Source organism: Peribacillus sp. NJ11 (assembly GCF_030348405.1).
Lineage (GTDB): Bacteria > Bacillota > Bacilli > Bacillales > DSM-1321 > Peribacillus.
The window spans coordinates 3,228,826-3,344,168 of record NZ_JAUCFO010000001.1; the positions used below are offsets into that span (position 1 = coordinate 3,228,826).

Below are 115,343 nucleotides of genomic sequence, written 5' to 3' on the forward strand. Positions count from 1 at the left end.
GATGCTTATCCGCAATTGCTTCTCTATCATTATTCGACGAAGTATGAACGTCCTTTGTTTCACTTATGTCATTATTTTTTTATTACTAAATTCATGACGAATGAATGGTATTCCTTTTGGAAATATGGGAATCGTGAAAGATTAGTCACTGCGCTTATAATAAATGAACAAAACATCATTGAAAAACCGGTTATTAAAAAGCAATCTTTCGTTTTTCATTCTATATTATTTTTGCTGCAGGACTGGATGCATTTTAGCACTGTCTTATTTCCTACCTGCAATGGAAGACTGTATGGCTCTTCCGTTTCGCATTTTAGAAATATCGATAAAAGGATTGAATTGGGGAAAAGGTTGGCTGGCCTTTTATTTTCTGAAGATTTGTTTCCGCTTTTTCATGAATTTTCCTGCCGGACTGAACCAACTGGGGCTAGATATGATTATGAAAAATATCGAAAAAAGCCTAGGTACCATGAAACCCCGATGCTGAGGGGAGTTTATCCATTGATTCATCATAAAGTGGGTGAGACGGAGCAATGGGATTTGAAAAAAAAGATTAAAAAGGATTGGTTCATTGAACCTCAATGGGAAGAAGACCCGCAATTGACCGATTGGTATGACCATAAACAAAAGCAGCTGCACACAGTAGCGATGATCAAGAATTGGTTTTTATAAAAGGAAACAGGGAAGGCGTCGATTGAGCCTTCCCTGTTTATTGTACAGTATTTAAGACTTACGTTGAGGGGCGGTTTTCTCCACTAAGTTTCGGGTTCCCCGTTCCTGCCTTATTAGTGGGCGGCTTTTGTCGTTTTTCGTTTTTTTGCTGTCTGCTTTCATTCGACTGCATAAAATCACCTCCTGACTGTATTTTTGTTTAAAACTCCATTCTTCATTCTGCCATTGTTGTCGAAGGGCATAATAAATTAAGTGAATTGCACTTTCTTTGCCGATTCCCTTCTAGTTTTGTCAGTCATGAAGGGCTTTGTGATAAAAAAAAGAATAGTACAGGTAAAGAATGGGAGGGATCAGCATGGTCAATAAAAGTGTCGCAACAGAGGAAATATTAAGGATGATAGCTGAGATCAGTACCAGCCTGGATCGTTTGGAAATTTCATATGGGGAAACTGTAAATACAGTCCGGTGCAAACTATGGGCAGAGCAATATACATTAGTTAATGAAGCCCAGGAAGCCATTGAAAAAGCCGAGGATTATTGGGTGAATGCTGAAGGTGAAAACCATTCCTTTTCCATTGTTCCGGAAAAATCAATAATTAAACACAAGGTTTTAACTGAATTGCACGTATAAGCCAACAGAATATCATTTTATAAAGAACTGGATTATACTAAAGGGAAACAAACGTGCGGAGGAATATATTGTGCAAAAAGAAAAACTGCAGCTATTGACTGAACAATTAATAAAATATACGGTCCAAGCCGATGATATCTATGAGGGTGTACGCAAGGAAGGAAAGGAAAAGGATTTCTTTTCGGAAGTCAAGCCCTTCGCAGACCAAGTCAGGACCGTATGCATCGAATGGGAAACTGGAATGAAGGAGTGGATGAAAGAAACCGAGTTTAAGCATCTTTTCCCCGAGCAAATCGAACAAACCGCTCATAACCTTTCTGATGTAGCCGTTCAGGCATTCTTTCCTAAAACCAGTTACAAGCGATTTAAAAGTCATATCCAATCGGTCGAATTTATCCTTCATAATGTAAAAGCGGAAATCGATCGGATTTTATCATAAAAACACCTACACTATATTTCCTCTTTTTTCATATATTATCAGAACCATGTAATGAAAAAAGAGGAGGGCTCATTGAACATGATGAGATCCGGTTTTAACCAAGTCTCCCCAAATCAAGGACAGTATCCTCAATCAATGCCGGAATATTGGGGAGGGTACCAGCAGCCAATGCAGTATCCTCCGCCAAATAATCATAATCTTGAACAACCATTTATGTATCCTTATCTTCCCCAGGATACAGGGGGCTATATGACGCCATATCATGATCCATATCAGCAAGCGGCCTATCACCCATACCAACCAGTTCAGCAGCAGGCGATGCCTGTGGGAGCTTATCCGGGCACTAGTGTAATGCAGCCACTGCCGCAAATACCACAAATGCAGTTCAATCAGCAGCCGCAAGCTTTTAGTCCGTTCGCCAATCCGCTGCAGCCAGCTAAACGGCCCCCACAAAGTCAGCAGCAGGCTTATAATCCTTATCCTAAGCAGCAGTTCATGCAAAAGCCACAGCCATCGGGTATCAAATCGGTCATGAATCAATTCAAAACACAAGATGGCTCAATGGATATAACGAAGATGATGAATACAGCTGGACAAATGATGAATACAGTTTCTCAAGTATCTTCAATGGTCAAAGGAGTAGGGGGCTTCTTCAAAGTTTAAATGGTGAATAAAGTATAAAAGCAGACTTATAAGTGACCCAGCCACTTTTTAAAGTCTGCTTTTAATCTTGCCTAATTGATTTCAATTCGATTCCCTCTGATTTTGGGAAGGTGAAGCGTGAGGATGCCATCGCGATGTCGTGCGGTCACTTTTGCTTCATCAATCGCTTTTGGAAAGGAAATGGTTCTTGAAAATGTACCTGCTGAAACTTCCTTTTGAAACATTCCTTGAGTTTTGTGCTTCCTATCTACATGCTTTGCAGTTATGGTTACTGCATGGGGCAGCACATCAATTGAAATCTGGCTGCGTGCAATACCGGGCAAGGTAGCGTTAAGGGTATATTCTGAAAGCGTCTCGTGAACATCAACCGGAAAGCTGCGTTCTTTAGTTGAACCGAAGAATTCGTCAAGGGATTGCAGCATGCCTTTAGGTGGCCTTTCGGAAAACAGTCGATCCATTTTGTTAATGAAATGGGTAAAGGGTTCTATTCGATTCCGATTATTTTTTTTTTCAGAAGAGGTCATCACGGTGCTCCTTCCTAAAAAATTCCTTTGCCTATAGGCTATGTGAGGACTGAAGAATTGTGAATGCACTCTTGGGTTTTAGATACGGGTCTATAGGGAATAAAGTTACTGAATGATCAAAAAGGAAATGAGGGATTGATATGAATAAGACAAAAAATAGCAAGCTTTCCTACATAGATACCGGGAAAGGAAATAAAACGTTGTTGTTTATCCATGGCTTTTGTGGAAGTCATGAATATTGGAGTGACATCATTGCTGAATTAAAGGATGAATACCGGGTTGTTGCCGTTGATTTACGGGGACATGGGGCAAGTGAGGAAATAGGGAAATCTTTCTCGATTGAAGATATGGCTGCTGATATTGCGTCATTTTTGGAAGACCTGAAAATCGGACAGGTTTATATGTTTGGTCATTCACTAGGGGGATATGTCACCTTGGCATTCGCCGAAAGGTTTCCTGGGAAATTGTCTGGTTTTTCACTGATTCATTCTACCGCTTTTCCGGATGATGAGGCTGGTAAGGAGGGACGTTTAAAATCTGTTGAGAAAATCGAAATGGATGGAATCCCTGCTTTCATTGACGGACTTGTACCAAAGCTTTTCGCTCATTCCGATGACCCAAATATTGAACATACTAAGGAAATCGGTTATAAAACCAGTGAAAGTGGAGCAATTGGATCTTTGCATGCCATGAGGAACAGAACAGACAGAAATCATGTACTTAAAGATACGAAGCTGCCGGTCCTTTTGGTTGCAGGTGAACAAGATAAGGTGATTCCCGCTGAAAAAACCTTTTCTGTAAAAGGGAGTCATATTAATGAAGTTATACTTGAGGGGAGCGGCCATATGGGAATGCTGGAAGCTCCAAACCGACTAATCGAAGAAATCATTCGCTATGTCGAGAAGAATTAACTGAAAAAAGTCTAAGCAGGAAACGGGCTGTTGCCGTTTCTTGCTTTTTTTTTGAATAGGAAATAGTTTCCCTTTTGCATAGAACGTTCATTCGATAGAATAGGAGTATGAGGTGGTTATATGAAACTGCGAAAAAATTTACAAGAAATCATCACGGATTTAAAAACCAATGAAAATTTTAAAGATAATATTGTACATTGGCAAGTAATTGAAGCGAAAGAAGCAAAACATGTCCCTTTTCCCGATCGAATGAATGATAAGATCAAGCATGCTCTTGAAAAACGGGGGATAAATGGGTTGTATACGCATCAGGCAACGGCATTTGATACAGCTGTCAGTGGCAATAGCCTTGTAGCGGTCACCCCAACAGCTTCTGGTAAAACATTTTGCTATAATTTGCCGGTCCTTCAAAAAATACTTGAAGATGAAAAAACCAGAGCGCTGTATATTTTTCCGACAAAAGCGCTGAGTTATGATCAGAAAAGCGAATTGAACGAAATGATTCATGAAATGGATGCTCAGATAAATAGTTATACGTACGACGGGGACACACCTTCAAATATCAGGCAAAAAATCCGACAGGCCGGGCATATCGTGATCACCAATCCTGATATGCTCCATTCCGGAATCTTGCCGCATCATACGAAATGGGTTTCTTTGTTTGAAAACTTGAAATATGTGGTCATCGATGAACTCCATATTTACCGCGGCGTTTTCGGAAGTCATACCGCTAACGTCATAAGAAGATTAAAAAGGATCTGCAAGTTTTATGGAAGCGACCCTGTATTCGTCTGTACCTCCGCTACGATCAATAACCCAAAAGAGTTGGCAGAAGAGCTTACGGAAAAAAAAATGATCCTCATCGATAATAACGGGGCCCCAAGTGGGAAAAAGCATTTTGTGTTTTACAATCCCCCAATAGTCAATAAACCACTAAACATTCGAAGGAGTGCGGTTTTGGAAGTCAGGAAGCTCGCAAATGAATTTTTGAAAAATAAAATTCAAACGATCGTTTTTGCGCGAAGTAGGGTTCGTGTGGAAATTCTATTGACCTATTTACAGGAACTCGTCTCAAAGCAATTGGGACCAAAATCGATCAGGGGCTATCGCGGGGGGTATCTGCCAACACAGCGCAGAGAAATTGAACAGGGCCTCAGGGATGGTTCCATTTATGGGGTGATATCTACGAATGCACTTGAGTTGGGTGTCGATATCGGCCAGCTCCAGGTTTGCATAATGACTGGTTACCCTGGATCGATATCGAGTGCATGGCAACAGGCGGGACGAGCAGGAAGAAGGCATGGTGAAGCACTAATCATCATGGTCGGCAGTTCTAGTGCCCTTGATCAATATATCGTCCAGCATCCCGATTACTTTTTTACCAGAAATCCAGAAACTGCAAGAATCAATCCAGATAATCTTTTGATCTTGGTTGATCATGTCAAATGTGCAGCATATGAGCTGCCATTTAAAAAAGGTGATACCTTTGGAAAAACAGAGATTATGGACGTACTGGAATTCCTTACGGAAGAAAGGGTCTTACACCTGAATGGGGACAAATGGCATTGGATGAACGATGCTTTTCCCGCAAGCAATATCAGCCTGCGTTCTGCGGCACAGGAAAATGTCGTAATCATCGACCAAACGAATGCCCCGGTTAATCGGGTCATAGGTGAAATGGATACGTTCAGTGCAATGACCCTTCTCCACGATGAAGCCATTTACTTGCACCAGGGAATGCAATTTCAGGTGGAAGAACTTGATTGGGATGAAAAAAAAGCTTATGTACGTGAAGTCAATGTGGACTATTATACGGATGCTAACCTTGCCGTTCAGTTGTCTGTATTGGAAGTGGATAAACAGCGAACTTTTGCTTCCACAGCAGCTGCCTTTGGTGATGTCGCCATCCGGGCGATGCCTACGATCTTCAAAAAAATCAAATTTGAAACTCATGAAAATATTGGTTCGGGGCCAATCAGTCTCCCTGAGATGGAACTGCACACAAGTTCTGCCATGCTTTCCATGGAGCCTGATATATTTGAATGGGACGAAAATCGAATAGAACAAGGAATGATAGGCGCTGCCCATGCTCTTAATTACATGATTCCGCTATATGTTATGTGCGATCCACATGATATCCATGTTTATCCGCAGGTTAAGGCAGCGCATAATGAAAAACCAACAATTTTTATCTATGATAGTTATCCGGGAGGCATTGGGTTAAGTGATAAAGTATATGAAAACTCTGAAGTCATTCTATTGGAAACCATATCCATGATCGAAAATTGTACTTGTGAAAGCGGCTGTCCTTCCTGTATAGGAACGGAATCAACCACGAAAACGGCAAAGAGTGATGCAAAACAGTTATTGGGTCAATTTTGCAAGGAAAAACAAGCATAGTTTGCGGGGATAAGTGAAAAGAGGAGTAGTTTATGTCATTAAAAAATAAATTGAACCGTATGAAAACGCATATGAACCTGGAGCCAGTGAAACTTCCTTCTGAAGAAGAAAATAACCATATAGTGAATGAAGAAATTCCTTATCTTGAAAAGTGGCAGGAGAACGATACCGTTTCCTTTCATTTCGATGATGACTATTGTTTCATTAGGGAGGTCCGCTACCCTATAAATCATAAACACGGGTTATATGCATTTTCTGAGCTGAAAAAGATCGTAAATGAGTGGAATCAAACCTCTTTGGAGCATCCCCTATCCGCTAGGGGCGTTAAAAGTGAAGACCTGTTTTTCTTCGATACGGAAACAACAGGGCTTGGAGGCGGAGCCGGCAACACCATTTTTTTACTTGGTTATGCCTATTTAGAAGGTGAAGAAGTTGTCGTGAAACAACATATCCTTCCGCAGCCCGGAAGTGAAATACCGCTTTACCAGAGCTTTCTGGAAAACATCAATTACGAAACGCTTGTCACATATAATGGTAAATCCTTTGATTGGCCCCAGCTAAAAACCAGACATACCTTGGTAAAGGAACATGTACCAAAACTACCGGAATTCGGACATTTCGATTTATATCATGCTTCAAGACGGCTTTGGAAAAACAAATTGGAACGAGTGAAATTATCAGTAGTCGAAACAGATATTCTAGGTGTTCATAGGGAGGATGATATTCCTGGATATTTGGCACCGATGATTTATTTTGATTTTGTTGAGAGGAAGAATCCAGAAATTTTGTTTGGAATCATGAAGCATAATGAATTGGATATCTTATCACTGATAACATTGTATATTCATTTGTCCCGGAAAATCCTCCAAATCGATGGATATACGGAAGAGTCCATGGAAATTGCACGCTGGCTCGCTTATCTGGGTAAAAAAGAGGAGTCAGTCGAGACATATGAAAAAATAGTGGAAGCGGGAAATGAGGAAGATCGGATAATTGCAGGCCATGCCTTAGCCTTCCAGAAAAAGAAGCAACAACAATTCAATGAAGCATTGGAAATTTGGAAGGAAGTCGCCTTAAAAGGAAATGTGCAAATAAGGATACAGGCACAAATTGAATGTGCAAAATTATATGAACATCAATTTAAGGAAGTCGGAACTGCTCTAAAATGTGCAAAAATTGCACAACAAGAGATGGTGAGGGAAGGGACCATTCCAGGGAAAAAACAGTTGGAATTGGAAAAGAGGATCCGGCGGCTCGAAAAAAAAGAGGAATCTAAGGGTATTTCTGTATAAGATAAGGGAATCGGAATTGTCTTTTAGTGCGAAAGGCTGAAAATAAAAAATATGGATACAAATATTGTAGCCTTCAACTATTATGTGTAAAATGGAAAGAGTTGAGGGTGAAATTCCGAAGCATTCATTTCATACCTTTACATCATATAAATTTAAGGTGAAAGCGGAGCGGAGAAATGTATAAAACGACTTTATTTCTATTTTTTGTAGTCCTTTGTTTAACGATTGTTTTATTTACATCATTAAAAGAAAGTCTCTATTCCTTTTTATAGAAAATTACCCTCGGAACATTTGAAGGGTTAGCCATATTATAATTAAAGTGTACTAATTGACAGCCATACATAGTTTTATACTTATTCTGTATAAATAGGTCATTTCATCAGTACACGTCTCCCCTTTTTTTCATAGTCTGTAATGGTAAGACTAAAATTATCATGATGAAAGGGGACGTATTATAAATGTATTTTCGTAATTGTGGAGGAAATAAACCCAATGTAATGGGCGTATCCAACAATGTAATGGGCGTATCCAGCAATGTAATGGGCGCATCCAGCAATGTAATGGGCGCATCCAACAATGTGATGGGCGCATACGGGAAAGCACCTGGAGTAATGGGCGCATTCACCGGTAAACACCCCAACAACGTAATGGGAGCGTCAACCGGTAAAAACTCTAACGTAATGGGAGCCTATAGTCCATCGGCTGTGTCTCCAGCGCAATATGGTCCATCGGCTGTGTCTCCAGCACAATTTGGCCCAACACAAACATCTCCATCTCAAGTCGCCCCAGCGCAAGTCTCTCCAACACAGCAACATGTTAATACGAATGTATCGAACACAGTTATTCCTGTCGTTCATCCATCACATACAACGACTGTCAATAAACATGTGAACACGTTTAAGCATTACTTCCCGCATACTCAATCCGTGGTGAACGAGTGCTATAATCAACACTTGATATGTGGAAGGCCGGCGCATAACCCATGCTGTCCGCCTAGGCATTTCGGATACTAAAAAATAAGGGCTTATTAAGCCCTTGTTTTCATACATAATCATGTTAAAAGGGAGATTGGCCAAGCAATGAAGGTTTTGTATATGACTGGCTACAAAGCTTTTGAATTCGGGATTTTCAAAAATGACCATGAAGCCGTAAAATATATAAAGAAAGCGATGAAGCAACGTCTTCTGCCATTGGTGGAAGATGGGCTGGAATGGGTGATTATATCAGGTCAGTTGGGTACGGAACTATGGGGTGCCGAAGTGGTGTTCGAAATGCAGGAAGAATATAATCAGCTTAAATTAGGGGTGCTTACTCCTTTCCTGAAACAGGAAGAGTCATGGAATGAGACGAATCAAGACTATTACCGATCCATTTTGGCCCGTGCCGATTTTGTTGAATCCATTTTCAACAAGCCATATGAAGGGCCACAACAGCTGAAAATCAAAAATAAGTATATGGTCCATAAAAGCGATGCCATGCTCATCATTTTCGATGCCGAAAAAGAAGGGTCAGCCCGATATCCATATTTCGAAGCGATGAAAAAAGCGGAAACACAGCCTTACCCCATCTTTCAGATAAACTTTGATGATCTGCAGCTGGCTGCGGAAGAAAGCAGCTGGTCCGAAGAATGACAGAGTGAAAATAATTATGGATTAAAAGTTGTTTCTAAAGCATATTCATATTATGATGAAATTTAGATACAGATTCATGGGAGTACATATCGTTCACTGAAACATTATGCAAATAAAAAGGTGTTTCGTTGACAAACCCAAGCAGATTTGAAAAAATAATAAAAAGTCGATTGTATTGGCGAAAGTATTGAGGTGAAGTCTTATGCTATCCGATAAGATAAAATTAACGGCTAAAGATATTCTTGAGAAAGATTTTAAACCAGCCATGCGCGGTTATAAACCTGAAGACGTGGATCAATTCCTGGATCTGATCATTAAAGATTATGAAGTGTTCCATCAGGAAATTGAAGATCTTAAACAAGAAAATCTTAAATTGAAAAAACAAGCCGAAGAGAGTACAAAACGTCCAAATCAACCTGCTCCCAGTGCCACTCCGGGAACCACTAACTTTGACATCCTTAAACGGTTATCCAACTTGGAAAAGCACGTTTTCGGAAACAAGCTTTTTGATTGAGGTTTTGCTTTGTAAAAGTAAAATTGATTTTGGTATTGTGTTTTCATGAATAATGGAGTATAATCAATTATGTTATGTTAACGTTTGGGTAATTGCTGCTGCATTTTTGCAGTAGAGGAAAGTCCATGCTCGCACGGACTGAGATGTCCGTAGTGTTCGTGCCTGGCGAAAAAATAAGCTTGGGCAGCAATCTTGGATTGCTGACGGCTGGGAAAATGCCTAAGTCCTTTTGGATATGGCATGAATACCTATAAAAGTGCCACAGTGACGGAGCCTTTACAGAAATGTAAAGGGTGGAACGAGGTAAACCCCACGAGCGAGAAACCCAAATTAATGGTAGGGGCGCTTTCTTCCTTGGAAATGAACGAGGAGAAGGACAGAAGCCATGCTTCTGTAGATAGATGATTACCGCCGAAGTACGAGACGCGAGTCGCTTGCAGTACTGAGGAACAAAACATGGCTTACAGAACGTTATCATATAACACTAAAAGCACAACTCTCCTTTTAAAAGGAGAGTTTTTGTTTATGGAGAATGCTCTTGAATAAAAAAGGGGGCATTCCAATTTATTTTTCGTTTTCTGAAACCCCGCTGTGTTAAACTAAGAACTTGGCAAGTTTTTAATTCCAGTCGAGTGATTCTTTAACTGAAAGTGTCAAGTAGGAGGACAATTGCTTAATTGACGTCTGTTCGTAACGTTTTTAAAAATAGCGTTGAAATGTTAAGCATTCCTTGATTCTGGGGTATCCTATTTATAAAGGTTCTGTTTGGCTTCTATTTAAAGGTATTAAGACATGACTTCAAATCTTCAGGTCAATGAATGGGAAGCATTTCTCTATAAGGTATACATAATTGGTGTGAATAAATGGTCCTTCGCTGTTATGGATAAATATTTGCAGCGTTTACCTTCATGGATAATTGAGTAAAACTTTATTTTATTGCGTTTGATTTTCCGGTTACTTTAAAAAATGCTCTCGCTGGATGACAACGACATTTTTTTTAGGAAATCAATGACGAAATCTAAGCAAAAAATAAATTGACGGTGGAACTTTTAAAAAGGTTTACATGTCTAAAATCGATTCCTAATTCTTTATTCTTATTAATGAAGGAATTAGGTAAAGGTACAATTGATTTGGATTAATGGAAAGAAGGTGCAGGATTAATGAAACAATTCGATATTATCGCAACATCAGCAATGGGATTGGAATCAATTGTCGCCAAGGAGGTTCGGGATCTTGGTTACGATTGTCAAGTCGAAAATGGTAAGATCACGTACAAAGGGGACCAATCTGCCATTGCCCGCTCTAATTTATGGCTGCGGAGTGCAGACAGGGTGAAAATTAAAGTCGCAGAATTTAAAGCATATTCGTTTGATGAGTTGTTTGAAAAAACAAAGGCCTTGAATTGGGAAGAATACTTATCAGCCGATGTCGAGTTCCCGGTGAGTGGGAAATCGGTTAAGTCCCAGCTCTATAGTGTCCCTGATTGTCAGGCTATCGTCAAAAAGGCGATTGTTGATAGATTGAAAAGCAAATATAAGCAGGTATCTTGGTTTGCGGAGACGGGTCCTTTATTTAAAATTGAAGTGTCTATTTTAAAAGATGTAGTGACACTTACCATGGACACTTCAGGTGCGGGTTTACATAAACGAGGATATCGGACAGGACAAGGGGAGGCTCCCCTTAAAGAAACATTGGCGGCTGCGTTAATCATGCTGACCAATTGGAAACCGGATATGCCTTTCATTGATCCGTTTTGTGGATCAGGAACGATTCCTATCGAGGCTGCCTTAATTGGGCAGAACATAGCACCTGGGTTTAACAGGGAATTCGTTTCTGAAACCTGGTCGTGGATGGACAGTAAGGTATGGGAGGAAGCAAGGGTTGAGGCTGAAGATTTAGCCGATTATGATCAGTACTTGGACATAACCGGTTGTGATATCGACCATCGGATGGTAGAAATATCTAAAGCGAATAGTTTTGAGGCCGGTCTTGGAGATCTGGTTGAATTCAAACAAATGCAAGTGAGGGATATCTCGACTAGGAAAGAGTATGGTGTCATTGTCGGGAACCCCCCTTACGGAGAGCGTCTAGGTGAGAAAAAAGCCGTTGAACAGATGTATAGGGAAATGGGACAAGCCTTCAAGAAGCTTGATACTTGGTCAGTATACATGATTACCTCCAATCCTGACTTTGAACAGCATTACGGTAAGCCTGCAACGAAAAAAAGGAAGCTTTTCAATGGTTTCATCCGTGCAGACCTTTATCAGTATTGGGGAAAAAGACCGCCGAAACAGTTCTAAAGTGAAAATGAGTGGGTAGAATATAACGGTGAATTTTGATAGTCAGGACGTTTTATTCATAATAGGTTCCAGTCTTGCTTATCATTTCCTTTTCTGTTATTCTAATAATGAATTATTTTTGTTCAGATTTAAGGAATACCTTAATATTCAATGAGCAAGGATAGTAATATAATGTGTGGAAAACACACTAGGAGGCAACAAAAATGGAACAAGGTAAAGTAAAATGGTTTAACGCAGAAAAAGGTTTTGGATTCATCGAACGTGAAGGTGGAGACGATGTATTCGTACATTTCTCAGCTATCCAAGGCGAAGGTTTCAAAACACTTGAAGAAGGCCAAGACGTTACATTTGATGTAGAACAAGGTCAACGTGGACCACAAGCATCAAACGTAAACAAAGCTTAATTCAACCCTATATTATTTACAGACAGGCTCTCTAAAGGAGCCTGTCTTTTATTTTACGAGTCGGTTAACTTGACAGCATACATAGAAGAAAAACATGCTTTATACACTTCATTTCTGATGGGAGGGTAAATATCTTGACTATTAATGTGAAATAAAGGATAATATACTTTTGCCTAGATATATTATAATGCGGTTACGATATACTGATGATAGATAAAAGGGGAGACCATGATGCTTAAAACACTGCCTTTTTCGGTAACAAAGGAAGATTCTTTTTACGATAAGCTTTCAGAATGGATCGGTGATGTTTTTTACGATATTCTTCCCGAAAAAGGATTTGAGCTGCGTGACGAACAGATCTTCATGGCTTTTCAGTTAGAAAAAGCCTTTAAAGAAAAGAATGTAAGTTTTGCTGAAGCAGGGGTAGGGACCGGTAAGACCTTGGTCTATTTACTATATGCGATTTGTTATGCGAGATATACGAACAAACCGGCAATTATTTCGTGTGCAGACGAAACGTTGATTGAACAGCTTGTCAAAGAAGAAGGCGACATCCAAAAAATCAAGAATGCCTTAGGTATTGAAGTGGATGTTCGGCTTGCCAAATATCACGATCAATATGTATGTCTTAAGAAATTGGATCACGCAGTGAATCATGAAGATTCAGAGGGAATAGATCAGCTCTATGATGAACTTCCCAAGTTTGTCCATGATAACTCATCCATGAACGCCTATACAGCATATGGGGACCGTAAACAGTATCCATATTTAAATGATGAAGACTGGTCTAAAGTTGGCTGGGATCAGCTTCAAAACTGTTTTACTTGTGATAAACGCCATCGTTGTGGACAAACTTTATCACGGGACCACTACCGAAAATCAAGCGATTTGATCATTTGTTCACATGACTTCTTTATGGAGCATGTATGGACTAAGGAAAAACGTAAGCGTGAAGGACAGTTACCATTATTGCCTGAACATAGCTGCGTTGTCTTTGATGAAGGCCATCTATTGGAGTTTGCTGCTCAAAAGGCTTTAACTTATAAAGTTGGGGAACAAACCCTTGCTTCGGTTTTAGAATTGCTTACTGCCAATCAGGTTCGTGAAGAAACCTTATACATCATTGAGGACTTAATTGATATCAATGAAGAGTTTTTTGATTTGTTGGATGAAAAAGCCATACATGTAAGCGGATCTAATCGTTATGAAATCCCGATGTCCAAAGAGATAACAAGCTTTGCCCAAAAGCTTCATAAAAAGGTTGAAGAGTTAGAGGAAAACCTTGTTTTTGAAGCGGAAATGTACACGATCAATGACTATGATTTAAAAGTGACGGAAGAATATTTAGAACAGCTGGGTTACTCCCTTTCCCTATTTGTGAAGGATGAACAGGCAGTTTCCTGGTTTGAAGAAAATGAAATGACCAAAACATTGGTCATCATGCCAAGGCTTGTACAGGATATTTTGTCTGAACAGGTATTCTCTAAAAAAATCCCTTACATTTTTTCATCGGCTACATTATCGGATAATAAATCTTTCCAATACATTGCAGATAGCCTAGGGATAGAAAAGTATGACAGCTTCTCCGTTGAGTCACCATTCGATTACGATGAAGTCATGAAAATGAACATGCCGGTCTTCGAAAATGGAGACCAATTGGCAAAACTTCAATATACGATGAAGACGATTGAGGAAAATGAAGGTCGAACACTTGTGTTATTCCAGTCAAAAGAAGAATTGCATTGGTTCAAGGAAAACTGCCCAATATCAACCTATCCTTTTTATTTTGAAGGTGAAGCGGAAATCAGCGAGCTTGTTAAGAAGTTTCAAGAGAATGAGCAATCTGTTCTTTTCTCCTATCATTTATGGGAAGGGCTTGATGTTCCAGGACCTTCATTACAAAATGTAGTGATACACTCCCTTCCATTCCCGCCACGGGATCCAGTATTCGAGGCCAAACGTAACTCGGTTACCGATGCATTTGAAGAAGTGGATCTTCCATACATGCTCCTTCGATTGCGTCAGGGAATAGGGCGATTGATCAGGACAAGCAATGACTCGGGAACCGTACAGATTTTGATTGAAAAGAACCTTTCGGAACAGGTGAAAGAGAAGATTGTATCCGTTCTTCCTGTAACGCTTTAAGTCAATCCAATCCAAAAAAAAGAGCCAAGGGCCCCCTTGGCTCTTTTTTTATTTTATTAAACGGAGTAGTTCTGATATGAAAGATTTTTGTATAATATGGTAAAGTATATTTGGAAGGAGCTGTGAATATGAATAAGGGTATCGATCTGATTGAAAAAGAATTTAAAGAATATGTCAAGAAAATCTCGGCCTATAATGAAGCGCTCGCGTTAATTTTTTGGGATTTGCGTACAGGTGCACCGAAAAAGGGCGTTGAGCAGCGTTCTGAAGTTATCGGGGTGCTTTCCTCCGAGGTGTTTAATATGATTACAAGTAAAGAAATGGAATCCTTCATTACAGAACTTTCGGTGGAGAAAGCGATTCTTAGTGAAACGACGAATAAAATGGTACAAGAGTGTAAAAAAGAGTTTGAAAGAAATAAGAAAATTCCTGCAAACGAATATAAGGAATTCGTCATTTTACAATCCCGTTCTGAAAGTGCGTGGGAAGAGGCAAGGGAAAAAGCTGATTTTTCATTATTTCAACCTTATCTTGAGCAAATTGTTGCCTACACCCGTAAGTTCGTAGAGTATTGGGGATATGAAGGGCAGAAATATAATACCCTTTTAGACATGTATGAACCAGGCATGACTGTAGATATACTTGACAGCGTATTCAGTGAGCTTCGGTCGAGGATAGTCCCTCTGGTAAAACAGATTGCTGAAAGCGAACATAGACCTGAAACAGCGTTCCTTTACAAAGAATTTCCAAAAGAAAAGCAGCATCAACTCAACCTGGAAGTTTTAAAACAGCTAGGATACGATTTCAATTCTGGCAGGCTGGATGAAACGGTTCACCCTTTTGCAACTGGAATAAACAGGGGCGATGTCCGTGTGACGACCCGTTACGATGAAAATGATTTCCGGGGGGCAATATTCGGTACCATTCATGAATGTGGACATGCCATTTATGAGCAGAATATCGCCGAAGAGTTAACCGGAACACTGCTCGATAGTGGGACATCAATGGGAATCCATGAATCACAATCTTTGTTTTTCGAAAATTTCATTGGACGAAACTATAGCTTCTGGAAAAACAAATTCACCCTATTAAAAGAATATGCTCCCGAACAATTCAATGATGTGACGCTGGATGAATTTTACCGGGGCATTAACGAATCAAAACCATCGTTCATCCGTATTGAAGCAGATGAACTGACGTATCCTCTACATATTATGATTCGGTATGAATTGGAAAAGGCTCTCTTTAATGGAGAACTTGAGGTGAAGGATTTACCAAAAGTCTGGAATGAAAAATACAAGGATTATTTGGGGATTGTACCTGAGAATGATGCCATGGGCGTTTTACAAGATGTACACTGGTCAGATGGCAGCTTTGGTTATTTCCCATCTTATGCATTGGGATATATGTATGCAGCCCAAATCAAGCAGTCGATGCTTAAAGATTTGCCTGATTTTGATGGACTGTTGGAAGCGGGTGATATTGCTCCAATCAGGGAATGGCTTAATGAAAAGATACATAAATACGGAAAAACTAAAAAGCCTCTGGAGATTTTGAAGGAAACGACAGGTGAAGGCTTGAATGTTCAGTATTTAATAAAGTATCTTGAAAATAAATATAAAGAAGTTTATAAAATCAAATGAATCAAAAGAAGAGGGCCTTGGAATTATTTCAAGGCCTTCTTCTTTTTTTATGGCTGCGATAATCCAATCCATAATTTCCAAAACTGAAAAAACTGTGTTATTTCGTTTCAGCCTCTTCTTGGAGCAAAGAAGAGGGTGAAAATGAATATAAAGTGATTCCAAAAAAGAGTATAGTACCACCAATCGCCTGAGCGGTTTGGTATGGAATCCACTCAGTGCATGCGCAGGATAACCTTAAGTGGCTATTTGTTAATGGGTAAATCCATGTTAATTAGACTTGGTGATTTCATAATTTTCAAATAATACGAATGATACTTTCTTTTTTTAATTGAAAGTTCGGTTTTTGTTAAAAATGACTTTTCAAATAGAGCCAGCGTTGTTATAATTCATATATTAATAAAATAAAAATTTTCACTCGTATAATAGCAGGGATATGGCCTGCAAGTTTCTACCGGATTACCGTAAATAATTCGACTATGGGTGAGTAATAGATCTTGTTGCATAATGGTAGGCTTTTGCTGATTCATTTTTCATTCATGCCCAAGAAATATTGCTTCACTCCAAAAAAGTGCCGCAATGTTTCTTGGGCTTTTTTATATGCCGGGAAACAATTGCATGGTTTATGGGTCAATATAACATCCAAGATTGGGAGGAACCTTCATGCAACTTTTAAAGGAAAAAATCTTGTCCGAGGGTCAAGCTTTATCAGAAGATATTTTAAAAGTAGATTCATTCTTAAATCATCAAATGGATCCTATGCTAATGAAAGAAATCGGTAAAGAATTCGTAAAACGTTTCGAACAAAAAGAAATAACAAAAGTGCTGACAATTGAATCTTCAGGCATTGGACCTGGTTTGATGGCTGCCTTGGAATTGGAAGTTCCGCTAATTTTTGCCCGTAAACGTAAATCACTTACTTTAACAAATGATTTAGTGACGGCGTCCGTTCATTCCTTTACAAAAAAAGAAACCAATACAATTACTGTTTCCAATAAATATATTGAAGCTGGGGATAAGGTTTTGATCATCGATGACTTCCTTGCGGTCGGACAAGCAGCCCGGGGCTTGGTGGATATCTGTAATCAGGTTGGAGCAGAAGTGGCCGGTATCGGCATCGTTATTGAAAAAGCATTCCAAAGTGGCGGTAAGGATCTTAGGGAACAAGGTTTTCAAGTGGAATCCCTTGCGCGAATTGCAGAGTTGAAATTCGGTGAGATAACGTTCGCTGAGGAAATGGAAGGGGCAACCGTCAATGTCTAATCAATCACCATTAAAAGTTGCTTCCTTAGGACTACAACATGTTCTTGCAATGTATGCAGGTGCGATCGTCGTTCCACTGATTGTCGGAGGAGCATTGGGTTTAACAGCTGCGCAGTTAACCTATTTAGTTTCGATAGACATTTTAATGTGCGGAATAGCGACGTTATTACAAGTCTGGAAAAATAAATTCTTTGGAATCGGGCTTCCCGTCGTTTTAGGCTGTACTTTCACGGCAGTTAGCCCCATGATCGCCGTAGGTACCCAATATGGAATCTCCACCATTTATGGAGCCATTTTAGTGTCAGGATTGATCGTCATAATAATTAGTAAGTTCTTTGGGAAACTGGCAAGGTTTTTCCCACCGGTCGTTACTGGATCAGTCGTTATGATCATTGGGATCACACTCATTCCTGTCGCAATCAACAATCTTGGCGGCGGCCAAGGTGCTCCTGATTTCGGAAACTTGGATAATGTAGCTCTTGGTTTTGGAACTTTGTTATTCATCATTTTCATGTATAAATTTTCAACGGGGTTCGTACGCTCCATCTCTATTTTACTGGGGCTGTTAGTCGGGACATTTGTCGCTTTCTTCCTTGGAAAAGTTGATTTTAGCTCAGTAGCAAGTGCCACTTGGTTGCATTTGCCTCATTTTTTCTACTTTGGCACTCCGACTTTCAATATCACGGCTATCATTACAATGACCTTGGTGGCGATCGTCAGCTTAGTGGAATCGACTGGCGTTTATTATGCCTTAGGAGAAATCACGGACAAAGAGATTTCGGAAGACGATCTCGCGCGTGGATATCGTTCTGAAGGGCTTGCCATCATGCTCGGCGGTTTGTTTAATGCTTTTCCATATACAGCATTTTCACAAAATGTCGGTTTGATTCAATTGTCGGGAATAAAAACAAGAAATGTCATTTATACAACAGCGGGCATGCTCATTTTCATTGGCTTTGTTCCGAAAATTGGTGCATTCACGACGATTATTCCTTCCTCCGTGTTAGGCGGGGCAATGGTTGCCATGTTCGGAATGGTGATTGCCGCTGGAATTAAGATGTTAAGTAAAGTGGATTTTGCCTCTCAAGAAAATTTATTGATCATCGCTTGTTCCGTAGGTATGGGACTTGGGGTCACGGTCGTTCCTGAGCTTTTTGCTAAAATTCCGGAAAGTATTCAAATATTAACGGATAATGGAATCGTGGCTGGAAGTCTGACAGCCATTTTCCTGAACATCGTCTTTAACATCGTCCCTACAAAAGGGAAAGTGAAGGAAGCGCGTATTGAAAGGCAGAATGTAGCCTGATTAAAAATAGATTCGGTATACTTGATAGATTCACCCATAAAATGCCCCAAATCCTCAGATGATGGATGATTTGGGGCATTTTATATTTCCGCCCGAAGACTTATCATTGATAATGAAGTTTTTTCATGAAATGAGATTTTGTCAGATAAAAGGAAACTCTCTTCACTTTTTGAATATATTGATAGTATATGTTCAGGAAAGTAGTGATAGATATGGAGAGAAAATATTGTATTCATTGTCGGACCATTTTAAGTCAGGAGAATAGGTGCAGTGTATGTGGAAATGAGGAGTTTCAAAATATCATTATACAAGTACAAAATCAATCTTCAGTGAAGAAGGAAGAATGAACGTACCCCCTTACCGATTATCTGGGTAAGGGGGTTTATTGTTTCAAGATTACATTTCAACCATTAAGATGATATGAAGGGTACCTACGACTTCCAATGAAATGGGCAAATTGACTGCTTCATTAAACCCATACATTTTGGTATTGCCCAAAATGACGGTGGGAGGTGTAATATCCATAATTGTATTCTCCGTTTCTAAGGAGGTGGCGATATTGCCCAGCAAGCATGTTGCCGAGTTCTGCTGCGAAAGATTCAAGCATTTCACCTTCTATTGGAATGCCAAACATGCCTTCACCTATTTTACTCATGCATCCGTTTGTTCCTTCAATGATTATACTTCCGCGGATATCCCCTGTCATGTCAATAAGCACGCTAATGGATTCCTGTTTGAAAGGCTTCCTGATGAGGGATGGCTTTTGAATGTCTATAGTTAAAAGGAATAACGGACTTAACAGCAAGGATGGATGCATTTAACACTTTTGTAATTACAGTGTTGATTTCCATTTTCATTCCTCCGATTGTATGCTTATGTGTTCTACTTTAACAATTTTATAGGTTCTTTTACCTATATTTTTTAGAAAATAATAAAAAATATAATGAAACATCAATAAATATAACCATTAAGCCGTAAAGCATAAATGATATCTCGGTGGGTATATTAACCATATCATGAATAATAAGGGGTGGGATCATGCCATATTTATTATCTGCATCACATATAAAGCTACCATATTTACTTTCACAGGAAAAAATCATGGAATTTTCGAGAGAAATCTTTGGACCCTCGTATAAGAATATAGAACGGTTACTAAAGGCCTTTAAAAATGGACAAGTGGAAAATCGATATTTTTCAAATGATCTTGATTGGTTTAAAGAGGATCATACTTTTTCCGATCGGAATGATTTATACATCAAACAGGCAGTCAAGTTTGGGAAAGAGGCTATAGAAAAATGTTTAGCCAACACAGAATTTTTAAAAGAAGAACTGCATGCAAACGACCTGGATGCTTTCTTTTTCATCTCAAGTACGGGTATCGCTACCCCGACCATCGATGCCAGGATAATGAATGAGCTTTCATTTAACCCGCATGCAAAAAGAATCCCGATTTGGGGACTTGGCTGTGCAGGGGGAGCGAGTGGCCTATCACGTGCTTTTGAATATTGCCAAGCATATCCGGCGGCGAAGGTCATTGTTTTAAGTGTGGAGTTATGCAGTCTGACATTTCAAAGGAATGATATCTCCAAAAGTAATTTAATTGGAACTTCCTTATTTTCTGATGGAGTGAGCTGTGTTTTGGTTTGCGGTGATGAAGTACCGGATGAACAGTTTTCAAGAAAAGGAAGCCATTTGAAATTTTTGGATTCGCAATCCACGCTTATGCCGAATTCATTGGATGTAATGGGGTGGGATGTTAAAGAACAAGGGTTATACGTGATCTTTTCGAAAGATATACCTTCAATCATCAAAGATTGGCTTAAACCGAATGTTCAGGAATTCTTAATGGAGAATGGATTGGAGCTTGGGGATATCAAAGATTTCATTGCTCATCCTGGAGGGAAAAAAGTAATTGATGCTTATCACGAAGCCCTGGGATTCGATGAAAGCATGACGGGAGAATCAATGAGTGTATTGAAGGAATTTGGCAATATGTCCTCAGCCACTATTTTGTACGTCCTGGAGAGATTCATGCAGCGTGGCGGGAATAAAGATGAAGTCGGCTTGGCTGCTGCATTGGGGCCTGGATTTTCATCTGAACTTGTGTTAATGAGGTGGAAATGATGATCTTCGCCATTTTCATAATCTTGATTGCCATTCAACGACTCGTTGAACTATATATTGCCAAGCAAAATGAAAAACAGCTGAAAGTTGCAGGAGCTGTAGAATACGGTGAGTCTCATTACAGATGGATGGTTCTAATGCACCTTAGTTTTTTTATTGTTCTCATTATTGAGGTGGTCGTGTATGAACGGGATGTGGCTGGAGTTTGGCCAATTTGGCTGATCCTGTTTCTAATTGCGCAGTCTGGAAGGATTTGGGTAATCAGTTCATTGGGAAAACATTGGAATACAAAAATCATCGTGGTTCCTAATGCCGAAGTAGTCATTAAAGGACCTTATAAATATTTCAAACATCCGAACTATATAATAGTAGCAACTGAGATTATAGTTATTTCCTTATTATTCAATGCATATTATACTGCAATCATCTTTAGTTTACTGAACGTTTGGATGATGGCTGTAAGAATCCCCCTAGAAGAGAAGGCATTAAAGGAACATACGGAATATTCTGCGGTTTTTAAGGGAAAATAATAAAAATTATAAATTCTTATTGAAAATGATTATCGTTCGTGATAAGATTCTAAATGAAGATGAAAATTATTCTCAATCACATATCGATAAATTTATTATTAAAAACTAAAAGCTACTCAATATAAAAGAGGATGGTGTTGGTAATGGTCTGGGTATTCATTTTATTGACAATCGCTACATATGGTTTTGTGATGAAATATGTATTAAATAATATTCAAAAACCGGCAAAGGCAGTAAAACCTTATACCGAGTCAACAATGGAAAACCGAGCTGCATTTAACCCCACTCCTACAACCAGGTAAATACCTGGTTTTTTTTGCATTCACGACGATTATATAATCAAACTAGATGAATCCGCCAAACGGCGGTTTTTTTTTGAACACGGCCTGTAATGAATCATATAGTAAAACTAAAGCTGATGGTATGAATAATAAACGAAATCGTTTACAATAAGAGTATCAAAATGACGATAGTTAAGGGGTATGGATTCATGATTCAAGAAACATTAAAGCAACAGTCCAAATTGGGGATTTTGACTGCCATGTATGAGAAATTCCAATCGGCAGGAGATACAGGCAATGCCGGTAAAATGAAACAGTTAATCATGAAAGTGAATGATGAGGAGTTCATCATTGCTTTTTGCGGCCATTTTTCAGCGGGCAAGTCAAGTATGATCAACTTTCTCCTCGGTGATCAAGTATTGCCATCAAGTCCGATTCCAACGAGTGCAAATACGGTAAAAGTCCAAAAAGGGGAAGACTATGCCAAAGTCTTTTACCATCAACAGCCACCAGTCTTATTTCCGGCACCTTATGATTTTAAAGAGGTTAAGAAATTTGCCAAGGATGGTGATTCAGTATCGGCAATAACGATAAGTTCCAATCATTTTTCACTGCCGGATTCATGTGCAATCATGGATACGCCAGGAATCGATTCGACAGACGATGCACATAGAGTTTCTACGGAATCTGCCTTGCATCTAGCTGATGTCGTCTTCTATGTTATGGATTATAATCACGTCCAGTCAGAAGTGAATTTCCTATTCACAAAAGAATTGTTGGAGGCTGAAAAGCCGACATACTTAATTATCAATATGATCGATAAGCATGATGAGGCCGAGCTTAGCTTTCAAGACTTCAAGCTTTCCGTTTCTGAAGCATTTGCGAACTGGAATGTATATCCTGATGGCATTTTTTATACATCTGTAAGAGATTTGAACAATAGCGAAAATGAAATAGAAGTGGTCCGGCAGTTTATCTATGAAATGGCGGGCAAAGGTCAAAATGATGGGAAAGATGCCATCATGCAATCGGCTAAAGCCCTAGTCGAAAGGCATCTTATTTGGCTGAAGGACCAATATGAAGAGGCACATGCCGATGATTTTGAAGTATTATCGGAACTTCCTCATGAAGAGCGAATTCACCTGACGAATCAAGTGGACAGCCTAATAAAAGAAAAAAATTCATTGACTGGACGTATAGAGGACATCAAAGTCCAATATGCTGAAGCATTGGAAACAATTTTGAAAAGTGCGTACATCATGCCCGCGGCTACACGGGACCTAGGTAAATCATTCTTGGAATCGGCTCAGCCTGACTTTAAAATGGGTCTATTATTTGCCAAGAAAAAAACGGAGGCAGAACGTGGGGAACGCATCAAAGCATTCTTGACGGATTTACAAGAAAAGGTGAAGACCCAGCTTGAATGGCATCTTAAAGAATTAGCGGCTAAAACGCTTAATAAAGCGGAGATCCATGATTCAACACTTGAAAGTAAAGCTCAGGCACTTCAAATCGAGGTTACGGAAGCTTACATAAAAAACTCTTTAAAGCCTCAAGTCGATATTACAGGTGAATACGTTTTAAACTATACGAATGATTTGGCCGCAGCCATCAAAAAGAAAGCACGTGATGTATCAGAAGGATTTTTGAATGGTATGGTTGCCGTAATGGAAGGAATAGTGGAACAGCAGTCTATTTCCATCGATAAAGAGCTTGAAGGTTTTTCTGAATTTGCGGAAGCCCTTAAAGTTACTGCGGCGATGAACGCGGAAATCGAGTACCAAACGGAACGTTTAGAGGCCATAACCAATCAATCTGAATCATTGGTCGATGAACGTGATATTGATACGCTTTTAACTCAATGGGAAGAGGAAGAAAAAAATATTACAGTCAAAATCATGAAAACCGATAAAGGAAGTAATTCAAAGCACGTCAAAGAACAACCTGAACAAGATCATGATAAAGAAAATAAGGCCGTACCTTCTGTGGCTGTTTCTTCATCTGGTGCTTTTGATTTACGTGGAAAAGAAAAGCTAATGGAGACAGCAGCCGGTTTACATCAGGCGGCCAAGCTGATACAACCTTTGAAAGGGTTTCAATCACTTTATAAAGAATTGACGGATAAGGCGAATCGCTTGGAACAGCAGACTTTCACGGTTGCCCTCTTCGGTGCATTCAGTGCAGGCAAATCTTCCTTTGCCAATGCGTTGATGGGAGAAAGTGTCCTTCCTGTTTCACCTAATCCGACAACTGCTGCAATCAATAAAATCATGGCTTCAGACGCTGAGCATCCACATGGGACGGCAACCGTCAAATTAAAGACGGAAGCGATGCTGTTGGAAGATGTAAGCTTGGCTTTGGCAGCTTTTGATAAATCGGCCAAGACTCTGGATGAAGCACTTCAGCTAGCAGGGCAAATCATTGCGAAGGCGGGGGAAGTTGATAAAGGGAAAACGCATTTATCCTTCCTTAGGGCGTTTCATCAAGGACTGTCCGAGCACCAAAATGATTTAGGAAATGTGGTTACGGTAGATCTTGAAGGGTTTAAACGTTTTGCTGCGGAAGAGTCCAAGTCATGTCTTGTTGATTTGATTGAATTGCGATATGACTGTGAAATGACAAAGCAGGGGATGGTCCTTGTTGACACTCCTGGGGCGGATTCGATTAATGCCCGACATACTGGAGCAGCTTTCGAATATATTAAGAATTCGGACGCCATCCTTTTTGTGACCTATTATAATCACCCATTTTCACGGGCAGATAGGGAGTTCTTGATACAACTTGGACGTGTGAAAGATTCTTTCGCCATGGATAAGATGTTCTTCATTGTCAATGCCGTCGATCTTGCTCAAACCACTGACGAATTGGACGAAGTGAAGGATTATGTCACAGATCAATTGAATGGATTCGGAATCCGTTTTCCAAAACTATTCCCGCTAACGAGCAAGGGTGCTTTGATGGAAAAACAAATGCCTGGTTCCTTTAAGCATTCGTTCCTTCCGAATAGCGGTATTTCGGAATTCCAAGACCAATTCGATTCTTTCATCGAAAACGATTTAACTGGACTTGCAATTGAATCCGCTCAAGCGGCTGTAAAAAGAACGGAAGAATTGCTACGGGATGTAATTACAGCTTCCAGGCAGGATGAAAGAGCGAAACGAAAAGCCCTGGAGTCCCTTTCACATGAGGCTCAGTCCATTTCGGAACTTCTCTCGGTCATTAAAGGGGATGCAGAAAAGCAACGTTTGAAAAAAGAAATCGATGAACTGACTTTCTATAGTAAACAACGGGTCTTTTTCCGGTTTAATGATTTCTTCAAAGAATCGTTCAACCCTGCTGTTTTAAAGGATGATGGAGGGGATCTGAAAATTGTCCTCAAGCAAGCAATGAAGAACTTATTGGATGCGTTAGGCTTTGACCTTGCCCAGGAAATGCGGGCAACGGCTTTAAGGACGGAAATGTTCGTAAATAAATTGCTGAATGAGAAACAAGGCAGTTTGCTTCAGCAAATTCAAAAAGTAAGAAAAAACCTTTCATTACAGCCATATGAACCTAATGAGAGGGAGTCGCTTGAGTTCACAGGAGCTTTTGTCCAAATGGATACTGGCGAATTCAAAAAGGAATTGGCGTTATTTAAAAATCCCAAATCCTTCTTTGAAAAAAACGAGAAATTGAAAATGAGCGAAGGGCTTCAGAAGCGTTTGGATGAACCTGCCCTTATGTATGTAAAAGGACAGGGTGAACGGATTTTCGAAATGTATAATGAAGTCCTCGACCAAGAGTTACTCTCGATTCAAAAAGAGTTTAAGAGGGAAATATCGGATATCTTTGCAGGTTTACGTGCAGCATTGGAGGAAACGGTCGATCTACCGTATTATGAAAATGCAGTTGCGGAATTGGCAAAAATGCATTCAAAATAGAAACGAGGTTCATTCATGAAAGAAAACCTTATTTCAAAATTGAAATACCTAGAAAAGAATGAGAATATGACCATTTTAATGGCTGCTGTTACAGGCAGCCATTCTTTTGGTTTATCTTCCGCCCATTCGGATATCGATGTTCGGTTTATATATGTTCATAATGATAAGCGAACATACCTCAGCTTGAGTCAGCCCGTTGAAGTGATTCATTTGAAACAAGGTCTATATGATATGGAAGGCTGGGATCTTTTTAAATCATCCCGTCTTACGGTAAAGAGTAATCCTGCTCTATTTGAATTATTTCAGTCGCCAATCCAGCTGGTTACACATCCGGATTATTTTAGGAAGATGAATGATTTGATAACGGATAGCTATTCCAAAAAGACACTAGGACACCATTACTATCGGATGATGACAGAAAATCTTCAACAATTGGCAAAACCAATGGAATCCGAAAGAAAAGAACTAAAAACATGGGTACAAGTTTACCGTTCATATTTAATCCTGGTATATATCATCCAACAGGGTTCACTGCCACCTTTATCAGTATGGGAACTGCTTGATGTGGTTTCAATCGATCAAGAAATGAAAACCAGGATGACCCGAATATTTAAGGCAAAACAAAAGGAAGAATGTATGAACATCAATGAAAGCGAAAAGAATCTTTCGTTATTAAAAGGGAAATCACTTTTTTTAAAGAATGAAATAACTAAGCTTCCTCCCGGGAAGAACATGGAAACGGAGCTTAATCAATTAATTTGGACCATTTTGAAATAGGGGGTTATGCAGATGGGTTATATAATGGAAAAAGAAGAGCTGTTACCGTTGTTGGATTCTAGTGATATCAGGATCTGTGACTGCCGCTTTCGTCTAGGCTCTCCTGATGCAGGGTTTAATGAATACCAAAAAGACCATATTTCCGGTGCTGTTTATTTCGATCTTGAAAAGGACTTATCGGGGCAGGTTCAAGAACATGGCGGAAGACATCCTCTTCCTGACCTGGAAAAGTTTAAAAACAAACTGGAATCAAATGGCATCACCAATGATACGGTACTTTTTGCTTATGATGGGGGAGAAGGTTCTTTTGCTTCAAGGTTTGTCTGGTTGCTGAGCTATCTTGGGCATCAGAAAGTCCATGTTCTTAACGGGGGATATCGCGCCTGGAAAGATGCGGGCTACCCGATTGACTCGAATCAAACGAATTATATTCAAACACAATATCATATCGATTTAAATCAAACCGTTTTTGCATCTATTCAAAAAGTGAAGGATTATACTATGAATAGGGTTGACCATGTCGTATTAATGGATTCAAGGGAATCTAAACGGTACGAGGGAATCGAGGAGCCGATTGATAAAAAAGCCGGCCATATACCTGGTGCAGTAAATAAGGTGTGGTCGAACGTCCTGGAAAATGGCTATTATAAAAAAAAGGAAGATCTTCAGGCGAATTTCTCAAGTATCGGCATGGATAAGGAAATCATTGTGTACTGTGGTTCAGGTGTAACGGCTTCTCCCAATTATATCGCCCTGAAAGAAGCGGGCTATAAAGATGTGAAGATATATATTGGCAGTTTCAGTGACTGGATCTCTTATGATGAAAATCCGATTGAATAATATTTTTTCCAATTAAACGATCCTTAAAAAAGAGGACAGTTATGTTAAAATGGATGTACATCATGATAGAGGTGATAATGTGTTAATGAAAGAAAATGAACAACATCCATCATTTATGCTTGTTGACGGGATGGCGTTATTATTTAGAGCTTTTTATGCAACGGCCGTTACTGGTCAATTCATGATAAACTCAAAAGGCATTCCAACTAATGCCGTTCAAGGTTTTTTGAAGCATATGCTGACGGCAGTGAATCATTTTTCACCTAGTCATGTAGCGGTGTGCTGGGATATGGGCAGCAAGACTTTCAGAAATGAATTATTTGATGGATACAAGGCTAATCGTTCAGAAGCTCCAGTCGAAATGATCCCTCAATTCGACCTAGCGAAAAAAGCGGTTGAAGCGTTTGATATTCCTAACATAGGGCTCTCAGGATATGAAGCGGATGACTGTATCGGGACAATTGCGAAGGCATCTGCACAACATAGCCGAGTGGGTATATTGACAGGCGATCAAGATATGCTCCAGTTAATTGAAGAAAACATTTCCGTTCTTTTGTTAAAAAAAGGATATGGGAACTATGAAGTGCATAATCCCGATAGCTTTTTTGAATGGAAAGGGATCACTCCAAGACAAATGATTGATTTAAAAGCTTTAATGGGCGATACAGCTGATAACTATCCCGGAGTTAAGGGGATAGGGGAGAAGACTGCATTGAAATTATTGATTCAGTATCAAAGTATCGAAGGGATTCTTGAAAATGTTGCTTCATTGACCAACGGACAACGGGCTAAGATTGAATCAGCCGTCGATATGCTCCATTTATCCAGACAGCTAGCAGAAATAAAATGTGATGTACCAATTTCATGTTCTTTGGATGATGCTGTCTATCGGTATGATCGCGAGAAGGTCAAAAATCTGGCTAGGGATCATGAATTCAGGGCTTTACTGAAAATGATATAATAATGAAACTTTTCGGAGCTCCCCAATGGGAGCTCCTTTAATTTGTAGGGTGAATTTTTTGTCGAAAAATGGATAGTCAAAATCTTTGATTTACGGTAAGATGAAAATAAGGTATGAAGTATGGAGTGGATGCAGAAGTGGCGAAATCAACTGAAGAGTATGTTAGTTTTTTAGAGGGTAAGGGATTCACTTTTGGTAATGACGCTATAGGTTTTATTTATTTTGGTAAGCGCTACACTGACGCAAGTGATATTTTAGTCAATGCAGCAATAGAATTGACTTTGAAGGTTCAAAAGAACTTTGATGGTAGCTTCTATATTTCCTTTTTGGAAAACTTAAAACAAAATGGCATTGAAACGCGTAGTGCAGCGGTATCGTTTGCTAAAGAACAGGGCCTGCTTAAATAAATCGGACTTCTTAACTTTGAAGTCCGATTTATTTTATTTGGCTTTTCAGGAAAACTCCTGTGTGACCGGTTTCTTTTTCTTCGCAGGCAGCTCAGCAAGTATCATCCCCATGAAAATGAAGACACAGCCGATGATGGAAGCGGAAGTCAATTTTTCCCCTATCAATATGTATGAGGATAACGCAGCAAAAACCGGTTCCATTGAAAAGATCAACGCGACTCTTGTAGGTGTCGTATAGGCTTGGAAGTAGGTTTGGGCGAAAAAGGCGAACGCCGTGGCAAGTGCTGCCGTAACCAATAAAGCAGTCCATACGTCTTTTTGTAACATGACCTCTGAGCTGAAGATGACAGAATGATTCTCTTTGAAAATGAAGGCTGAAACAAAGGATAATAAAGATACGGTGGAAACCTGAATCAGCGTCAACGGTAATGCGGGATGGGTTTTGGCATATCTGGCGGTCGTAATGATCTGCATGGCGAAACTTATTGCGCATAAAAATACGAGTAAATCACCGATATTCAAATTGGAGCGGTCCGCGAAAGTCATTAAATAAAGCCCCACGGTTGCAGCTGCCACACCTATGATCGTATTGCGGGAAAGCCTATGTTTCAAAAGTAACAGAGAAAAAACAGGTACCATGACGACACTTAGGCCTGTTATGAAGCCCGTCTTCGCAGGAGTTGTATGATTCAATCCAATCGTTTGAAGACCATACCCAAGAAAAAGCCAAACCCCAATATGAAACCCTGCTCTAAAAAGGCCTTTATTCCATGTTTTCCCTCTTTTGCGTAAAGTCGATATATAAGGGATGAGTAAGAAAAACAAGGCCATGAAAAAACGGACGGCATTAAACGTGAAGGGATCAAGAAACGATAGGGCATTTTGAACCATAACAAAAGTGACACCCCAGATGAATACAACGAATAATAATGAAAAATCAGCTGTCTTGTTCATGAATTTCCTCAGCCTTATTCAATCGAATGGCACGTCTCGCCAATACATCCGCTGACTTGTTTTCGAGACTTGGAATCCATTTCATGAAAAATAATTCAAGCTCGGCGGAAAGTTTAAGCGCTCGTTCCAGCAATATGGCGTATTTATTTTTTGCAAATCTTTTTTCAATGGCCTGGTTGATGGCTTGGGAGTCAGTCCGAAAAGAAACGATTTGATAATTATTGGCTACACAAATTTCCAACGCTTTTATTAAAGCATGGTACTCCGCTTCATGGTTTTCCATATTTCCAAGCGGAATGGAGTGCCGCTCGACCACACCATTATTATTTATGAAAACACCTGCCCCGCTCGGCCCTGGATTGCCCGCACTGGCACCATCAATATACACTTCGATCAAGATGTGCTCCTCCTCGAGATTAAGCTGTTAATATGCTATGATTAAAAACTGTTTCATATAAAATTAAGATTGAAACATGAGAATTTCAGGCTGATATGGGAACTATAATGAAAAGAGTGATTCTATTGCTTACATTATATTATAAATGGTGGGACGAGAAAAAGGTATGAAAATTGTAAGCTGTTCTGCATGAATAGTGAATTGATAAGGAGCTGGAAATCTTTGAAGGTAATTATGCAATGGACATATCATGCTTCAAAAAAACCATCTGCCGATTTCGTTTCGGATTGGCTTGATGCCGGGACTGCACTAGTCATTACAGAGGATCTTGAAAAGGCGGGAAGGCTGAAAGAAGTGGAATTCAAGGATGAATTCGATACAGCATGGACAAAGAAGGAGCTAAAGAAACTCCTTACTGAAGTTGAAGAAGAGCCGCAGGATGTAACGGTTTTTTTTGATGGCGGTTTTCAAAAAGATGAAAAGATGGCAGGAATCGGTGTTGCCATTTATTTTCGTCAAGGTAAGAAGTTCTGGCGTTTACGCACTAATGTAAAATTGGAGCAATTCGAATCCAATAATGAAGCGGAATATGCAGCATTTCATGAAGCGGTAAGGCAGATGGACGAACTTGGAATCCATCACCAAAGCTGTGTATTTAAAGGGGATTCTCTAGTTGTCTTAAATCAACTTTCCGGTGAATGGCCCTGTATGGAAGAAAACTTGAGTAAATGGCTGGACCGCATTGAAGCGAAAATGGATAAGTTAAAGATCATTCCGGTCTACATGCCAATTTCACGAAAAGAAAACCAGGAAGCCGATCGCCTGGCAACACTTGCTCTTCAGGGAAAAGCCATTTTCAGCAAAATAGAAGTTGCTGGGTCAAAGGAGCCATAACAACAATGAACAGGAAAAAAATATATGAAGAAGTGGAAGATGTTCTCGCTTCGTTTTGCCAAGATTGTTTTTTACGAAAGCATTTTCGAAAAGAGAAGGGGCGTTCTTATGCCCATCAGTTCTGTATATCAGAATGTACAGTCGGTGAAAAATTAAAACAGCTAGGCAATGAACTTAGTGTCCGTTCGTAAGTACTGAAAATTGCTTTGATTATGATACAGGGTCATGAAGGATAGGGTATTATAGGTGAAAATTAGAGAAAAGTGTGAGAGCATTGAAAAAAGAAAAGGGAAGCTGTATGGTCAGAAAATCAAGTACAACCTAAAGTGACAATTCATGAAAGAATCAACGAAGCTTCGCATCAAATAAAAAACATCTTTCAAGATATACGTAAAGCAGGAAAGATACAGCTTGAAAAGGTTGAAGTGATTAAAGCGGAAGTTGTACCTGTCATTGCAGAAGCGGCAAAGATTCCTCATATTTATTACCTTTTTGAAGAAATGCAAGCAAATAAAGAGTCATTATGATCCATCCATACGATCCCCTTAAAGTTTTATTGAAAACCAATACAGGGATCATTGATTTGCGAATGGAAAAGGGATGGCAGATTGAACGGATCATCAGTTAATGAAAGAAGAGCCCGATTATAAAAAATCGGGCTCTTCTTCATTTTGCTTTACCGAATCGAAATATGCTTTGAGCATCACTTTATTTTCGATGAAGTCTGCAATCGTATATTGATCAAGGACCTGTAGAAAAGCATCCAAGGCATTATTAAGGACAAATTTCAAAGAACAAACGGGAGAAATCACACAGTTATCGTGATCTTTAAAACATTCCACTAGATAAAAATCCTCTTCGGTTTTCCGCACCAGTTCCCCTACATTTATTTCAGCGGGGGATTTTGCTAGACGGAAACCGCCATTTCTTCCACGTATCGTCTCAATATAGCCTAATTTACCTAGATTATGAACAATCTTCATCAAATGATTTTTAGACAGTTGATAAACTTCAGAAATTTCTTTTATATTTGATAATTTGCTTTGGTCGTGGGAAGCCAGGTAAATCAACACTCTAAGTGAGTAATCGGAATAACTCGTCAACCTCATGTTTATCGCCTCACATTCTATCCCCATTTGACTATATCATAAATGTGAACATTTTATAAACATGAAAACTTATTCTCTGAAAAGATGCATTAAAAATATTGCTTTTAATGGATTTAAGTTCTAATATAAACATGTATTTAAAATACTTGTTTATGAAGAGGAGTTTTAATATGCTATCCCAAAAAACAATCGATATCATCAAATCAACCGTACCTGTTTTAGAAGTGCATGGTACAACTATAACAACTGTATTCTATAAAAATCTTTTCGAAGCACATCCTGAATTATTAAATGTCTTTAATCACGCCAATCAAAAAAAAGGGCGCCAGCAAAATGCACTTGCCAACACTGTTTTGGCAGCAGCTAAATATATAGATAAACTTGAAACGATTTTACCTGCCGTGAAGCAAATAGCACAAAAACACAGAAGTCTCGCAGTTAAAGCCGAGCATTATCCGATTGTTGGAGAACACCTATTAGGTGCAATCAAGGAAGTTTTACAAGAGTCGGCTACAGAAGAAATCCTCCAAGCTTGGGGAGAGGCCTATGGAGTCATTGCCGATGTTTTCATTAGCATCGAAAAGGAAATGTACGACCAAGCTTCCAATCAGGTAGGGGGATGGTCAGATTTCAAACCATTCACTGTGGTGGAAAAAGTCCGCGAAAGTGATGTAATCACTTCCTTTTATTTAAAGCCATCAAATGGCGATGATGTTCCATCTTTTCTTCCTGGACAATATATTACCGTTCGTATCGAGATACCGGGTGAACGCTATTTATTCAACCGTCAGTATAGTTTGTCTGATGTTCCGGGGAAAGATTACTTCCGGATTTCCGTCAAAAAAGAAAAGCCGGGAATCTCTCCTGATGGAAGGGTCTCGAACTACTTGCATGAATCCATTCAGATGGGTGACAGTATAGACGTAACGGCTCCTGCAGGGGATTTCACCATCGACTTGGAAAAACGAACACCTGCAGTATTTCTGAGCGGAGGCGTTGGTATAACACCCTTCATGAGCATGGTCCATGCGGTGGCTGAACAAAAGCCTGAGCGTGATGTCCAGTTCATTCATGCATCAGGTAATGGAAATTTACAGCCGTTTAGAGAGGAATTGACAGAGCTGACGCACAAGCTTGCCAGCTATCATTTATCCTTCGTCTTTAAAAATCCGAGTGAGGAGGATAAGAACCTGCCGAATTTTGAGAAGGAAGGGTATATCGATAAGGAATTGTTGAGCCGTCATGTAAAACCTGATGCTGATTATTATGTGTGTGGTCCTGTTCCTTTCATGAAGGCCATTATCACTTACCTGAAAGAGTTGGGGGTAAATCCTGATAAAATACACTATGAGTTCTTCGGCCCAGCCATGGCGTTATAAGGTTCAGGTTCATTCATAGTTGGAATGTTATTGACATCAAGAAGATAATTTTGCATACTATATTAAAACAATGAACGTTGAGAGAAGATTAGTATGCGAGAATCACTGTGACAGAGAGCGGCGTCAATTGCTGGAAGACCCGCGACAGGAAAGCGCAGAACCTGCTTCTTGAGTCCTATGCAAAACATAGGCGCAAATCCTGGCGTTATCAGGCAAAGTGGAATGCATGAACTTGCATTCAATGAAGGTGGTACCACGGAGAGCAGCCCTTTTCGTCCTTATTTCGAGGATGAAAAGGGCTTTTTTTCATGTCTAAGATATTTATTGGAGGAAAAAATCGATGGAAAAGAAACGCATCGTAGTAAAGATAGGAAGTAGTTCTTTAACCAACACACAAGGTGAAATCGACCAAAAAAAATTTTCCGATCATATCCAGGCAGTTGCAGCATTAAGGAAAGCGGGACATGAAGTTGTCCTTGTTTCATCAGGTGCCGTAGCGACAGGTTTCCGCAAGCTCGGTTATCCTACGAGACCTGTCACTCTCAAAGGAAAACAAGCTGCTGCAGCTGTAGGGCAAAGCCTATTGATTCAATCATATATGGAACAATTAGGTCGATTCGGGATCGTTCCGGCGCAAATATTATTAACACGGAAAGATTTCTCGAAAAAAGATAGATATAAAAATGCATATGCGACATTGATGGAATTGCTTGAACGCGGCATCCTTCCGATTATAAATGAAAATGATACAGTATCAGTCGAGGAGTTGACTTTCGGTGATAACGATATGCTATCCGCCTTAGTAAGCGGATTAGTCCATGCCAGCAACCTGATCATATTAACGGACATTAATGGGCTCTATGATTCCAATCCACAGACAAATCCAGGGGCGAAACGATTTGAAAAGCTTTCCGAAGTAACGGCGGATTTATTGCAAATGGCAGAAGGTGCGGGGTCTAATGTTGGAACCGGTGGAATGAAATCAAAGTTGATAGCAGCCCAAACTGCATTGTCTCTTGGAGTGAAAGTATTCATCGGATCTGGTGTGGGGAGTGAAAAACTTCTGACAATCCTAGAAGGCAACGGTGATGGCACATATATTGGGAATGATGTCATGACGACGGTAACGAAAAACAAACAGTGGATATCGCTTCATTCACAAGTATCCGGAAAAATTTTCGTTGATGAAGGTGCCGAAAAGGCTTTAGTTTCAAATGGCAGCAGTCTGCTGCCAGCTGGAATTTATGAAATTAAAGGAGTTTTCAATAAGGGCGATGTCGTCGAAGTCTTTGGTACAAAAGGATTATTGGGGCGGGGTGAGGTCCTTTATTCCGACGAAGAGTTAAAACAGGCGATGGGCAAGCGGACAACCGAGCTTGTGATCACTTCCATCGAAGTGATCCATCGTGATAAATGGGTAAAGGCATAGGCATAGGCATAGGTTATCGATATTAGCGAAGGAAAAGGGGGCATTTGAAAATGAGTGAAGTGACTGCGAAAGGTAAGGCAGCCAAAAAAGCCAGTTATCAGCTAATTGGATTAACAACGGATAAGAAGAATGAGGCACTTGGGAAAATTGCTAAGCAACTTGTTATCGATAAAGATCGTCTGATAAAAGAAAACCAAAAGGATCTGGAAGAAGGCAGGAAAAAAGGCTTCAGTGAGTCTACTTTAGATCGAATCATGTTAAATGTTAACCGTATTGATGACATGGCAGCGGCAATTAGACTTTTAATCGATTTAAAGGATCCTATTGGAGAGAAATTGGAGACTATCGAAAAAGAAAATGGGTTATTGATTAAAAAGTTAAGAGTGCCGATCGGTGTAATCGGAATGATTTATGAAGCCAGGCCTAATGTGACCATCGATGCAGCTACACTATCCTTGAAAACGGGGAATGCGGTCCTCTTAAGAGGTAGCTCGTCAGCCAAATACTCCAATATGGCACTAGTCTCTTCCATCCATAAAGCTTTAGAGAATACGGAGATTCCTATGGAAGCAGTTCAGTTAATCGAGGATACGAGCCGTGAAACCGCTAAAGAACTATTTCATCTTAATGAGTATTTAGATGTTTTGATTCCTCGCGGGGGAAAGAATTTAATAGAAACGGTCATTAAGGAGTCCACTGTTCCCGTCCTTGAAACAGGAGCAGGTAATTGCCATATATTCATCGATCAGACAGCAGAGATCACGATGGTCGAGAAAATTGTCTTAAACGGTAAAACACAGCGCCCTTCCGTATGCAATGCAATTGAGAGCCTTCTTATTCACGAAAAATGGTTTGAAGAAAATGGTAAGCGGATTTTGGCAATCCTAGACGAAAAAGGTATCGAAGTATACGGAGACGAAGCGGTTTGTAGCGCTTTTCCGGGAGCGAAAAAGGCTACGGAGGATGATTGGTCTACAGAGTACCTAGCATTAAAAATCAGCGTAAAAATTGTAAAAGGTGTTTCGGATGCCATTGAACACATTAATCGATACGGTACCAAGCATTCCGAAGCAATCCTGACGAGAGATGAACAAAACGCTACCGTATTTTTGAATAAAGTGGATGCGGCAGCAGTTTATCATAATGCTTCCACCCGTTTTACCGACGGTTTTGAATTTGGTTATGGCGCAGAAATCGGCATTTCCACACAAAAGCTCCATGCACGTGGACCTATGGGTTTACCGGCCTTGACATCAAGCAAGTACTTCATTTATGGCCAGGGGCAAATCCGGGAGTGAATTTCATTTTTTTCATAGAAGGTTATTGAAACTCAATTAAGGGTATTGTATAGTACATTACTTTTAAAGGAGCAGATACCATGGACAAGAGGTTTATAGCAATATATGAAAATGAAAATGAAGCGATTTCAGCAGTCGGAAATTTAAAGGAACAAGGATATACATCCAATGAAATATCAGTAGTGGCAAAAAACATTGATAAATTACCCAATGAAGCTAAGGAAGTCAGCCCGGCAAAGACTGATGGATTAGTTGCTGGGGCAGCAGCCGGCGGAGCTGTCGGGTTGACAGGCCTGCTTATTGGAATGAGTGCATTAGCCGTACCAGGAATTGGTCCAATATTGGCGGCAGGACCGATTTTTGCCACTTTTGGCGGAGCCGCAGCCGGGGCAGCATCGGGAGCAGGCGGATTGAGAAAGCCATTATTGGATATGGGACTGGAGGAAGCCGAAGTCGATCAATATATGGAGGGTATCAAGTCCGGGAAAATCCTTGTCATTGCCGATCCAGTTTTAAGTTCGTAAGTAGAACCTCCTTGAATGAACAGTTCTACGATGATTGACACTAAGCTTCCTGTCCTCAAATACTCAAAATGAAACAGATCGTGTTTATTGAAAAACCCCGTTCAGGATTTCTTGAACGGGGTTAATGTGTTTGTAGACTAATTTTATTGTCAGTAACTATAAAACCAAAAGGAATTCCACGTTTGGATGAAGAATATAAGGAATATAGTCCTATTGTCGAGAAAGGAATGAAAATTATACCAAAAAAGTGAAATTTACATGCCAGGTAATTTTTTTATGCAGCAAAGAGGGGGCTAGCATTTTTAATTCAGTTTTAGATTTCATTGAATCACTAAATAATGAAGACTTTAAGAAATCTTCATACTGTTGTTAATGGTAAAAGCTTATTACAGCGATGATAAGCAAGGGAAAAATAAACATTCCAAGTAGAAAAAGGTGAGTAGGGTGATGTAAGTAAAAAGACTATAAAAAGTTTTGATGAGATCAATTGAATGTGACTCTTATTGAAGGAATAATCTGCTATCAATAATAATTCGAATACTAGGGTGTAAATTAAAAGTGAAAAGGTCGTTTATTGACGAAAAAACCCATGGTAACAGGGTTTTTTGTTTTTCAAAAGTGATTTTAAAAATGATATATATAATTCTGAACGAAAACATTTTCTTGGCATACTTTTCCATCTCGATTAAATACATCCTGGTTGACTAGGGCTTAACTATCAGGTTACTTGAGATTATATTCAATAAACCAAAATGATTTTACGTTGGAGGTTGGCGTTTTGATAAAAATTAAACTCGTTGTTCCTCGAAAAGGGTATATTACGGATGCTTTTGAAAGGTTTGAGGAATTCAACCAGTTGGAAGAATCGGAAAACAATGATAACGGTTCAGTGAAGTTTGTTTTAGAGGAGGTAGTAGAGGATGCCGATAGGATTGGGAAGTTGAAGCTTGATGCTGATGTAATCATCTCAAGGGGATTAATCACGAAACTATTAAAAGAAAGCAATGAATCTATTCCTATCGTTGATATACCTGTACAAGGTATTGATCTCATTCGTTCCCTATATGATTGCAAGGCACGTTTTGGCAGTAAAAAAGTGGCCGTTATAGGAGCGCTGAATATGATTTATGGCGTGGAAAACCTTTCGGATATCGTTGATTTGCCAATTCAGTCCTATATATTGAATGATATCGAGTCCTCAGTTAGTTTAGTGGATTTAGCAGCCAGAGATGGCTGTGAGGTGGTGTTAAGTGGTTTAAGTACCTGTAACTATGCTGAAGAGATAGGGTTGGGGGCCATTCTGGTTGACACTGGAAAGGAATCATTTCGGCAGGCGTTGATTGAGGCGAAAAGAGTAGCTCTTGTCAGCAGAAGGGAACAGGAGAAGACCAAGCGTTACCAAACGATTCTTAATTATGCCTATGAAGGGGTTATTGCTATAGATTTAAAACGACAAATATCTGTATTTAATACGGCGGCTCAGGAGATATTATCCATTTCCAAGGGGAGCTTAATTGGAAATTCTATATACGATATGATAAAGGACGGAAAATTTCGTAATATGCTGTTAAGTGACAATGAATACGAAAAAGATATCGTTGCTTACCAAGCCATTCAATTATCGGTAAAAAAAGTTGGGATATTTTTAAAAGGTAAAAAAGTGGGAGATATGGTCGCCTTTCAAGATGTTACACGCATTCAGGAGATGGAAGGGAAGTTCTTTAGAAAGATTCATTCACGTGGACATGTGGCTAAGTACACCTTTGATGATATATTGTACCGGAGTTCCGAAATTAAGAGGACGATTGAAACTGCTCAACATTATAGTGAAGTAGATTCAAACATTCTTATAATTGGAGAAACCGGAACGGGCAAGGAAATATTCGCCCAAAGCATACATAATCATAGCAACCGGAAAAATAACCCGTTTGTAGCCATTAATTGCGCTGCGCTTCCCGAAAATTTATTGGAAAGTGAGTTATTCGGATATGCAGAAGGAGCTTTCACGGGGGCTATGAAAGGCGGAAAGCAAGGATATTTTGAATTGGCTCATAGAGGTACGATTTTTTTAGATGAAATAGGAGAAATCTCCCCAAAAATGCAAAGTCGGCTGCTTCGTGTCCTGCAAGAGCGGGAAATCATGCGTATCGGTGATGATAGAGTGATTCCGGTTGATGTGAGAATTGTGTCGGCAACAAACAAAGACCTCATGCAAATGGTCAAAAGTAATGACTTTCGGGAGGATCTATATTATCGCTTGAGTGTGCTGGACCTTGTTTTGCCTCCGCTTCGGGAACGTAGAGAAGATATTCCGTTATTGGTGAATGCTTTTATTCAGAAAGGTCATTCGGATCAAAAAATTAAGATTACGGATACTGCCATGAAAAAGCTGAGTGAAGAGAATTGGGAAGGGAATATTCGCCAATTGCAAAATTTTTGTGAGCGATTATGTGCTCTTTATAAAGACAAGTTAATTGATGTGTACGATATCGAAATGTATTTTCCGAATAGAAGTAAAAAGAAAATACTGTCGAAACAAGCAGAAGAACTTGATATGCCACTTGGGATACATCTATCCGAGCGTGAAAGAATAGTTCAAACGTTAAATAAGGTTAATTTTAATAAAGGAAAAGCTGCCTTGGAGTTAGGGATGAGTCGCACGACTTTATGGAGAAAGATGAAAAACTGGAGTATTGAAACAAATTGAAACGTAATGAAACTTATTAATTCATTATGAAACAATTTGTTAACTTTATTTATGTCTTAATTTGAGAACTAATTGGCTTCTTTCTTGAATAAACTGATGTTTTTTATGTTGGCACAATAATTGTATATATACAATGAAGTAGGAAAGATTTTTCCTTCAAGGTTAACATGAAAGGGTGGTAATGTGAGTCATTTAGTGTATATTCCTCAAGATATAGAGAAAGAGGGGAAAAGTTATTTAGTAGAAAAAGGCTATAAGATTAAAGTAGGATCTGAACTGGCACAAGAAATCCTTATGGAAGAAATCAAGGATTGTGATGCAGTATTAACGAGATCAACGGCTGTAATAAATAAGGAAGTTATTCAAGCAGCTGAAAACCTCAAAGTAATTGCTAAGTATGGAGTTGGGTTGGACAATATCGATATCGAAGCTGCTACAGAACGGGGCATTTATGTAACAAATACGCCAGAGGCAAATGCGAATGCTGTAGCTGAACATGTAATGGCATTTATTTTATCTTTGTCCAAAAACTTGAGTGTGGCTGATAAAGAGTTGCGAAGTGGGAATTTTGCTATCCGCAATCAACTTTTTGGCATGGATTTGGAAGGCAAGACATTAGGGATTATTGGACTAGGGAGAATTGGCAGAATACTGGCAAAAAAAGCTTCAAAAGGCTTCGATATGAAAGTGATTGGCTACGACCCCTATGTTACGGACAGCACTAATTCGGAGTTAGAGATATTAACTGACTTAGAGTGGGTTTTCAGAAACTCTGATGTTATCAGTCTGCATCTGCCGTTAACGAAAACAACTAAAGGAATAATAGGAAGCCGTGAGTTTTCCTGGATGAAACCCTCATCCTATTTTGTAAACGCTTCCAGGGGAGGCGTAGTGAAGGAGAGTGATTTAGTAAATGCTTTGCAAGCGGGCGAAATTGCCGGCGCTGGAATAGATGTATTTGAAGTTGAGCCTCCTGATAAATGGAATCCCCTTTTTAAAATGGATAATGTGATTGTCAGCCCTCATAATGCGGCATTGACGAAAGAAGGTTCGATACGCATGGCTGTACATGCAGCAATGCAAGTGGAACAAGTCCTTACTGGAATGAAACCGAATTGGGCAGTAAATGAGCCCTTAACTAAAGGGGTGCCAAAGTAGTGATACAAGTATAATTATCTGTTTTTTCTGAATGGTTAGAAGTGGATAGGTCGGGTTTGGCATTTGTTGATAAGGATGGTGAACAAATGAAGAAAATAATCTATGTGATAAGTGCGGTACCAGCACTTGGCTCGCTCATTGTTATCAATCGAATTGAACCATATGTTTTAGGAATGCCATTTGTTCTTTTTTGGGCCATATGTTGGGTTTGTCTTACATCGGTGTGCTTGATAATTGCTAATAAACTTGATCCTGCAACCAAGGAGGAAGAAGACTAATGAATGAAGCCTTGCTTGTCATCCTTTTCTTTCTGGTTCTGTGTATTTGGTTAGGGCTTCAAGCTCGAAAAGGTAAAAATATGAGTTTGGAACAATGGGCTATAGGTGGAAGAGGTTTCGGCAGCTTTTTGCTCTTCTTTTTGATTGCAGGTGAAATGTTTACGACATATACGTTTTTGGGAGCCAGCGGCGGCGCTTATAGATCTGGTATGCCTCCAGCCTTATATGCTTTCAATTGCTTCTATTTTGTAATAGCCTATTGGCTGTTGCCGCCAATTTGGAGATATGCCAAAAAAAATAATGTCATATCTCAATCCGATTTTTATGACAAGAAGTACAATAGTCCGGCTTTAGGTGTTCTTGTGGCGGTAATCAGCGTTATTTCAATTATTCCTTATCTGATCATGCAGTTAAAAGGGTTAGGAATTATCGTATCGGAAGCCTCCTATGGGTCCATCTCTCCTAATGTGGCTATAGTTGTAGGTGTAATTGCCATCACAATTTATGTAACTGCCTCAGGGATGCATGGCGTAGCGTGGACGGCGGTTATTAAAGATATTATGATTTTGGCAGTTGTCGTCTTTATGGGGATTTATTTTCCACTTCATTATTACGGTGGTTTGCAGTCGATGTTTGAAGCAATCGATACAGCAAAACATGGATTATTGATATTCCCTGAACAAGGATTGAGTATCTCTTGGTTTATTTCCGCTACGATTATGACAGCACTGGCATTCTATATGTTTCCTCATATGTTAGCGGGAGTGTTTTCTGCAAAAAGTCCAAAATCACTTCGTTGGAATGCTGGGGTTATGCCAATTTATCAAGTAATCATCATTTTTTCGCTTTTTATTGGTTTTTCTGCGATTCTTCAAGTTCCGAATTTACAGGGAGCAGAAGCAGATTTGGCTTTATTTAAAATGGCGAAGATGTCATTCGATCCCTGGTTTGTTGGGGTTATTGGTGCATCTGGGGCGATGGCCGCCCTTATACCTAGTTCACTCGTGTTGACGGCTACGGCCACGATACTTTCAAAAAATGTATATAAGGTGTGGAAACCGAATACATCAGATGACCAACTTCGAAGATTGAGCATGATGTTAGTACCTGTCATTTCTATAGTGACCCTATACTTTACGTTCAATGGCGGGGAGTCGATTTTTACGCTGTATCTTATGGCATATAGCTTCATGGCACAGTTGTTCCCAGCACTATTTTTCAGTTTGTGGAAAAAGAATCCTGTTACCGTTCAAGGAGCTTTTGCCGGAATGATAGCTGGAATTCTAATTGTCATTTACTCGACTACATCAGGTATGACACTTGCCACATTATTTCCATCTCTACCGCAAGCAATACAGGATCTTGATGTGGGGTTAGCTGTATTATTCATCAACATTGCAGTAACTTTGGGAGTAAGTGCTATTACAAGAAATACTTCAATTGAGACGGAAGAAGCTAATAAACCAGTTTCTGGTATCGAAAAACTTGTTAAATGATAGTAAGAATGAGTGCAATATTAATAGAAAGATAAATTAGCAGAACAAATACACGTTCTTGAAAGCGGGAGGCTGAATATGAAAGTCAGTGGAGGAAGAGCAGTCGTAGAAGTAATGGCTAAAGAAGGGGTAAAAAAAGCTTTTTGTGTACCAGGTGAAAGTTATCTTAGTGTAATGGATGCACTATATCAACATCCTGAAATAGAACTTATTTCCGCCAGACATGAAGGAGGTGCCTCTTTTATGGCGGAAGGGTATGCGAAGGCTTCAGGTGAGGTAGGAGTTTGTATGGCAACGCGTGGAGTGGGTGCTACAAACTTAGCTATCGGTATTCATACTGCTGCTCAGGATTCAACCCCTTTGGTTGCGCTTATTGGCCAAGTCGAACGCCCTTTTAAAGAAAAGGAAGCGTTTCAGGAAGTGAATTTGACGGGTTTTTTCAGTCATTTATGTAAATGGACGGTTGAGATTGATCGTGTGGAAAGAATCCCGGAATTATTGCAACGGGCGTTCCATATGGCGCGATCGGGACGTCCGGGTCCTGTATTAGTGGCTTTGCCGCATGACATGTTAGAGGATGAGGCAGAGTTGAACATCTATCCTTCTTATCGCTCGCTTCCTCCCCAACCACATATGGACGATGTGAAGCAGGCGATAGAGACGATACGAAACGCGGAGCGCCCTGTATTGATTGCTGGTGGCGGTGTGATTCATGCTAAGTCTAACAGGCTGCTTGTACAGTTTGCCGAGGCAATGAAACTTCCTGTTGTTACCGCTTTCCGCCGATTCGACGCGTTTCCGAACTCACACCCCTGCTATGCAGGATGGCTGGGGTTTGGGACACCTCAATATTTACTTGATGCAATCCGAGATGCAGATGTAGTTTTGGCGTTAGGGACACGATTCTCTCAAGTAGGAACACAAGATTACACCTTGCTCTCTGAAAATACAAAACTGATCCATGTAGATATTTGTCCCGATATTTTTGGTAAAGTGTATGCTCCTTCCCTTGCCATCGAAGCAGATGCCAAGAGTTTCTTAGAACAAGCACTGCAAGCATCAGGTTCTTCCATTTCAAGCGAAGATAATGTGAAAGAATTGCATGAAAAATATATGACATTTTCTGAACCAAAGGCCGACTACGCAAAAGATTTCGTGGATATGGATGGATTAATGCATGACGTTGCTGTTTGTCTTCCGAAGGACACCATTATTACAAATGATGCCGGCAATTTTTTTGGATGGCTATCCAGATATTATCGTTTTGAACATGAAAACACTTACGTAGGGCCAACTTCGGGAGCGATGGGATATGGACTGCCTGCTGCAATTGGGGCAAAGCTGGCGCAGCCTCAGAAACATGTTGTTTCTTTTTCAGGAGATGGCGGCTTTATGATGACTCTCCAAGAGATTGAAACGGCTGTACGGTATAAAATTCCGACCATATCAATTGTCGTGAACAACAATATTTACGGAACGATTCGTGTACATCAAGAAAGGCACTTTCCAAAACGGGTCGTTGGAACTGAATTGTCCAACCCTAATTTTGCCGAATTGGCCCGCTTGTTTGGAGCGCATGGTGAAAAGGTTGAAAAAAATAGTGATTTTGCGCCAGCGCTGCAAAGGGCGATTGCTTCAGGGCTTCCGGCTGTAATCGAAGTTGCAGTCAATCCAAAGATTCTAACTGTAGGCCAAGACAAGATGGGAGTACACGAAAAACTAGTGTCCAACAATTAGTTGCGGCATCCATGCTTTGGTATGTTTCCATTAGAAATCAGTCGTAGGAATTAATAAAAAGGGAGGGTTCACAAATGTTAAAACCATATTTAGTTGTGGAATGGAATGATACGGAAACAGATGCAAAAGGGTGGCTGATCGTGCATAACTTTGTTAAAGGCTACGCAGGCGGCGGTACAAGAATGCATCCAACGGTTACACGAGAAGAGGTTGAAAGATTAGCTGAGGCGATGGCTTATAAGTATGTAGCCTGTGAGTCTGAGACGACAGGCGGTTGTAAAGCGGGCATTGCCTATGATTATAAAGCGCCAGACGCGTATGCAGTATTAAGAAGATTTCTAATTGCGATGATGCCTTATATAGACATCGGGGTATCTTTAGGCAGTGACTTAGGTACCAAATATGAAGATGTGCTCAAAATATTCAATGAGTTTGGTATGGATATACCTCTTACGAAATCAATGAAGCAGAATCCGAATGTTCTGCAAGGGATAAAAGACTTTGATGAACTTTTGACGACAAAAATTGACGGGTTGTTTTTAAACGATGTCGTAACAGGCTATGGTGTAGCATTTTCGGCAGATGAGGCATGGAAATTTAAGAGCGGAAAAGATGGAGCCAGAGTTGTCATTCAAGGATTCGGCTGTGTAGGAGCAAGTTGTGCATTGAAAATGTCCCAGTTAGGTTATAAAGTTGTAGGAATTTCTGATGCCAACCTTTTGGTAACGTGTGAAGAAGGATTAGATGTCCAAAAGCTTATTGATCGCAAGAATTCATACGGAGAAATGGATAAAGAATTTTTTGAATCGCATTACGATGTAAGGTCAAACACGGATTGGCTTGATATAGATTGCGACATTTTAATTCCGTCCGCACTAGAGGATGTCATCCATAAATCAAATGCTAAAAGCGTAAAAGCAAGCTTAATTGTGGAGGCGGCAAACATTCCCCTTTCTTCCGAGGGAGACGAAATCATAAAACAAAGAGGAATTGATGTTGTCAATGATTTCGTTGCGAACCTTGGGGCGATTAGATTTTATGATGCGGTTATTTTCGGACTAGTAAATCCAAATCCACAAGCTGTAGTTGATGATATCGAAAAACTATGCAGGAAAAATACGTATCACTTGTTTACACAAGCAAAAAACCAAAATAAATATCAAAGAGATGTAGCTTATGAAATATTTAAACCGACAATCAGCGACTTGCTGGAATATGCAGAGCCTTCCGAAGCTTTATCTCCACAATAATGTGTTTTATTTTCAGAATAATGGGAACTCTCTTTAACTTGTGTTAATCAGTGAATGGGGCAGTTTATCGATCAGAAAGGGGGGGGATTCATGGAAACAAAACATGAAAATCAGCCAAAGGAATTACAGCGTTCGATGAAGAGTAGACATTTATTCATGCTCTCCTTAGGTGGGGTAATTGGAACAGGTCTTTTCCTGGGATCAGGATATGCGATCGGTGAAGCTGGACCCGGAGGAGCGATTGTTGCCTATTTGGTCGGTGGTTTATTAATGTACTTGGCGATGATTTGTCTCGGTGAATTATCGGTAGTGATGCCGGTTTCAGGTTCCTTTCAGGTCCATGCAACGAAATTTATCGGACCCGCCACTGGATTTGTCATCGGCTGGATTTACTGGCTGAGCTGGGCTCTTTACGTAGGCTTGGAATTTGTGGCGGCTGGTTTGCTCATGACTAGATGGTTTCCTGATATACCAGTATGGATATGGTGTGTGATATTTACCGTACTTTTGTTCACCATAAATGCTTTAACAACGAGAAGTTTCGCTGAGACAGAGTACTGGTTCTCAGGAATTAAAGTACTTGCCGTTATTCTGTTCATAATTATCGGTGCGGCCGCAATGTTTGGATTGATTCATATGGATGCTCAACCTGCTCCGTTTTTTTCCAATTTTATGGGTGATGGACTATTTCCTACAGGATTCACGGGTGTGTTTATATCAATGATGACGGTCGTATACGCATTCCAGGGATCGGAAATCATGGGGGTTGCAGCAGGAGAGACGGAAAACCCGCAACAAAGCATTCCGAGAGCGATTCGTAACATCGTAATACGTGTGCTGCTTTTCTATGTTCTAGCAATCTTTGTTCTGTCGGCTATCGTTCCGTGGCAAGAAGCTGGGGTGCTGGAAAGCCCATTCGTTACCGTTTTTGAAATGGTAGGCATTCCTTATGCCGCTGACATTATGAATTTCGTGATTTTGACGGCGGTGCTCTCTGTTGGGAATACGGGTCTGTTTGCTTGTACCAGGATCCTTTTCTCCCTTTCTCAAAACGGTATGGCGCATTCCTCATTTGGAAAGCTCAATCGGCGCGGTGTACCCATTAACGCTTTACTCGTCACTCTGTTCTTTGCCCTGCTGTCGTTACTTACTAGTGTAGTAGCGGAAGAAACGTTATTTGTTGTGTTACTTTCTATAAGTGGGGTTGGAGGGGTACTTACTTGGATGGCGATTGCGTTCGCACAGTATAGATTCCGTAAGCAGTATATCAGAGAAGGCGGAAAGGTGGAAAATCTGAAGTATAGAGTACCTTTCTTCCCTTTTGCCCCGATTCTCTGCATCCTTATGTGTCTAGGTATTTTCGTGTTCACTGCATATGATCCGACACAGCGCACTTCGTTGTATTGGGGATTAGGTTTCGTCGCTGCTTGCTATATATTTTACTATTTTAGATATACGAGAAGGAAGGTAGATGTGCCTACCTTATCAAATGAACAGCAAAATGATTTCGTTCAATAGAAATCATTCTTAATACGCCGACAAAAGAAAACGTGCCACATTTCGAGTATGAACGAAATGTGGAAGAATTCATTTTAGAAGATTCTAGTATTAATCAAATCTTTAATCTAGATGTAGAAAAATAGAATGCGGGAGGAAATTGTATGCGTTACTTAAATTATATTAATGGAAAATGGCAAGAACCAACCACAGGGGAGTATAAGGAAAATCTTAGTCCCCATAATGGAGAAATTTTAGGGGAATTTCCATCTAGTGCGGAGGCTGATTTACATGATGCAGTTGCAGCCGCAAAAAATGCATTTCCTGATTGGAAAAGACTGTCGTTTCAGCAACGGGCTTCATACTTGCAGAAAGCAGCTGATATTTTGAAAAAGAATGTGCAGGAAGTAGGTCAGGATTTGATAAAGGAAGAAGGGAAAACATTCTTGGAAGGGATGGGGGAAGCCAACCGTGCCGCTAGCATACTTGAATATTATGCTGCTGAAGCTCGGCAGCCACTTGGGGAAGTAATTCCTTCAGCTAATGCCAATACATTTTTGTACACTACTCGCACTCCGCTCGGTCCGGTGGGATTGATTACACCATGGAACTTTCCTATTGCCATCCCTGTATGGAAATTGGCGCCGGCCCTGATTTACGGGAATACAGTCGTGATTAAACCGGCTGATCTTACACCTAAGTCTGTCTATCATGTGATGAAAGCATTAGATGAAGCCGGTCTTCCAGCTGGTGTCATTAATTGTGTATTCGGAAGAGGTTCCGTCATTGGTGCTGCATTGGTGGAACATCCGGATGTGAAGGCTATATCTTTTACCGGCTCGAATCAAGTAGGTCAGCAAATTCAAAAACAGGCCATTGAACATGGGAAGAAAGTGCAAGTGGAAATGGGAGGGAAAAACCCGCTCGTCGTCCTCGCTGATGCTGATCTTGAAAAAGCAGTTGAAATTGCTGTAGGAGGAGCTTTTAAATCCACGGGGCAAAAATGTACAGCAACTAGTAGGGTGATTGTGGAAGAAGGAATTTACGAAGCTTTCCGTGAACGTCTTGTCGCGCGTACGAAAGAATTAAAAGTGGGCGACCCGCTCAATGAAGAAACTTATATCGGTCCTGCTGTATCTAGATCACAACGCGATGGTGTGCTTGATATGATTGATGCTGGGAAATCAGAAGCGACGCTTTTGTGTGGAGGAGGGATTCCGACAGAAGAGGAATTGGCGAACGGTTTTTATGTCATGCCGGCTATCTTTGAAAATGTTCCTCAACATGCCCGCATTGCACGTGAAGAAATATTTGGGCCAGTCATCGCTCTTTTTAAGGCCGGAAACTATGAGGAAGCAGTTATGATGGCGAATGATACAGAGTATGGATTGAGCGCAGCAATTTGCACGAATAATTTAACGTCAGCTCAACGGTTTATTGAAGATGTCGAAGTGGGTCTTGTACATGTCAATTCGGAAACGGCAGGAACCGAACCGCAAATGCCATTTGGCGGATGTAAAAGTTCAAGTGCAGGCAGCCGTGAACAAGGAAAGAGTGCTGTTGAATTCTATACAGAGATCAAGACAGTCTATATGGATCGGATATAACTGGAAATTGAAAATAGTAAGTATCCAAGCGGTTTTTTGAACTTTAAAAAATTAGCTAAAATCTGGAGGGATTTTCGATATGACTACGAAAAAAGAAAATGTACAGTTTAGCCAAACATTACCTTATTCACGGTATGTTGATCCAGAAGTATTTAATGAAGAAAGAAAAAAGATTTTTAGGAAAAATTGGATATTGGTGGGGCATGCCAGTCAAGTTGAAAAAGTAGGAGACTTCTTGACTTTAGATGTCGCCGGAGAGCCAATTATCGTTACTCACGGTACTGATGGAGAACTGCGTGCTTTCTATAATATTTGTCCTCATCGTGGAATGAAAGTGGAAAACTCTGATAAAGGAAATAAAAAAGTTTTACAATGTGGATACCATGGATGGACATTCAAATTAGATGGAAATGTAAATAGAGCTCCTAATTTTAAAACGAATCAATTGGGAGTACACAGCTGTATGAAATCCATTCGTTTAGAAGTACAGAATGCTATGATTTTTGTCAATCTAGACAAAAATGCACCATCCTTGGCAGAAGCATATCAGGAATTTCTAGAGGAAATGAAAGAGTATCACTTCTTTCATTCTCTAAAACTAGTTAGGGAAACCCGGCGTGTAGTTAAGGCTAATTGGAAAGCTGTTGTTGACAACTACCTTGAATGTGACCATTGTTCCATTGCTCATCCAGGCTTTGCAAAATCTTTTGATCTAGCGAACTTTTGCACAACGACACACGACAAATTCACCTATCAATATATGACAGCAAGCAAGAATTCTGAAGGTGACCAAGCGCGCTTTTATTGGATTTGGCCAAATATGATGATTAACGTTTATCCAGGAGACGGAAATGTGAATACCATTCAAGTAATTCCTGTTGATGCAGAGACGTCGCTAGGTATTTATCGTGATTATTCCCTTAATGAAAAAACAACAATAGAAAAAGAAGAATATTTTAATTTCGTTGATCAAGTACGGCAGGAAGATTTTGAACTTGTGGAAAAATTGCAAAAAGGATTAAGTTCCCAGGCGTTTACAAATGGTATCTTTTCTCCAACTGAACATGCTGCAGTCTACTTTCATGAACTTATTGATAAGAACCTCCATGACTAATTATTGTGCTGCCCAATTGAAATAAACGGCATTAAAGAAACGTTAATAAAGAGAATTTGCAAGATATTTTATTCAACCTTTTTGGTAAGGATCTATCGTAAAGTGGTCTTGCCGGACTAAGTAGAAGTTTAAAAAGCGAAGCAACCAACCAGTGTGAATCGGAAGTCTACCCGAGCATACTGGTTGAGTTGTTTTTTTAATGCGCTAATCGTTTGTTGACTTATTTCAACGACCGATAAAGTTATAAAAATTCACGAACTTTTTTTTATATTTACTCATTGTGTGAGGATTTGTTCTTCCTTTGTTGTTCCTCGGCAAGAAACTCAATAAAAACATTCATGGCAGATAGCGGATGCTCATTTACCCTTTTAAAGTAATTACTTTTTCTGGCATCTGTTAAATAGTTGCTTTTTTTGATTCTCTCCAACATATATTTTTGACTCATTTTTACTATTTCTTTTTGGTTGTGCTTGTTTTCTTTTAATAGGGCAAATCCTACAGCTCCCACCAATGCATAGATTCCAAGTGCGGTTTTCGAGATGGGTAAGGATTCGCTCTTAAATAAAAGGAAAAAAAGGTTAATGATGGAAAAGCCTATCATCACCGTTGAAAAAAATCCGTATTTCAAATTTTTCTTCAACAATGGGGATAATGATGATTGAAGTTGTTCGATTTCGGCTTGCATGAAACCCGGTATTTTATTTATTTTAATATTCATTGTTTCCTCCTTATTACCTCCAAAAAGTATATGCGATTAAAAATCTCAATCTAATGAAACAGGAAAAGGAACCTAATAGTATAATCTTATCTTTTGGAAATGCATTTGTCATTTAATATATATCTTGTAATCCTTTAAGGGAAAAGTAAAAGAGAAGGTGAAGCAATAGGGGCCATGACTAATAGGGGTGCTGCAGTTATTTTCATGAGCTAAACTTATACTTAGCTTTTTCTCATTATTTGAATCCAGTTGAATGTTGGAGCACTTATCTAAGGACAGCCGGCATCATCCATTCCATTGTCCGGGCTCTATTTGGAACTGGCAGTATGTTTAGGGACAAACAAAGATCCTTTGCCATAATATCTAAACAAAGGTATAAATAATGAATGAAATATGGTAAAATAGTCCTCAAATGGAAGCATTGCATTTCGTTTTTTCATTATTAATATTTATGGATGGCCATCTCGCGCCTTTTTTTGTCATAAATACGTGACTATTGTGGTATTTAGTTCATTTAAATCGAGTTTTGGTACAATTCAATATATAATTAGAAAGCGAGATAATAGTTTCAAAGATTAAGGAGGGACATAGAATGATGGAATGGGCTCTAGTCATTTTGTTTGGTGCAGCAGTTTTACTGTTCATTTTATCGTTTATTAAAAAGGATTCTGTAAAAGTGGACAGTCAATTGGAGCAGATTGCTAGCACTTTTGGAGATGAAATGAATGTATTACAGGAAAAAATCAGGAACATCGAGATAGATGCTGAAATTACGGTGCAAGAGGCAGGCATTCTTGCAATGTCTTCCGAAAAGCGGAGCTTGTTGCGTGAAGTACTCGACCTACATAAGCGAGGCTATTCATTCGAAAGCATCGCACTGAAAACAAAACAGACAGAAAATGAGATAGAACACTTGCTTACTCCTTACATTAAAACGAAGAATGAAAGGAGTAAAGTGGCCAATGACATCTAAATCAATGCGCAGCTTTGCCGGAGGCCTTATTGTTGCAGCAGGTTTGTGCGGTGCAGTGTACTTCTTTGTTCCAGGTGAAGCGACCGGTATATCAGAGAAACTATCGGAAGATGATATGAAGGAGTCCCTGGCTTCTGAAGGGTATGTCATACATTCCGAAAAAGAATGGGAAGATCAGATTGCTGAAGCAGAGGCAATTAAAGATAAAGCGGAAGCGGAAGCGGAAAAAGAAACTGTAAAAGAACCAACAGAAAAAATCATATACCGTACAGTTCTGACAGTGTCTAAAGGCTCGACAAGCATCGATGTTGGTAAAACCCTTCAAAAAGCAAAAGTCATTAAGAATGCCTATGGGTTTTCTGATGAGGTTGAAAAGAAAGGCAAGGCCAACGGATTACGTCCTGGAACATACGTGGTGGATAGTGAGATGACGACGGAAAAGATCATATCTATCATATTTAAATGACAAAAAAAAGACCATCCATATGATGGTCTTTTTTTATATGCAGTCAACTTTTTAACGTTAACGATAAGATAAAAGATCTGATTAAACCAAGTTGATTTTCAAGTTTTCTTTACCTTAACCTTTGTCCGAACTCCGGCACACACTGCAATGATAAGACCTCCAACAGTATCCGCGATCAAATCTATCATTGTATCTTTATTTCCCCCGCCTTGTAATGTCATTCCGAAAAATTGATCAGAACCAAATTCGTAGATCTCCCATATAACACCACCAAGTGCTGAGAAAGAAAGGGTAAACAAAAAGACAAACCAAGGAGATATCTCTTTACCTGCATTTCTGTATATTAAACGTTCATATAAAGCAATACCTGTAAAAGCAAGAAGGGATCCGCTTAGTAAATGTAAGAATGTGTCCCACCACCCCAGACCATACCAGCCTAAAATAGATCCTAAATATTGTGAACCGAACAAGAAGACTAAATAGGAAATGATAATTGGCAGATTGAATTGAAGCTTGGTAAATAGGGCCAATAGAAGGGGAATTGCTCCACATGCCACTCCTCCTATCGAAACCAGGGATTTGAATGTTTCATCGGTTGTATAGTAAAAGATAGATAAAGCTGCCATGAAAAGGACATACACTAAACTTAATAAAATAACTAACTTACGATTCATATGATTACCTCAACAAATCATTATAATTTTGATTTTTTTATACTGGAATAACTGGAGATAAGCAGACCGCCGATAAGACCGAAAATTATATCGTACATGGTATCTTTATTACCGCCTCGCTGCATGGTATGAGTAAAAGTTAGATCCCCTACATACTCATAGACTTCCCAAAGGACAGTGGCAAGGACTGCAAGTGAGAGTACAAAAAGAAAGGTGACCCACCTTGATATATCTTTTCTCGACTTTTGAGGGATGAATTGTTTATAAAGAGCAATTCCAATAAGACCCACGAAAATACCCTTGTAGAAGTGAAGGGTAGAGTCCCACCATTTTAAATCTACATAAAAATTTGCGATTGACCCTAAAAATGACGTACAGAAAACAAAAACATAATAACCGATTATGATTGGAATGTTAAAAGGATTATTTTTTACAAATAGTAATGAAATGGGCAACGCACTTACCAATATTCCCCCTAAAGCTACCATCCATCGGGAAGAATCATCTTTTATGAGGTAAAAGATGAGTAAAACAGTCATGAATACTATAAAAACCAGACTAAGTATAATGATTATTTTATGTTTCAATATATCACCTCATTCGTAATTTCATTACGATCATATCCAATTTATCCTTAATGCAACCTTCAATATCTGATAAAGATCATTATACGCAGCTAACTTTCATTGTTTATTTGGCTGGAGAGATGCTTTCTGATAATAGTCTCGATTTCAATCTCGGGGTAATTAGTTATTAAAAGAGATCAGGATATAAATTTCCCACTCTGATGAAGAGCCATACAAAAATTAATACAACTCCTGTGCCAAGTAATGCAGCAAGAAACGCATCCTGCTTTGCAAAACCAGCTAAAGGAGAAGGAGTATGTAAAATAACCGTTCCAACCGAATACAAAAGGATTAAAATCATCAATTGATGTGATGAAATTTTGAAACTACCAGGTATTCTGATTCACCTTTTTGTTTGTTCCTTCCTTTTTAATACTCCTTAGTTTTGGCTTTTCATGTTCAAGTTATTCAAATAACCAATTAATTTGAAACAATTAATGATCATTACATTAATTTTATTTGAATGGATTTAATTGCATCCAAGGTGAAAACATATTTTTAACATCTTTTGATTAGAGGGGGCTAGCATTGAGATCTCGAGTTCCTATCCCATTGAGGAAGTTAACTATCCTAACCTATCCTTCTTATAAACTGGGGATGAGGATTCGCATTGGTAATTTTTTTGAAAGGGTCGAGGTCATTGCGGCCTTCATTTGGATTTTTACAGAATATTTTAAGTTGACCATATGTTTTTATGGACTCGCCTTAGGACTAGCTCAATTGCTAGGTCTGCAAAATTACAAGATTCTTCTTTTCCCATTAGCTTTTCTAATTCTCACTTTTACAATCTTTTCGCATCCCGATATAGTGCATTATCAAAACTTTATGTCTATAGCCTGGACACCTTTTTCCTTAACCATTTGTTTTTTTATGCCGTTATTATTATTAATGATTGGAAAAATAAGAAAAAAATTAGAGAAGCCCTAATGTAAAGAAAGGTAGTTTTGACGGTTTCCAGTAGCTTAAGGTGTATCATTGGATGTCCCAGTGGATGCTGATGTTAGATATACCCGAAGCTCAAACAGTAAACGAATCGAAACAGGTCAACAAATTTAACTTGCCATGTAAATTTTTGATAAGAAAAGGCACTACGATGGATTAACTGTGATGTTATAGTAGTACAAATTATCAATTCGACTATTACAAGCCAATATCAGCAACAATTCGTGATACACATGTCGCGGATTTTTTTACGTTGGAAAATTGGGCTTCTTTCATAAAAAGAGGATGTAATCACGATCTGAACAAGGGAGCGTAGCACCCATCTAATAGTTACTTGTCCATTTCAATATTCTTCCTGCTTCATAGAATAAAACCAGTACATAAGAATAGGGGGAGGGAAATTGAGTAAAAGCAGAAGGATAAAAAATGTCTGACATTCTCTTTTTTTGCTGCTTTTCATCGCTTAGGATTGAATGAAAATTCGGCTGGAAGGGCATTGCGAATTTTTTCAATGGCGAACCATTTCAACTATTATGTCCTAAATCATAAAAAAAGCCATATTACGACATCAAATTCCAACATATTTCTACTTTGCCAAATTGTATAATGAGACAGAAGAATACTTTAAGGGAGTGATCGTTGTAATATGAAAAACAGAAAAATTGTTTCAACACTAGGAGTTTTCGTTTTATCGGCGAGTATTGCGGCACCGACATTGGCAGCAAAAGAAACATCCCCAGCAACACCTAGTCAACAAACTTATTCCGTTTCAGGTTTTACAGACCATGCTGAACTAGGGAAAAAGCTAGAACAAATTGCAAGTGATAGCCAAGGTAAAGTGAAAGTGGATGTAGCTGGATATTCCAATAGAAATAGAGAAATCTATAAAGCATCCGTGGGGACAGGTGAAAAAGTAGTTTTAATTCAAAGTGAGATCCATGGAAATGAGAAGACTGGTACGGAAGCCATCTTGAATATCTTGAAGTTTTTGGGGACCAATTCTCCTGAAGCGGAGAAAATTCGCAAAGAAATTACCCTTGTCGCTTTGCCTAAAATAAATCCGGATGCTGCTGAATTAAACCGTCGGGGTAATGATATGACCTGGGCGGAGGTAGTGGAACAATTTCCACAACTGGCTGGAGCCAAACCATCTTGGAACTATTATACATATAAAGATGAATCATTTGATTACGAGTCCAAACCTGGATTCGATGTCAATCGCGACTTTAATCCTGATTTGAATTATAACCCTCAAGCTAAAGACTTCCCTGGAAAATCATCCACCCCCGGTTGGTTCATAACACCTGAATCACAAGCATCACGTGATGTTTACAAGTCTCTAATTAAGCAATATGGGAAGGTGGAGATTTTTGTGGACTTGCACCACCAAGCTCCCTATTATGAAATCGATGGGACCGATGATTTAGTCACATACTCGATTTCCGGTCAATTTGTTCCGGATCCAAGAACACCTTCAGGACAAGCGTATGCCAAATATGCAAAAAACTATAATTATGATTTTTCCAGACAATTAAATGTAGCGGTATACAATGCTATGAAACAACAAGGTAATTCTCCATTTGGAAATATATCCTTATATCCGCAAAACCAAAACCTTCCTGGAACGGCACTAGGAGCCTTTGCTTTAAACGGAAGTGGGACAGTACTTTTTGAAGTAAGGGGCCAAACACAATCCTTTGGCCAAAAGAAAAAAGGCATGCTTACTAAAGCAGTGGAAAGTGGGTTATATGGGATAATTGACGGTGTTACTGATGGATCTGTATATAAAATAAATCCGGAACAATACGAGTCAATTCCCCTGACGGAGGGCAGGCAATAAAAAAATAAAATTGAGTGGGAAAAGATATTCATTTTAACTTCCAGTATAGGATTGAAGTAACCAGACGGATACCCGCCTGGTTTTTCTTCATGATCGATTTTGATGAATTTTTCACTTAACCCTTTCAGGAACAACACAGGCAGAACATTTTTTTGAGAGAATCGCCTTTGTAAATGAAGTCCTTTCAACGGTTATTGTTTAATAAATGAAATTAGTTGGAAACATAGTTATTTTTGACTATTAACACAAAGTGTTAAAAATGTCAGAATATTAATAAGGTTATATTAATTGTTAAATTAATAAGGAGGGGTTTTATGAGTTTTAAGAAGAGAGTTCTAACAGTTTCATTATCTAGTTTAATGACTTTAAGCGCAGTAACAGCTGTTGCGCTACCAGTCGGAGCGGTTGGAAATGGCCCAAGTGCTGGAAATGGTCAAGTTACAACTTCAAATCTACATACATATGAAAGCTTGGTAAGTTATCTTGAAACCCAGGATGCTAAACAAGAAAGGTTGGCACTGGAAGTAATCGGGGAAACGGTAAAAGGGAGAGATATTTACCTAGCTAAGTATATTTCAAATCCTAAAAACCCAACTATACTATTTTTAACTCAACAGCATGGAAATGAACAACTGACTACTGAGGGTGCACTCGAATTCATTAAACATCTAGGCACGAATAAGACTAAAGGTTTATTGGACAATGTTAATATTCTGATCATCCCTATGTTAAATGCAGATGGGGCAATGGGAGATGTTAATTTCCCTCTTGATGACTATTTAGCAAAAGGTGATCGACATCTAACCAGGGCAAATGCAAACGGGATTGACTTGAACCGTGAGCATGATAAAAAAACTGATCAAATGCAAGTCGAGGTAAAAGCTTTACACGAAAATGTATTTGCGAAATATGATATAGATTACATGATAGATTTACATCATCAAGGGACGTTAAGCGAAACGGATGGTGAACTTGTTTCAGGTTCCATTCTTTATCCTACAAACGCTAACGTAAAGCCAGAAGTGTTAGAAGCTTCAAAAAAACTGGGTGCTGTTGTATATAACTCAATTGAACCTGCTGGTTGGGGCCATATTGGTAAATATGATGGCGGTTCAGGAGAAAATATAGGTCGTAACGGTGCAGCTGTTCGTTATGATATTGCCACTCTGTTATTTGAGATGCGAGGTATGTCTGACCACAATGTCGAGTCAGTGGCACTTGGACAAAAAAGTAATGGTTATCTAATAAAGCAAACGGTAACCACTTTGGATGCAGCTGTCAGAGCTCTTGCCGATGATTCTATTGAAACTATTGATGCAGGCTTTTGGGACACCCTGCCAACACAATACAATCGTCCTGGGGCAGAATCAGACGAATAAACTAACGGCATGTCAGACTGTAGACAAACTTGAAGAAAAGCGAGTTTGCCTGCAGTTTTTTTATTTGAAATAGGTTCCAGTTGTTTTCAGAAATCCGTTTCCTTTCCGCCAAGCCTCCTCACCGCAAGCATCTTTGGTGTCAAGGCAGCCACTTATTAGGCAGGAGTGTCGCAAATTTCTTCAATCTAGTAAGGTTTCATCCCATTTAAAACAGTAAAAAATCATGGAGTATAACCAAGTCATGCATTAAAACCATATCATTCCCTCGGTAAAATCTCTGAAAGGGATTGAGATCATTCGAACAACACCATTGTGTCGAAAAAACATCCCATTCTTACAAATGGGATGTTTTTTGTGGTCTGTACCCTATGAAATCGGAACAGGATGAGATACGAATTATCCAACATGAAGTAAACTTGGATTTTCTAGAAGCCTAACTTTTTAATCAGTTGATATGACATTATTTTCAGTGAATATAGCAGGATTATATAAAAAGATGACATTGAAAAAAAGCATCCGCTTTCACCCAAGCAGATGCTTTTTGAATTTCAGGAATTTTTTATTTTGTACTTAGCTCGGTAAATGGGTAACGATAACAGTTCGACCTGGATGGCCATTCTTTAAAAGTTGGAGTTTTCATCCTATAGACTATTTTGGGTTAAATTCTCCTTTTTTTGTTCTTCTTTTAATTGTAAGGCTACTAAACTGGCAAAGTCATGAATGATGGTGGCTGCCAATAGTGATGTGATTTGTGTTGGATCATATGGTGGGAGGACTTCCACCAGGTCGAATCCAATAAAATTGAATCCTTGCAGAGAACGTATCATCTGTAGGGTTTCAAAGCTATTTAGACCGCCAACCTCCAAAGTGCCAGTACCAGGAGCACAGGATGGATCGACAAAATCAATATCAAAGCTCAAGAAACATGGTGTATCCCCAATGGTTTTCTTGACTTCCTTCACGACATCTTCGATTCCTCTTTCCTTCAGCTGGGGCGTAGTTATCACATTGTAGCCTAGATCGGTACTGGAATCTATATCTCCTGGATGATTGAGCGTACCTCTAATCCCAATCTGGAAAACTTTATCCGTTTGGAGCAAACCTTCCTCATATGCACGGATAAACGGGGAACCATGCCAATATTTCTCATCATAATAAGTATCCCAGGTATCTGTATGTGAATCAAAATGGAGAAGTGCAACTGGCCCGTGTATTTTTGCGGCAGCTCTTAGATTAGCCAATGTTACTGAATGATCTCCTCCGATGCCTATTGGAATGATCCCATTTTTCATTAAGTCTGCCATAGCCTTTTCAATTAACTCATAGCTTCGGTGTATATTATGGGGGATCACTGAAACATCCCCAATATCAATAGCATTACATTCGTCAAAAGGGAACACCTTTTGAATGGGATGATAAGGAAACAAGGTCATGGATGCCTGGCGGACTGCCTGTGGTGCAAACCGGGCTCCTACCCTGAAGGAAGCAGCTGTATCAAAAGGCAAACCTACCACTGCCAATCTGGCATTTTCTCTTGAAGAAGGTAAGCGCATAAATGATCCTGTCGTACAGAACTCTGGTTTAACATCAGGGGATAAAGGATATTTCATTTTTGTATTCCTCCATTTTCTTATAACTTTAATAGTTTTTAAACTCATATAGGTATTTATGCAATTACCATGCCAAGTCACAGGCAGTGATTTCTTCCGGTTTCTAACCAGGTATCATGTGCTTGGAATATGCAAGGGCGAATAATTTATGGGAATTTGAATCGCCAATTTAAAGATGCTGAACAACTTAATTCCTATGAATCAATCCAATGCAGTCAAGAATACGGGAAATTTAGTGCATTTCTCGCGTATTTCATTTATCGAAGTAAACCGTTATCATTTGGCACAAAACTTGCATTAAGGTATACAGTTGAAATTTTTTTAAGAGGGAGGTATTGAAGTTTTTCTATTTAAGAATATTGATCCTACTATTTGAAAGCGGTTGCAAGGAGGAATGATAGGTGGAAAATGAGGTTACATTGAAAAGAACGCTGAAATTATGGCAAATTGTTATGATGGGGTTAGCTTATATGACACCCATGGTCGTATTTGATACATTTGGCATTGTTTCTGGGATCACGGACGGCCATGTGCCGACTGCTTATATCGTTGCATTGGTGGGGATGCTTTTTACAGCCGCAAGCTATGGAAAACTGGTAAAGGTTTTTCCTGCTGCAGGTTCTGCCTACACTTATACGCAAAAGGCCATTAACCGGCATTTAGGATTCCTGGTAGGATGGTCTTCGTTGTTAGACTATCTATTTTTACCTATGGTAAATGCATTGTTGACCAAAATTTATCTCACAGCATTATTTCCAGGAGTCCCAACATGGGTATGGGTAGTATCTTTCGTAGCAATCGTCACCATTCTCAATCTCCGGAGCGTCAATGTACTTGCTAACTTTAATGCTCTATTTGTTTTAATTCAGATTGCCATCATGGCAGTGTTCATCATTCTTGTTGTCAAAGGTTTGCACAATGGGGAAGGTACGGGTGAAGTGTTTACAATAAAGCCTTTCGTAGATGGGGGAATGGACTATTCGGCAATAATAACCGGAGCCACGATTCTTTGTTTTTCCTTTTTGGGTTTTGATGCGGTGACGACACTATCCGAGGAAACGCCAGATCCGAAAAAAACGATTCCAAAAGCGATATTTTTAACTGCACTTTGGGGTGGAATCATCTTCATTACCTCTTCTTTCTTCATTCAGCTCTTTTTTCCGGATATATCCCGTTTTAAGGAACCGGATGCTGCGTTACCGGAAATCGCCCTTTATGTAGGCGGAAAGCTATTTCAATCCATTTTTCTGTGTACGACTCTCGTCAATACGCTAGCATCGGGACTGGCATCGCATGCCAGTGTATCCCGTCTTTTGTATGTTATGGGCCGTGATAAAGTGTTTCCGGAAAAATGGTTTGGATTCATTCACCCTAAGTGGAAAACGCCAGCCATTAATGTACTCATAGTTGGGGTCATTTCATTGTCCGCGTTATTCTTTGATTTAGTGACAGCCACATCACTGATCAACTTTGGTGCATTAATGGCCTTTACCTTTGTAAATCTGTCAGTGATCAGCCATTTTATCATTCGTGAAAAGAAGCATCGAACTATGAAGGGATGTATCCAATACTTAATTATGCCGTTAATCGGAGCTATAGCTATTGGCATTCTCTGGATCAATCTAGAGACAAATTCACTAATAATGGGAACCGGCTGGTTTATTATTGGGTTTTGTTATCTATTATATATCACAAAGGCATTCCGAAAGGCTCCTCCCCAATATCAAGTTGAAGAAATTCAGCTATAAGACTTTGCAAGGAAAAACGCATTCTAAAAAGGATGCGTTTTTTTATCATCATTTTTTATATATGCAATCCTGAAATGCTTATTAATTATTACATATGTCTGGAAGAGTGTAACTGATATAGCAAAAGTGTTCAAAGTTGAAACCAATATTAATAGGGTGATAGAAAAGAATAATGTGCATGACTAATTATTTTTGATTACATGACTATATAAAATTAGCATGCAAGTTTGATGAGTTTTGTTTAGGATGGTTTACGCCTCTTAACGAAATGTAGTAAAACACATCCTTAAACAGGCTATCTTCTTAGACGTAGAATTTCTTCACGTGCTTTTTGATAATTATCTATGGTTTGTTTATCGATTCGATGAAAAACACTTAAATAAAGAGCATCAACCATGTTAAGTTGCATGATTCTAGATGCTATACTACCGATTCGGTGATCATGTTCGATGTCAGGAAAACAAAGTTGTATACTTGCTATTTTCAATAAAGGAGACTTTGTATAAGCGGTTATTGCTAATACTGGTACGTTTATCTTTTTTGCATATGAAGCCATCTCCAATACATCTTTTGTTTTGCCAGATGTGGAAAAAAGAACTAATGCATCTTCTGATGTGAAATTGGAAATATAGGAAATCACTGTATGAAAGTCAGTGTTCATTCCTGTAGTAACGCCAAGTTTAGCGAATTTATTACTGGCATCCAACGCAGCAGTAGAGGAGCCCCCGACACCAAAAAATGCAATTTTCTTTGCTTGGCTTAAGCATTCTACTGCTTTTTCAAACTCTTTCTTGTTCAGAGTTTGTCCTAAAGAGTCTAAAGCCAATTTATTGCTCATAGTTACTTTTTGGAAAAGTTGATAGGGAGTATCATTTTCACGTAGTAAAGAAAGATCATTAAAGAAGTTTCAATATATATTTTGAGTATTTTTCTTTTAGGTTTAACAGTCGGTTCCTTGGACTGACTGCCGTTGATTAGACTTATACCATCATCTGGCATCTGCTACAGATCAACGCTTTCTTTTTCAGGATAAACAAAAAAAGAGCACTCAATGAATGTTTTTACATTTATCGGGTGCTCTTTTTTGTATTTAATCATTATTTTTACGTATGCAATCCTGAATTGCCTATGAATTAATACATATGTGTCTGGATGATTGCTGGTGCCGATGATGATTGCAAATGGCGGTATATGACTAACGACACTATGTTTTCAAAGCTGGCATGAAAGTTGCTTAATACTTTATAAGAATAAAAGAGAGGTGCTAAAATGACAGGGAAAATTAAGGTGATTGAAAAACGGCAATTGGATAACCCACTGCAAGAATTCCAGGATATCTTAAAAGAAGCCATTCATGTTTTGGGCTATCCAGATCTGGTTTTTGACTTTTTAAAAACGCCAATGCGTTTTTTGGAAGTCTGTATTCCTATTCAAATGGATAATGGGGAGACAAGGATGTTTCAAGGGTATCGGGCTCAACATAATGATGCAGCCGGTCCAACGAAAGGGGGGATTCGTTTTCACCCGGATGTCACTCCAGAAGAAGTTAAGGCTTTGGCGGGTTGGATGAGTTTGAAATGCGGAATAACCGATCTTCCATATGGAGGGGCAAAGGGCGGCATTGTATGTGATCCAAGACAGATGAGTTCGTCTGAGCTAGAACGATTAAGCAGAGGGTATGTCAGGGCAGTCAGCCAAATAGTGGGACCTACAAAGGATATTCCGGCACCAGATATGTATACGAATTCTCAAATCATGGCCTGGATGCTAGATGAATACGATCACATAAGGGAATTCGATTCACCCGGCTTTATTACAGGAAAGCCACTGAGATTAGGGGGATCGAAAGGCAGGGAAAAGGCTACTTCTAAAGGAGTATTATATACACTTCAAATGATAAGTGATTTAAAGGGGATTCCAATTGAAGGCATGCGGGTAATCATCCAGGGATTCGGGAATGTCGGCAGTCATTTAGCCATGTATTTACATGAAATGGGGGCAAAGATTGTCGGAATAGCGGATGAACTTGGAGGATTATACGATCCGAATGGCTTAGACATTCCTTACCTTTTGGAGAACAGGGACTCTTTTGGTGTCGTATCGAATTTATACAAAGATTCATTATCCAATCAAGAATTATTGGAAAAAGAGTGTGATGTGCTGATTCCTGCAGCTATTAGCGGAGTGGTAAATAAAGATAATGCAAAACGATTAAAATGTGAAATCCTGATCGAAGCAGCAAATGGGCCGACAACAAAAGAAGCGATCAAGATTCTCGATGAAAAAGGTATAGTGGTAGTTCCGGATATTTTGGCGAATTCAGGAGGGGTGATAGTCTCGTATTTTGAATGGTGCCAGAATAACCAAGGTTATTACTGGACGGAAGAGCTTGTGGATGAACGATTGAAGGAAAAAATAACAGCCAGCTTTTTGAATGTCTACCATACTTCCCAAAAATATTCTGTGAACATGAAAGTAGCTGCTTATATTGAAGGGATTCACAAAATAGCAGAAGCATCCCGGCTTCGAGGTTGGGTCAGGTTCTGAACGAATTAGGGCTTACAAGAAAGGGGGCAATCCGTTGAATTTTGATATTCTTTCGGAAAATAAAGAAAACCAGGCTATTCATCATTATTGCTTATTGTCACAAGATTATAGATATGATGTGACCATTGTTTATTCGGCCCAGTTTTTCGGTAAAGCAATGGTGACTTCCATTCAAAGCGGAAGAATGATTCTGCTGTGTGCCAATGATATTAATTTAGATCAGTACTGGGCTCCGACCCTTGGCATTGAACAAGAAGATATACCTGAGTTCCAAAACTTTCTCGATTTAGTCTTACAATCACCATTTCATTTTGAAGAATACTGAAGGAAGGAATGATGTAAATGTATGTTGATGTGATTCTTAGTCCATGTGATGGCAGGGTTGAAAAAATTTCAATATCCAAAAATTCCAGATTTTACGAATGGGAACAGTTATTTCAGATTAAGAAGGAAGATGGACGTGTGGAAATCATTGATATTGGTGTCAGCGGGGAGATAGAGTCATTGGAGGTATTGGAGGGGGAACCAGTGGTGGCCGGGGAGGTCCTCGCCTATTTTAAAGAAGATTTATTCGTGACAGGAAGCGATTAATATAAAACGAAAAGAAGATGAAATGATTCATCTTCTTTTCGTTTTATCCGATAATCCGCCCTGCTCCATTATTCATTGACCCCTATACCCCAATTTTGACGAAACCCGATTGCCGGTTTCCATCACATTCTTAATGAGGAAATCAAGTCTTTCTTCTGTCAGGTTAAAGCTGACAAAACCAATGCTCACTGCCCCGTGCACTTCCCCAAAATGGTTAAGTATCGGAACGGCTACAGAACATGTTCCTTCTGTCCTTTCGCTGTGACTGATTCCATGTCCCTTCATTTTAGTCTCTTGCAATATATCCCAAAATGCTGCTCTTTCTTTAATGGGCAAAAGAACATCTACGATTTTTTTCGTTTGATTATATGGCATATAGGCGAGCATCACTTTATTGGCAGCTCCAATATGCATAGGGACGCGTGAACCAAGCTGATCATAAACCCGGATTTGGCTTTTTTCACTGTCGATTCGTTCAATAACGAGTGACTCCATACCTATTGGCTGGCTAAGATAGACGCTTTCCTCCACTTTGTTCATCAGCCTTTCCAGTTCAGGCCTAATTTGACTGATGTAATCCATTTTGTCATACATACGCAAACCATATTCGAGCCAAATATTCCCTAAACCATATTGTTTAGATTGTCCGTCCTGTTGAATTAATCCATGCTTGGACATTGCTTTTAACAAACGATGCATGGAACTGACAGGAAGATCACATTCTTGAGAAAGTTCCGTAATCGACAGCCAGTTTTCCGATGAATTGGAAACTAGCACCTTTATGACGTTCATGGCACGGTCAATAGATTGCATAACAAACCACCTATCTTTCATCACAAGTTGAATAACATGAGGATTTATTTGAATATTTAAAACATATTGACATTATAGCAAAAATAATTTTATAATTAAAGAAAAATTCCTATTAGCGGAAATGTTTTCCGTTATGCGGAAAAATGAGGGGGAGCCAGTGACATATTGTTCGTCTATGTACAAACCATTGGAACGTGTCATTGTAAAACATCCGAGCGATGCTTTTATCAGTCAAGAGCATTTAAGCCAAGCATGGCGGAACTTTAACTTTGCGTCAGAGCCAGATTTCAAAGAAGCCCTAAAAGAGTATGGTGACTTTATTTCCATTTTGGAGAAATATGTTCCAAACATCGATTATTTGCCAGCATCTTCGGTAGTAGGGATTGACTCCTTATATGCGCATGACCCGGTAAAATTCACAAGCGAAGGAGCCATTATTTTAAAGTCCGGGAAAGAATTGAGGCAGCCTGAGGCTAATGTATACAAGGATTTTTGTAAGGAAAAAAACATCCCGATCATTGGGTATTTAACGGGTGATGCGGTCGCGGATGGCGGTGATATCGTTTGGCTTGATGATAAGACCCTTGTTGTCGGACATGGTTATCGTACAAACGCTGAAGCCATTCGGCAATTAAAAGAAATGACCGCTCATCTAGTGGATGAATTCATCGTAGTTCAGCTTCCGCATGATCAAGGCGAGGCAGAGTGTCTCCATCTTATGTCTTTCATCAGTATGGTCGACCATGATTTAGCGGTAGTTCATTCTCGCCTAATGCCAGTATTTTTCAGAAAATTACTTATTGAACGGGGCATTCAGCTTATCGAAGTGCCGGATGATGAGTACTTGAACTTAGGCTGCAATGTGCTCGCCATTGCTCCGCGGGTTTGCGTAATGTCTTCTGGTAACGCTTACACAAAGCAAAAGCTTCTTGATGCAGGGGCAACAGTTTATGAATACAAAGGAACTGAAATCAGTTACAAAGGCACTGGCGGTCCAACCTGTTTAACTTGCCCTGTGGTGCGTACAATATAAATGATGGGGGATTTAATTTTGTATAAACATGTAATTGTAAAAACACCAGGGAAAAGCTATGTAAATGGATTAACAACATCCGACCTTGGCACGCCAGATTATGAAAAAGTATTGCAACAGCATGCTTCTTACGTGGAAGCTTTGAAAAAATGTGGGGTGTCAGTTACACACTTGCCGGCAAGCGAGGAGTTTCCAGATTCAACATTCGTTGAAGATACCGCCGTTCTGACTCAGGAATTTGCAGTCATTACTAATCCAGGTGATGTTTCCAGAAACAGTGAAATAAAAGAAATTGAGTCGGTTCTGAAGGGTTTTTATGCTAATTTTCACTATATAAACGCTCCAGGCACATTAGATGGGGGAGATGTCCTTCAAGTCGATGATCAATTTTTTATCGGTATTTCGAATCGTACAAACGAGGAAGGTGCACGCCAGTTAAAGGAAATTTTAAAATCAGAAGGGTATAAAGGGACGATTGTTCCATTAAAAGAGTTCTTCCATCTGAAAACAGGAATAGCCTACCTAGGAAATGACTTGATAGTTGCAGCAGGTGAATTCCTCGACCATCCCAATTTTGCCCAATACAAGAAAATCACTGTTTCAGCAGAAGACGAATACTCAGCAAACTGCATCCTCGTAAATGACTATGTGATTATTCCGAAGGGATATGAAGAGACGACCCGTCGATTGAATGAAGTTGGTTTTAAAACGATTGAGCTGGACATGTCGGAGTTTCAAAAGCAGGATGGTGGATTGAGCTGTTTGTCACTGCGGTTTTAAACATCGGAGAATTTCGATAAAAGTGTTTCTTCCCACTAATTCTCTAATATTAGATGAAAATCGGAAAGGGGATTTCAATGAGTCAATTACTATGGGGTACTCCGGAAACGCTTCGTGCTTTGTTATGTGAACTTGTTAGCTGGGAAAGCCGTACACTTACAATGGGGGAAAGCACGTTTCCTTATAAGTTACAAGAGAAATTAAGAGAGCTTGATTATTTTAAAAGGAATCCGGCGTACTTATCGCTTCACGAAGCTGATTTAGGGAGAAATTTTGTCAATGCCTTTTATAAACATCCTGAAGCAAAGGAGACAGTTGTATTAATTAGCCATTTTGATACAGTTCATACTGAAGAATACGGTGATCTTGAGTCTCTCGCTTTTCAACCAGAGGAGCTCACGAAAAAACTTCATGATCGGAAAGATGATCTCCCGGAAGAAGCGCGCATTGATCTTGAATCGGGAAAGTACTTGTTTGGCAGGGGAACGATGGATATGAAAATGGGGCTTGCCCTTCACATGGCTATCATCGAAAAGGCAAGCATTGAACAATGGCCGATCAATCTCCTGCTGTTAACGGTTCCTGATGAGGAAGTGAATTCTGCGGGAATGAGGGCTGCAGTTAAAGAACTTGTGACCTTACGTGATAAATATGACATTTCCTATAAAATGTTTTTAAATAGTGAACCATCCTTTTCACAGAAACCGGGCGATGATAATCATTATATTTATTCTGGAACGTTGGGAAAAATCATGCCAGCTGCTCTTTTTTATGGGAAGGAAACTCACGTGGGTGAACCATTAAAGGGGATAACTGCCAACTATATAGCCTCGTTTCTTACGCAACTCATGGAGTGGAACACTCTTTTTCAGGAAAGTGATCTTGGCGAGGAAACACCTTTACCCGTATCGCTTCAGCAAAAAGATTTGAAACTGCAATATTCAACACAGACACCTTATCTTGCAGCCGCGCTATATAATGTTTTCATCATGAAAAGAAGCGCTGCAGAAATTATGGATTTATTCGAGCAGGTTGCAAAGGAAGCAGCGATGAAATGCAATGAATCATATAAAGCTCTTTGCCAGCGTGAACAAATTGAAGGTGTAGGAGAAGTAAAAGTATTGCGCTACGAAAAGTTACTTTCTTATGCCGAGGGGAAATTTGGCGGCAATTTTGTTGAACAAATCAAAAGTGAAGTAAAAGGGAACATGGATTTGGATGAGCGGGAAAAATCACTGCGAATCGCTGAAAAACTGATGATACAATGTCAGGAGCTTGCACCCGCCATTGTATTGCTGTTTGCACCGCCATATTACCCAGCCGTCAATACGTCAGATGATCCGCTTATCATAAATTCCGTGAAATTAATTAAGGAAACTGCCAGTTTACTTGATGAAGAAGTCAGCCAAATTCATTATTTCAATGGTATTTGCGATTTAAGCTATGTTCATTATCGTGAGGGGTCTGATGGCTGGACGGCTTTTGAAAAGAATACGCCAGTCTGGGGCGATACTTACAGCATTCCTTTTGCTGATATGCAAAGACTTCAGGCACCCGTGCTCAATGTGGGTCCGTTCGGCAAGGATGCACACCAGCGTACTGAGCGCCTTCACATTGATAGTGCCTTCGTCCATACGCCCGTTATGCTGGAGAAGTTAATAAAGAGTATGTTTAAGTGCTTGGTTGAGAAGTGATGGAGGGATCCTATCCCTTCGACAGGAAAACTGGATTAAAAGTATTAAACTTTAACTGGGGGTATTTATATGAATGACCTGCCTAATGGTCAAATCACTTCCGAGCCGCTTAATCAGAAAAATAAGCCACTTAACCAGCTAACGGAGTTACCGGAAAAAGGGATAAATCCTTTTGTATTGATGTTTATCGTAATTGTAATAGTGACAGTATTGACCTATATCCTACCTGCAGGCCAATATGAAAGAATCGAAAAAGATGGCCGAAGTGTAGTCGATCCCACTTCTTTTGAATTTGTCGAATCAACACCAGTGGGGTTATTGGAAATGTTCAGCAGCATTCATGCGGGGATGATTGAAGGGGCGTCAATAATCTTGTTCGTCTTTTTGTTTGGCGGGGCTCTCGGAATCATGCAGGCAACAGGAGCCCTTGATTCATTCATTAAATTTGTTGCTGTCCGATTCGGAACAAAAGAGAAATTGCTTATTCCGTTGATGGTATTAATCTTCGCATCATTAGGGACACTGATCGGCTCTGCTGAAGATGCGTTAGTCTATATCGCAATCATTGTTCCGATGACAATTGCATTAGGTTTTGATGCACTTACAGGTTTTGCGATCGTTATCCTTGGTACATTGGCGACTGGATTCATTTCGGGGATTACAAATCCTTTTAATGTAGGGGTTGCCCAAAGCATTGCAGAACTGCCCATGTATTCGGGAATGGGATTGCGCATCGCTCTTCTTGCAGTGTTTTATGTCATAACAGTATTGTACATCTATTTCCATGCAATGAAGGTGAAAAGAAACCCCGAACTGGGGGAGTATGGGAAATTCAGGCGTGAAGATCATGCATATATTGATAAAAACTTTAGGATGAGTAAGAGACATAGCGCTGCTTTAATTATTTTATTGGTGAATTTCATCCTATTAGTCTATGGAGTCATTAAATTAGGATGGTATATAAGTGAAATTGGAGGCTTGTTTTTATTAAGCGGGATCATCATGGGCATAATTGGAGGCTTGACCCCATCCAAGATGGCCAATGGTTTTATTTCAGGAGCAGGCGATATGGTTTCTGGCGCATTGATAATTGGAGTTGCGCAGACAATCTTGGTCATCATTACAAGTGGCGGATTGCTGGATACTATTTTATATTATGCTGCAGGATTGGTTGAGCAGCTTCCTCCCGCCATAAATGCAATCGGAATGTTCATTGTCCAATTATTTCTTAACTTCATTGTTCCATCTGGAAGTGGACAAGCGGCATTGACGATGCCGATTATGGCTCCATTAGCGGATTTAATGGGTGTGACAAGACAAACGGCAGTGTTAGCTTTCCAATTAGGGGATGGGATCTCGAATATGATATTTCCGACTTCTGGAGTGCTGTTGGCTGGACTGGCAGTGGCAGGCATATCATTTACGAAATGGGTAAAATGGGTGTTTCCATTTCTTTTGATTCAGGTTGCGGTAGCGATTATCTTTTTGATCATTGCTCAAAGCATACAGTATGGCCCTTTTTAAAGATTTTAAAAGTCTGAATATTTGCACTAAATGATCAAGGAGGCATTCATGATGAAGACAATACAGGAGACAGTTGTGGATGAAGTGATTTCATGGAGACGTCATTTTCACGAAAATCCGGAGCTTTCATATCAGGAGCACCAGACTTCTGAATTCATCTATAGGAAATTAAAAACCTTTACAGGACTAGAGGTGACGAGACCTACCGAAACGAGCGTATTGGCGGTTCTCAAAGGTGCTAAAAAATCTGCACGAAAATCTAATACGATCACTTTTCGTGCAGATATTGATGCACTCCCGATAGAAGAAGAAGCAGAAGTTGAATATAAATCAAAAAATCCTGGGGTTATGCATGCATGCGGACATGATGCACATGCTGCAATGTTATTAGGTGCTGCTAAAGTCCTCTCTGGGAAAAAAGAAGCGATTAATGGAGAAATCAGGTTTATTTTCCAACACGCTGAGGAGGTTCTGCCAGGGGGAGCTCAGGAATTGGTGAAAAAAGGAGTCATGGAAGGAGTGGATTATGCATTTGCATTGCATGTTACTCCTTATGAAAATACTGGAACAATATGTTTAAGGGAAGGGGTATTCTGTGCAGCAGCTGATGATTTTGAAATTAAAATAATTGGTCAGGGCGGGCATGCGTCGACTCCGGAATTAACGGTGGACCCGTTAATCATTGGTGCAGAAATTACGACGAATATTCAACATATCGTTTCCAGAAAAATTTCAGCTCTAAGGACACCGGTCATTTCAGTCACTCAGTTCCATTCCGGAAGTGCGCTCAATGTCATACCTGAATATGCAGAAATCGGCGGTACCATTCGTTCCTTGGACTCTAATAGCCGCGTAAAAGCAAGGGAGCATCTAGAGCACATCGTTAAGGGGATTTCAGAAGCGCATGGGGCAAAATGTGAAATTACTTGGTATTTAGGATATCCCGCCGTAGTGAATGATAAAGCTGCCGTTGATATTTCGAGAACGGTCATGGAAGGGATTTTTGAAGAAGATCATATCATCCATGTTGATGATCCAATGTTCGGGACCGAAGATTTTTCAGCTTTTTCTGAAATCGTTCCCTCTTCCATGCAGTTCATAGGCGTTCATAATAATGAGTTTGGAAAAGCTTATCCTTTGCACCATCCTAAATTTAAAATCGATGAGAAAGCTTTAGAGTATGGAGTGCGATATTTTGTAGGGATAGCGGATAAATTATGCAGTCAATAAAATGACTTGAAGGAAAAGTTTAGTATTCTGCTTTGGAATAGTTAAGCGATTGCTAAAGATAAGGGATAAATGTCAAATTACATTTAAAGTACGGGAGGTTTATTAACCTCCCAAATTTTAAGAAGATAAGCTACCTATTTAGGAGGAATATATATGTTTAAACATGCGATTGTACGAAAGATTGGAAAAAGTTTTGTAAATGGATTAACAACATCGGATTTAGGAAACCCGGATTATGAAAAAGCGCTTGTACAACACGAGGCTTATGTAGAAGCATTAAAACGCTGCGGTGTGAAAGTGACCGTTCTGGATTCTGATGAAACATACCCTGATTCTACGTTTGTAGAAGATACCGCTGTGTTGACGTCAAAATGTGCCCTTGTAACGAATCCTGGTGCAGAAAGCCGAAATGGTGAGGTTATTGAAATGAAAGAAGTTTTAAAGGGATTTTATGACACAATCGAGTATATTCAATCCCCAGGCATGTTAGATGGCGGAGATGTAATGCAGGTTGAAGATCACTTCTATGTTGGCCTTTCATCGAGAACTAATGAAGCAGGAGCTCTGCAGTTCAAGGATATCATGGGTAAGTATGGTTATGATACGACCATCATTCCCCTTAAGAAATTCTTTCATTTAAAAACGGGTGTCAATTACCTGGGGGACAATAATTTATTAGTGGCCGGAGAATTCATCAATCACGAGGTTTTTTCAAGCTTTAATCAAATAACTGTAAAACAAGAAGAAGAATATTCGGGTAACTGCGTCCGAATGAACGACCATGTTATTGTCCCGAAAGGATTTGAGGGAACAAAGAAAAAAATAGAAGATTTAGGATACACGGTGATTGAAGTGGAAATGTCGGAATTTCAAAAACAAGATGGCGGCCTTAGTTGTCTCTCTTTGAGATTCTAAGATAGTTTGGGAGAAGAAATAGGTTAATAGATAAGATAAGGACGTGATTATATGGGGTATGGACTGGAGAATAATGATCAGCTGCAACGCTCAATGAAAAGACGTCATTTATTTATGCTTTCGCTTGGCGGCGTTATTGGTACAGGCCTTTTTTTAAATGCAGGCTATACAATTAACCAAGCAGGGGCAGGAGGCGCCCTGTTGGGATATTTAGCCGGTGGTCTTATTTTGTATATGGTAATGGTCTGTCTGGGTGAGCTAGCCGTTCATATGCCGGTTACAGGTTCTTTCCAAAAATATGCTGCTGAATATATTGGGCCTTCGGCTGGTTTTTCGCTCGGATGGATGTATTTCGTCGGTTCAGCCGCAACTGCAGGAGTTGAATTTACAGCAGCAGGAATATTGATGAAACAATGGTTCCCCGATATTCCTACCTGGATTTGGTGTGCAGTGTTCATAGTGCTTTTATTTACCTTGAATGCATTGACGACAAGAGGTTTTGCAGAGGCGGAATATTGGTTCGCCGGTATAAAAATCGTTGCGGTTATTTTATTTATCTTGATTGGAATCGCGGGCATCTTTGGTTTTGTCTCTTTATCTGATCGTCCAACCCCATTCTTTGAAAACCTGGCTCCTTCCGGTCTTTTTCCAGCAGGGGGCATTACAATTATCTTTGTGACTATGATGAATGTAATATTTTCTTATCAAGGTTCAGAACTGATAGGAATAGCAGCAGGGGAAAGTGAAAAACCTGAAGAGAACATTCCAAAAGCCATTCGAAATGTCCTTTTTAGAATCATTGTTTTTTACATTGCGTCCATTATTATCCTTTCTGCCATATTCCCTTCTTCAGAATTAGGCTTATTGGAAAGTCCTTTTGTAACTTTAATGAAGATAGCGGGGGTTCCTTATGCAGCAGGCATCATGAATTTCATAATTTTGACAGCCATTCTTTCTGTTGGGAATTCATGTCTTTATGCATCTACACGCTTGCTTTGGTCGATGGCCCATGATGGGATGGCACCTAAGCTGTTTGGTATTTTGTCAAATAGGAAAGTGCCGTTGAATGCCCTTCTTTTTACCATATCCTTTTCTCTTCTATCATTATTGACAAGCTTCATTGCTGCGGATACTGTGTTCGTGATACTTATGTCAATAGCAGGTATTTCCGTCACAATTTCATGGATGGGAATTGCTTTATCGCAATATATGTTTCGCAGGAAATTTATAAAAGCGGGAGGGAAAACGGAAGAGTTACAATATAAAGTACCTTTTTATCCATTTGTCCCATTGTTTTGTTTAGGCTTTTGCTTGCTGATTCTTGTATTCCTTGCTTTTGACCCTACCCAACGAGTAGGACTGTTTTATGGAATAGGATTTTTGGTAGCCTGTATTTTATTCTATAAATTTAAACTGGCTAAGAAAGTTGAGTCAAACACTAACTTTGAAAATGAAAAAATATTGTAATGGAGTTCTATATTGAAGTTCGTATTAAAAGGTCAGCCAGTCTTATACTGGTTGACCTTTTTTTAATCTTGAAGTTGCGGTCATTAGGATGATTATTTGCATGAATGGAAGGAAAAGACTGACAATGTGACGAAATAGAAGGAATGATTTATTACAAAAATAGGAAGGAGGAATTAACATGTCTGAAAACAAAATAACTGACAACATCACAACCAACGTAGAGGGTCGGGATCTCATCATGGAGCGTATATTTGCCGCGCCGCGGGGCCTTGTTTTTAACGCGTTTTCAAAACCTGAGCAGTTGGCCAGCTGGTGGGGACCGAAGGGATGGCAAACGGAAAATCGAGAGTTTAATTTTAAGCCTGACGGCGTTTGGCATTATTGCATGCGGTGCACAGATGAAAACCAAGGTGAATTTTATGGCCAAGAATCTTGGGGTAAAGCCGTCTATCAAGAAATTATTGTACCGGAGAAGATTGTCTTAACGGATATGTTTTCAGATGAAGAAGGCAACGCAGCCGAAAGTATGCCAGAAATACTGGTAACGATGACGTTTGTTGAACACGAGGGTAGGACAAAGCTCATCATGCATTCTCGATTCAATTCAGTCGAGGGTCTTCAGCAAGTAATGGAAATGGGGATAGTCGAGGGTTGTGCTTCACAATTTTCCCGCCTAGACGACCTTCTAAAAAAGCGCCAGCAGATAAGATAATAAGTCAGGAGCTGTATACAACCTCCTGCTTATGAACTAACGAGTGCGATTCTTCTTGAGAAGGATCGCTTTTTTTTATCAAGCTAAGGGCAGGATGGCATGTGAAAAATTAACTATTTTAACGAGTGAGTCAAGATAAAAAATAAATGTAATACAATTAAAGAATACCTAAAAAGGAAAGGGTGAAAGAATGAAAATCAATCATTTGAATTTAACTGTTAATGATGTTACAGCTTCACGTGAGTTTTTAGAAACATATTTTGGATTGACATGTGAAGGAAGTCGAGGAGATGGGTTCGCCGCAATGAAAGATGATGATGGTTCCATATTGACTCTAATGAAAGGAAGCAATGTACAATACCCCAAGACTTTTCATGTTGGATTCATACAAGAAAATGAAGAACAAGTTAACAGTATCAATCAACGATTGAAAGATGATGGATTCAAAGTAAAACCTCCACAACACTTACACAGGTATACATTCTACGTAGAAGCGCCTGGAGGATTTAACGTTGAAGTACTGTGTTAACGAGTTACCTGGAGATAGATAATAAACTAAAAGTAGCTTGCTTCGTTAAGGGAGGTTGCTGTTTCTGCAGCAGCTTACTTACGGAATAAACGGGGCGGCAATAGTTTAACAAGGAATGTTAATAAAAACAAACCGGAGGGGGATATATTTATCTCTCTCCGGTTTGTTTATTAGTAGGATGTTTAATTTCTTACCTAGGAAGTTGTTTCTATTACCTATTGACTGAAAATAGAGCAGATGAAGGCGGTACTTCTTTTACTGGACTTATAGGTAAGGATATAGAATGGATGTTATCAACTGAGTTCGAGAATGAGATGGTTTTTGAAGTTTTTGGTAATGGGGAATTTTGTAATTTTGTTAATACAGAATAAAGAAATATGAATGTAACGATTATTATTCAACTATCAGGTGCTTTACTTCAATCAGATAGTTGCTTCGGTTGCTCTTTTTCTAATGGAACAACGAGGGATGTTAGTGGAATTATATGTTATGATGGAAAAAAATAGATTTTCCTGGGGGGATTAAAATGGTTACTTGCTATCTGAAATATGTTCTTGACCCTTATAAAATAAATGAGTTCGAAGAATACGGTAAGATGTGGATTCGATTAGTTAATAAATTAGGCGGTGCACATCAGGGGTATTTCCTCCCGCATGAGGGTGCTAATAATATTGCTTATGCATTATTCACTTTCCCAAGTTTAGCGGCATATGAAGAGTACCGAGTAAAAATGGCATTGGATGCCGAATGTCAAGAAGCATATAAATTTGCAGAAGAGACTAAATGTATTTTAAGTTATGAGAGAAGCTTTATGCGTCCTATATTCGAATGAACATACATTAAATTTGAAAAATATTCTATCCAAACCTTGTTAAGCTAACAGGTGCTATACTTCAATACCCGGGGTTGCTGCTGCAACCTTTTTCTTATGCAACAAACGGCTCTTTACTTCAATAAGGAAGGTTGCTAGGCAGCCTTTTTTATGGAACTAACGTGGCAGAATAGGTGAATATATAAACTCCAACTATGAAAAGGTAATGATATATTCCATCTAGCTCCCTAAATCCTTCTAGTAATATCATAGCTTCGCATGTAATACGTGATCATTGTTCCGACCAGCATGATCATGTTTATACAAGTAGTGGGTGAACCGTTTACCTGCCTGGGTCCAAGCCCCACGGGCAGGTACATTCTACTCCGGCAATCGTTATCATATTTCGAGATGGAAATTGGTCAACCAGGAAAAAACTGGTTGACCTTATAATGCGAAAGGGGGCAGGTTAGTTCCATTAGAAATATGGAATGAATTAGATGAAAATGTGTCAATAATAGGAGGAACGATAAATTAATAAAAAACCTCGATTCAAATTAACGTCATGAGTGAGCCACCAATAGCACCGGTTATCACTATTAACCAAGGCGGCAATTTCCAGTACACAAGCATACTGAATAAGATGGCAGCAAAAGCAAAGTCTATAGGAGCTAAGATGGAGGAGGTCCAAATGGGATTATAAAATGCCGCAATCAAGATGCCTACAACTGCTGCATTTACTCCCATTAATGCCCCTTTTACTTTAGAATTACGGCGTAATGAGTCCCAAAATGGCAATGTCCCTAATATAAGAAGAAATGCAGGTAAGAAAATAGCGATCGTTGCTAATAAGCCACCTTGCCATCCATTTATCACGGCACCTATGTACGCTGCAAACGTAAATAATGGTCCTGGTACAGCTTGTGTTGCACCATATCCAGCAAGAAATGCCTCTTCATCTACCCAGCCAGTAGGGACAAATTCACGTTCAAGCAATGGCATGACTACGTGTCCTCCACCAAACACTAAAGAACCAGATCGATAAAAGCTATCAAACAGAGCAATCCAATCTGATGAAGTAACTTCCCGTAAAATTGGAAGTAGAAACAGTAATCCGAAAAATAAAGCTAAACTAACTAATCCGACACCACGCGAAATCGGAAAATGAACGTTAGATTCATAACTTTCGTCGTGTTGTTTATAAATTAGAAAACCAATCAATGCAGCCAGTATAATAATACCAACCTGCACATATGCAGTCTGCCAAATCAAAGTCCCAACCAAGGCTATTAATGCAATTGTCTTTCTCTTTATATCTGGAGTTAAATTTTTGGACATCCCCAAAATGGCCTGTGCAACTATGGCTACGGCTACTATTTTTAATCCATGGATCCAGCCTTTATTTGAAACATCCATTCCTTGGAGAAATAATGCTAATATTACTAACGCTATTACCGAAGGCAGTGTAAAACCAAGGAAGGCTAAAATTCCACCGATGAAACCTCCCCGCATAACTCCGATTCCAATTCCAACCTGACTGCTAGCTGGACCAGGTAAGAATTGACACAAAGCAACTAAATCAGCATAACTTTTTTCATCCATCCATTTTCTCCGTCTAACATACTCATTATGAAAGTAACCTAAATGTGCTATTGGCCCACCAAACGATGTTAAACCAAGCCTTGTCGAAACTAATAGTATTTCAAATAGTGACTTAAAACTTCTGTTTGCTTTATTTTGATCCACTAAAGTATTCCTCCTATAAAATTACTTTAAAAGGTTCATAAGCTTTCTTTCTAGCTACCATAAAACTGTATTTCCTTTTTCAGATGTCGATTATTACTTTCTTATTTTCCAATCGGCTTTTCGTTGCTCTTTTATTAAAGGTCCATCAGATTCCATTGTGTGAAAAAAGTTATATAAAGTACCTGAACTGATGATAAATCCGTGTTCTTTAGTACTTCGAGCATCCTAAGACCGAAGATAGGGGATTTAATATGTATATCTGTATTAATCCAAGAAAAAGTTTGTAAATCTCCTTTTATTACCATGTTTTAACCTTCGGACTATCCAATACCAATACCGATTATCTATCTAGAAGTATATATTTAGAATTCCTTTAGTTCTTAATTCCAACAATTAATTTACATACTCTTAATATTTTGCTCATATAAAAAATCTTGTTGAACTAAAAGTTGCTTTTTTTATGCAACAAACGAGTAAGGTTAGTCCGACAAAGAAAACTATCGGGGTAGGTTAGTGGAAGTACAGATATAATATCACCTATATAAGCGTGGTCATATGGAAAAACCAGTTGGATCCGGATATGGCGGGCGTTGATGCCATTTTAATTCCTTCATAACGTTCATAATGTAAATGGAAAGAAAATAACGAAAAAGCTGAATGCAAAAGCCCGCTCAAGACGGCCCCTGTAATCAGCTTTTTTATATTCACTATAGCATCCAGCCGGTTTGAAATAATTCCGGCATGACTGCATCCTGAATTTCAAACATGTATATTGAGTTGCTTACGTAGACGCTGCATTTCAGAATTGAAATAGGCTTTACTGTAGTCGCATCCGACAATGGCAACGATATTGCCGTCATCATCAATTATTGGCGCAAAGCTCGTTTTCCACTCACCGTACCTGTCTTCGTAAATGGGAGTAACACCCGCTTTACCATTAAACGCTTGGTAAGCGACATTTACCATTTCCGGTGGACCGATATATTCTTCCCCCGGTTCAATTACAAAGCCTTTGTCTGCAACGAGGTGAATCAGACGTCCATCCTCCGTCATGATAAATATGAAGACCCATTCAATTACGCCTTCTTTTTCTTGAATCAGGGTAAGCTTTTGTTTCAATTTTTGGGAATGGGAAGTTTGCAGGTTCATATTTTTTTGTAGACTGATAACCTCATCAGCTGGAATGATAGCTGCAGTTACAACGGCAACGGAACGAAGCCGTTGATTTATTTGTTCTTCTAAAATGGCCCGTTTATTCACTGGTGAAAAGCTTGCCTCTTCAATTTTATTACGTAATTTTTTATATTTCCTGCTCATGGTCGGCTGGCTGACCTCCAATACCTTTGCCGCTAGTTTTAATGATTTGTATTGTTCCATTGCCATGTTGATCAGTTGTTCCTCCACAAGGTCGACTGCTTCTTGCAACGGCATTAGAAAATCGATGACAGGTATTGAAGTGGGTTTGGGCCCTTTAAAAGGAAGGACCTCTTTAACCAAAGCAACATCCACTTCCGGTATTCCGCTTGTAATCACAAGCCTTTCAACTGTATTTTCAAGTTCGCGCACGTTACCGGGCCATTGATAGATACATAGTAAGTCGATTGCATCCGGGGTGAAGGCTACCTTTCGTTTGTACAGCGTATTGTACTTTTGTAAAAAAAATTGAACCAGATGGGGGATTTCATCTACACGATTCCTAAGCGGCGGAAGATGGATAGGTACGACATGAAGACGATAATATAAGTCTTCTCGAAATTCACCTTTTTTCACCATTTTTTCGAGCGATTTATTTGTTGCGGCAATCACTTGAATATCAACAGGGTGTGAGGTCGTACTGCCAATTGGGGTGACAACGCGTTCCTGAAGGACACGAAGCAGTTTTACCTGTACGTTAGGCGGTAACTCGCCCACTTCATCCAAGAATAAGATACCTTTATGGGCAAGTGTGAATTTCCCCTTGGCCCCGTCTTTCCTTGCGCTGGTAAAAGCCCCTTCTACGTAGCCAAACAGTTCGCTTTCAATCAAGTTTTCGGGGATGGCGCCGCAATTGACTGGTATAAACGGTCCGTCGCTCCTGTTACCCATATTATGTATGGCCCTGGCAGCTATTTCCTTTCCGACACCGGATTCCCCCAATAAAAGAACTGTTGCGCTGACATCACAGACCATTTGCATTTTATGAAGAACGTCTAGCATGGGTTTACTGCGGATCACAAATGGAAAAGATGGCTTCTTCGATTCCATTAATGGCCCCGATTGCCCCACTGATGTATCTGGGTAAGAGTCTTTAATTTCTTTGTAGGCCCAGACCCATGCCCCTGATTCAATCGGGTATGCCGTCACCAGCACCTCTGGACCCTGCCATGAGGACTGCATGAAACTTTTTTTTTCATTTTTGCCCATTACCTCTTCTGCCAAACTCGTAGAAAATAAATCTTGTTCAACATCTTTGATAGAACCACCGACATTAGCAGATTTGATTGTATGGAATAAGGAGTTCCCTGTTCCGGTCGACTTCAGTATGGTGCCATTTTTATCTGTCACAATAAGCTGATCGTAAATAGACAAGAGTGCAGAGGTGAAGTGATCCATTTATGTCTACCTGCCTTTCATTTAACTTCCTAGATTCAATATTACAGAAATTTCACAATTGTTCAATAGTTTCAGAAATGAATATTCTTCCTATTGAAAACCTTGTAAGCATAGTGTTTCTGATTGGCATGGTTATTGCAATAAAGTAAAGAGAAGGGACTAAAAAGCACGATTGCAAAGGAGGGAGAAGCTATTTTGAATAAAGAGAATCAGTTTCAACAGAATATCAATTCAGAGGATCCCTTTATTAAGAGTCTATATTCAGATTTGAATGAGCGGATCATTGCGTATGAACAGGAAGATGCCGTGAAAATCGACAAAATGAAATGGAAGGATGCGACAGGCTCTATTTTTTTCATGATTTTAATCATTGTCTACCTGGTCTATTCACTTGTTTAAAGTAGTTTTGTTAAGATCCCCCAGAACAATAACAGCCTTATTTCCAAGCAATGCAATCATTATTTTATAGTTGGGAGAGAAGCGTGTGAGTAAAGAGAATTCCTCCATTTCAAAGGATGTGGCCTTTGGCTTTTTACCGGCAAGTAAAAGTGACCGGATTTTTAACCTTCGGGATTTAATTTTAGTTCAGGTTGTTATTGGCCTCTCATCTTTTGGGCTGTTAACTGGTGGATACACAGGTACAATGCTTGATGCGAAGCAGTCACTTGCAGCGATTTTATTCGGTAACGCCTTCCCTATGCTGTTGATTGTTCCCATTACCCTGTATTTTGCGCGTTATGGCATAGACACTTTTGTAGGGTTTCGAAGTTCACTAGGGTATATAGGATCCAATATCTTTTTCTTTGTTTTCCTTATTTTGACTCTCGGCTACATTTCCATTGCGCTTTTCATGTCTGGCCAGGCGTTAGCAGAGGCTGCTAATTGGATGGGGATGCCCGCCCTTTTCTCAAGTCAAGCAACGGGAGCGCCGTTTTTCTCAATTTTACTCTTTATCTGTGCATTTCTTGTAACGGTGAAGGGACCGGTAGCGATTCAAAAATATACCGCAGTAGCCGTTCCGGTTTTTATGGTTCTCATGTTTGGCCTTCTCGCAATAGTCTTGTTTGGACAGGGATTCACGAAAGTTGCCAATATACTTCCTTCTGAGCCGTTTGAAACGACTTCCCGTTCATTCGCGACTGCCCTGGAATTAAACATCGGTCTCGGCTTCTCATGGCTTCCATATCTTGGCCAATACAGCCGTTTATCTAAAACCGAAGGAGGAGCATTTAAAGCAGGATTCTACAGCTATGGAATCATCGTCAGTATCGCTGCTTTAGTTGGGGCCCTTGCTGCATTAGTCGCTGGTTCACTTAATCCTTCTGACTGGATGTTTTCAATCGCTGGAAGTTGGGGCGGTTTCATTGGCTTGATTTTACTTTCGGTAGGGAATGTCGGTGCAGCCATTTTCCTTATGTACTCACAAGCTGTCAGCTTTAAAACTGTATTCCCGAAAAAGTCATGGATGATAGCGATGGGTACAACCGTACCAACTATATTCTTACTTTTAAGCTCAACGTTCTACGATGCATTTGGTTCATTCATTGCTGTCATTTCTTTTATTATGGCTGTTCTTGGCGGCATTGTCGTTGCAGATTACTTTTTTGTAAAGCGCCAACGCATTTCAATAAGGGATTTGTATGATACGCAAGGCTCTTATACCTATTGGAAAGGCATTAACCCGTCTGCAGTTCTCACAGTGGTTATTGGAACGATCGTATACTGGGCACTCTATAATCCATTGACTTTTGAAGCAAGTGACTTTTTCCTTTATTCGGCTGCCGGAATTCCCACATACTTTGTTGCTTTAGTCACCTACTATGCATCTTCTAAATACCTTTTCCGTTTTGAAGTTGACATGGAGCGTCCTTCCGTTGAATTAAAGGAAGCTAAATAGAAAAAAACGCACTTTAAAAAATCTAGGGAACGAGAGGAGATTGTTCAATGTTTACACAAAGCTTAGATTTCAAAACAACTGATTTAGATACATTCCCATTTCCATTCACTTCAGGTAACTATCGTTATTCAAACGACTTGAAACGACTCTCAAACATTAACTGTATCGAAGTCACACCAGAATACAAACTCCAAGTAGAAACGAAGCGTCGTCTCCTTCAAGAACAGCCGCATATAAGGTTTCAATCTTTTTCACACACATTAGAAATGCAATGGGAGGTACTGGAAATGCTTGTCGAGATGGCAACCGATCGCTATCCGGAGCATTTCGAGGTCATTAAAGATGGAGACAACTGGACTTTCAAAAACCACATCTTCGGGGAATCCGATTCATTCGTATATGGCGATGCCAGCACGCTTCCAAATGAGCCGCTTGATTATATAGGCCGCCATTTCCACAATGATTTTGTGTTAATGGTTCATCGCGATAGTAATTTCTATTTGGAAGTGGGGCAAGTTTCATACGCCGCGCTCTTCTCAGCTAACTGGAATAAAGGCATGTCCTTTGATGAAATCCATGCACCAGTTCCATTTGTATCGCGGAAAGGCGACGAACTGGCAGATCGCGTTCGTAAGTTTTTATTATCCATTGAGCCAGGAAAGCCATGGACACGCATCAACTGGAACCTGATGGCGGACCGTTGGGATGTCAACTATGAAACGATGGATGTATGGGGACCGCAGCGTTCTGGGATAACACCAGAAAATGCAGGTAAACTTGTTCGTTTGCGTGTTGAAGAACAAAAGTTTTATCGCATGCCACGAAGCAACGCCATTCTATTCGTATTGAATACGCAGTTCCTGCCACTAGAGGATTTGGCATTGCGCCAGGAGTGGTTTGATCTGACATATAGCGTACTGCAGGATATTCCGGAACCTATGGCTGAATACAAAGGGATTGCCCCGTTTCTTCCACAATCGGTTGAATATTTGAGGCGCATTGATGATGAAAAACAAAAAGCGAAGATAAACAAAAAGTAGGGGGATAGGGCCTTGTACAATAGTCCAGTATTGTTTGATAAATCCATTACGATCGTAAATCAATTTACTCCTCGGAATGAACGAAGGAAGTTTGTCATCATTTCTGATCAAGCCGGATATGAAAAGGCGAAAAGTTTCACTTCTGAAATTGCAGGTACAGTACCTTTTGAAGGTCTTTCCATTAACGGAATGGAAGATAAAGAGGAGATTAAGAGAGTCATTTTGTCACAAAAGATGGGCACCCAATTTTATATTGCGGCTGCATGGAACAATGCCGTTATGGTCTTCTCGCTGGGGGTAGAAGCTGGTCTATCTGAGGATGAGATCCAGACGGTGATTATCGGGCCTAAACGAAGGTACGTATATTGCATGAAATGTTTCGAAGTGTCGGAAGTCGCAGAAGAATCAGAGATTGCAGAATGTGACCAGTGCAGAGCCAGTCTTGAAATAGGTCCTTTTTATTCAATCGTACGGGAAGGTTATATTGGTTACCCATTCATCCCAATCGGAAAAGAAGAAGAAGTAGGGAGCTGATCATCATGCGGGTAGTAGGAAATATTCAAATGAAAGTAAACAAGATTATTCAAGAAACTCCATTCGTGAAACAGTTCGAGTTGATACCAGTTGATGGAAAACCGTTGCCTGCATTTACAGGCGGTTCGCATTTGACCACTTTCATGCCAGCCGGAGATACGATATTCGAGAGAGAATACTCCATCATCAGCAATCCAAGAGACCGCAAAAAATATGCAATTTCCATTCGTCGTGACGAGGCGTCTCGCGGAGGTTCCGCTTTCTGGCATGATCATGTAAAGAAAGATTCCAGGTTGGAAGTCAGTTTCCCTAAAAACAACTTTCCTCTAAGCTTTCGAGCTAAGCATCATGCTTTTTATGCAGCTGGAATCGGCATCACCCCATTTTTGGCAATGATGGAAGACATGGCTGCCGAAGGGCAAACCTTCGAACTCCATTATGCAGCACGCACACCGGAGTTATGTGCTTTTTATGATCTGTTGAAAGCCAATTATCCTGATCAATGTACATTTTATTTTTCGCAGGCAGAAGACAAACGCAGAATGTTGCCTGAGACGATGATGGATCATCGCATTGGCACACATGTATATTTTTGCGGACCACTAGAGATGGTACAAGAGTATCGAAAAGCTGCAAGTTCATATGGGTATCCGGAACATGCGATCCACTTCGAATTATTTGCGACAAAAAATGATGGACCGCAAGATCCTTTCATTGTCGACCTTACAGACAGCGATCGGTCCATCAACGTTAATGAGGGTGAAACATTACTTGAAGCCCTTTTAAGGGAAGGAATAGATGCACCTTATTCTTGTAAAGTGGGCGGTTGCGGAAGTTGTGAAGTAGATGTCGCAGAAGGGGAAGTAGACCACCGGGATAACTTCCTTAGCGAAGAAAACCGTCAAACACGCAACTCAATACTGACATGCTGCTCACGTGCGAAGGACGACAGACTTGTTTTAAAACTTTAATCATTCTGTACAGGTAAAAAAAATAATGAAAACCGGAGGCATAAAACATGACAATTTTAGAAACGGCAGTTTTAGAGCTAAAAAATTACATCGACGGTAAGTGGCAGTCCTCATCTTCAAATGAAGTAATCCCGGTAATTAATCCTGCAACACAGGAAGTCATTGCAAGGGCACCGCGTGCCACCAAAGAAGATACAGAAATGGCAATCTCAGTTGCGAAAGCAGCTTTTGAAAGTGGAGTATGGTCAGGCTTAACAGCGCAGGAGCGTGCTTCCTACCTATATAAAATCGCAGATAAAATTGAAGAACGTGCGGAAGAGTTAACGATTCTTGAAACAATGGACAACGGGAAACTTAAAGAAGAGGCAGGTTTCGATATTGCCGATGCAGCCGCGTGTTTCCGTTACTATGCGGGGTTAATCCTTCATCCTGAAGGGGAAACTTACCAAGTTCCCGCTCCCGTTCAAGCGATGGTTGTTCGCGAGCCAGTAGGAGTAGCCGGTTTGATTGTACCTTGGAATTTCCCTCTTCTAATGAGTGTTTGGAAAATCGCACCGGCCCTTGCGGCAGGTAACACCATTGTGTATAAACCGGCTGAATTGACTCCTGTCACAGCTATGAAATTATTTGAAATCCTAGAGGAAGTGGGCATCCCTAAAGGTGTGGCCAATATGGTGATGGGCCGCGGGACTGTTGTCGGTCAAACAATTGCAGAAAGCAAGGATGTTGACATTGTTTCGTTTACAGGAAGTACAGATGTTGGCCGCACAATCATGAAAGCGGCCGCGGGCAACTTAAAGAAAATTTCCCTAGAGCTTGGCGGTAAATCACCTAACATCGTTTTTGCAGATGCAGATTTAGAGACGGCCGTCGATTACGGATTGTTTGGCATCTTCTTCGGTGCCGGCCAAGTTTGTTCATCAGGTAGCCGCATTCTTGTTGAAGAAAGTATTTATGATGAATATGTAAAACGCTATGTGGAACGCGCAAATAAAATCAAAGTAGGACCTGGCCTTGCGGAAGACAGCCACATGGGGGCAATTGTTAGCGAAGCACAAATGAATAGCATTTTGAACTATATTGAAATCGGCAAACAGGAAGGTGCGACACTTGCAGCAGGCGGTTACCGTCTTGTTGATGACGGTCTTGACAAAGGATTCTTCATTGCACCGACTGTCTTCACTGATGTAACACCTGACATGCGCATCGTACAAGAGGAAATCTTTGGTCCAGTTGTTGTCATCCAAAAGTTTAAAGATGAAGAAGAAGCTATTAAACTTGCAAATGATACAGACTACGGCCTTGCAGGCGGCGTCTTCTCTAACGACGGGGCAAAAGGACTGAGAGTGATCAAGAAGGTACGGGCAGGCATCACCTGGGTAAATGATTATCATCCAACCTATGTCGAGGCGCCATGGGGCGGTTACAAACAGAGCGGTATTGGACGCAGTTTAGGAAAATACGGCTTGGATGAATACCAGGAAATTAAACAAATCAACATTAATCTCGATGTAAAACCGGTTGGCTGGTTTCCAAATTAATCATAGAATTAGAGAGAAAGCAATTAACTTTCCATAATCAAATCAAAGAACCTAATCCAAATATGGATTAGGTTTCAGTTTGTAACAAAAGGGGTGCGGAATAAAAAAATTCCGAACCCCTTTTGAAAATTTCCTTTGAAATTTTGGCCAAGGTTAATCAATGGCAGTCTCAATTTTACAAACCAAATGGTTCGCTGGCATAGGTTGGTCTAAAGTAATCATTTCAAGTTGATCTAGCTGAATAGAATCATGTTCAAAAAGCATCCTCATCAACTCAAGTTTTAATCCTTCTATTTTAAAAGGACTGTAGGTAAAAGGAGTTCTATCTAAATGTTAAAACAAAGTTGATTGTAGAGGAGGCTCCAGGACCGACCGCGGATAGCGCGTACCTGGAACGGAAGTCACGTCCCAATTGTACAAGCCATAGAAAACTTTAGGCAAACTTTTTTTGGTATGATAACAGTGTCATACCAATGCATATTTATCGCTTTTTATCAGAAAAAGCATATGGGGATTGAATATGTTCTTACCGCTGAAGCACTTATTCTGGGTGTCTTTGGTTGTCGTACATAGTATCATACAAAAGGAAAGGACATTACATAATGTTCACAATATAAGTTAATGAGACCGATGTTTATGCCTTCTTTAATTTGAAAGGCGAGGAATTCGCCTGGACTATCAAAGAGTACTCCGATCAAGGAGGAAGCGTTCTATCAAATGTTAAAGACCAGTCAGGGATCAGGTTAGGAGTGGATATTGATGACTAAGTTTTATTCGGATATGACAGTGGAGGAAGCGATTTCAAGTTTTCCCGTCGGAAGCAATGAAGTGGAAGTAATGGACGATTCAGAGGAATTTATCGGATTTCTGACGATTGAAGCGTTATCTGCGGCAGTGCAGCAGAGTGATTTGACGAAGCCTATTTCTCATTTCATTACAGTGAATGCACCGCTACAAAATATACGGAATTACTCTATACCATATGAACAATTTCAAGCATTTTTCGAGAGTGATCTATGCAGGGTTGTATTTAATGCCCTGTATGATGGCGTGTATATCACCGATGGGGAAGGAACGACATTATTTATCAATCAAGCTTATCAGCGCATTACCGGAATAAGAGAAGAGGAAATTATCGGAAAACCAATGAGTTATTTAATTGAGCAGGGTATGATATCCGTTTCTGCTTCGTTGGACTCTATTCGAACGAAGAATCAAGTCACTTTGACACAAAGAATCCGAAATGGGAGAAAGATTATCGTATCTGCCACACCTATTCTTTCGCCACAGAATCAAGTCATTTTCGTCATAAATAGTGTTAGGGATATTACTGAATTAATCCGGATGAAGTACACAATCGACAGTCAAAAGTTATCTTTCCAACCTATTTCTCAATTATTGCCTGGCTCGGAACAGGTGAATTTGCAGGAAATAATCATTGGGCCTACTACAACTCCTTTATTCAAACTGGCCGATAAAGTAGCTAAAACGGATGCGAAGATCTTGTTACAGGGGGAAACGGGTGTAGGGAAGAGCTTAATCGCTAAGTACATTCATGCAAAAAGTTCCAGGAAGGATAAAATTTTCCTTGAATTAAATTGCGGAGCCATCCCAGCGAACTTGGTGGAATCCGAACTTTTTGGATACGAACCGGGAGCATTTACCGGATCCCTTAAGAATGGGAAAATGGGGATTTTTGAGAAAGTAAATGGTGGTACGTTATTTTTAGACGAAATAGGGGATTTACCTTTAGAGTTACAGGTCAAACTTTTAAAAGTGGTAGAAGAAAACAAGTTTATGAGAGTAGGTTCCACCGAAATGAAAGAAGTGGATGTCAGGTTAATTACTGCCACTCATCGGGATCTGGCCTCACTCGTTCAAGAAGGATCTTTCCGCGAAGATCTATATTACCGGCTTAATATTGTATCCTTTGAAGTTCCGCCACTGCGCCAGCGAAAGGAAGAAACGATCCCGCTTTTAGAAATGTATTTGAAAAAATTCAATGAAAAATATAATGAACAGAAAAGGATGACACCGGAATGCTATGAATGGCTGACGAACTATTCATGGCCTGGTAATATACGTGAGCTTGCGAGTCTTGCAGAGCGACTGGTTGTCACGACTTACGATGATACGATCGATTTGGCTAATTTACCATCTATCATACAGCCGGTCTTATCAAAAAAAACTACATCTCATTCCTTGAAGGAAGCCGTTTCCGATCTGGAGCGGACCTTGATACTGGATGCGATGAAAAAATACGGGACAACAAGGGCGGCTGCCATATCTTTGGATATCAGTCAAAGCGCTTTAGTGCAAAAAATGAAAAAATTTCACATACGAGTAGAAAACGAATCGAATTAGTTTTTTTGATTTGATTTCTACTCATTTTTATATGGTTACCCATGAAAGAATAAGTAATTTCCCTTTAAATTAAGCGTTTTCACTTTGGCATGATTCATGCATAAGTAATTAACTGAAAGGGGAGATAACCATGAATATTTCTATTTTTTCAATGGCTAACAAATTGGTGACAGGAGCAGATTCTTTACAACAGCTGACTGAAGAGGTTACTCGATTAGGGATGAAGAATCCATTGATCGTTACAGATAAAGTTCTACTGGATGCTGGGGTTGTGCAAAAGGTTGAGGATTTACTTTCATTAGCATACGGTATTTTTTCGGATGTGAATCCTGAACCGGAAATTGAAATCGTTGAGCAATGTGTACGGTACATCAGGGATGGAAATCATGATGGGCTGATTGCGGTAGGAGGGGGAAGTGCAATGGATATTGCCAAAGCCTCTTCCGTCATGGCTACGAATTCAGGAAGCATCGAGACCTATTTTGGCACGAATCTAATTGAAGTTCCAGGAATTCCTTTAATAGCCATACCGACGACGGCTGGCACGGGGTCTGAAGTGACGAATATTTCGATTCTATCCGACAAAAAAGAACAGGTTAAGAAGGGAATTGTTAGTTCGTATCTTTTACCGGATGTATCGATCGTATCTCCCGTCATGACGCTGACTTGCCCGCCAAGTGTGACGGCAGCAAGTGGAGTGGATGCACTGGTTCATGCAGTGGAGGCTTATATTTCCAAATTCGCCTCGCCCTTGACTGATGCCTTGGCAATTGGAGCAATGAAGTTGATAGCGAAAAATTTACCAAAGGCTTACGCTGCGCCAGATCATCTAGAAGCAAGGGAAGCCATGATTACAGGAAGCCTAATGGCCGGGTTAGCTTTTGGAAATGCTGGTGTTGGAGCTGTTCATGCCTTAGCTTATCCGCTTGGAGGCCGCTTCCATTTATCACATGGAGTCAGCAATTCATTATTACTGCCATATGTCATGCAATGGAATAAAATTGCATGTTTGGAAAGGTTCCGTGACATTGCAGAAGCACTGGGAGAGAAAGTCAATCATTTAAATGATGATGAGGCAGCAGATAAAGCTATAGAAGCGATGACGAGAATATGTCGTTACGTGGATATACCTGAATCACTTCGTCAATTTGACATTCCTGAATCTGCCTTAAGTGAAATGGCTGCCGAAGCCATCAAACAAGTACGATTGCTGCGGAATAATCCCCGTGCATTAAACGTTCGGGATATCGAAAAAATTTACCGTTCAGCCTATGGCATTTAAGTGGAGGAAACATTATGAAATGGAAAAACCGTCGCTACGGAGAAGAGACATCATATATACCTGCGGGACCCTTTAAAATTAGATTGCCATTTCTCCATTATCGGTTTGAATGGCCGGACTATGTTCAAGGACTATTGATGTGTGCAGTTGACCTTGGAGCGATTACACTGCTTGCAGACCATCTAGGTATGCCTTTTGATGTGGCTCTAGCCGTCGTTGTCTTAAATGGATTATTATATTTAGCACATCATTTACTCGGAGACCCAGTTATACCAGGTTGGATTACACCGGCGGTTCCATTGCTTGTATTGTTTGTCGGGCAATTTCCGGAAGGACCTGATCGGGTCTATGCACTCGTTGCGTTTCAATTGACATTGGGTATCTTATCGATATTACTAGGAATGACCGGACTTGCGAGTAAGGTCGTTCGATTAGTGCCGAATGCAATCAAATCAGGAATTATTTTAGGTGCTGGTATCGGTGCTGTCGTTTCCATTTTCGAAGTGGGTGGAAAGTTTGATTTATTTCCTTATACAATAAGCATTTGTATCGGTTTTGCCTTTTATCTACTTTTTTCAAAAAGTTTTGGAAAATTAAAAATGCGAAATAAAGCTTGGGTATTTTTAGGTAATTTAGGGATATTGCCAGCTATCTTGCTCGCGGTCTTTGTAGCCCCGATTTTTGGAGAAGCAAAATGGCCTAATATTCAATGGGGATTCAGCAGTCCGGATTTTGCTACGCTTTGGTCAGACTATACTGTTTTTGGTTTGGGATTTCCTGCCATGACCTTCTTTTTAAGTGCGATTCCAGCTGTTTTTGCTACTTATTTAGTCGTATTCGGGGATGTACTGAAAACGAAAGCGTTGCTTTCTGAATCCGATGAGGTCAGGGAAGATGAAAAAGTGGACTATAATCCAAACAGAGCTCATTTAATTTTTGGTGGCCGAAATGTGATCATGAGTTTTATCGGACCTGATATTACAATGTGTGGTCCGTTGTGGGCAGCCATGCATGTCGTAGTTGTGGAACGGTTCAAGAATGGCAAGAAAGCAATGAATTCTTTCTTTGGCGGTGCTGGCTCATTCCGTTGGGGTACTAATACAGGATTATTCTTATTGCCGGTCGTCAGCTTAGTGGAACCAATTCTAGGTGTTGCATTGGCCTTAACACTTTTGGTTCAGGGATATGTTAGCGTACGCGTAGGTGTAATGCAGGCGAAGAGCCAACGCGACCTGGGAATTGCAGGGGTAGTTGCTGCCATCCTAGTTATAAAAGGTGCTGGAATGGCGTTTGCTGCAGGAATCCTATTATGTGCCCTTTTATATGGAAAGGACTTTTTCAAAGGAGAAAATGATAATACTTTTACAGATAATGAAGAAGAAGAAGAGGAGATTAAAGCGGGATGAAAAAAGTAGTGGAAAAATGGCCAATTTATATTAACGGCGAACGCATTCATACAGAACACCATTTTGTAGTAGAAAATCCAGCAACACTGGAGCCTGTGGGCTATGTTCCGGACGCTAATGAAAAAGAGGCAAAGGCTGCTGTGGATGCAGCTCAAGCTGCCTTTCTGACTTGGTCGAAAACAAGTGCTTATCATAGGGCGGAATTACTTGAGAAGTGGTACACAATCATTGAGAACAGGCTGGATGAAATCGCGACAATCATGACACTGGAACAAGGAAAGCCATTGGCCGAGGCAAAAGGTGAAATGAAATATGCTTCTAGTTTCGTGAAATGGTTTGCTGAAGAAGCAAAGCGTAACTACGGGGAAATCATACCAGCCTCCGTTGCTTCAAAGCGTATTTTAGTGCAAAAGCAGGCGGTGGGTGTCGTTGCTGCCATTACCCCATGGAATTTTCCGGCTGCCATGATCACGAGGAAAGTTGCGCCAGCCCTTGCTGCGGGATGTACCGTCGTCATCAAACCCGCAGAACAAACGCCTTTGACCGCTTTGCTGTTAGTTGAAAGTGCCCATGAAGCAGGCATTCCAGACGGCGTAATAAATATTGTAACAACCCAAAAACCGGGAGATGTGTCTGACGTGTGGATGAATGATTCACGTGTAAAAAAGATTACATTCACTGGCTCCACTCCTGTAGGGAAACATCTAATGAAAAAGGCGGCGGAAACTGTTAAAAAAGTCTCACTTGAACTCGGTGGATTGGCTCCGTTCATCATTGCTGAAGATGCGAATATCGAAGAAGCCGTAAAAGGTTTGATTCAATCGAAATTCAGGAATGCCGGACAAACATGTATTTGTGCGAACCGAATTTTCGTCCATGAGACGATCGAGCAGCCGTTTTTACAAGCTTTTGAAGAAGCTGTTTTAACCTTGAAGGTTGGAAATGGAATGGATGGAACCGATCTTGGTCCACTGATAGATGGAGCCGCCGTAAAAAAAGTCCAGCTTCAATTGGAGGATGCTAAAAGTAAAGGAGCTTTCATCCATAAAACCTCCAAATTCGAAGAAAAACAAGGCTATTTCATCGCACCAGCAATTCTTTCCAAAGTAACGGATGATATGTTGTGCATGCAGGAAGAAACGTTTGGGCCAATTGCCCCTGTCAGCACATTTAAAACCGATCAAGAAGCAATAGATCGAGCCAATAACACAAACTTTGGCTTGGCAGCTTATGTGTATACGGAGTCATTAAATAAAGCAGTTACCTATTCGGATGGTCTTGAATATGGAATTGTCGGTATTAATGACAGTGCCCCATCCACTGCCCAAGCACCATTTGGCGGCATGAAGGAAAGTGGCTTAGGTAGAGAAGGGGGACACTTCGGCATGGATGAATATTTAGAAGTGAAGTATGTATCTCTGCTGCTTGGCAATTAAATAAATAGAAGAGTTCGCCTGATTCTTCAGGCATTCAAAAAAAAGAGTAGAAGGAACATCAAATATCGATGTGCCTTTTACTCTTTTTCAATAGTTAATAAGTTTTTTACCTTTTACAATTGTGAAAAAGTAATATAAATTTGAGTTGCAATCCATTTAGGATAACGTTGTTTTTCTTCATATATCTGCTTCCCAATATAATATTACACTTTGTTTACTTCTTAATTCGATGTGTTGAAGGAGGGAAGGTCATGTTTCCAAGGATGACATCGATGTTAGCGCCGGTAGCCTTGGGAACGTTACTTGCATGACCATGAAAAGTCTCATTTGCCAGTAGCGCAAAGGCCACCGCTTCTTTTGCTTCAGAAGAGTATCCCAACTCTTCTTGAGTCAAGACTTGAATGGAATTTCCAAGTAATGATTGGATCATATTTAATAACGTTTTATTGTAGCTGCCACCGCCGCCAATAATCACTTCTTCTATATTGGTTTTAGGAAAGATGAACTTTCGATAATTCTCAACAATAGACTTTGCTGTGAACATCGTTACTGTTGCTAAAATATCTTGGCTTGGAAGTGATTCAAACATCTTTAATAGTTTTACGACATATTGCTTGCCAAACAATTCTCTACCGGTTGATTTTGGTGGAGGGCTCATAATATAAGGATGACTGATGCAATAAGATAAAAGTTCGTCATTAATTTGTCCTTGTTTAGCTATTTTACCACCTTCATCATATTTTACATGGAACAATTGTCGGCATACTTCATCAATGATCATATTCCCAGGCCCTGTATCAAAAGCATACATGTCATCCAGAGATGCTTGCTTGGGTAAGACGGTTACATTTCCAATGCCCCCTATGTTTTGAAGTAATCTTCCCTTCGTTTCGCTTCTATAAAGAATATACTCGGTAAAAGGAACAAGCGGAGCTCCTTGTCCTCCTGCAGCCATGTCCATCGTACGGAAGTTAGATATGACAGGAGTGTTTGTATCATGAGCTATCACTGCAGCTTCCCCAATTTGCAACGTGGAGGGAATCCAATTTTGTTCTTGTAAGGGCTGGTGGTATATGGTTTGTCCATGGGATCCAACAAGATCCAGTTTATTAATGGGAAATCCGGCTTTAAGACAAACTTCCTTTACTGCATTGGCAAATAATTTTCCTAATTTAAAATTCAAACTGCAAATTAACTGCACATTGGATGTGTCTACCGATAAAGACTGCATAATTTCTTTTTCAACATCTTTTGGAAAAGGGTATGTTATGAACTCAATCATTTCCATTTCAGTCTCTAGTCCACTATTATCCACCCGAACAAGTGCGGCATCAATTCCATCCAGTGATGTTCCGGACATTAACCCTACTATGTACATAGTCTTCCACCTACTTTAATTGACTTTTATAATCCTGATTTGCGATTTTTTGCAACAGTAAATGATACTAAAGATAAGACCATTCCTGCCTGTTGTTCATGCATACCTTACGTCATTGTTCACTTACATGCTCCACTTTAACGGTTAGGCGATAACTTGATGATTATTTTACTTTTATTTTAATCTGTTTAGTTTGTTTGCTTTCATTGTGTGTACGGTCCAAGGCAGTCACAACATATGTGTAAGTCTTTCCTTTTACTACAGTCCCATCATTAAATAATTGACGGTTTTTCTCTTTATGCACTGTAGCCAGTAAATTCGTTGAGTCTTCTATGCTTCCTTTTTTCTTTCCATCAAAACGATAAATGGCATAATAGGATGCATCCGATTGCTTGTGATCGTTAATTTCAAATTGTATTCCATCTCCTGCTTGTGTTGCCTTGCTTACCTTTGGAGCCTTTGGAGCATGATCATCAATCCAAGGCATGGCTGGAACCAATGCGGGATGTTTATAAATATCCTCGCTTAAGCGATCTGCTATCCCAAGGGGGTTTTTCCGTAAATCTTTGGCACTGAAATGCATGCTTCCATCAAATTCCTCATATGTTCGATTCAGTTTTAACTGGTTGGGCATTTCTTCAGGATTGAACCAGTTTTGTACACCATTGGACTCTGTATTAATTTTATAGTCTCCTTGTCCAATATAGAGTTGAACATTTTTACCTTCTACTTCTTTTGTCCACCAATCAAGAAGTTTGGCATAGTCAGCTACTGGCAATCCTATATTCCAATATAATTGGGGGGCAATATAATCAATGTATCCATTATTGATCCACGTTCTGGTATCCGCATATAAATCATCGTAATTCGTTTGCCCGGCAGCAGTGTCAGACCCTGTGGGATCAACTGCTTTGTTGCGCCAAACTCCAAATGGACTAATACCAAACTTCACATATGACTTTTCTGCCTTGATTTCTTCATTTATATGCTTAACAAGGTTATTTACATTATCCCTGCGCCAATCTTCTATATTTGTAAATCTGTCTGCTCCATATTTTTGATAGGAATGTTCATCCGGGAAAGGTACTCCTGCAATCTTGTAAGGATAGAAATAATCGTCCATATGAACTGCATCGATATCATAATTCTTAACAACTTCCATTATTCCATCGATAACAAACCGCTGTACGCCAGGAATGCCTGGGTTAAAGTACAATTGTTGTCCATATGGTATGACCCAATCCGGGTGCTTTCTAGCAGGATGGGATTCTGGAAGATTATCAATATCCGACATTTCGGCTGTTTTACCTAAAGGCATAGTTATGCGGTATGGATTAAACCACGCATGAAATTCCATATTACGATCATGTGCTGCTTCAACCATGAATGCAAGAGGGTCGTACCCAGGATCTTTTCCTTGAACTCCTGTTAAATATTTTGACCAGAGACCGTATTCAGAAGGATAAAAAGCATCTGCAGTGGGTTTGATTTGCATAACGACAGCATTCATGCCCATTGCTTTTTGTTCATCCAAGTATTTTATGAATTCTTCTTTCTGTGCTGATACGGATAAACCAGGTTTGGATGGCCAGTCAATATTTAACACACTTGCAATCCAAGTTGCGCGCAGTTCCTGTTTTATATAAGTTGTTTGCTGAGGGATAGTCCCTGATTCTGCAGTTGCAATCAAGTCAGATGGAAGGAGAAGCGATCCTCCCACCAAAGCGGTTAGCGCCAATGAACCTAATTTTCTCTTTGTAACTCTTTCATTCATCAATAGTACAACCTCATTTCATTACTAATATTTATATTTAATTATTTGTAAGCGTTAACAAATAAAGAATATATCAAATTGTCACCTATCTAAATGAAGATTATGTCTAATCAATAAAAGAATCATAGGATTCATGTAATAGCCAGTCGTTTACATTTTTAGTAGAAAGTTATAAATCATTTATGTATCTACGTTTATTTTAAAATTAATTTTTAAAAATGTATACACAATATTGAAATAAAATTTTAATAGTGATATATTCACTATAGCAAAAAAAGTTTCACCACTTTCACCACTGAATAAAAAAAGGATGATTTGTATGCTAGGGCATTTAACGACAGAGCGTCGTAATGAAAAGACCATGAGTTTAGATGAAATGAATACACTTGAATTGTTAGAGGTGATGAACGAGGAAGACATAAAAGTTGCCCATTGTGTAAAAAAAGAACTTCCGCAAATTTCCAAAGCAGTGGAGATGATCGTTGCAGCTATGAATAAAAATGGCAGATTAATTTACATGGGTGCAGGTACAAGTGGGCGCATCGGTTTATTGGATGCAGTGGAATGTCCCCCAACATTCAATACCGATCCAAGTGAAGTAGTGGGTCTTATAGCTGGCGGGGAAAAGGCTTTCATTAAAGCGGTTGAAGGTGCAGAAGACAGTTTTGAATTAGGTCCTGAAGATTTAAAGAAAATCGAATTGACGAATAAGGACGTTGTAGTAGGCATTGCGGCCAGTGGACGCACTCCATATGTTATTGCGGGCTTGGAATATGCCAATCAAGTTGGTGCAGGAACAGTGTCTATAAGCTGTAACAAAGGTTCAGAGATAGGTAAAATTGCAAAAGTTGCGATTGAAGTAGTAAACGGGCCTGAAGTCCTGACGGGTTCGACACGTTTAAAAGCTGGAACATCTCAAAAGTTAGTATGCAACATGCTTTCAACAGCTTCAATGGTTGGAGTGGGAAAGGTTTATGGGAATTTAATGGTAGATTTACAGTTAACAAATGAAAAGCTGGTTGAACGTGCAAAACGTATTATCATGGACGCTACTGACTGTAGTTATGAAGTTGCAGATGAATTTTTAGAAAAGGCACATGATCAGCCTAAAGTTGCAATTGTCATGATTTTAACGAATGTTTCATATGAAGAAGCATCAAATCGTTTAGAAAAGGCAAATGGTTTCATAAGGAAAACGATTTAACTTCTTTTTATAAAAAATAAAAAATTGGAGGAACAAATAATGAAGGTACTATTCGTATGTTCAGGTGGAATGTCAAGTGCTATCGTTGTAAGCGCTTTAAAAAAAGAAGGGGAAAAACAGGGGGTAAATATCGAAGTATTGGCGGTCGGAACTCAAGAATTTGATGCAGAGGTACGTAACGGTTGGGATGTGGCAATGGTAGCTCCACAAGTCAAACATCGTTTCGATGGCTTTAAGGCATCTGCCGATGAAGCAGGTGTCCCATGTGAAGCCATTCCAGCTCAAGCCTACAGTCCTCTTGGTGGACCTAAGTTACTAAAACTTGTAACAGAACTAGCAAAATAATAATCTAACTCTATTTCTTTTCAATCAAACGTAAAAGGGGAAAACGACGAATGGACAAGTTTGTAGCTTTTTTAGAAAATAATCTTTCAACACCCATGGCAAAATTGTCTGAGCAAAAACATTTACGCGCAATTCGCGATGGTGTGGTTTCTGCGTTACCGTTCATTATCTTTGGGAGTTTATTTTTGATCATTGCATTCCCGCCCGTTGCAGCAGATAGTGCCGTAGGTGAATGGGCTGCAAAACACATAGCTGAAATTTTAATACCATATCGATTAACGATGTTTATCATGACTCTATATATTACTTTTGGTATAGGCTACAGTTTATCTCAAAGCTATAAACTTGATCCCCTATCTGGAGGTTTACTATCATTGGCAGCCTTCTTGTTCACAATAGGAGTAAAAATGATGGATGGTGTGGGGTTTGTTTTGCCAATGACAAATCTCGGAGGCCATGGCCTTTTTGTAGGAATGCTCGTATCCATTTTTGCAGTCGAAATTTTACGTCTATGTAAGACCAAAAATATCACAATTAAAATGCCGGATTCTGTTCCAACTTCAGTAGCCCGGTCATTTGAAGCATTAATACCAGTTACAATTGTACTACTTGTCATGACCTTGATTACAGTCGTTTTTGCTGTTGATTTACATTCACTTGTTGATAAAGCGGTTGCACCACTCATCAGTGCAGGCGATACCTTGCCAGGTGTATTAATTCCAGTGTTTTTGATTACATTCTTCTGGTCATTTGGTATTCATGGCGTATCAGTGGTAGGTGCCGTTGCTCGTCCAGTTTGGGAAGTGTACTTAGCGAATAACTCAGCAGCAGTTGCAGCTGGGAAGACAATTCCCCACATAGCTCCTGAAACATTCTTCCAATGGTTTATTTGGATTGGTGGCTCTGGTGCAACATTGGGTTTAGTAATTGCTATGCTCTTGACGGCAAAGTCTACCTATAGTAAAGCGATGGGGAAAGCAACAATTGTTCCAAGCATTTTTAACATCAATGAACCTGTTATCTTTGGGATGCCTATTGTATTGAACCCAATATTGATCATTCCATTTATCATAACACCGCTAATTGGTGCGACACTTGCATATGTAGCAACGTCCGTTGGGCTGGTGAACCCTACTTATGTAATGGTTCCCTGGACATTGCCTGCTCCAATAGGTGCCTACCTTTCAACAGGCGGTGATTGGAGGGCCATTGTTCTCGTGATGGTTAATTTAACAATTTCCGTCATTATTTATCTGCCATTCTTCAAAATGTACGATAAAAAGCTTTTGGCGCAGGAAAACATGGTAGAAACAACAGATAATAAAAATATCGCTTTATAAGGAATTTTTAAAAGGGGGAGTTTGGGACTTAAAGCTCCAAACTCCCTTTAAAATAATTGAGAGAGGGAGGAAAGGGCATGAATTCAACATCCAGAATTCACTTTTTTAGTTACAAAAGTGCCTTTCTATTTTTTAGCTTTATTCTTGTTTTTAATTTTATCTTTAACACATTAATGAATGCTTTGGAGATAGATAAACAATTATCACTGTACCTAGGAAATACCTTTGCCATAAGCGCAGGATTGACGATGGTTGTTTGTTTTGTTGAAGGTAAGTTTAAAAACAAGAAACAAGCATCACTATTGTTCTTGTCTTTATTAGCGGTAAGCGCACTGGTCTGTTATGCAATTATCTATAAATAAATGAAAATGGCCGATATGAAATAAATGCTAACGCATGAGGTGTTAGGAGAATGGAAATGAACAAAGGGGTAAAAATTGTCACAATTGGTGGAGGGTCCAGTTATACACCAGAATTAATCGAAGGTTTTATTAAACGATTTGATGAGTTGCCTATTAGGGAACTGTGGCTAGTGGATATTGAAGCAGGAAAAGAAAAACTTGAGATTGTAGGGACCTTGGCAAGGCGAATGGTTGAAAAAGCAGGGATTCCAATGGAAATACATTTAACATTAGAACGCCGTCAAGCCTTGCAAAATGCTGATTTTGTCACAACGCAAATGAGAGTGGGATTACTTGATGCACGAATCAAGGACGAGCGTATCCCATTGGAACTTGGATTGATTGGTCAAGAAACGAATGGCGCAGGTGGATTGTCCAAAGCATTACGAACTATACCTATTCTTCTGGAAATTGCAGAAGAAATGCAAGAGCTATGCCCTTGTGCATGGTTAATTAATTTCACGAACCCAGCGGGGATGGTAACCGAAGCCCTTCTTCGCTACAGCGAGCATAAAAAAGTCATTGGGGTATGCAATGTACCTTTTAATATGCATATGTCCATTTCTAACATGCTGGGTGTTGAAATGAAGAGAGTTCACATAGATTTCGCTGGGTTAAACCACTTGGTATACGGGATGCATGTGTTCGTTGATGATCAAGAAGTAACAGATAAAGTGCTTGAAATGCTGGGTAATCCAGAAATTCAGATGACTATGAAGAATATTGCTCCTCTGGCTTGGAATAGAAGATTTTTGAAATCTTTAGGTGTGGTGCCTTGCCCGTACCATCGCTATTATTACAAAACAAAAACGATTTTAGAAGAAGAGCTGGAAGCATTCAAAGCAGGGAAAACTCGAGCTGAAATCGTGAAAAAATTAGAAGAAGGTTTGTTTGACCTATACAAAGATGAAACCCTTGACATCAAGCCTCCACAATTAGAGCAACGTGGTGGAGCTTACTATAGCGATGCAGCGTGCAACGTCATTTCTTCTATTTATAATGATAAAAAAGACATTCAAGTGTTAAATGTCCAAAACAAAGGATCGCTTACTGATATTGATTATGATTCAGCAGTCGAAGTGAGCTGTATCGTCACCAAAAATGGACCAATTCCTTTGACAATGGGTAAATTACCCGTACAAGTGCAAGGCTTAATACAACAGATCAAATCATTTGAAAGGATAGGTGCTGAGGCAGCTGTTACAGGTTCGTATGATAAAGCGTTATTAGCTTTAACGATCAACCCACTTATTCCAAGTGATGATCTAGCTGAATTGGTTTTACAAAAACTTTTAAAGGCGCATGAAGAATACTTGCCGCGATTCTTCAATGAAAGTACAGTTTCTTACATCCAGTGAAGAGTTTTCAACCATGAATATGGAATACAGGAATCTAATAATCTAACATAAATAGGAGTGTAATGATATGTCAACTGAAATGAACAATAACGAAATGGAAATTTTTGAAATAATATCACATAGCGGAAATGCTAGAGGATTAGCATTCGAAGCATTGAAAGAAGCGGAAGAATTTAATTTTGAAAAAGCAGAGGAACTAATTAAACAGGGTCAGGAAGAATTGAACTTGGCCCATAAGACACAAACCAAGCTAATTCAAGCAGAATTGAATGGAGTTCCAAGTGAAAAAACTTTATTGATGATTCATGCTCAGGACCACTTGATGACGGCAATGAGTGAACAAAAACTAATTGAACATATGATCCGCATTGTAAAAAAGCTAGCCCCACAACAGTAAAGAAGAGGTGATTAAACAATGGGCAAACTCGGTATATCCATCTATCCAGAACATTCAACCGTAGAGAAAGACATCGAATACATTGCACTTGCACACAAATATGGATTCAAAAAGATCTTTACTTGCTTGCTTTCTGTTGAAGGTGACAAAGAGAAGATTTTAAAAGAATTTAAAGAAACGATTGTATATGCCAATCAATTGAATATGGAAGTGATGGTCGATATTGCACCCCGGGTATTTGGGGCGCTAGGCATTTCTTATAATGACTTATCGTTTTTTGCAGAATTAGGTGCGTATGGAATCAGGCTGGACATGGGTTTTACAGGTAACGAAGAGTCGATTATGACACATAATCCCTATGATCTGAAAATTGAAATAAACATGAGCAACGCAACGAAATATTTAGAAAATATTATGGATTACAAACCTAATAAAGAAAATTTAGTTGGATCACATAACTTCTATCCGCATCGCTATGCGGGATTGAGCTATCCTCATTTTATAAAATGCTGTGAGTCATTCAAAAAGCATAATATCCGCACGGCAGCTTTCATTAGCTCACATGCAGCAACTTACGGACCTTGGCCGATTACGGAAGGATTATGTACATTAGAAATGCACCGGGAATTGCCCATTACAACACAAGCGAAACACTTGTATGCGACAGGATTAATCGATGATGTAATTATTGCAAATGCCTACGCCTCCGAAGATGAACTGAAACAGCTTAGCCTGTTGAACAGCGGTCTGTTAACATTTAATGTTAACCTTCACGAAACCATGACAGATTTAGAGAAAAAAATAGTATTGGAAGAATTTCATTTTTACCGTGGAGATGTATCCGATTATCTTATTCGGTCGACTCAATCACGCGTAAAATATAAGAGCGAAGATTTTAAACCAACATTTACGCCTGATATTAGACGCGGTGATATATTAATTGAAAATGAGCTCTACGGACAATATAAAGGGGAATTGCAGATTGCATTGAAAGAAATGAAGAACTCAGGGAAAACAAATGTAGTCGGAAGAATAGCAGAAGAGGAAATTTTTCTGTTAGATTATTTGGAGCCATGGGGGAAATTCCAATTCAATATTAATTGAGAATCTTCAGGGAAGGAACATTAATATTCCTTCCTTTTTTTTGAATAGGAGAATGATATGGATTATATTATCGGTGTTGACGGTGGTGGCACAAAAACTGAAGCAGTGGCTTACGATTTAGCGGGTAATAAAATAAGTGAAGGCAAAGCGGGGTATGGAAACCTGCTTATAAATGAAAAACAAGCCATCGCTAACATTATTCAGGCAATTGAAAAATGCGTAGCTGCTATTAATAATGGAAGTTGCCGTTACATTTGCTTAGGATTGGCTGGGTATGGAGGAGTGGAAAATCAACAGGGTATAAAAAGTGCAATAAGCAGCGCATTTAATACTCCCTTTACCATTGTAAATGATGGAATTATCGCTCATGCTGCTTTACTAAAAGGAAAAGATGGCATTTTGACCATATCCGGAACGGGATCTGTAAGTATCGGCATCCATAATGGTATTGAGAAATCGGCTGGCGGCTGGGGACACATTCTTGGGGATGAAGGAAGTGGCTATTGGATCGCGATGCAAGCTTTTATAAAAATGACGAAAGAAGAGGATGAAGGATCTAATTATAGCCATTTAACCGAGTCAATACTTAAAAAACTGGGCTACCACAGTGTTATGGAACTGAAGAAATTCATTTATTCCGCGACGAAAGCCGAGATTGCTGCGTTTGTCCCCCTGATTGTCCAACAGGCGGATGCAGGCGATGATTTCTCGCAAAATATCCTTAGTCAGGCAGGATACCACCTTTCCAAAAAGACGCTTGAGGTTATCAATAAGTTAAAGTTAAGCGAGAATGTTACAATTGCAATTAAAGGTAGCATATTAACAAATATACCATTGGTTCAAAGCTCTTACATTAACCATATTAAACTTGAGAACCCAAAAGTGAAATTTGTTTTAGAAGACGTATCTGCTACCTTAGGTTGTTACTACATAGCAATGGAGCAGTTAAAGTAAGTAAAAATCAAGGAGATTACATCATATGCAAGTCGAAAATATTATCCTAAGAATTGAAAGTTTATTGAACCAATTGCCAAAATCAGAAAGGAAAATTGCACAATATATCTTAGAAAATCCAAATGATATTATCAGAATGACGATACATGAATTAGCTGATCATGCCAATGCCAGCAGTTCAGCTGTAACGAGATTTTGTCATTCCATAAAAGTAAACAGTTTTTCTGAACTAAAGGTTTCTTTATCATCCCTCATTTCCCAACCGGAGAAAAAAGGATTCCATGACATTGAGCCTAATGAACCAATAGCGTCCATTAAAAATAAAATAGTGTCCAACTCCGTACAAGCCATACAAGAAACTGCACATTATTTGGATGAGGTCGTTCTTGACAATATTATTGAAACCATGAGGAGTGCAGATGTAATTTATGTCTATGGACTAGGAGCATCATGGCTCGTTGCTGAAGATATTACACAGAAATGGTTACGGTTAGGAAAGATTGTAAGTGCCAATCAAGACCCGCATATTACGGCCACTGCGCTTGCTGCTTCATCAAAGAATACCGTTTTTTTCTGTATATCCAATAGTGGCGAAACTGAAGAGATTCTGGAACTCGTTGATATAGCGAAAGCATATGGAATTAAAACAATTGGTTTATCACGATTGGGGGACAATGGATTAACTGAAAAAGTTGATATGTCCCTCCAGCATGTACGTGCACCAGAGGCTAAATTCCGAAGTGCAGCAACAAGTTCGCTTTTTGCACAATTTCTAACGGTCAGCATTATTTTCTATGCGTATGTTTCAAAATTCTATAATGAAAATAAAAATGAAATTGAACGTTCAAGGGAATCTGTATTGAAATTCACAAAAAGGAATTTGGATACTTAGAAACATGAATCTAATCTACAGGAATTTTTATCGTGTTAAAAAGCATGGATCGAACAAGATTATTACTAACTGTATTTTAGCTTGAGATGTTTCCGATCAGGATGCCTTGTAAAATTACATCACTATGGAAGGAAGATTTACGCTAAATGATCCAAAAGAATTCTCTGAGTCCCCTTTATTATCAACTTGAAGAGGAGATTAAAGAAGCGATTCAAAAACTTGAATTGGCGCCAGGAGAGATGATTCCTTCAGAAAAAGAATACACCGAAAAATATGAAATAAGCAGGATGACAGTGAGACAGGCCATTTCGAACCTTGTGAATGATGGTTATTTATATAGGCAGCGCGGAAAAGGAACATTCGTTGCCCAACAAAAATTGGAGCAACCCTTGCAAGGATTAACAAAATTTTCAGAGGATATGATTTCAAGAGGATTTGAACCCAGTACACGAGTTATCAGTTTTAACGAGGTCAAAGCCGATGATGATCTTGCTGCGAAGCTTGAGGTTGAAGCAGGAAATCCTATTTTCGAACTGATACGTGTTAGGCTTGCGGATCAGTTGCCGATGGCATATGAAAGACTATACATACCAAAAGACCTTGCCCCGGATTTAACGGAAGAAATAGCCTTAACCTCCATTCAAGACTATGTTCAAAAAACGTTTGGCTTTAAAATTCAGCATAGCAGACAGGTGATTGAAGCCTCCATCGCTCAAAAAAACGAGGCGGAAATACTTGAAGTAATTGAAGGTTCCCCGGTATTGCTGATTGAACGAAGAAGCACCCTGGATTCCAATATACCACTTGGGGTAGTCAAATCGGTCTACCGGGCTGATCGATATAAATTCAGAATTAATTTGGAGCGACTATCTTAAGCGATAAAAGACAGTAGTAAGAATGCCACTATTAAAGGGATAATATAAAAGCTAAAAAGCCTATCTCCTAGATCTAAAGTGAGATAGGCTTTTCTTTTTTTCTTTTTCTAATTAGAGTCCCATTGCTGAAAAGAGCGATTGGGTAAGGAGTTCTCCCTTTTTAAAGAAATAAGGAATATCCGATATATTTTAAATTTAATTAAAGAAAATAAGATCCCTTGCCTAATATGGACAAGGGATCTTTGTTCAAAGAGAAAAGTATACTATTATTTTTCAAGTTTAAGAGTTTTCCAGCTCAAAAAGAAAGCTACTTTGAAAAAAATCATATTCGGAACAATCTGCCGCGTGCTTTTCAAATTATTCCGCTAAGCTTGCTGCCAATCGGTCTTCTTTCCAAATGACTGTAATACCTAGGCCAATGACGATAATGACAGCAGCGAAAAGATAAGGATAGTGGATGTTTACGTCAAATAGTATTCCTCCCATTGCTGGTCCGACGATATTCCCTAAGCTCGTATAGGTTGAGTTCATTCCAGCTACAAACCCTTGCTCTTTTCCGGCAGCCTTTGATAAAAATGTCGTCAATGCCGGACGAAGCAAGTCAAATGCAAGGAAGATGAAGCAAGTTACTACAAGTACTGCCAAATAGCTGGAGATTAAAATGGACGCCACCGCAAATATTGCACCGATGATTAAACATAATTGAATCAGCTTCTTTTCACCGAGGATATCTACCAGTTTTCCAAACATGAATACTTGCACAACAACTCCGAAGATTGAGCTTATTGTAATGATGGTTGCAATATCCTTCGGCGTGAAGCCGAATTTATGATCAGAAAATAGGCTAAAAACAGTTTCATAGGCTGATAAACCAAAAGCGAGTACAAATACAATGATAAACGCAATGAAGTAAAGCGGATTAAGTGATCTTTTTATATCTCCAAAAAAGTTTGTTTGCTTAGTATTAGCAGAAACTTCTGCAAGCTGTTCCTTTGTCATAGGCTCTTTTAAAATGAATATGGATGTAAGGCATGCTAAAAAAGCAATGGCTGCCGCAAGGAAGAAGGGCAAGCGTATACCATATTCTGCAATAAAGCCACCGATACCAGGTCCTATAATAAAACCCAAGCTAATAGCGGCTGAAATATAGCCCATTGCTTTTGGCCTTTCTTGAACTGATGTAATATCTGCAACATATGCAGTAACACCCGGCATAATAAAGGCGGCACTAATTCCCCCTAGGATTCTTGATATATAAAAGACGGATACGTTCGTGCCTACACCAAAGATAAGTTCTGAAACACCAAAAAGGAATAATCCGATAATGATGATTTTCTTTCTGCCATAACGGTCAACCCAACGGCCTGCGAATGGTGACATAACAAGTTGTGATACCGCAAATACGGCCACAAGAAAGCCCATCGTACTTCCTGATAAATGCATGATATTCATAAAAGATGGCATAACGGGGATAATGAGTCCAATTCCCAGAAAGGCAATGAATATATTGCTTAGAAGAATAATTAATACCATCTTTTGTTCTTTAATTGGTTTATTCATGTATTAACACCTCTTTCTATGTAAATCATTTTTGTGAAATTCCTCTCCAAAATACTTTCCAAGAGGCTGCTAATTTATCCTTCAGCCGTTTCTCATCATTGCCGTATACAAGCTCCAGCATAATGGAATCGACTACTCCCAAAAAAGCATAGGTCGGCGTTATTGCTGCATCTCCGACGATTAATTTAGCATTGATCCAATCTTGGAATTTTCTTTCCAGTATCGCCTGTACCTTTTCCTCGATATCCATGACCTCTTCTACGATAGCTTTTTCAAGATGGGCTGGCGGAAAAAAGGACATACGTAGCCAAAATTTTAAATGCTCATTTTTTTGGAAAAGATCGATGATCAATTGTAGAAATCCGTATAAATCTTTTTCAGGATTTTTTGAATCAACTTTACTAAAATATTGGAGTTTCGAAGATAGCTCCGTCTCTTTCGCATCACGTAAAACGTTTAGAAAAAGATCATCTTTTCCTTTAAAATGGGCGTAAATGGATTGTTTTTTCATGCCGACTTCTTCAGCTATCAGAGAAAGGGATGCTCCTTCATAACCATGAATCGTGAAATACTTTAGAGCGGCTTCTTTAATTTCATTGCTTTTCAATAATATCACCTCAAATTTAACGAACGTTCGTCAGTTATATTAGCAAATTAAATAAATATAAGCAAGCGGAGTAGCTTATAGAAAGGTATTATGCAACGCGATAATGTAGAAAAATCGGACACTTTAATTGAATCAAAAGGAGAATACAAATGAGACATGTCTTATTTGTATTCTCCTTTATTTTTTTTGGGGGGAAATTAATATTATCCAACTCAAGTTTTGCAGATTCGGCTATTCCCCAAATTCCTGCATATAATTCTATATTGAGAATAAAAAGGCAGGTGGGGTGAAGATGGATACGTATGATATCAGAAAAGAGCTTCATTACTATTCCACAAAAATACGAGAAACGAATGACCCTTATTATTGGTATTGTTTGGCTGAGACTCAGATTAGAGCCGGATTAACCAACGAAGCACTGCAAACGATTGATAACGCCTTGTCGTTCCGAAATCCATATCCTTCAAAACAGGAACTGCTAGAAATGCAAGTGAGCCTCCAATCTGTTCTTTCAAGAGAAATGAATCAGAACAGATCAACCATAGTAACTTCAAAGCAAGGCGATATTGACGGGGACGGGGAAAAGGACAATGTTTTTATTACCGCAAATAAAACCCCTGATAGTCCATTTTGGAAAAACTTAACTTTAGTCATCCGGAATGGGAGTACAAATCAATATGAACAAGTTCCTTTGAAAAATAACGCAGGATACAATCCAACCCTTATTCTTGGTGATTTTACAGGTAACAAGAGGGATGATATTTTAGTGGTCATTGATACAGGAGGCAGCGCTGGTGCTATTTATGCATATGTATTTTCTTATTTTAATGGTAAACTCACGCCGGTTTTTGATTCCGATGCATTCAATGAAAACTATAAGTACGATGTGGCTTATGAAAATCAATACAAAGCAAAGGTGAACAGTTATTATCTAAATGAAAAGTACATTCTTGACCTAACTTATAAGGGGAAGGAATATTTATCTGAAATTTATAACCAGAATGGTGTTTTGAAGGCGCCGATAGAAGGATGGGTCAATCCTTTATCTGGTTTATATCCGGTTGATTTCAATAGGGACGGCATATATGAGCTCGAAGCCTATCAGAGGATAGCAGGGAGGTACAATGCCGACTCACTAGGATTTGTACAGACCATATTGAAATGGAACGGGAAAGCGTTTGTTCCTGACCGGCAGAATGTCGCTATTTTTGGAGGGGGGATATAGCATTTTTGAAAAGACGACGCAGTGATCAATACAGATTTCCACTTATCGTTCACACGAATAAAATTTGCGTTAATCTCTTATTGCGTCGACAGAATTTCATGCCCTTCTTCTTTGTAACTTCAATTCCCTTGAGTTGCTTATTCAACAAACGGGTTAGTTCAATAAGCAAGTAGTAAAAGACTATTATTAGTAGGCAATACCTACACGTGATTTTATATAATCGCTACTTTTTATTTGGCTAAATGTAAATTCTGCAGTATCCGGCACAGATATTTCAACTCCACCCTCCGGCAAAAAATTACCTTCTACACGATATTTACCTACACTTTCTCCATCAGGCAAATACGTAGGACAGACAATAGTCCATTTTAGTGTTGATTGTTTAAGCATATCGTATACTTTATGATGTTCTTTCGCTGCACGGGTAGACTTACGCTTTGATTCACTTGACAGATAACGCAGTGAATTTGGGGTGGTTCTACTTTGCAGGATACCTGCAGTTCCAATAGTTATAATTCGTTGTATATCTTCGTCTTCCATCGCTTTGATAATTAGTGGCATACTTGTTGATAATGTGGTTGTCCCATCAGTATTCAGTGCACTAATAACAACATCAATCCCTTGCATTGCACGGACGATATCATCTTTATTTAATACATTACCTTTGATAATCGTTAAATTTTCGTTATTTATTTCAATCTTCTCTGGAGTGCGAACTAATACAGCAACATTATGTCTATCATGAAGGGCATAAGTAACTAATTGACTCCCAACACGCCCAGTTGCACCTAAAATCAAAATATTCATAAGAAAGAACCTCCTTTTGCGAATACAAATTACACTAAACATTATATCGTCTTTTTCAACAAATGAGAGATTTAGTGCAATATGACATCATAAAACGAACAAGCTTTTCTATAAAGAATCAGCAAATAATAATAATAAAAACCCAATTTTCGATTTATATCATTGAAAGATTGGGATTTTTAATAGAGAACATCCTTAACGTTGTAAATTCGCGTTTTGCTGGCGGTCCTCCAAGAAGGAACTGCCAATCTTTTTTTTAGATAATAATGTTTACAAAATTTAACCTACCATTTAAAAATAGAACTGGATTGAGTCGATGAAGAGTTTTCTCGTCTCGTGAGCTAGGTGAAAGTAAGGAAATAAGAGTTACAAGACTAATACAAAAGGGCCCCCAATAGCTTCAGGAGTGGCCCTTTTGAAAATGTTCACTGGTGGAATGATCTGATTTCCATTGGTGAGAAATGACTTTATCTTGTCTTCTAGTTTAATTATGTATCACTTTTTTTGATTTCTAATATTGCTGTTCTTCTTTCGATTGTAGAAAAGCATCAACTGATTCATCTAATAACTTTTCCCGATTTGGATCTTCATTGACATCTGTATCCACTTCCATTTCTTGGTTAAGTATGTCGAGTGTATCCTTTTCTTTATTTAAACGACTAACCTGATTTTTATGTTGGGATGTGTTAGGGTTACTATTTTTTTGATTAGGCATATAAACTCCTTCTTTAACAAGTAATTTCTAATTAGTATGAACTATTGATCCAAAATAAAATCCAATATTTTTTAAGCTTTTACGAACTGAGGGCCTGTAATTAATCAATCTCTTGCTATCTTGTTGTTCACTATGAAAGGTGCCATTGCCTAGAAAACCGAAGCTAGATGGAGTTGCCGACGTGACAAACCTCATCACACAGATGGAAAAGCAGGCTTTTCTAAAGAGGATAGCAACCAAATGGGACAGGAAGACTGAGTAAAAAAGAACATGAGGATTCGCCTTTTATGGTGATAAGATGTCCTGCAGTAAGTGATAATTGTGTCATTATCCTAATTAGAACATATGGTGAAGTAACCCATAAAATTAATTCCTCCTTAAAACAAATAAGGAGATGTTTTTATTGTCAAGTTGTGGTCATGAATCAAATTGTGATTGTGAGAATAACGGTTTTGGATTTGGTGGAGGTTTCGCCTTTATAGTCGTATTATTTATACTCTTGATCATTGTTGGAGCTACTATTTGTTGTGATGATGGAGGTTACGGTGGTCCTGCCCCCGTTCAAGGCTACGGCGGTTTCTGCTAAAAATTGTATATGAAAAAAGCCGACCTTTAATTGGTCGGCTTCTTCAATTAATCTGTCCTTTGCATGTGTAAATTCTTACACTTATCATTTTCAGGGCCCGTTTCAAAAAATGGTACCAATATGGTAACACCGTTCTTGATATGGATATTTATGGTGAAAAGGTACAGGGTTATGAATGTGATGACGCAATAGACCTGGTTAGAATGGAAGTTGGCTATCCGGTCCAGTTCTAATCCTATTGACGGGAAGGTTAAAGTGGAGTGAGAATCCTTTGCTTCTTAACAAAGTAAGCCCACTCAGAAAAGCCGATCTCCTTTAGTCTTTTTTGGACTAATTCAAATTCATCACCAACACGTTCAGGTGTATGGGAATCTGATCCAAATGTTACCTTCACATTATAGAAAAGTGCTCGTTCTAAAATGTCATCCGCTGGATACCATCCACCACAATCTTTTGTTTTACCAGAAGTATTGATCTCAATGGCGATATCTTCTTGACTAATGATTTTCAACGTTTTTTCAATACTGTCTGTTTCAATGGATGAAAAGGCTGGATAAAACCCTTTCATTGCATCAATATGGCCTAAGATTTGAAACACTCCGCTTTTTGCTGATTTCTGTATTAATTCATAGTATTCATCCTTGATTCTTGACTGTTCTTTTGAGGTCAAACCATTCCAACGCTCTTTTTTAAAAATGCTAATGTCTTGAACATAATGAACAGATCCAATTATGTAGTCAAAAGGGTGTAAAAGATATTGATCACGGTAGACTTCAATGTGATCAGGGAAGTAATCACTTTCCATTCCTAATAACACGTGAATTTTACCTTCATATTTCTCTTTTAAACGATGTACTTCCTCAATATAAGGGACAAGTTCACTTTTTGCCATTGCAATAGTTGGGTAGAGATGGTCGTCCTCACTATAAAAATATGGAGAATGATCAGAAATCCCAATATAATGCAATCCGTATTCAATGGCTTGCTTTACATAATCCTCAATTGTGCCGATAGCATGTCCACAGCGCTCATGGTGAGTGTGCAGATCAAATTTTATTGAATTCGTCAATTGCTTAGCCTCCTAAAACCAACCATATTGTCTTGTTTTATCATATCCAAAATTCAAACTCTTTCTCACAAATTGTAAGAAGATTTATACCTTCCTTAAATCTGCCGTTATGGACGGGGAATGGATTTACTTTAGTGGTGATACCCCTTTATTTTAAGGAATTAATTTTATACATATCACTTATCATTGAAAACAACTTTATACCTGCCAGAAAATTTCTTAGTCGTGGGATTTTCTTATGTTTGTCGGTTACACAACATTCATTGTGAGTTGTTCCTAGTAGAAACAAGAAGCAGAATCAAATTGGTCAACACGAAAAAATATGATTGGAGGAAAATTATTGGTCTTAAACAAACCAGCTAGAAGAAGGTTATTCAGTTTAAGGGCGCATTGTACAAGGAAAAGGAATTGGTCATTTTTAGTTCGGGGTTTGTATAAATGTTGGATTTCTTAGACAAACTAGAATGTTCAAATATGTAAAAAGAAAGGAAAGATACAAAATGACAAAGATATTGTACATCACAGCTCATCCTCATGATGACAAACAATCTTACAGTATGGCCGTTGGAAAAGCATTTATTGACACTTATAAAGAAGTTAATCCTAGCCATGAAATTGTGAATATTGACCTTTATAAAGAAAATATTCCTGAGATCGATGTAGATGTTTTCAGTGGTTGGGGGAAACTTCAATCTGGAAAGGGCTTTGAAGAACTTTCGTCGGAAGAGAAAGCAAAAGTCAGTCGTCTCTCAGAGTTATGTGAGCAATTTATAGCTGCCGATAAATATATATTTGTAACACCTTTATGGAATTTTTCATTCCCACCAGTATTAAAAGCATATATTGATTCCGTTTGTGTTGCAGGAAAATCATTTAAATACACCGAACAAGGCCCAGTTGGTCTTTTAACTGATAAGAAAGCCTTGCATATTCAAGCTCGTGGTGGTATTTATTCCGAAGGACCTGCAGCTGAAATGGAAATGGGTCACCGATATCTAAATATCATTATGCAATTCTTAGGAGTGCCATCCTTTGAAGGTATATTCGTTGAAGGACATGCTGCAATGCCTGATAAAGCACAAGAAATTAAAGAAAATGCCATTGCACGATCAAAAGATTTAGCATCTACTTTTTAAACCAAAGAGTCAACAACTTGTTGGCTCTTTTTTTTTTGCATAATTAAAAGTAATATCTGGATTTATTTATTCTTACTTCATCAATCAGGGGCATTTCTCTAATAAAGGCGTATCTCTTTTATTTAGTGGGTATTTAGTATTTTGGCTTTTTAAAATTTCGCCAGATAATTTAATTTCTTAATGTTCTATATGAAGAAGTAAAAAAGGTCGATCCTAAACGTAGAGGAGATCGACTTTGGAATTCTCTGTACTTATTTCGTTTTATTTTCCATACTTTATGTATGAAGAATATTCTTATCAATTTTCCCCATTGCTTTAACTCATAGGAGCATTAACTTTAGAACCCTGCAACTGGAAATGCAAGTTAATAATTGTACTTAAAAATGGAGTGATACGATGAATAAGATGTATGATGTCATCATTACCGGTGCTGGATGTGCCGGCTCTACCTTGGCAATTTATCTAGCTAAAGCTGGTTTCCATGTGTTGTTAGTGGACCGATCGACTTTTCCAAGGGACACATTATCAACCCATACCTTTTTCAATAATACTGTCGCTCTTCTTCGAGAAATAGGTGTCCTGGACAAGTTATTGGAAACAAAAGCACCACCGGTACGGGATATTAAATTTCAATTTGAGGATACCGTGATAGAAGGTCTCATCCCTGAGGTTTACGGAGAGGACAGTTGTTATTGCATTAGACGAACTTATCTCGATCATATCCTACTTGAACATGCCAAATCTCAAATGAATGTAACTGTTTTGGAAGGATTTCGTGTGACGGATGTCATCCGTGAAGACGAAACAGTAATAGGCGTGAAAGGTTTAGACAGCATCAACGAGAAACAAGAATTTTCAGCTCGCCTGGTAGTCGGTGCAGACGGCCGATCCTCTATTATTCGCAAGCTGGTAAAAAGTGAACTCAAAATAAGTATTCCGGCAACAGTCGGCATCTATTTTGGGTATTTCTCTGGATTTCGCCATGATAATGTCCCTAAATTCGAAGTATACAAGTTAAAAGATAACACAGCCATTCTCTTTCCGACGAATGATGATTTATACGTTATTGTCGGCATTTTCCCATTAGGAAATAAGGGATTGATAGAACGGTTGAAATTAAATCCGGAAAGCGGTCTACGCAATCTCTTAACAGATAACTTTCCGAATACAACAATTGGGGCGCGCTTGAAAAATGCAAAACTAGAAGAACCGGTCAAAGGCATTCTAGGGTATGATAATTACTGGTATAAAGGAATGGGAAAAGGATGGGCGTTAGTTGGAGATGCAGTTTGTTTTAAAGATCCTGGCATGGCACAGGGTATCCATGATGCTATATTTGGGGCACGTATATTATCCAATATTCTATTAAAATATAAGGGACAATACGATCAATCAAATCAAATGTCTGAAGAATATCAAAAGGCAATGGAAGATGAGTTTATGGTTCGGTTTCACGTGGGATGCCAAATTTCGAAGAATGAACGCATAACTGAACAACAGGATGCTGTCAACAAGCTAATCAGTTCCCATCCAGAGGCCATAGAGAAGTTTTTAGGGATTTACAATTACGCAAATGAGCCCGTTGATTTAGAAAAAGAACTCGAACGAATCATGCAGTCGAACTAGCGATATTTCTAAAAAATAAAGTGATTCAAGTACAAAAATAATTCACTATAAACATAGAGCGACAATATCATTTTAAGATAGGACTAATTCAAACAAATTATAAAGCAGTTCAATCTCATTTTGGAAAGCGTATCCTCTGGGTAAAGTTGCCCGGGTTATACAATACAGCTTAACCTATTGAGCCTGCATCAGTGGTGCTACCCCTAATATGGGGGTTCAAGAGGAACGGTTAATCAATCTTTATTTCAAAGCTACGGTTGGCACTTTTTTCACCAGGTGCCATGGCACAAATTAGAGAAATAAAAAAAGTCATTTCCTTACGTACAGGAAACAGCTCTTTTTTACTGGGATTTGCTTAGCATACAAAATAACGAAGTTTGGCGATTTTCAATTGAATTGAAATCCAACATGAAAATACTCCGCGATTTAGTTAATTATCACCTTTAACCAGTATTTCGTCCATATACTCACCAATTTTGCGGAATTTATCATATCGTTGTTGGCGTAAAATGCCTTTATCTAAATGACCAAGTTCTTGCAATGCTTTTCGTAGAGTTTCTTGGATATATTGCGATTGAAGAGGGAGGTCAATATGTGCTCCTCCAACAGGTTCTTTTATGATTTCATCAATCACGCCTAGTTTCATCAAATCCTTAGCCGTAATTTTCAATACTTCAGCTGCGCGTTTTGCTTGTGTGGCATCCTTCCATAATAATGCTGCTGCTCCTTCAGGCGATATAACCGAATAAAATGTGTTTTCTAGCATGAAGATTCGATTGCCGATACCTAAAGCCAACGCGCCACCACTCCCACCTTCACCAATAATAATACAGATTATGGGCACTCCAAAGCCAGCCATTTCACGAAGGTTGCGGGCAATAGCTTCAGATTGTCCACGTTCTTCTGCTTCACGACCTGGGAAGGCTCCAGACGTATTAATAAATGTTACGATAGGTCTATTGAACTTATTGGCTTGTTGCATAATTCTTAGAGCTTTTCTGTAGCCTTCAGGTTGCGACATGCCAAAACGACGATGGATATTGTCTTTTGTATTTTTCCCTTTTTGATTTCCTATTACAGTAATAGGCATTCCCTCAAGGTAGCTATTCCTGAAACCATAGCAGGGTCATCCCCAAAAAGTCTGTCACCATGAAGTTCAAGAAAGTCTTCAAAAATATGATGGATGAAATCTAAAGTAGTAGGGCGTTGTTGAATTCTAGATAGTTTAATTTTATCCCAAACTTCCATATTCTCATAAATGTGATTTTTGATTTCATTGGCTTTTTGCTCAAGATTATTTAATACTTCGGAAAGGTCAAGATTATGATTTGCTGACATCTCTTTCAGTTCGGCAATATGGTTTTCTAGTTTTTTTAATTCTTGAAAATTCATCGTTCAAGGCACTCCCTGAAATTTAGATGATGGATTTTTAAAATGGTTGTAATTGATTGTCTTAATGCACTTCTATTTACAACCATATCCAGTTGACCGTGTTCTAATAAAAATTCAGAGGTTTGGAAATTTTCCGGGAGTTCTTCTCTTATAGTCTGTTCAATTATGCGTCTACCTGCAAAGCCAATTAAAGCTTGTGGTTCGGCAATATTGATATCGCCTAATGAAGCGAAACTAGCAGAAACGCCCCCCGTTGTAGGATTCGTCAAAACGGATACGAAAAGAATTTTTTCATAGTTTAGTTTATCTAAAGCACCACTCGTTTTCGCCATCTGCATAAGGCTAAGAATCCCTTCTTGCATCCGAGCTCCACCGCTTGCTGAAAATATTATTAATGGTTTTCGGGTTTTTAATGATTCTTCAATGGATCTTGTGATTTTTTCACCCACTGCTGAGCCCATGCTACCCATACGGAAGCGAGAATCCATGATACAAATTACAACCGGATAGCCGCCTATGGAAGCTTCCCCAGTAATGACCCCATCATATAATGAAGTCTTTTTCTTATCAGAAACTAATTTATCTTTATATTCAGGGAAGTATAACGGGTCAACGGAAGTTAAACATTTATTGAATTCCGAAAAAGAATTACTATCTGTAATCATTGAAATGCGGTCATAAGCTGTTACGGGGTAGTGATATTGGCACTTAGGACAAACATTCAAATTCATTTTCATAAGAGAGTGATCATACGTTTCCCC

Annotated in this window: 106 protein-coding genes, 1 other RNA gene, 2 pseudogenes and 1 riboswitch (2 of these 110 only partly in view); of the genes and pseudogenes, 84 read left to right on the forward strand and 25 right to left on the reverse strand. The window is 39.3% G+C overall.

Annotated features, from left to right (window positions below; all coding sequences use genetic code 11):
* The 4 genes from QUF86_RS15985 to QUF86_RS16000 all read left to right on the forward strand — a co-directional run.
* Nucleotides 1–672: the 3' portion of a DUF2515 family protein gene (locus QUF86_RS15985; RefSeq protein ID WP_289334839.1), read on the forward strand. Its footprint begins 276 nt before the window's first position; 672 of the gene's 948 nt are visible here — the last part of the coding sequence; the start codon falls outside the window, past its left edge; its stop codon occupies nt 670–672.
* A gap of 355 nt (nt 673–1,027) precedes the next feature.
* A complete protein-coding gene (locus QUF86_RS15990) occupies nt 1,028–1,303 on the forward strand; it encodes a hypothetical protein (RefSeq protein WP_289315870.1) in 276 nt (91 codons plus the stop codon).
* A 70-nt stretch (nt 1,304–1,373) separates the two neighbouring features.
* Nucleotides 1,374–1,742: a YppE family protein gene (locus QUF86_RS15995; protein ID WP_289315871.1), complete on the forward strand. Its 369-nt coding sequence runs from the start codon at nt 1,374–1,376 to the stop codon at nt 1,740–1,742.
* Nucleotides 1,743–1,820: 78 nt separating this feature from the next.
* The gene (locus tag QUF86_RS16000; protein ID WP_289318346.1) at nt 1,821–2,405 is read left to right on the forward strand and encodes a YppG family protein; all 585 of its coding nucleotides are present in this window, start codon (nt 1,821–1,823) and stop codon (nt 2,403–2,405) included.
* A gap of 71 nt (nt 2,406–2,476) precedes the next feature.
* On the opposite strand, the gene QUF86_RS16005 is transcribed toward QUF86_RS16000, so the two are convergent.
* Entirely contained in the window at nt 2,477–2,929 is a 453-nt protein-coding gene (locus QUF86_RS16005; protein ID WP_289315872.1) for an Hsp20/alpha crystallin family protein, read from the reverse strand.
* A gap of 140 nt (nt 2,930–3,069) precedes the next feature.
* Between QUF86_RS16005 and QUF86_RS16010 the strand changes: the two genes are divergently transcribed.
* The 13 genes from QUF86_RS16010 (at nt 3,070) to QUF86_RS16070 (ending at nt 18,735) form a co-directional block, all read left to right on the forward strand.
* Nucleotides 3,070–3,840, forward strand: coding sequence for an alpha/beta fold hydrolase (locus QUF86_RS16010; protein ID WP_289334840.1), 771 nt, complete (start codon nt 3,070–3,072; stop codon nt 3,838–3,840).
* A gap of 120 nt (nt 3,841–3,960) precedes the next feature.
* Entirely contained in the window at nt 3,961–6,240 is a 2,280-nt protein-coding gene (locus QUF86_RS16015; protein WP_289334841.1) for a DEAD/DEAH box helicase, read from the forward strand.
* Between the two features lie 32 nt (nt 6,241–6,272).
* Nucleotides 6,273–7,532: a ribonuclease H-like domain-containing protein gene (locus QUF86_RS16020; RefSeq protein WP_289334842.1), complete on the forward strand. Its 1,260-nt coding sequence runs from the start codon at nt 6,273–6,275 to the stop codon at nt 7,530–7,532.
* Between the two features lie 539 nt (nt 7,533–8,071).
* Nucleotides 8,072–8,545 carry a CotD family spore coat protein gene (locus QUF86_RS16025; RefSeq protein ID WP_289334843.1) on the forward strand — a complete coding sequence of 158 codons (474 nt, stop codon included), beginning with the start codon at nt 8,072–8,074 and terminating at the stop codon, nt 8,543–8,545.
* A 66-nt stretch (nt 8,546–8,611) separates the two neighbouring features.
* Entirely contained in the window at nt 8,612–9,163 is a 552-nt protein-coding gene (locus QUF86_RS16030; protein WP_289334844.1) for an SLOG family protein, read from the forward strand.
* Between the two features lie 202 nt (nt 9,164–9,365).
* Nucleotides 9,366–9,677, forward strand: coding sequence for a cell division regulator GpsB (gene gpsB / locus QUF86_RS16035; RefSeq protein WP_289315878.1), 312 nt, complete (start codon nt 9,366–9,368; stop codon nt 9,675–9,677).
* A gap of 80 nt (nt 9,678–9,757) precedes the next feature.
* Nucleotides 9,758–10,146, forward strand: an RNA gene (gene rnpB / locus QUF86_RS16040) — RNase P RNA component class B.
* A gap of 691 nt (nt 10,147–10,837) precedes the next feature.
* Complete coding sequence (locus tag QUF86_RS16045) at nt 10,838–11,977, forward strand: THUMP domain-containing class I SAM-dependent RNA methyltransferase (protein ID WP_289334845.1); 1,140 nt, start codon at nt 10,838–10,840, stop codon at nt 11,975–11,977.
* Between the two features lie 203 nt (nt 11,978–12,180).
* Nucleotides 12,181–12,381, forward strand: a complete 201-nt coding sequence (locus QUF86_RS16050) for a cold-shock protein (protein ID WP_034307871.1) — start codon at nt 12,181–12,183, stop codon at nt 12,379–12,381.
* Between the two features lie 228 nt (nt 12,382–12,609).
* Nucleotides 12,610–14,526 (forward strand): ATP-dependent DNA helicase, encoded by a 1,917-nt coding sequence (locus tag QUF86_RS16055; protein ID WP_421155918.1) that lies wholly within the window; start codon nt 12,610–12,612, stop codon nt 14,524–14,526.
* Between the two features lie 128 nt (nt 14,527–14,654).
* Nucleotides 14,655–16,169: a carboxypeptidase M32 gene (locus QUF86_RS16060; protein ID WP_289334846.1), complete on the forward strand. Its 1,515-nt coding sequence runs from the start codon at nt 14,655–14,657 to the stop codon at nt 16,167–16,169.
* A 395-nt stretch (nt 16,170–16,564) separates the two neighbouring features.
* A riboswitch (purine riboswitch) is annotated at nt 16,565–16,666 on the forward strand.
* 163 nt (nt 16,667–16,829) lie between these two features.
* Nucleotides 16,830–17,429 (forward strand): xanthine phosphoribosyltransferase, encoded by a 600-nt coding sequence (locus tag QUF86_RS16065; RefSeq protein ID WP_289334847.1) that lies wholly within the window; start codon nt 16,830–16,832, stop codon nt 17,427–17,429.
* A complete protein-coding gene (locus QUF86_RS16070) occupies nt 17,422–18,735 on the forward strand; it encodes a nucleobase:cation symporter-2 family protein (protein WP_289315883.1) in 1,314 nt (437 codons plus the stop codon). The genes QUF86_RS16065 and QUF86_RS16070 overlap by 8 nt, the downstream gene beginning before the upstream one ends.
* A gap of 396 nt (nt 18,736–19,131) precedes the next feature.
* On the opposite strand, the gene QUF86_RS28915 is transcribed toward QUF86_RS16070, so the two are convergent.
* The 3 genes and pseudogenes from QUF86_RS28915 to QUF86_RS16085 all read right to left on the reverse strand — a co-directional run bounded on the left by QUF86_RS28915 (nt 19,132) and on the right by QUF86_RS16085 (nt 19,586).
* Entirely contained in the window at nt 19,132–19,347 is a 216-nt protein-coding gene (locus QUF86_RS28915; protein WP_289334848.1) for a chemotaxis protein CheC, read from the reverse strand.
* A pseudogene (locus tag QUF86_RS28920) lies at nt 19,340–19,441 on the reverse strand (chemotaxis protein CheX); the annotation flags it as partial. The pseudogene QUF86_RS28920 and the gene QUF86_RS28915, both read right to left, overlap by 8 nt.
* A gap of 13 nt (nt 19,442–19,454) precedes the next feature.
* Nucleotides 19,455–19,586, reverse strand: coding sequence for a hypothetical protein (locus QUF86_RS16085; protein WP_289336306.1), 132 nt, complete (start codon nt 19,584–19,586; stop codon nt 19,455–19,457).
* Nucleotides 19,587–19,773: 187 nt separating this feature from the next.
* Here QUF86_RS16085 and QUF86_RS16090 point away from each other — a divergent pair, with 187 nt between their 5' ends.
* The 8 genes from QUF86_RS16090 (at nt 19,774) to QUF86_RS16125 (ending at nt 28,578) form a co-directional block, all read left to right on the forward strand.
* Nucleotides 19,774–20,862, forward strand: a complete 1,089-nt coding sequence (locus QUF86_RS16090) for a type III polyketide synthase (protein WP_289334849.1) — start codon at nt 19,774–19,776, stop codon at nt 20,860–20,862.
* On the forward strand, nt 20,862–21,392 hold the full coding sequence (locus QUF86_RS16095) for an isoprenylcysteine carboxyl methyltransferase family protein (protein WP_289315885.1): 531 nt from the start codon (nt 20,862–20,864) through the stop codon (nt 21,390–21,392). Before QUF86_RS16090 ends, QUF86_RS16095 begins: the two co-directional genes overlap by 1 nt.
* A 137-nt stretch (nt 21,393–21,529) precedes the next feature.
* Nucleotides 21,530–21,694, forward strand: a complete 165-nt coding sequence (locus QUF86_RS16100; protein WP_289315886.1) for a hypothetical protein — start codon at nt 21,530–21,532, stop codon at nt 21,692–21,694.
* 188 nt (nt 21,695–21,882) lie between these two features.
* A complete protein-coding gene (locus QUF86_RS16105; protein WP_289334850.1) occupies nt 21,883–25,593 on the forward strand; it encodes a dynamin family protein in 3,711 nt (1,236 codons plus the stop codon).
* A gap of 15 nt (nt 25,594–25,608) precedes the next feature.
* The gene (locus QUF86_RS16110; protein ID WP_289315888.1) at nt 25,609–26,370 is read left to right on the forward strand and encodes a DNA polymerase beta superfamily protein; all 762 of its coding nucleotides are present in this window, start codon (nt 25,609–25,611) and stop codon (nt 26,368–26,370) included.
* 12 nt (nt 26,371–26,382) lie between these two features.
* A complete protein-coding gene (locus QUF86_RS16115; protein ID WP_289334851.1) occupies nt 26,383–27,210 on the forward strand; it encodes a sulfurtransferase in 828 nt (275 codons plus the stop codon).
* An 85-nt stretch (nt 27,211–27,295) separates the two neighbouring features.
* A complete protein-coding gene (locus QUF86_RS16120; RefSeq protein WP_289315890.1) occupies nt 27,296–28,171 on the forward strand; it encodes a 5'-3' exonuclease in 876 nt (291 codons plus the stop codon).
* 113 nt (nt 28,172–28,284) lie between these two features.
* Nucleotides 28,285–28,578: a DUF6123 family protein gene (locus QUF86_RS16125; protein ID WP_048688421.1), complete on the forward strand. Its 294-nt coding sequence runs from the start codon at nt 28,285–28,287 to the stop codon at nt 28,576–28,578.
* A 45-nt stretch (nt 28,579–28,623) separates the two neighbouring features.
* Here QUF86_RS16125 and QUF86_RS16130 read toward each other — a convergent pair whose 3' ends face one another.
* Nucleotides 28,624–29,532 (reverse strand): DMT family transporter, encoded by a 909-nt coding sequence (locus tag QUF86_RS16130; protein ID WP_289334852.1) that lies wholly within the window; start codon nt 29,530–29,532, stop codon nt 28,624–28,626.
* Nucleotides 29,516–29,929 (reverse strand): reverse transcriptase-like protein, encoded by a 414-nt coding sequence (locus QUF86_RS16135; protein WP_289315892.1) that lies wholly within the window; start codon nt 29,927–29,929, stop codon nt 29,516–29,518. Before QUF86_RS16135 ends, QUF86_RS16130 begins: the two co-directional genes overlap by 17 nt.
* Before the next feature lie 222 nt (nt 29,930–30,151).
* Here QUF86_RS16135 and QUF86_RS16140 point away from each other — a divergent pair, with 222 nt between their 5' ends.
* The 3 genes from QUF86_RS16140 (at nt 30,152) to QUF86_RS16150 (ending at nt 31,350) form a co-directional block, all read left to right on the forward strand.
* Nucleotides 30,152–30,823, forward strand: a complete 672-nt coding sequence (locus tag QUF86_RS16140; RefSeq protein ID WP_289334853.1) for a reverse transcriptase-like protein — start codon at nt 30,152–30,154, stop codon at nt 30,821–30,823.
* Between the two features lie 5 nt (nt 30,824–30,828).
* Nucleotides 30,829–31,014, forward strand: a complete 186-nt coding sequence (locus QUF86_RS16145) for a zinc-finger domain-containing protein (protein ID WP_289334854.1) — start codon at nt 30,829–30,831, stop codon at nt 31,012–31,014.
* Between the two features lie 135 nt (nt 31,015–31,149).
* The gene (locus tag QUF86_RS16150) at nt 31,150–31,350 is read left to right on the forward strand and encodes a hypothetical protein (RefSeq protein WP_289334856.1); all 201 of its coding nucleotides are present in this window, start codon (nt 31,150–31,152) and stop codon (nt 31,348–31,350) included.
* A 117-nt stretch (nt 31,351–31,467) separates the two neighbouring features.
* Here QUF86_RS16150 and QUF86_RS16155 read toward each other — a convergent pair whose 3' ends face one another.
* Nucleotides 31,468–31,932 carry an RrF2 family transcriptional regulator gene (locus QUF86_RS16155; RefSeq protein WP_289315896.1) on the reverse strand — a complete coding sequence of 155 codons (465 nt, stop codon included), beginning with the start codon at nt 31,930–31,932 and terminating at the stop codon, nt 31,468–31,470.
* A gap of 170 nt (nt 31,933–32,102) precedes the next feature.
* Here QUF86_RS16155 and hmpA point away from each other — a divergent pair, with 170 nt between their 5' ends.
* The 13 genes from hmpA (at nt 32,103) to QUF86_RS16220 (ending at nt 49,406) form a co-directional block, all read left to right on the forward strand.
* Nucleotides 32,103–33,311: an NO-inducible flavohemoprotein gene (gene hmpA / locus QUF86_RS16160; protein WP_289334857.1), complete on the forward strand. Its 1,209-nt coding sequence runs from the start codon at nt 32,103–32,105 to the stop codon at nt 33,309–33,311.
* Nucleotides 33,312–33,651: 340 nt separating this feature from the next.
* Nucleotides 33,652–34,740 (forward strand): glutamate 5-kinase, encoded by a 1,089-nt coding sequence (gene proB / locus QUF86_RS16165; RefSeq protein ID WP_289334858.1) that lies wholly within the window; start codon nt 33,652–33,654, stop codon nt 34,738–34,740.
* 50 nt (nt 34,741–34,790) lie between these two features.
* Nucleotides 34,791–36,038 (forward strand): glutamate-5-semialdehyde dehydrogenase, encoded by a 1,248-nt coding sequence (locus tag QUF86_RS16170; RefSeq protein WP_289315899.1) that lies wholly within the window; start codon nt 34,791–34,793, stop codon nt 36,036–36,038.
* A gap of 80 nt (nt 36,039–36,118) precedes the next feature.
* The gene (locus tag QUF86_RS16175; RefSeq protein ID WP_289334859.1) at nt 36,119–36,562 is read left to right on the forward strand and encodes a general stress protein; all 444 of its coding nucleotides are present in this window, start codon (nt 36,119–36,121) and stop codon (nt 36,560–36,562) included.
* Between the two features lie 778 nt (nt 36,563–37,340).
* Nucleotides 37,341–39,269: a sigma 54-interacting transcriptional regulator gene (locus tag QUF86_RS16180; protein ID WP_289334860.1), complete on the forward strand. Its 1,929-nt coding sequence runs from the start codon at nt 37,341–37,343 to the stop codon at nt 39,267–39,269.
* Between the two features lie 183 nt (nt 39,270–39,452).
* Nucleotides 39,453–40,427 carry a hydroxyacid dehydrogenase gene (locus QUF86_RS16185; protein ID WP_289334861.1) on the forward strand — a complete coding sequence of 325 codons (975 nt, stop codon included), beginning with the start codon at nt 39,453–39,455 and terminating at the stop codon, nt 40,425–40,427.
* A 56-nt stretch (nt 40,428–40,483) separates the two neighbouring features.
* Nucleotides 40,484–40,705, forward strand: coding sequence for a DUF3311 domain-containing protein (locus QUF86_RS16190; protein ID WP_353957664.1), 222 nt, complete (start codon nt 40,484–40,486; stop codon nt 40,703–40,705).
* Complete coding sequence (locus tag QUF86_RS16195) at nt 40,705–42,201, forward strand: sodium:solute symporter family protein (RefSeq protein ID WP_289334862.1); 1,497 nt, start codon at nt 40,705–40,707, stop codon at nt 42,199–42,201. The genes QUF86_RS16190 and QUF86_RS16195 overlap by 1 nt, the downstream gene beginning before the upstream one ends.
* A 78-nt stretch (nt 42,202–42,279) precedes the next feature.
* Nucleotides 42,280–43,938, forward strand: coding sequence for a thiamine pyrophosphate-dependent enzyme (locus tag QUF86_RS16200; RefSeq protein WP_289334863.1), 1,659 nt, complete (start codon nt 42,280–42,282; stop codon nt 43,936–43,938).
* A 74-nt stretch (nt 43,939–44,012) separates the two neighbouring features.
* Nucleotides 44,013–45,188 carry a Glu/Leu/Phe/Val family dehydrogenase gene (locus tag QUF86_RS16205; RefSeq protein WP_289334865.1) on the forward strand — a complete coding sequence of 392 codons (1,176 nt, stop codon included), beginning with the start codon at nt 44,013–44,015 and terminating at the stop codon, nt 45,186–45,188.
* A gap of 90 nt (nt 45,189–45,278) precedes the next feature.
* Nucleotides 45,279–46,706, forward strand: coding sequence for an amino acid permease (locus QUF86_RS16210; protein WP_289315907.1), 1,428 nt, complete (start codon nt 45,279–45,281; stop codon nt 46,704–46,706).
* 143 nt (nt 46,707–46,849) lie between these two features.
* Nucleotides 46,850–48,292 carry an aldehyde dehydrogenase family protein gene (locus QUF86_RS16215; RefSeq protein WP_289334866.1) on the forward strand — a complete coding sequence of 481 codons (1,443 nt, stop codon included), beginning with the start codon at nt 46,850–46,852 and terminating at the stop codon, nt 48,290–48,292.
* Nucleotides 48,293–48,371: 79 nt separating this feature from the next.
* The gene (locus QUF86_RS16220) at nt 48,372–49,406 is read left to right on the forward strand and encodes an aromatic ring-hydroxylating oxygenase subunit alpha (protein WP_289334867.1); all 1,035 of its coding nucleotides are present in this window, start codon (nt 48,372–48,374) and stop codon (nt 49,404–49,406) included.
* A gap of 271 nt (nt 49,407–49,677) precedes the next feature.
* On the opposite strand, the gene QUF86_RS16225 is transcribed toward QUF86_RS16220, so the two are convergent.
* Nucleotides 49,678–50,124 (reverse strand): DUF5392 family protein, encoded by a 447-nt coding sequence (locus QUF86_RS16225; RefSeq protein ID WP_289315910.1) that lies wholly within the window; start codon nt 50,122–50,124, stop codon nt 49,678–49,680.
* A gap of 592 nt (nt 50,125–50,716) precedes the next feature.
* On the opposite strand from QUF86_RS16225, the gene QUF86_RS16230 reads away from it, so the two are divergent.
* Both QUF86_RS16230 and QUF86_RS16235 read left to right on the forward strand, forming a co-directional pair.
* Complete coding sequence (locus QUF86_RS16230) at nt 50,717–51,097, forward strand: hypothetical protein (RefSeq protein ID WP_289315911.1); 381 nt, start codon at nt 50,717–50,719, stop codon at nt 51,095–51,097.
* The gene (locus QUF86_RS16235; protein WP_289334869.1) at nt 51,087–51,563 is read left to right on the forward strand and encodes a hypothetical protein; all 477 of its coding nucleotides are present in this window, start codon (nt 51,087–51,089) and stop codon (nt 51,561–51,563) included. The genes QUF86_RS16230 and QUF86_RS16235 overlap by 11 nt, the downstream gene beginning before the upstream one ends.
* 98 nt (nt 51,564–51,661) lie before the next feature.
* Here the strand turns inward: QUF86_RS16235 and QUF86_RS16240 are convergent, their stop codons facing one another.
* From QUF86_RS16240 to QUF86_RS16250, 3 genes are all read right to left on the reverse strand, one after another.
* Entirely contained in the window at nt 51,662–52,237 is a 576-nt protein-coding gene (locus tag QUF86_RS16240; RefSeq protein WP_289334870.1) for a DUF2238 domain-containing protein, read from the reverse strand.
* Nucleotides 52,238–52,257: 20 nt separating this feature from the next.
* Nucleotides 52,258–52,824, reverse strand: a complete 567-nt coding sequence (locus QUF86_RS16245) for a DUF2238 domain-containing protein (RefSeq protein ID WP_289334871.1) — start codon at nt 52,822–52,824, stop codon at nt 52,258–52,260.
* Between the two features lie 166 nt (nt 52,825–52,990).
* Nucleotides 52,991–53,206, reverse strand: coding sequence for a GerAB/ArcD/ProY family transporter (locus QUF86_RS16250; RefSeq protein WP_353957694.1), 216 nt, complete (start codon nt 53,204–53,206; stop codon nt 52,991–52,993).
* Between the two features lie 209 nt (nt 53,207–53,415).
* Between QUF86_RS16250 and QUF86_RS28620 the strand changes: the two genes are divergently transcribed.
* The 3 genes from QUF86_RS28620 (at nt 53,416) to QUF86_RS16260 (ending at nt 57,024) form a co-directional block, all read left to right on the forward strand.
* On the forward strand, nt 53,416–53,790 hold the full coding sequence (locus tag QUF86_RS28620) for a GerAB/ArcD/ProY family transporter (RefSeq protein WP_353957695.1): 375 nt from the start codon (nt 53,416–53,418) through the stop codon (nt 53,788–53,790).
* A 661-nt stretch (nt 53,791–54,451) separates the two neighbouring features.
* Entirely contained in the window at nt 54,452–55,645 is a 1,194-nt protein-coding gene (locus QUF86_RS16255; protein WP_289334872.1) for a M14 family zinc carboxypeptidase, read from the forward strand.
* Nucleotides 55,646–55,959: 314 nt separating this feature from the next.
* A complete protein-coding gene (locus tag QUF86_RS16260; RefSeq protein WP_289315916.1) occupies nt 55,960–57,024 on the forward strand; it encodes a M14 family zinc carboxypeptidase in 1,065 nt (354 codons plus the stop codon).
* A gap of 641 nt (nt 57,025–57,665) precedes the next feature.
* On the opposite strand, the gene speB is transcribed toward QUF86_RS16260, so the two are convergent.
* Nucleotides 57,666–58,634 (reverse strand): agmatinase, encoded by a 969-nt coding sequence (gene speB, locus QUF86_RS16265; protein ID WP_289315917.1) that lies wholly within the window; start codon nt 58,632–58,634, stop codon nt 57,666–57,668.
* Between the two features lie 401 nt (nt 58,635–59,035).
* Between speB and QUF86_RS16270 the strand changes: the two genes are divergently transcribed.
* Nucleotides 59,036–60,382: an APC family permease gene (locus QUF86_RS16270; RefSeq protein WP_289315918.1), complete on the forward strand. Its 1,347-nt coding sequence runs from the start codon at nt 59,036–59,038 to the stop codon at nt 60,380–60,382.
* Nucleotides 60,383–60,677: 295 nt separating this feature from the next.
* On the opposite strand, the gene QUF86_RS16275 is transcribed toward QUF86_RS16270, so the two are convergent.
* Nucleotides 60,678–61,208 carry a MurR/RpiR family transcriptional regulator gene (locus QUF86_RS16275; RefSeq protein WP_289334874.1) on the reverse strand — a complete coding sequence of 177 codons (531 nt, stop codon included), beginning with the start codon at nt 61,206–61,208 and terminating at the stop codon, nt 60,678–60,680.
* 443 nt (nt 61,209–61,651) lie between these two features.
* Between QUF86_RS16275 and QUF86_RS16280 the strand changes: the two genes are divergently transcribed.
* From QUF86_RS16280 to QUF86_RS16290, 3 genes are read left to right on the forward strand one after another with little or no spacing between them, the layout of a single operon-like run.
* Nucleotides 61,652–62,929 (forward strand): Glu/Leu/Phe/Val family dehydrogenase, encoded by a 1,278-nt coding sequence (locus QUF86_RS16280; RefSeq protein WP_289315920.1) that lies wholly within the window; start codon nt 61,652–61,654, stop codon nt 62,927–62,929.
* Between the two features lie 34 nt (nt 62,930–62,963).
* Nucleotides 62,964–63,254, forward strand: coding sequence for an SAV0927 family protein (locus QUF86_RS16285; RefSeq protein WP_289315921.1), 291 nt, complete (start codon nt 62,964–62,966; stop codon nt 63,252–63,254).
* 17 nt (nt 63,255–63,271) lie between these two features.
* The gene (locus QUF86_RS16290) at nt 63,272–63,520 is read left to right on the forward strand and encodes a biotin/lipoyl attachment domain-containing protein (protein WP_289315922.1); all 249 of its coding nucleotides are present in this window, start codon (nt 63,272–63,274) and stop codon (nt 63,518–63,520) included.
* Between the two features lie 72 nt (nt 63,521–63,592).
* Here the strand turns inward: QUF86_RS16290 and QUF86_RS16295 are convergent, their stop codons facing one another.
* Entirely contained in the window at nt 63,593–64,333 is a 741-nt protein-coding gene (locus QUF86_RS16295; protein WP_289315923.1) for an IclR family transcriptional regulator, read from the reverse strand.
* Between the two features lie 175 nt (nt 64,334–64,508).
* On the opposite strand from QUF86_RS16295, the gene QUF86_RS16300 reads away from it, so the two are divergent.
* The 10 genes from QUF86_RS16300 to QUF86_RS16345 all read left to right on the forward strand — a co-directional run bounded on the left by QUF86_RS16300 (nt 64,509) and on the right by QUF86_RS16345 (nt 75,049).
* A complete protein-coding gene (locus QUF86_RS16300) occupies nt 64,509–65,366 on the forward strand; it encodes a dimethylarginine dimethylaminohydrolase family protein (RefSeq protein WP_289336237.1) in 858 nt (285 codons plus the stop codon).
* A gap of 15 nt (nt 65,367–65,381) precedes the next feature.
* Complete coding sequence (locus QUF86_RS16305; RefSeq protein ID WP_483313956.1) at nt 65,382–66,146, forward strand: dimethylarginine dimethylaminohydrolase family protein; 765 nt, start codon at nt 65,382–65,384, stop codon at nt 66,144–66,146.
* 77 nt (nt 66,147–66,223) lie between these two features.
* Complete coding sequence (locus QUF86_RS16310; protein ID WP_289334875.1) at nt 66,224–67,840, forward strand: M20/M25/M40 family metallo-hydrolase; 1,617 nt, start codon at nt 66,224–66,226, stop codon at nt 67,838–67,840.
* A 180-nt stretch (nt 67,841–68,020) separates the two neighbouring features.
* Nucleotides 68,021–69,364 (forward strand): YfcC family protein, encoded by a 1,344-nt coding sequence (locus tag QUF86_RS16315; protein WP_483313957.1) that lies wholly within the window; start codon nt 68,021–68,023, stop codon nt 69,362–69,364.
* A gap of 51 nt (nt 69,365–69,415) precedes the next feature.
* Complete coding sequence (locus tag QUF86_RS16320) at nt 69,416–70,594, forward strand: amidohydrolase (protein WP_353957665.1); 1,179 nt, start codon at nt 69,416–69,418, stop codon at nt 70,592–70,594.
* Nucleotides 70,595–70,747: 153 nt separating this feature from the next.
* Complete coding sequence (locus QUF86_RS16325) at nt 70,748–71,509, forward strand: dimethylarginine dimethylaminohydrolase family protein (RefSeq protein ID WP_289334878.1); 762 nt, start codon at nt 70,748–70,750, stop codon at nt 71,507–71,509.
* 51 nt (nt 71,510–71,560) lie between these two features.
* Nucleotides 71,561–72,976 carry an amino acid permease gene (locus tag QUF86_RS16330; protein ID WP_289315928.1) on the forward strand — a complete coding sequence of 472 codons (1,416 nt, stop codon included), beginning with the start codon at nt 71,561–71,563 and terminating at the stop codon, nt 72,974–72,976.
* Between the two features lie 178 nt (nt 72,977–73,154).
* Entirely contained in the window at nt 73,155–73,688 is a 534-nt protein-coding gene (locus QUF86_RS16335; protein WP_289334879.1) for an SRPBCC family protein, read from the forward strand.
* 190 nt (nt 73,689–73,878) lie between these two features.
* Nucleotides 73,879–74,217 carry a VOC family protein gene (locus tag QUF86_RS16340; RefSeq protein ID WP_289315930.1) on the forward strand — a complete coding sequence of 113 codons (339 nt, stop codon included), beginning with the start codon at nt 73,879–73,881 and terminating at the stop codon, nt 74,215–74,217.
* Between the two features lie 526 nt (nt 74,218–74,743).
* Nucleotides 74,744–75,049, forward strand: coding sequence for an NIPSNAP family protein (locus tag QUF86_RS16345; protein WP_289325505.1), 306 nt, complete (start codon nt 74,744–74,746; stop codon nt 75,047–75,049).
* A 531-nt stretch (nt 75,050–75,580) separates the two neighbouring features.
* On the opposite strand, the gene QUF86_RS16350 is transcribed toward QUF86_RS16345, so the two are convergent.
* Nucleotides 75,581–76,774 (reverse strand): chromate transporter, encoded by a 1,194-nt coding sequence (locus tag QUF86_RS16350; protein WP_289334880.1) that lies wholly within the window; start codon nt 76,772–76,774, stop codon nt 75,581–75,583.
* Between the two features lie 759 nt (nt 76,775–77,533).
* Complete coding sequence (locus tag QUF86_RS16360) at nt 77,534–79,366, reverse strand: sigma 54-interacting transcriptional regulator (RefSeq protein WP_289334881.1); 1,833 nt, start codon at nt 79,364–79,366, stop codon at nt 77,534–77,536.
* A gap of 195 nt (nt 79,367–79,561) precedes the next feature.
* Between QUF86_RS16360 and QUF86_RS16365 the strand changes: the two genes are divergently transcribed.
* From QUF86_RS16365 to QUF86_RS16410, 10 genes are all read left to right on the forward strand, one after another.
* Nucleotides 79,562–79,765 (forward strand): hypothetical protein, encoded by a 204-nt coding sequence (locus QUF86_RS16365; RefSeq protein ID WP_289325503.1) that lies wholly within the window; start codon nt 79,562–79,564, stop codon nt 79,763–79,765.
* 85 nt (nt 79,766–79,850) lie between these two features.
* Nucleotides 79,851–81,263, forward strand: coding sequence for a purine-cytosine permease family protein (locus QUF86_RS16370; RefSeq protein ID WP_289334882.1), 1,413 nt, complete (start codon nt 79,851–79,853; stop codon nt 81,261–81,263).
* 47 nt (nt 81,264–81,310) lie between these two features.
* On the forward strand, nt 81,311–82,303 hold the full coding sequence (locus QUF86_RS16375; RefSeq protein ID WP_289334883.1) for a heme-dependent oxidative N-demethylase family protein: 993 nt from the start codon (nt 81,311–81,313) through the stop codon (nt 82,301–82,303).
* Nucleotides 82,304–82,315: 12 nt separating this feature from the next.
* A complete protein-coding gene (locus tag QUF86_RS16380) occupies nt 82,316–82,837 on the forward strand; it encodes a hypothetical protein (RefSeq protein WP_289334884.1) in 522 nt (173 codons plus the stop codon).
* 5 nt (nt 82,838–82,842) lie between these two features.
* Entirely contained in the window at nt 82,843–83,808 is a 966-nt protein-coding gene (locus QUF86_RS16385) for a PDR/VanB family oxidoreductase (RefSeq protein ID WP_289334885.1), read from the forward strand.
* Nucleotides 83,809–83,855: 47 nt separating this feature from the next.
* Nucleotides 83,856–85,349, forward strand: coding sequence for an aldehyde dehydrogenase family protein (locus tag QUF86_RS16390; RefSeq protein WP_289334886.1), 1,494 nt, complete (start codon nt 83,856–83,858; stop codon nt 85,347–85,349).
* Between the two features lie 759 nt (nt 85,350–86,108).
* A complete protein-coding gene (locus tag QUF86_RS16395; protein ID WP_289315940.1) occupies nt 86,109–87,713 on the forward strand; it encodes a sigma-54 interaction domain-containing protein in 1,605 nt (534 codons plus the stop codon).
* 130 nt (nt 87,714–87,843) lie between these two features.
* Nucleotides 87,844–88,995 carry an iron-containing alcohol dehydrogenase gene (locus QUF86_RS16400; RefSeq protein WP_289334887.1) on the forward strand — a complete coding sequence of 384 codons (1,152 nt, stop codon included), beginning with the start codon at nt 87,844–87,846 and terminating at the stop codon, nt 88,993–88,995.
* Nucleotides 88,996–89,009: 14 nt separating this feature from the next.
* Nucleotides 89,010–90,401, forward strand: coding sequence for a solute carrier family 23 protein (locus QUF86_RS16405; protein ID WP_289334888.1), 1,392 nt, complete (start codon nt 89,010–89,012; stop codon nt 90,399–90,401).
* Entirely contained in the window at nt 90,398–91,837 is a 1,440-nt protein-coding gene (locus tag QUF86_RS16410) for an NAD-dependent succinate-semialdehyde dehydrogenase (protein ID WP_289334889.1), read from the forward strand. The genes QUF86_RS16405 and QUF86_RS16410 overlap by 4 nt, the downstream gene beginning before the upstream one ends.
* Nucleotides 91,838–92,051: 214 nt before the next feature.
* Here QUF86_RS16410 and anmK read toward each other — a convergent pair whose 3' ends face one another.
* Nucleotides 92,052–93,215: an anhydro-N-acetylmuramic acid kinase AnmK gene (anmK, locus tag QUF86_RS16415; protein ID WP_289334890.1), complete on the reverse strand. Its 1,164-nt coding sequence runs from the start codon at nt 93,213–93,215 to the stop codon at nt 92,052–92,054.
* A 163-nt stretch (nt 93,216–93,378) separates the two neighbouring features.
* Nucleotides 93,379–94,989, reverse strand: coding sequence for a glycoside hydrolase family 10-like protein (locus QUF86_RS16420; RefSeq protein WP_289334891.1), 1,611 nt, complete (start codon nt 94,987–94,989; stop codon nt 93,379–93,381).
* Nucleotides 94,990–95,299: 310 nt separating this feature from the next.
* On the opposite strand from QUF86_RS16420, the gene murQ reads away from it, so the two are divergent.
* The 10 genes from murQ to QUF86_RS16470 all read left to right on the forward strand — a co-directional run bounded on the left by murQ (nt 95,300) and on the right by QUF86_RS16470 (nt 103,859).
* Entirely contained in the window at nt 95,300–96,193 is an 894-nt protein-coding gene (gene murQ / locus QUF86_RS16425) for an N-acetylmuramic acid 6-phosphate etherase (RefSeq protein ID WP_289334893.1), read from the forward strand.
* A gap of 39 nt (nt 96,194–96,232) precedes the next feature.
* Nucleotides 96,233–96,538, forward strand: coding sequence for a PTS sugar transporter subunit IIB (locus tag QUF86_RS16430; protein ID WP_289315947.1), 306 nt, complete (start codon nt 96,233–96,235; stop codon nt 96,536–96,538).
* Nucleotides 96,539–96,588: 50 nt separating this feature from the next.
* Entirely contained in the window at nt 96,589–97,878 is a 1,290-nt protein-coding gene (locus QUF86_RS16435; RefSeq protein WP_289315948.1) for a PTS sugar transporter subunit IIC, read from the forward strand.
* Nucleotides 97,879–97,955: 77 nt separating this feature from the next.
* Entirely contained in the window at nt 97,956–98,240 is a 285-nt protein-coding gene (locus tag QUF86_RS16440; RefSeq protein ID WP_289315949.1) for a hypothetical protein, read from the forward strand.
* 56 nt (nt 98,241–98,296) lie between these two features.
* Entirely contained in the window at nt 98,297–99,637 is a 1,341-nt protein-coding gene (locus QUF86_RS16445; protein ID WP_289336239.1) for a 6-phospho-beta-glucosidase, read from the forward strand.
* Nucleotides 99,638–99,704: 67 nt separating this feature from the next.
* Nucleotides 99,705–100,034 carry a PTS lactose/cellobiose transporter subunit IIA gene (locus tag QUF86_RS16450; RefSeq protein WP_289315950.1) on the forward strand — a complete coding sequence of 110 codons (330 nt, stop codon included), beginning with the start codon at nt 99,705–99,707 and terminating at the stop codon, nt 100,032–100,034.
* An 18-nt stretch (nt 100,035–100,052) separates the two neighbouring features.
* Nucleotides 100,053–101,138, forward strand: a complete 1,086-nt coding sequence (locus QUF86_RS16455; RefSeq protein WP_289315951.1) for a DUF871 domain-containing protein — start codon at nt 100,053–100,055, stop codon at nt 101,136–101,138.
* Between the two features lie 57 nt (nt 101,139–101,195).
* Nucleotides 101,196–102,092: an N-acetylglucosamine kinase gene (locus tag QUF86_RS16460; RefSeq protein ID WP_289334894.1), complete on the forward strand. Its 897-nt coding sequence runs from the start codon at nt 101,196–101,198 to the stop codon at nt 102,090–102,092.
* Nucleotides 102,093–102,117: 25 nt separating this feature from the next.
* Nucleotides 102,118–102,984, forward strand: a complete 867-nt coding sequence (locus QUF86_RS16465; protein WP_289315953.1) for a MurR/RpiR family transcriptional regulator — start codon at nt 102,118–102,120, stop codon at nt 102,982–102,984.
* A 146-nt stretch (nt 102,985–103,130) separates the two neighbouring features.
* The gene (locus QUF86_RS16470) at nt 103,131–103,859 is read left to right on the forward strand and encodes a GntR family transcriptional regulator (protein WP_289334895.1); all 729 of its coding nucleotides are present in this window, start codon (nt 103,131–103,133) and stop codon (nt 103,857–103,859) included.
* Between the two features lie 357 nt (nt 103,860–104,216).
* Here the strand turns inward: QUF86_RS16470 and QUF86_RS16475 are convergent, their stop codons facing one another.
* Nucleotides 104,217–105,419, reverse strand: coding sequence for an MFS transporter (locus QUF86_RS16475; protein WP_289315955.1), 1,203 nt, complete (start codon nt 105,417–105,419; stop codon nt 104,217–104,219).
* Nucleotides 105,420–105,444: 25 nt separating this feature from the next.
* A complete protein-coding gene (locus QUF86_RS16480) occupies nt 105,445–106,026 on the reverse strand; it encodes a TetR/AcrR family transcriptional regulator (protein WP_289315956.1) in 582 nt (193 codons plus the stop codon).
* Nucleotides 106,027–106,510: 484 nt separating this feature from the next.
* Between QUF86_RS16480 and QUF86_RS16485 the strand changes: the two genes are divergently transcribed.
* Nucleotides 106,511–107,251 carry a VCBS repeat-containing protein gene (locus QUF86_RS16485; RefSeq protein ID WP_289336240.1) on the forward strand — a complete coding sequence of 247 codons (741 nt, stop codon included), beginning with the start codon at nt 106,511–106,513 and terminating at the stop codon, nt 107,249–107,251.
* Nucleotides 107,252–107,437: 186 nt separating this feature from the next.
* Here the strand turns inward: QUF86_RS16485 and QUF86_RS16490 are convergent, their stop codons facing one another.
* Together QUF86_RS16490 and QUF86_RS16495 are read right to left on the reverse strand one after the other, a co-directional pair.
* Complete coding sequence (locus tag QUF86_RS16490; RefSeq protein WP_289315957.1) at nt 107,438–108,058, reverse strand: NAD(P)-dependent oxidoreductase; 621 nt, start codon at nt 108,056–108,058, stop codon at nt 107,438–107,440.
* A gap of 511 nt (nt 108,059–108,569) precedes the next feature.
* Nucleotides 108,570–108,773 (reverse strand): hypothetical protein, encoded by a 204-nt coding sequence (locus tag QUF86_RS16495; RefSeq protein ID WP_289315958.1) that lies wholly within the window; start codon nt 108,771–108,773, stop codon nt 108,570–108,572.
* Between the two features lie 403 nt (nt 108,774–109,176).
* Here QUF86_RS16495 and QUF86_RS16500 point away from each other — a divergent pair, with 403 nt between their 5' ends.
* Nucleotides 109,177–109,359, forward strand: a complete 183-nt coding sequence (locus QUF86_RS16500; protein WP_353957666.1) for a YjcZ family sporulation protein — start codon at nt 109,177–109,179, stop codon at nt 109,357–109,359.
* Between the two features lie 250 nt (nt 109,360–109,609).
* Here QUF86_RS16500 and QUF86_RS16505 read toward each other — a convergent pair whose 3' ends face one another.
* The gene (locus QUF86_RS16505) at nt 109,610–110,416 is read right to left on the reverse strand and encodes a histidinol-phosphatase (protein ID WP_289336241.1); all 807 of its coding nucleotides are present in this window, start codon (nt 110,414–110,416) and stop codon (nt 109,610–109,612) included.
* 512 nt (nt 110,417–110,928) lie between these two features.
* On the opposite strand from QUF86_RS16505, the gene QUF86_RS16510 reads away from it, so the two are divergent.
* Nucleotides 110,929–111,564, forward strand: a complete 636-nt coding sequence (locus QUF86_RS16510) for an FMN-dependent NADH-azoreductase (RefSeq protein ID WP_289334897.1) — start codon at nt 110,929–110,931, stop codon at nt 111,562–111,564.
* Between the two features lie 396 nt (nt 111,565–111,960).
* Entirely contained in the window at nt 111,961–113,190 is a 1,230-nt protein-coding gene (locus QUF86_RS16515; RefSeq protein WP_289334898.1) for an NAD(P)/FAD-dependent oxidoreductase, read from the forward strand.
* Between the two features lie 430 nt (nt 113,191–113,620).
* Here QUF86_RS16515 and QUF86_RS16520 read toward each other — a convergent pair.
* A pseudogene (locus tag QUF86_RS16520) lies at nt 113,621–114,582 on the reverse strand (acetyl-CoA carboxylase carboxyltransferase subunit alpha).
* On the reverse strand, nt 114,579–115,343 hold the 3' portion of the coding sequence (accD, locus tag QUF86_RS16525) for an acetyl-CoA carboxylase, carboxyltransferase subunit beta (protein ID WP_289334899.1). It continues 63 nt past the right edge of the window; 765 of the gene's 828 nt are visible here — the last part of the coding sequence; the start codon falls outside the window, past its right edge; its stop codon occupies nt 114,579–114,581. The pseudogene QUF86_RS16520 and the gene accD overlap by 4 nt, the downstream one beginning before the upstream one ends.

What these genes read in the sequence shown, in the direction of transcription:
- QUF86_RS15990 (WP_289315870.1), top strand. Translation starts at nt 1,028, where the DNA reads ATGGTCAATAAAAGTGTCGCAACAGAGGAAATATTAAGGATGATAGCT.
- QUF86_RS16000 (WP_289318346.1), top strand. Translation starts at nt 1,821, where the DNA reads ATGATGAGATCCGGTTTTAACCAAGTCTCCCCAAATCAAGGACAGTAT.
- QUF86_RS16005 (WP_289315872.1), bottom strand. Translation starts at nt 2,929, where the DNA reads ATGACCTCTTCTGAAAAAAAAAATAATCGGAATCGAATAGAACCCTTT.
- QUF86_RS16010 (WP_289334840.1), top strand. Translation starts at nt 3,070, where the DNA reads ATGAATAAGACAAAAAATAGCAAGCTTTCCTACATAGATACCGGGAAA.
- QUF86_RS16015 (WP_289334841.1), top strand. Translation starts at nt 3,961, where the DNA reads ATGAAACTGCGAAAAAATTTACAAGAAATCATCACGGATTTAAAAACC.
- QUF86_RS16020 (WP_289334842.1), top strand. Translation starts at nt 6,273, where the DNA reads ATGTCATTAAAAAATAAATTGAACCGTATGAAAACGCATATGAACCTG.
- QUF86_RS16025 (WP_289334843.1), top strand. Translation starts at nt 8,072, where the DNA reads ATGGGCGCATCCAGCAATGTAATGGGCGCATCCAACAATGTGATGGGC.
- QUF86_RS16030 (WP_289334844.1), top strand. Translation starts at nt 8,612, where the DNA reads ATGAAGGTTTTGTATATGACTGGCTACAAAGCTTTTGAATTCGGGATT.
- gpsB (WP_289315878.1), top strand. Translation starts at nt 9,366, where the DNA reads ATGCTATCCGATAAGATAAAATTAACGGCTAAAGATATTCTTGAGAAA.
- QUF86_RS16045 (WP_289334845.1), top strand. Translation starts at nt 10,838, where the DNA reads ATGAAACAATTCGATATTATCGCAACATCAGCAATGGGATTGGAATCA.
- QUF86_RS16050 (WP_034307871.1), top strand. Translation starts at nt 12,181, where the DNA reads ATGGAACAAGGTAAAGTAAAATGGTTTAACGCAGAAAAAGGTTTTGGA.
- QUF86_RS16055 (WP_421155918.1), top strand. Translation starts at nt 12,610, where the DNA reads ATGATGCTTAAAACACTGCCTTTTTCGGTAACAAAGGAAGATTCTTTT.
- QUF86_RS16060 (WP_289334846.1), top strand. Translation starts at nt 14,655, where the DNA reads ATGAATAAGGGTATCGATCTGATTGAAAAAGAATTTAAAGAATATGTC.
- QUF86_RS16065 (WP_289334847.1), top strand. Translation starts at nt 16,830, where the DNA reads ATGCAACTTTTAAAGGAAAAAATCTTGTCCGAGGGTCAAGCTTTATCA.
- QUF86_RS16070 (WP_289315883.1), top strand. Translation starts at nt 17,422, where the DNA reads ATGTCTAATCAATCACCATTAAAAGTTGCTTCCTTAGGACTACAACAT.
- QUF86_RS16085 (WP_289336306.1), bottom strand. Translation starts at nt 19,586, where the DNA reads ATGGAAATCAACACTGTAATTACAAAAGTGTTAAATGCATCCATCCTT.
- QUF86_RS16090 (WP_289334849.1), top strand. Translation starts at nt 19,774, where the DNA reads ATGCCATATTTATTATCTGCATCACATATAAAGCTACCATATTTACTT.
- QUF86_RS16095 (WP_289315885.1), top strand. Translation starts at nt 20,862, where the DNA reads ATGATCTTCGCCATTTTCATAATCTTGATTGCCATTCAACGACTCGTT.
- QUF86_RS16105 (WP_289334850.1), top strand. Translation starts at nt 21,883, where the DNA reads ATGATTCAAGAAACATTAAAGCAACAGTCCAAATTGGGGATTTTGACT.
- QUF86_RS16110 (WP_289315888.1), top strand. Translation starts at nt 25,609, where the DNA reads ATGAAAGAAAACCTTATTTCAAAATTGAAATACCTAGAAAAGAATGAG.
- QUF86_RS16115 (WP_289334851.1), top strand. Translation starts at nt 26,383, where the DNA reads ATGGGTTATATAATGGAAAAAGAAGAGCTGTTACCGTTGTTGGATTCT.
- QUF86_RS16120 (WP_289315890.1), top strand. Translation starts at nt 27,296, where the DNA reads ATGAAAGAAAATGAACAACATCCATCATTTATGCTTGTTGACGGGATG.
- QUF86_RS16125 (WP_048688421.1), top strand. Translation starts at nt 28,285, where the DNA reads ATGAAGTATGGAGTGGATGCAGAAGTGGCGAAATCAACTGAAGAGTAT.
- QUF86_RS16130 (WP_289334852.1), bottom strand. Translation starts at nt 29,532, where the DNA reads ATGAACAAGACAGCTGATTTTTCATTATTATTCGTTGTATTCATCTGG.
- QUF86_RS16145 (WP_289334854.1), top strand. Translation starts at nt 30,829, where the DNA reads ATGAACAGGAAAAAAATATATGAAGAAGTGGAAGATGTTCTCGCTTCG.
- QUF86_RS16155 (WP_289315896.1), bottom strand. Translation starts at nt 31,932, where the DNA reads ATGAGGTTGACGAGTTATTCCGATTACTCACTTAGAGTGTTGATTTAC.
- hmpA (WP_289334857.1), top strand. Translation starts at nt 32,103, where the DNA reads ATGCTATCCCAAAAAACAATCGATATCATCAAATCAACCGTACCTGTT.
- proB (WP_289334858.1), top strand. Translation starts at nt 33,652, where the DNA reads ATGGAAAAGAAACGCATCGTAGTAAAGATAGGAAGTAGTTCTTTAACC.
- QUF86_RS16170 (WP_289315899.1), top strand. Translation starts at nt 34,791, where the DNA reads ATGAGTGAAGTGACTGCGAAAGGTAAGGCAGCCAAAAAAGCCAGTTAT.
- QUF86_RS16175 (WP_289334859.1), top strand. Translation starts at nt 36,119, where the DNA reads ATGGACAAGAGGTTTATAGCAATATATGAAAATGAAAATGAAGCGATT.
- QUF86_RS16195 (WP_289334862.1), top strand. Translation starts at nt 40,705, where the DNA reads ATGAATGAAGCCTTGCTTGTCATCCTTTTCTTTCTGGTTCTGTGTATT.
- QUF86_RS16200 (WP_289334863.1), top strand. Translation starts at nt 42,280, where the DNA reads ATGAAAGTCAGTGGAGGAAGAGCAGTCGTAGAAGTAATGGCTAAAGAA.
- QUF86_RS16205 (WP_289334865.1), top strand. Translation starts at nt 44,013, where the DNA reads ATGTTAAAACCATATTTAGTTGTGGAATGGAATGATACGGAAACAGAT.
- QUF86_RS16210 (WP_289315907.1), top strand. Translation starts at nt 45,279, where the DNA reads ATGGAAACAAAACATGAAAATCAGCCAAAGGAATTACAGCGTTCGATG.
- QUF86_RS16215 (WP_289334866.1), top strand. Translation starts at nt 46,850, where the DNA reads ATGCGTTACTTAAATTATATTAATGGAAAATGGCAAGAACCAACCACA.
- QUF86_RS16220 (WP_289334867.1), top strand. Translation starts at nt 48,372, where the DNA reads ATGACTACGAAAAAAGAAAATGTACAGTTTAGCCAAACATTACCTTAT.
- QUF86_RS16225 (WP_289315910.1), bottom strand. Translation starts at nt 50,124, where the DNA reads ATGAATATTAAAATAAATAAAATACCGGGTTTCATGCAAGCCGAAATC.
- QUF86_RS16230 (WP_289315911.1), top strand. Translation starts at nt 50,717, where the DNA reads ATGATGGAATGGGCTCTAGTCATTTTGTTTGGTGCAGCAGTTTTACTG.
- QUF86_RS16235 (WP_289334869.1), top strand. Translation starts at nt 51,087, where the DNA reads ATGACATCTAAATCAATGCGCAGCTTTGCCGGAGGCCTTATTGTTGCA.
- QUF86_RS16240 (WP_289334870.1), bottom strand. Translation starts at nt 52,237, where the DNA reads ATGAATCGTAAGTTAGTTATTTTATTAAGTTTAGTGTATGTCCTTTTC.
- QUF86_RS16255 (WP_289334872.1), top strand. Translation starts at nt 54,452, where the DNA reads ATGAAAAACAGAAAAATTGTTTCAACACTAGGAGTTTTCGTTTTATCG.
- QUF86_RS16260 (WP_289315916.1), top strand. Translation starts at nt 55,960, where the DNA reads ATGAGTTTTAAGAAGAGAGTTCTAACAGTTTCATTATCTAGTTTAATG.
- speB (WP_289315917.1), bottom strand. Translation starts at nt 58,634, where the DNA reads ATGAAATATCCTTTATCCCCTGATGTTAAACCAGAGTTCTGTACGACA.
- QUF86_RS16280 (WP_289315920.1), top strand. Translation starts at nt 61,652, where the DNA reads ATGACAGGGAAAATTAAGGTGATTGAAAAACGGCAATTGGATAACCCA.
- QUF86_RS16290 (WP_289315922.1), top strand. Translation starts at nt 63,272, where the DNA reads ATGTATGTTGATGTGATTCTTAGTCCATGTGATGGCAGGGTTGAAAAA.
- QUF86_RS16295 (WP_289315923.1), bottom strand. Translation starts at nt 64,333, where the DNA reads ATGCAATCTATTGACCGTGCCATGAACGTCATAAAGGTGCTAGTTTCC.
- QUF86_RS16300 (WP_289336237.1), top strand. Translation starts at nt 64,509, where the DNA reads ATGTACAAACCATTGGAACGTGTCATTGTAAAACATCCGAGCGATGCT.
- QUF86_RS16310 (WP_289334875.1), top strand. Translation starts at nt 66,224, where the DNA reads ATGAGTCAATTACTATGGGGTACTCCGGAAACGCTTCGTGCTTTGTTA.
- QUF86_RS16315 (WP_483313957.1), top strand. Translation starts at nt 68,021, where the DNA reads ATGTTTATCGTAATTGTAATAGTGACAGTATTGACCTATATCCTACCT.
- QUF86_RS16320 (WP_353957665.1), top strand. Translation starts at nt 69,416, where the DNA reads ATGAAGACAATACAGGAGACAGTTGTGGATGAAGTGATTTCATGGAGA.
- QUF86_RS16325 (WP_289334878.1), top strand. Translation starts at nt 70,748, where the DNA reads ATGTTTAAACATGCGATTGTACGAAAGATTGGAAAAAGTTTTGTAAAT.
- QUF86_RS16330 (WP_289315928.1), top strand. Translation starts at nt 71,561, where the DNA reads ATGGGGTATGGACTGGAGAATAATGATCAGCTGCAACGCTCAATGAAA.
- QUF86_RS16335 (WP_289334879.1), top strand. Translation starts at nt 73,155, where the DNA reads ATGTCTGAAAACAAAATAACTGACAACATCACAACCAACGTAGAGGGT.
- QUF86_RS16340 (WP_289315930.1), top strand. Translation starts at nt 73,879, where the DNA reads ATGAAAATCAATCATTTGAATTTAACTGTTAATGATGTTACAGCTTCA.
- QUF86_RS16345 (WP_289325505.1), top strand. Translation starts at nt 74,744, where the DNA reads ATGGTTACTTGCTATCTGAAATATGTTCTTGACCCTTATAAAATAAAT.
- QUF86_RS16360 (WP_289334881.1), bottom strand. Translation starts at nt 79,366, where the DNA reads ATGGATCACTTCACCTCTGCACTCTTGTCTATTTACGATCAGCTTATT.
- QUF86_RS16375 (WP_289334883.1), top strand. Translation starts at nt 81,311, where the DNA reads ATGTTTACACAAAGCTTAGATTTCAAAACAACTGATTTAGATACATTC.
- QUF86_RS16385 (WP_289334885.1), top strand. Translation starts at nt 82,843, where the DNA reads ATGCGGGTAGTAGGAAATATTCAAATGAAAGTAAACAAGATTATTCAA.
- QUF86_RS16390 (WP_289334886.1), top strand. Translation starts at nt 83,856, where the DNA reads ATGACAATTTTAGAAACGGCAGTTTTAGAGCTAAAAAATTACATCGAC.
- QUF86_RS16395 (WP_289315940.1), top strand. Translation starts at nt 86,109, where the DNA reads ATGACTAAGTTTTATTCGGATATGACAGTGGAGGAAGCGATTTCAAGT.
- QUF86_RS16400 (WP_289334887.1), top strand. Translation starts at nt 87,844, where the DNA reads ATGAATATTTCTATTTTTTCAATGGCTAACAAATTGGTGACAGGAGCA.
- QUF86_RS16405 (WP_289334888.1), top strand. Translation starts at nt 89,010, where the DNA reads ATGAAATGGAAAAACCGTCGCTACGGAGAAGAGACATCATATATACCT.
- QUF86_RS16410 (WP_289334889.1), top strand. Translation starts at nt 90,398, where the DNA reads ATGAAAAAAGTAGTGGAAAAATGGCCAATTTATATTAACGGCGAACGC.
- anmK (WP_289334890.1), bottom strand. Translation starts at nt 93,215, where the DNA reads ATGTACATAGTAGGGTTAATGTCCGGAACATCACTGGATGGAATTGAT.
- QUF86_RS16420 (WP_289334891.1), bottom strand. Translation starts at nt 94,989, where the DNA reads ATGAATGAAAGAGTTACAAAGAGAAAATTAGGTTCATTGGCGCTAACC.
- murQ (WP_289334893.1), top strand. Translation starts at nt 95,300, where the DNA reads ATGATTTGTATGCTAGGGCATTTAACGACAGAGCGTCGTAATGAAAAG.
- QUF86_RS16430 (WP_289315947.1), top strand. Translation starts at nt 96,233, where the DNA reads ATGAAGGTACTATTCGTATGTTCAGGTGGAATGTCAAGTGCTATCGTT.
- QUF86_RS16435 (WP_289315948.1), top strand. Translation starts at nt 96,589, where the DNA reads ATGGACAAGTTTGTAGCTTTTTTAGAAAATAATCTTTCAACACCCATG.
- QUF86_RS16440 (WP_289315949.1), top strand. Translation starts at nt 97,956, where the DNA reads ATGAATTCAACATCCAGAATTCACTTTTTTAGTTACAAAAGTGCCTTT.
- QUF86_RS16445 (WP_289336239.1), top strand. Translation starts at nt 98,297, where the DNA reads ATGAACAAAGGGGTAAAAATTGTCACAATTGGTGGAGGGTCCAGTTAT.
- QUF86_RS16450 (WP_289315950.1), top strand. Translation starts at nt 99,705, where the DNA reads ATGTCAACTGAAATGAACAATAACGAAATGGAAATTTTTGAAATAATA.
- QUF86_RS16455 (WP_289315951.1), top strand. Translation starts at nt 100,053, where the DNA reads ATGGGCAAACTCGGTATATCCATCTATCCAGAACATTCAACCGTAGAG.
- QUF86_RS16460 (WP_289334894.1), top strand. Translation starts at nt 101,196, where the DNA reads ATGGATTATATTATCGGTGTTGACGGTGGTGGCACAAAAACTGAAGCA.
- QUF86_RS16465 (WP_289315953.1), top strand. Translation starts at nt 102,118, where the DNA reads ATGCAAGTCGAAAATATTATCCTAAGAATTGAAAGTTTATTGAACCAA.
- QUF86_RS16470 (WP_289334895.1), top strand. Translation starts at nt 103,131, where the DNA reads ATGATCCAAAAGAATTCTCTGAGTCCCCTTTATTATCAACTTGAAGAG.
- QUF86_RS16475 (WP_289315955.1), bottom strand. Translation starts at nt 105,419, where the DNA reads ATGAATAAACCAATTAAAGAACAAAAGATGGTATTAATTATTCTTCTA.
- QUF86_RS16485 (WP_289336240.1), top strand. Translation starts at nt 106,511, where the DNA reads ATGCAAGTGAGCCTCCAATCTGTTCTTTCAAGAGAAATGAATCAGAAC.
- QUF86_RS16490 (WP_289315957.1), bottom strand. Translation starts at nt 108,058, where the DNA reads ATGAATATTTTGATTTTAGGTGCAACTGGGCGTGTTGGGAGTCAATTA.
- QUF86_RS16495 (WP_289315958.1), bottom strand. Translation starts at nt 108,773, where the DNA reads ATGCCTAATCAAAAAAATAGTAACCCTAACACATCCCAACATAAAAAT.
- QUF86_RS16510 (WP_289334897.1), top strand. Translation starts at nt 110,929, where the DNA reads ATGACAAAGATATTGTACATCACAGCTCATCCTCATGATGACAAACAA.
- QUF86_RS16515 (WP_289334898.1), top strand. Translation starts at nt 111,961, where the DNA reads ATGAATAAGATGTATGATGTCATCATTACCGGTGCTGGATGTGCCGGC.